Annotated in this window: 117 protein-coding genes and 1 other annotated feature (2 of these 118 only partly in view); of the genes, 96 read left to right on the top strand and 21 right to left on the bottom strand. The window is 40.9% G+C overall.

What is annotated here, in order from left to right:
* The 3 genes from pfkB to lepB all read left to right on the top strand — a co-directional run.
* Window positions 1-701, top strand: the 3' portion of a protein-coding gene (pfkB, locus tag N521_RS16380; protein WP_017367166.1) for a 1-phosphofructokinase. The gene continues 211 nt to the left of window position 1, outside the view; only the last 701 of its 912 coding nucleotides appear in the window; its start codon lies off the left edge, out of view; the stop codon is at window positions 699-701.
* Between the two features lie 13 nt (window positions 702-714).
* Window positions 715-2,607, top strand: coding sequence for a PTS fructose transporter subunit IIABC (locus tag N521_RS16375; protein ID WP_017359405.1), 1,893 nt, complete (start codon window positions 715-717; stop codon window positions 2,605-2,607).
* Window positions 2,608-2,817: 210 nt separating this feature from the next.
* Complete coding sequence (lepB, locus tag N521_RS16370) at window positions 2,818-3,390, top strand: signal peptidase I (RefSeq protein WP_035392647.1); 573 nt, start codon at window positions 2,818-2,820, stop codon at window positions 3,388-3,390.
* A gap of 63 nt (window positions 3,391-3,453) precedes the next feature.
* Here the strand turns inward: lepB and N521_RS16365 are convergent, their stop codons facing one another.
* Window positions 3,454-3,729, bottom strand: a complete 276-nt coding sequence (locus tag N521_RS16365) for a hypothetical protein (protein ID WP_008345136.1) — start codon at window positions 3,727-3,729, stop codon at window positions 3,454-3,456.
* Between the two features lie 144 nt (window positions 3,730-3,873).
* Here N521_RS16365 and N521_RS16360 point away from each other — a divergent pair, with 144 nt between their 5' ends.
* Entirely contained in the window at window positions 3,874-5,493 is a 1,620-nt protein-coding gene (locus tag N521_RS16360; protein WP_017359403.1) for an ABC-F family ATP-binding cassette domain-containing protein, read from the top strand.
* 40 nt (window positions 5,494-5,533) lie between these two features.
* Here N521_RS16360 and N521_RS16355 read toward each other — a convergent pair whose 3' ends face one another.
* The 3 genes from N521_RS16355 to mreBH all read right to left on the bottom strand — a co-directional run bounded on the left by N521_RS16355 (window position 5,534) and on the right by mreBH (window position 8,086).
* Window positions 5,534-6,766 carry an aminopeptidase gene (locus tag N521_RS16355; RefSeq protein ID WP_008345134.1) on the bottom strand — a complete coding sequence of 411 codons (1,233 nt, stop codon included), beginning with the start codon at window positions 6,764-6,766 and terminating at the stop codon, window positions 5,534-5,536.
* 106 nt (window positions 6,767-6,872) lie between these two features.
* Complete coding sequence (locus N521_RS19705) at window positions 6,873-7,004, bottom strand: protein YkpC (RefSeq protein WP_003210922.1); 132 nt, start codon at window positions 7,002-7,004, stop codon at window positions 6,873-6,875.
* Window positions 7,005-7,078: 74 nt separating this feature from the next.
* Entirely contained in the window at window positions 7,079-8,086 is a 1,008-nt protein-coding gene (gene mreBH / locus N521_RS16350; RefSeq protein ID WP_017359401.1) for a rod-share determining protein MreBH, read from the bottom strand.
* Window positions 8,087-8,362: 276 nt separating this feature from the next.
* On the opposite strand from mreBH, the gene N521_RS16345 reads away from it, so the two are divergent.
* The 5 genes from N521_RS16345 (at window position 8,363) to ade (ending at window position 13,643) form a co-directional block, all read left to right on the top strand.
* A complete protein-coding gene (locus N521_RS16345; RefSeq protein WP_008345129.1) occupies window positions 8,363-8,641 on the top strand; it encodes an AbrB/MazE/SpoVT family DNA-binding domain-containing protein in 279 nt (92 codons plus the stop codon).
* Window positions 8,642-8,785: 144 nt separating this feature from the next.
* Window positions 8,786-10,075 carry an ATP-binding protein gene (locus N521_RS16340; protein WP_008345127.1) on the top strand — a complete coding sequence of 430 codons (1,290 nt, stop codon included), beginning with the start codon at window positions 8,786-8,788 and terminating at the stop codon, window positions 10,073-10,075.
* Window positions 10,076-10,102: 27 nt separating this feature from the next.
* A complete protein-coding gene (locus N521_RS16335; protein ID WP_017367171.1) occupies window positions 10,103-10,945 on the top strand; it encodes a gamma-glutamylcyclotransferase family protein in 843 nt (280 codons plus the stop codon).
* Window positions 10,946-10,982: 37 nt separating this feature from the next.
* Window positions 10,983-11,651: a potassium channel family protein gene (locus tag N521_RS16330; protein ID WP_008345123.1), complete on the top strand. Its 669-nt coding sequence runs from the start codon at window positions 10,983-10,985 to the stop codon at window positions 11,649-11,651.
* Window positions 11,652-11,912: 261 nt separating this feature from the next.
* Window positions 11,913-13,643, top strand: a complete 1,731-nt coding sequence (gene ade, locus N521_RS16325) for an adenine deaminase (protein ID WP_017367173.1) — start codon at window positions 11,913-11,915, stop codon at window positions 13,641-13,643.
* Between the two features lie 99 nt (window positions 13,644-13,742).
* On the opposite strand, the gene rnjA is transcribed toward ade, so the two are convergent.
* Window positions 13,743-15,410 (bottom strand): ribonuclease J1, encoded by a 1,668-nt coding sequence (rnjA, locus tag N521_RS16320; protein ID WP_008345116.1) that lies wholly within the window; start codon window positions 15,408-15,410, stop codon window positions 13,743-13,745.
* Between the two features lie 5 nt (window positions 15,411-15,415).
* Window positions 15,416-15,625: a DNA-dependent RNA polymerase subunit epsilon gene (locus N521_RS16315; protein ID WP_008345114.1), complete on the bottom strand. Its 210-nt coding sequence runs from the start codon at window positions 15,623-15,625 to the stop codon at window positions 15,416-15,418.
* Window positions 15,626-16,019: 394 nt separating this feature from the next.
* Between N521_RS16315 and N521_RS16310 the strand changes: the two genes are divergently transcribed.
* A complete protein-coding gene (locus N521_RS16310) occupies window positions 16,020-16,799 on the top strand; it encodes a Cof-type HAD-IIB family hydrolase (RefSeq protein WP_008345112.1) in 780 nt (259 codons plus the stop codon).
* A 38-nt stretch (window positions 16,800-16,837) separates the two neighbouring features.
* Here N521_RS16310 and def read toward each other — a convergent pair whose 3' ends face one another.
* Together def and N521_RS16300 are read right to left on the bottom strand one after the other, a co-directional pair.
* The gene (gene def, locus N521_RS16305) at window positions 16,838-17,395 is read right to left on the bottom strand and encodes a peptide deformylase (protein WP_008345111.1); all 558 of its coding nucleotides are present in this window, start codon (window positions 17,393-17,395) and stop codon (window positions 16,838-16,840) included.
* Window positions 17,396-17,507: 112 nt separating this feature from the next.
* Complete coding sequence (locus N521_RS16300; protein ID WP_026050085.1) at window positions 17,508-17,687, bottom strand: YjcZ family sporulation protein; 180 nt, start codon at window positions 17,685-17,687, stop codon at window positions 17,508-17,510.
* Window positions 17,688-17,922: 235 nt separating this feature from the next.
* Here N521_RS16300 and N521_RS16295 point away from each other — a divergent pair, with 235 nt between their 5' ends.
* From N521_RS16295 to lpdA, 5 genes are all read left to right on the top strand, one after another.
* A complete protein-coding gene (locus N521_RS16295; RefSeq protein ID WP_008345105.1) occupies window positions 17,923-18,591 on the top strand; it encodes a YkyA family protein in 669 nt (222 codons plus the stop codon).
* 570 nt (window positions 18,592-19,161) lie between these two features.
* Window positions 19,162-20,277: a pyruvate dehydrogenase (acetyl-transferring) E1 component subunit alpha gene (gene pdhA, locus N521_RS16290; RefSeq protein ID WP_007498599.1), complete on the top strand. Its 1,116-nt coding sequence runs from the start codon at window positions 19,162-19,164 to the stop codon at window positions 20,275-20,277.
* 3 nt (window positions 20,278-20,280) lie between these two features.
* Window positions 20,281-21,258, top strand: coding sequence for a pyruvate dehydrogenase complex E1 component subunit beta (pdhB, locus tag N521_RS16285; protein WP_007498597.1), 978 nt, complete (start codon window positions 20,281-20,283; stop codon window positions 21,256-21,258).
* Window positions 21,259-21,366: 108 nt separating this feature from the next.
* A complete protein-coding gene (locus N521_RS16280; protein WP_008345100.1) occupies window positions 21,367-22,710 on the top strand; it encodes a dihydrolipoamide acetyltransferase family protein in 1,344 nt (447 codons plus the stop codon).
* A 4-nt stretch (window positions 22,711-22,714) separates the two neighbouring features.
* Window positions 22,715-24,127 carry a dihydrolipoyl dehydrogenase gene (gene lpdA, locus N521_RS16275; RefSeq protein ID WP_003211097.1) on the top strand — a complete coding sequence of 471 codons (1,413 nt, stop codon included), beginning with the start codon at window positions 22,715-22,717 and terminating at the stop codon, window positions 24,125-24,127.
* A gap of 125 nt (window positions 24,128-24,252) precedes the next feature.
* On the opposite strand, the gene N521_RS16270 is transcribed toward lpdA, so the two are convergent.
* Entirely contained in the window at window positions 24,253-24,633 is a 381-nt protein-coding gene (locus N521_RS16270; RefSeq protein WP_223255627.1) for a hypothetical protein, read from the bottom strand.
* 318 nt (window positions 24,634-24,951) lie between these two features.
* On the opposite strand from N521_RS16270, the gene N521_RS19430 reads away from it, so the two are divergent.
* Window positions 24,952-25,071, top strand: coding sequence for a GapA-binding peptide SR1P (locus N521_RS19430; RefSeq protein ID WP_003212464.1), 120 nt, complete (start codon window positions 24,952-24,954; stop codon window positions 25,069-25,071).
* Window positions 25,072-25,114: 43 nt separating this feature from the next.
* Here the strand turns inward: N521_RS19430 and N521_RS16265 are convergent, their stop codons facing one another.
* The gene (locus N521_RS16265) at window positions 25,115-26,587 is read right to left on the bottom strand and encodes an aminotransferase class I/II-fold pyridoxal phosphate-dependent enzyme (protein WP_017359394.1); all 1,473 of its coding nucleotides are present in this window, start codon (window positions 26,585-26,587) and stop codon (window positions 25,115-25,117) included.
* Window positions 26,588-26,777: 190 nt separating this feature from the next.
* On the opposite strand from N521_RS16265, the gene N521_RS16260 reads away from it, so the two are divergent.
* Entirely contained in the window at window positions 26,778-27,047 is a 270-nt protein-coding gene (locus tag N521_RS16260) for a UPF0223 family protein (RefSeq protein WP_008345089.1), read from the top strand.
* A gap of 226 nt (window positions 27,048-27,273) precedes the next feature.
* On the opposite strand, the gene N521_RS16255 is transcribed toward N521_RS16260, so the two are convergent.
* Window positions 27,274-27,909, bottom strand: coding sequence for a DUF1054 domain-containing protein (locus N521_RS16255; protein WP_035392176.1), 636 nt, complete (start codon window positions 27,907-27,909; stop codon window positions 27,274-27,276).
* A 287-nt stretch (window positions 27,910-28,196) separates the two neighbouring features.
* On the opposite strand from N521_RS16255, the gene N521_RS16250 reads away from it, so the two are divergent.
* The 6 genes from N521_RS16250 to N521_RS16225 all read left to right on the top strand — a co-directional run bounded on the left by N521_RS16250 (window position 28,197) and on the right by N521_RS16225 (window position 32,423).
* The gene (locus N521_RS16250) at window positions 28,197-28,385 is read left to right on the top strand and encodes a hypothetical protein (RefSeq protein WP_008345085.1); all 189 of its coding nucleotides are present in this window, start codon (window positions 28,197-28,199) and stop codon (window positions 28,383-28,385) included.
* A gap of 133 nt (window positions 28,386-28,518) precedes the next feature.
* Window positions 28,519-29,325, top strand: a complete 807-nt coding sequence (locus N521_RS16245; RefSeq protein ID WP_035392173.1) for an inositol monophosphatase family protein — start codon at window positions 28,519-28,521, stop codon at window positions 29,323-29,325.
* Between the two features lie 183 nt (window positions 29,326-29,508).
* A complete protein-coding gene (locus N521_RS16240) occupies window positions 29,509-31,362 on the top strand; it encodes a hypothetical protein (protein ID WP_231493318.1) in 1,854 nt (617 codons plus the stop codon).
* Window positions 31,352-31,615, top strand: coding sequence for a hypothetical protein (locus N521_RS16235; RefSeq protein WP_008345079.1), 264 nt, complete (start codon window positions 31,352-31,354; stop codon window positions 31,613-31,615). Before N521_RS16240 ends, N521_RS16235 begins: the two co-directional genes overlap by 11 nt.
* Entirely contained in the window at window positions 31,615-32,133 is a 519-nt protein-coding gene (locus N521_RS16230) for a sigma-70 family RNA polymerase sigma factor (protein ID WP_029575466.1), read from the top strand. Before N521_RS16235 ends, N521_RS16230 begins: the two co-directional genes overlap by 1 nt.
* Entirely contained in the window at window positions 32,130-32,423 is a 294-nt protein-coding gene (locus tag N521_RS16225; RefSeq protein ID WP_008345075.1) for an anti-sigma factor family protein, read from the top strand. Before N521_RS16230 ends, N521_RS16225 begins: the two co-directional genes overlap by 4 nt.
* A 44-nt stretch (window positions 32,424-32,467) precedes the next feature.
* On the opposite strand, the gene N521_RS16220 is transcribed toward N521_RS16225, so the two are convergent.
* Both N521_RS16220 and N521_RS16215 read right to left on the bottom strand, forming a co-directional pair.
* On the bottom strand, window positions 32,468-33,103 hold the full coding sequence (locus N521_RS16220) for a hypothetical protein (protein ID WP_017359387.1): 636 nt from the start codon (window positions 33,101-33,103) through the stop codon (window positions 32,468-32,470).
* A 273-nt stretch (window positions 33,104-33,376) separates the two neighbouring features.
* On the bottom strand, window positions 33,377-33,556 hold the full coding sequence (locus N521_RS16215) for a DUF5325 family protein (protein WP_008345070.1): 180 nt from the start codon (window positions 33,554-33,556) through the stop codon (window positions 33,377-33,379).
* Between the two features lie 113 nt (window positions 33,557-33,669).
* Here N521_RS16215 and typA point away from each other — a divergent pair, with 113 nt between their 5' ends.
* Both typA and N521_RS16205 read left to right on the top strand, forming a co-directional pair.
* On the top strand, window positions 33,670-35,508 hold the full coding sequence (gene typA / locus N521_RS16210) for a translational GTPase TypA (RefSeq protein WP_012009833.1): 1,839 nt from the start codon (window positions 33,670-33,672) through the stop codon (window positions 35,506-35,508).
* A gap of 96 nt (window positions 35,509-35,604) precedes the next feature.
* Window positions 35,605-35,886: a YlaH-like family protein gene (locus tag N521_RS16205; protein WP_048002867.1), complete on the top strand. Its 282-nt coding sequence runs from the start codon at window positions 35,605-35,607 to the stop codon at window positions 35,884-35,886.
* Window positions 35,887-35,915: 29 nt separating this feature from the next.
* Here N521_RS16205 and N521_RS16200 read toward each other — a convergent pair whose 3' ends face one another.
* Complete coding sequence (locus N521_RS16200) at window positions 35,916-36,146, bottom strand: YlaI family protein (RefSeq protein WP_008345063.1); 231 nt, start codon at window positions 36,144-36,146, stop codon at window positions 35,916-35,918.
* 105 nt (window positions 36,147-36,251) lie between these two features.
* Entirely contained in the window at window positions 36,252-36,869 is a 618-nt protein-coding gene (locus N521_RS16195; RefSeq protein WP_008345059.1) for a YhcN/YlaJ family sporulation lipoprotein, read from the bottom strand.
* A gap of 139 nt (window positions 36,870-37,008) precedes the next feature.
* Here N521_RS16195 and N521_RS16190 point away from each other — a divergent pair, with 139 nt between their 5' ends.
* On the top strand, window positions 37,009-38,331 hold the full coding sequence (locus N521_RS16190) for a PhoH family protein (protein ID WP_025207279.1): 1,323 nt from the start codon (window positions 37,009-37,011) through the stop codon (window positions 38,329-38,331).
* A gap of 15 nt (window positions 38,332-38,346) precedes the next feature.
* Here N521_RS16190 and N521_RS16185 read toward each other — a convergent pair whose 3' ends face one another.
* On the bottom strand, window positions 38,347-38,829 hold the full coding sequence (locus N521_RS16185) for a hypothetical protein (RefSeq protein WP_008345056.1): 483 nt from the start codon (window positions 38,827-38,829) through the stop codon (window positions 38,347-38,349).
* A gap of 120 nt (window positions 38,830-38,949) precedes the next feature.
* On the opposite strand from N521_RS16185, the gene glsA reads away from it, so the two are divergent.
* The 5 genes from glsA (at window position 38,950) to N521_RS16160 (ending at window position 46,959) form a co-directional block, all read left to right on the top strand.
* A complete protein-coding gene (glsA, locus tag N521_RS16180) occupies window positions 38,950-39,879 on the top strand; it encodes a glutaminase A (RefSeq protein WP_035392166.1) in 930 nt (309 codons plus the stop codon).
* A gap of 122 nt (window positions 39,880-40,001) precedes the next feature.
* Window positions 40,002-40,283: an Fpa/YlaN family protein gene (locus N521_RS16175; RefSeq protein ID WP_003212509.1), complete on the top strand. Its 282-nt coding sequence runs from the start codon at window positions 40,002-40,004 to the stop codon at window positions 40,281-40,283.
* Window positions 40,284-40,488: 205 nt separating this feature from the next.
* A complete protein-coding gene (gene ftsW / locus N521_RS16170; protein ID WP_008345051.1) occupies window positions 40,489-41,700 on the top strand; it encodes a putative lipid II flippase FtsW in 1,212 nt (403 codons plus the stop codon).
* A gap of 79 nt (window positions 41,701-41,779) precedes the next feature.
* A complete protein-coding gene (gene pyc / locus N521_RS16165) occupies window positions 41,780-45,226 on the top strand; it encodes a pyruvate carboxylase (protein WP_035392164.1) in 3,447 nt (1,148 codons plus the stop codon).
* A 299-nt stretch (window positions 45,227-45,525) separates the two neighbouring features.
* Window positions 45,526-46,959, top strand: coding sequence for a cryptochrome/photolyase family protein (locus tag N521_RS16160; protein WP_017367181.1), 1,434 nt, complete (start codon window positions 45,526-45,528; stop codon window positions 46,957-46,959).
* Between the two features lie 39 nt (window positions 46,960-46,998).
* On the opposite strand, the gene N521_RS16155 is transcribed toward N521_RS16160, so the two are convergent.
* The gene (locus tag N521_RS16155) at window positions 46,999-47,922 is read right to left on the bottom strand and encodes a COX15/CtaA family protein (protein WP_008345045.1); all 924 of its coding nucleotides are present in this window, start codon (window positions 47,920-47,922) and stop codon (window positions 46,999-47,001) included.
* 389 nt (window positions 47,923-48,311) lie between these two features.
* Between N521_RS16155 and cyoE the strand changes: the two genes are divergently transcribed.
* The 6 genes from cyoE (at window position 48,312) to ctaG (ending at window position 54,496) form a co-directional block, all read left to right on the top strand.
* Window positions 48,312-49,229 carry a heme o synthase gene (gene cyoE, locus N521_RS16150; RefSeq protein ID WP_024720296.1) on the top strand — a complete coding sequence of 306 codons (918 nt, stop codon included), beginning with the start codon at window positions 48,312-48,314 and terminating at the stop codon, window positions 49,227-49,229.
* Window positions 49,230-49,507: 278 nt separating this feature from the next.
* On the top strand, window positions 49,508-50,575 hold the full coding sequence (gene coxB, locus N521_RS16145) for a cytochrome c oxidase subunit II (protein ID WP_008345042.1): 1,068 nt from the start codon (window positions 49,508-49,510) through the stop codon (window positions 50,573-50,575).
* Window positions 50,576-50,763: 188 nt separating this feature from the next.
* Complete coding sequence (gene ctaD, locus N521_RS16140; protein ID WP_007499823.1) at window positions 50,764-52,635, top strand: cytochrome c oxidase subunit I; 1,872 nt, start codon at window positions 50,764-50,766, stop codon at window positions 52,633-52,635.
* Window positions 52,635-53,255 (top strand): cytochrome c oxidase subunit III, encoded by a 621-nt coding sequence (gene ctaE, locus N521_RS16135; RefSeq protein WP_007499822.1) that lies wholly within the window; start codon window positions 52,635-52,637, stop codon window positions 53,253-53,255. Before ctaD ends, ctaE begins: the two co-directional genes overlap by 1 nt.
* 2 nt (window positions 53,256-53,257) lie before the next feature.
* Window positions 53,258-53,587, top strand: a complete 330-nt coding sequence (ctaF, locus tag N521_RS16130) for a cytochrome c oxidase subunit IVB (protein WP_003211520.1) — start codon at window positions 53,258-53,260, stop codon at window positions 53,585-53,587.
* Between the two features lie 30 nt (window positions 53,588-53,617).
* Window positions 53,618-54,496, top strand: a complete 879-nt coding sequence (gene ctaG, locus N521_RS16125) for a cytochrome c oxidase assembly factor CtaG (protein ID WP_017367183.1) — start codon at window positions 53,618-53,620, stop codon at window positions 54,494-54,496.
* A gap of 31 nt (window positions 54,497-54,527) precedes the next feature.
* On the opposite strand, the gene N521_RS16120 is transcribed toward ctaG, so the two are convergent.
* Window positions 54,528-54,893 carry a YugN family protein gene (locus N521_RS16120; RefSeq protein WP_008345035.1) on the bottom strand — a complete coding sequence of 122 codons (366 nt, stop codon included), beginning with the start codon at window positions 54,891-54,893 and terminating at the stop codon, window positions 54,528-54,530.
* Between the two features lie 161 nt (window positions 54,894-55,054).
* On the opposite strand from N521_RS16120, the gene N521_RS16115 reads away from it, so the two are divergent.
* The 9 genes from N521_RS16115 (at window position 55,055) to coaD (ending at window position 60,117) form a co-directional block, all read left to right on the top strand.
* Window positions 55,055-55,477, top strand: coding sequence for a CBS domain-containing protein (locus N521_RS16115; RefSeq protein WP_035392645.1), 423 nt, complete (start codon window positions 55,055-55,057; stop codon window positions 55,475-55,477).
* Window positions 55,478-55,599: 122 nt separating this feature from the next.
* Window positions 55,600-56,643, top strand: coding sequence for a CAP domain-containing protein (locus tag N521_RS16110; protein ID WP_008345031.1), 1,044 nt, complete (start codon window positions 55,600-55,602; stop codon window positions 56,641-56,643).
* A gap of 109 nt (window positions 56,644-56,752) precedes the next feature.
* The gene (locus N521_RS16105; RefSeq protein WP_035392162.1) at window positions 56,753-57,166 is read left to right on the top strand and encodes a YlbD family protein; all 414 of its coding nucleotides are present in this window, start codon (window positions 56,753-56,755) and stop codon (window positions 57,164-57,166) included.
* A 19-nt stretch (window positions 57,167-57,185) separates the two neighbouring features.
* Complete coding sequence (locus N521_RS16100; protein ID WP_017359376.1) at window positions 57,186-57,434, top strand: YlbE-like family protein; 249 nt, start codon at window positions 57,186-57,188, stop codon at window positions 57,432-57,434.
* A gap of 73 nt (window positions 57,435-57,507) precedes the next feature.
* On the top strand, window positions 57,508-57,915 hold the full coding sequence (locus tag N521_RS16095) for a hypothetical protein (RefSeq protein WP_035392159.1): 408 nt from the start codon (window positions 57,508-57,510) through the stop codon (window positions 57,913-57,915).
* A 57-nt stretch (window positions 57,916-57,972) separates the two neighbouring features.
* Window positions 57,973-58,422, top strand: a complete 450-nt coding sequence (locus N521_RS16090) for a regulatory iron-sulfur-containing complex subunit RicF (RefSeq protein ID WP_007499807.1) — start codon at window positions 57,973-57,975, stop codon at window positions 58,420-58,422.
* Window positions 58,423-58,487: 65 nt separating this feature from the next.
* Window positions 58,488-58,760: a YlbG family protein gene (locus N521_RS16085; protein ID WP_008345023.1), complete on the top strand. Its 273-nt coding sequence runs from the start codon at window positions 58,488-58,490 to the stop codon at window positions 58,758-58,760.
* 313 nt (window positions 58,761-59,073) lie between these two features.
* Window positions 59,074-59,631 (top strand): 16S rRNA (guanine(966)-N(2))-methyltransferase RsmD, encoded by a 558-nt coding sequence (gene rsmD, locus N521_RS16080; protein WP_007499805.1) that lies wholly within the window; start codon window positions 59,074-59,076, stop codon window positions 59,629-59,631.
* A 3-nt stretch (window positions 59,632-59,634) separates the two neighbouring features.
* Window positions 59,635-60,117: a pantetheine-phosphate adenylyltransferase gene (coaD, locus tag N521_RS16075; RefSeq protein WP_007499803.1), complete on the top strand. Its 483-nt coding sequence runs from the start codon at window positions 59,635-59,637 to the stop codon at window positions 60,115-60,117.
* Between the two features lie 13 nt (window positions 60,118-60,130).
* Here coaD and ylbJ read toward each other — a convergent pair whose 3' ends face one another.
* Entirely contained in the window at window positions 60,131-61,339 is a 1,209-nt protein-coding gene (gene ylbJ, locus N521_RS16070) for a sporulation integral membrane protein YlbJ (protein ID WP_017367185.1), read from the bottom strand.
* Window positions 61,340-61,495: 156 nt separating this feature from the next.
* Here ylbJ and N521_RS16065 point away from each other — a divergent pair, with 156 nt between their 5' ends.
* Window positions 61,496-62,275, top strand: a complete 780-nt coding sequence (locus N521_RS16065; RefSeq protein ID WP_008345016.1) for a patatin-like phospholipase family protein — start codon at window positions 61,496-61,498, stop codon at window positions 62,273-62,275.
* Window positions 62,276-62,279: 4 nt separating this feature from the next.
* On the top strand, window positions 62,280-63,308 hold the full coding sequence (locus tag N521_RS16060; protein ID WP_035392157.1) for a SepM family pheromone-processing serine protease: 1,029 nt from the start codon (window positions 62,280-62,282) through the stop codon (window positions 63,306-63,308).
* 32 nt (window positions 63,309-63,340) lie between these two features.
* Here N521_RS16060 and N521_RS16055 read toward each other — a convergent pair whose 3' ends face one another.
* A complete protein-coding gene (locus tag N521_RS16055; protein WP_442852762.1) occupies window positions 63,341-64,588 on the bottom strand; it encodes a nucleotidyltransferase in 1,248 nt (415 codons plus the stop codon).
* A gap of 206 nt (window positions 64,589-64,794) precedes the next feature.
* On the opposite strand from N521_RS16055, the gene N521_RS16050 reads away from it, so the two are divergent.
* From N521_RS16050 to gerR, 3 genes are all read left to right on the top strand, one after another.
* The gene (locus tag N521_RS16050; protein ID WP_008345010.1) at window positions 64,795-65,313 is read left to right on the top strand and encodes a YceD family protein; all 519 of its coding nucleotides are present in this window, start codon (window positions 64,795-64,797) and stop codon (window positions 65,311-65,313) included.
* Between the two features lie 21 nt (window positions 65,314-65,334).
* Entirely contained in the window at window positions 65,335-65,508 is a 174-nt protein-coding gene (gene rpmF, locus N521_RS16045; protein ID WP_008354700.1) for a 50S ribosomal protein L32, read from the top strand.
* A 138-nt stretch (window positions 65,509-65,646) separates the two neighbouring features.
* A complete protein-coding gene (gene gerR, locus N521_RS16040; RefSeq protein WP_008345007.1) occupies window positions 65,647-66,186 on the top strand; it encodes a sporulation-specific transcriptional regulator GerR in 540 nt (179 codons plus the stop codon).
* Between the two features lie 53 nt (window positions 66,187-66,239).
* Here the strand turns inward: gerR and N521_RS16035 are convergent, their stop codons facing one another.
* Entirely contained in the window at window positions 66,240-66,719 is a 480-nt protein-coding gene (locus N521_RS16035) for an N-acetyltransferase (RefSeq protein WP_008345006.1), read from the bottom strand.
* Window positions 66,720-66,929: 210 nt separating this feature from the next.
* Between N521_RS16035 and N521_RS16030 the strand changes: the two genes are divergently transcribed.
* From N521_RS16030 to N521_RS15810, 45 genes are all read left to right on the top strand, one after another.
* Window positions 66,930-67,823 carry a 2-dehydropantoate 2-reductase gene (locus N521_RS16030; protein ID WP_035392152.1) on the top strand — a complete coding sequence of 298 codons (894 nt, stop codon included), beginning with the start codon at window positions 66,930-66,932 and terminating at the stop codon, window positions 67,821-67,823.
* A 65-nt stretch (window positions 67,824-67,888) separates the two neighbouring features.
* Window positions 67,889-69,508, top strand: coding sequence for a bacillithiol biosynthesis cysteine-adding enzyme BshC (gene bshC / locus N521_RS16025; RefSeq protein WP_035392150.1), 1,620 nt, complete (start codon window positions 67,889-67,891; stop codon window positions 69,506-69,508).
* 127 nt (window positions 69,509-69,635) lie between these two features.
* Window positions 69,636-70,067: a division/cell wall cluster transcriptional repressor MraZ gene (mraZ, locus tag N521_RS16020; protein ID WP_003211163.1), complete on the top strand. Its 432-nt coding sequence runs from the start codon at window positions 69,636-69,638 to the stop codon at window positions 70,065-70,067.
* Window positions 70,068-70,133: 66 nt separating this feature from the next.
* On the top strand, window positions 70,134-71,066 hold the full coding sequence (rsmH, locus tag N521_RS16015; protein ID WP_035392149.1) for a 16S rRNA (cytosine(1402)-N(4))-methyltransferase RsmH: 933 nt from the start codon (window positions 70,134-70,136) through the stop codon (window positions 71,064-71,066).
* Between the two features lie 36 nt (window positions 71,067-71,102).
* On the top strand, window positions 71,103-71,450 hold the full coding sequence (gene ftsL / locus N521_RS16010; protein ID WP_035392148.1) for a cell division protein FtsL: 348 nt from the start codon (window positions 71,103-71,105) through the stop codon (window positions 71,448-71,450).
* A gap of 7 nt (window positions 71,451-71,457) precedes the next feature.
* Window positions 71,458-73,608 carry a penicillin-binding protein gene (locus tag N521_RS16005; RefSeq protein WP_035392642.1) on the top strand — a complete coding sequence of 717 codons (2,151 nt, stop codon included), beginning with the start codon at window positions 71,458-71,460 and terminating at the stop codon, window positions 73,606-73,608.
* Between the two features lie 124 nt (window positions 73,609-73,732).
* Entirely contained in the window at window positions 73,733-75,652 is a 1,920-nt protein-coding gene (locus N521_RS16000) for a stage V sporulation protein D (RefSeq protein ID WP_017359366.1), read from the top strand.
* A gap of 211 nt (window positions 75,653-75,863) precedes the next feature.
* Window positions 75,864-77,339 carry a UDP-N-acetylmuramoyl-L-alanyl-D-glutamate--2,6-diaminopimelate ligase gene (locus N521_RS15995; protein ID WP_035392146.1) on the top strand — a complete coding sequence of 492 codons (1,476 nt, stop codon included), beginning with the start codon at window positions 75,864-75,866 and terminating at the stop codon, window positions 77,337-77,339.
* Window positions 77,340-77,475: 136 nt separating this feature from the next.
* A complete protein-coding gene (gene mraY / locus N521_RS15990; RefSeq protein WP_007499771.1) occupies window positions 77,476-78,450 on the top strand; it encodes a phospho-N-acetylmuramoyl-pentapeptide-transferase in 975 nt (324 codons plus the stop codon).
* Window positions 78,451-78,459: 9 nt separating this feature from the next.
* Window positions 78,460-79,806, top strand: coding sequence for a UDP-N-acetylmuramoyl-L-alanine--D-glutamate ligase (murD, locus tag N521_RS15985; protein WP_419465685.1), 1,347 nt, complete (start codon window positions 78,460-78,462; stop codon window positions 79,804-79,806).
* A 59-nt stretch (window positions 79,807-79,865) separates the two neighbouring features.
* Window positions 79,866-80,966 (top strand): stage V sporulation protein E, encoded by a 1,101-nt coding sequence (spoVE, locus tag N521_RS15980; RefSeq protein ID WP_007499768.1) that lies wholly within the window; start codon window positions 79,866-79,868, stop codon window positions 80,964-80,966.
* A 198-nt stretch (window positions 80,967-81,164) separates the two neighbouring features.
* A complete protein-coding gene (gene murG / locus N521_RS15975) occupies window positions 81,165-82,259 on the top strand; it encodes an undecaprenyldiphospho-muramoylpentapeptide beta-N-acetylglucosaminyltransferase (protein ID WP_035392142.1) in 1,095 nt (364 codons plus the stop codon).
* A 30-nt stretch (window positions 82,260-82,289) separates the two neighbouring features.
* On the top strand, window positions 82,290-83,201 hold the full coding sequence (gene murB / locus N521_RS15970; protein ID WP_035392140.1) for a UDP-N-acetylmuramate dehydrogenase: 912 nt from the start codon (window positions 82,290-82,292) through the stop codon (window positions 83,199-83,201).
* A 136-nt stretch (window positions 83,202-83,337) separates the two neighbouring features.
* A complete protein-coding gene (locus tag N521_RS15965; RefSeq protein WP_035392138.1) occupies window positions 83,338-84,117 on the top strand; it encodes a cell division protein FtsQ/DivIB in 780 nt (259 codons plus the stop codon).
* Entirely contained in the window at window positions 84,114-84,803 is a 690-nt protein-coding gene (locus tag N521_RS15960) for a DUF881 domain-containing protein (protein ID WP_035392136.1), read from the top strand. The genes N521_RS15965 and N521_RS15960 overlap by 4 nt, the downstream gene beginning before the upstream one ends.
* A 20-nt stretch (window positions 84,804-84,823) precedes the next feature.
* Window positions 84,824-85,549, top strand: a complete 726-nt coding sequence (locus N521_RS15955; RefSeq protein ID WP_035392134.1) for a DUF881 domain-containing protein — start codon at window positions 84,824-84,826, stop codon at window positions 85,547-85,549.
* Complete coding sequence (locus N521_RS15950; protein ID WP_003210988.1) at window positions 85,549-85,917, top strand: small basic family protein; 369 nt, start codon at window positions 85,549-85,551, stop codon at window positions 85,915-85,917. Before N521_RS15955 ends, N521_RS15950 begins: the two co-directional genes overlap by 1 nt.
* Window positions 85,918-86,076: 159 nt before the next feature.
* Window positions 86,077-87,399 (top strand): cell division protein FtsA, encoded by a 1,323-nt coding sequence (ftsA, locus tag N521_RS15945; RefSeq protein ID WP_007499754.1) that lies wholly within the window; start codon window positions 86,077-86,079, stop codon window positions 87,397-87,399.
* A 33-nt stretch (window positions 87,400-87,432) separates the two neighbouring features.
* On the top strand, window positions 87,433-88,578 hold the full coding sequence (ftsZ, locus tag N521_RS15940; RefSeq protein ID WP_007499752.1) for a cell division protein FtsZ: 1,146 nt from the start codon (window positions 87,433-87,435) through the stop codon (window positions 88,576-88,578).
* A 301-nt stretch (window positions 88,579-88,879) separates the two neighbouring features.
* Complete coding sequence (locus tag N521_RS15935; RefSeq protein ID WP_035392133.1) at window positions 88,880-93,199, top strand: S8 family serine peptidase; 4,320 nt, start codon at window positions 88,880-88,882, stop codon at window positions 93,197-93,199.
* A gap of 249 nt (window positions 93,200-93,448) precedes the next feature.
* Complete coding sequence (gene spoIIGA, locus N521_RS15930; RefSeq protein ID WP_035392132.1) at window positions 93,449-94,378, top strand: sigma-E processing peptidase SpoIIGA; 930 nt, start codon at window positions 93,449-93,451, stop codon at window positions 94,376-94,378.
* 59 nt (window positions 94,379-94,437) lie between these two features.
* Window positions 94,438-95,157: an RNA polymerase sporulation sigma factor SigE gene (gene sigE, locus N521_RS15925; protein WP_007499746.1), complete on the top strand. Its 720-nt coding sequence runs from the start codon at window positions 94,438-94,440 to the stop codon at window positions 95,155-95,157.
* A gap of 143 nt (window positions 95,158-95,300) precedes the next feature.
* Window positions 95,301-96,080 carry an RNA polymerase sporulation sigma factor SigG gene (gene sigG / locus N521_RS15920; protein ID WP_003211879.1) on the top strand — a complete coding sequence of 260 codons (780 nt, stop codon included), beginning with the start codon at window positions 95,301-95,303 and terminating at the stop codon, window positions 96,078-96,080.
* A 150-nt stretch (window positions 96,081-96,230) separates the two neighbouring features.
* Window positions 96,231-97,169 (top strand): sugar-binding transcriptional regulator, encoded by a 939-nt coding sequence (locus tag N521_RS15915; protein ID WP_017359359.1) that lies wholly within the window; start codon window positions 96,231-96,233, stop codon window positions 97,167-97,169.
* Between the two features lie 244 nt (window positions 97,170-97,413).
* Window positions 97,414-98,658 carry an NAD(P)H-dependent oxidoreductase gene (locus N521_RS15910; protein WP_008344966.1) on the top strand — a complete coding sequence of 415 codons (1,245 nt, stop codon included), beginning with the start codon at window positions 97,414-97,416 and terminating at the stop codon, window positions 98,656-98,658.
* A 12-nt stretch (window positions 98,659-98,670) separates the two neighbouring features.
* Window positions 98,671-99,102, top strand: coding sequence for a transcriptional regulator GutM (locus N521_RS15905; RefSeq protein WP_008354650.1), 432 nt, complete (start codon window positions 98,671-98,673; stop codon window positions 99,100-99,102).
* 17 nt (window positions 99,103-99,119) lie between these two features.
* Complete coding sequence (gene srlA / locus N521_RS15900) at window positions 99,120-99,650, top strand: PTS glucitol/sorbitol transporter subunit IIC (RefSeq protein ID WP_003210918.1); 531 nt, start codon at window positions 99,120-99,122, stop codon at window positions 99,648-99,650.
* Window positions 99,651-99,663: 13 nt separating this feature from the next.
* The gene (gene srlE / locus N521_RS15895; RefSeq protein ID WP_024720315.1) at window positions 99,664-100,674 is read left to right on the top strand and encodes a PTS glucitol/sorbitol transporter subunit IIB; all 1,011 of its coding nucleotides are present in this window, start codon (window positions 99,664-99,666) and stop codon (window positions 100,672-100,674) included.
* A gap of 26 nt (window positions 100,675-100,700) precedes the next feature.
* Entirely contained in the window at window positions 100,701-101,057 is a 357-nt protein-coding gene (locus tag N521_RS15890) for a PTS glucitol/sorbitol transporter subunit IIA (RefSeq protein WP_007499733.1), read from the top strand.
* A gap of 129 nt (window positions 101,058-101,186) precedes the next feature.
* The gene (locus tag N521_RS15885; RefSeq protein ID WP_017367201.1) at window positions 101,187-101,963 is read left to right on the top strand and encodes an ABC transporter ATP-binding protein; all 777 of its coding nucleotides are present in this window, start codon (window positions 101,187-101,189) and stop codon (window positions 101,961-101,963) included.
* Window positions 101,964-102,042: 79 nt separating this feature from the next.
* A complete protein-coding gene (locus N521_RS15880; protein ID WP_008344958.1) occupies window positions 102,043-102,279 on the top strand; it encodes a YlmC/YmxH family sporulation protein in 237 nt (78 codons plus the stop codon).
* Between the two features lie 212 nt (window positions 102,280-102,491).
* Window positions 102,492-103,355, top strand: a complete 864-nt coding sequence (gene pgeF, locus N521_RS15875) for a peptidoglycan editing factor PgeF (protein ID WP_035392129.1) — start codon at window positions 102,492-102,494, stop codon at window positions 103,353-103,355.
* Window positions 103,356-103,361: 6 nt separating this feature from the next.
* Window positions 103,362-104,051: a YggS family pyridoxal phosphate-dependent enzyme gene (locus N521_RS15870; RefSeq protein WP_026050091.1), complete on the top strand. Its 690-nt coding sequence runs from the start codon at window positions 103,362-103,364 to the stop codon at window positions 104,049-104,051.
* A 1-nt stretch (window position 104,052) separates the two neighbouring features.
* Window positions 104,053-104,511, top strand: a complete 459-nt coding sequence (gene sepF / locus N521_RS15865) for a cell division protein SepF (protein WP_017359354.1) — start codon at window positions 104,053-104,055, stop codon at window positions 104,509-104,511.
* Window positions 104,512-104,517: 6 nt separating this feature from the next.
* Complete coding sequence (locus N521_RS15860) at window positions 104,518-104,799, top strand: YggT family protein (protein ID WP_017367203.1); 282 nt, start codon at window positions 104,518-104,520, stop codon at window positions 104,797-104,799.
* Between the two features lie 54 nt (window positions 104,800-104,853).
* On the top strand, window positions 104,854-105,630 hold the full coding sequence (locus N521_RS15855) for a YlmH family RNA-binding protein (RefSeq protein WP_025207303.1): 777 nt from the start codon (window positions 104,854-104,856) through the stop codon (window positions 105,628-105,630).
* A gap of 26 nt (window positions 105,631-105,656) precedes the next feature.
* A complete protein-coding gene (locus tag N521_RS15850) occupies window positions 105,657-106,151 on the top strand; it encodes a DivIVA domain-containing protein (RefSeq protein WP_008344947.1) in 495 nt (164 codons plus the stop codon).
* A gap of 59 nt (window positions 106,152-106,210) precedes the next feature.
* Window positions 106,211-106,448: a binding site (T-box leader), on the top strand.
* Between the two features lie 59 nt (window positions 106,449-106,507).
* A complete protein-coding gene (gene ileS / locus N521_RS15845) occupies window positions 106,508-109,273 on the top strand; it encodes an isoleucine--tRNA ligase (protein ID WP_008344945.1) in 2,766 nt (921 codons plus the stop codon).
* Window positions 109,274-109,433: 160 nt separating this feature from the next.
* A complete protein-coding gene (locus tag N521_RS15840; protein ID WP_008344944.1) occupies window positions 109,434-109,808 on the top strand; it encodes a TraR/DksA family transcriptional regulator in 375 nt (124 codons plus the stop codon).
* Window positions 109,809-109,902: 94 nt separating this feature from the next.
* Window positions 109,903-110,370 (top strand): signal peptidase II, encoded by a 468-nt coding sequence (gene lspA / locus N521_RS15835; RefSeq protein WP_008344942.1) that lies wholly within the window; start codon window positions 109,903-109,905, stop codon window positions 110,368-110,370.
* Window positions 110,367-111,281, top strand: coding sequence for an RluA family pseudouridine synthase (locus N521_RS15830; RefSeq protein WP_007499719.1), 915 nt, complete (start codon window positions 110,367-110,369; stop codon window positions 111,279-111,281). Before lspA ends, N521_RS15830 begins: the two co-directional genes overlap by 4 nt.
* Window positions 111,282-111,451: 170 nt before the next feature.
* Window positions 111,452-111,994 (top strand): bifunctional pyr operon transcriptional regulator/uracil phosphoribosyltransferase PyrR, encoded by a 543-nt coding sequence (pyrR, locus tag N521_RS15825; protein WP_007499718.1) that lies wholly within the window; start codon window positions 111,452-111,454, stop codon window positions 111,992-111,994.
* 155 nt (window positions 111,995-112,149) lie between these two features.
* Complete coding sequence (locus N521_RS15820) at window positions 112,150-113,478, top strand: solute carrier family 23 protein (protein WP_017359351.1); 1,329 nt, start codon at window positions 112,150-112,152, stop codon at window positions 113,476-113,478.
* A gap of 130 nt (window positions 113,479-113,608) precedes the next feature.
* Window positions 113,609-114,532 (top strand): aspartate carbamoyltransferase catalytic subunit, encoded by a 924-nt coding sequence (locus tag N521_RS15815; RefSeq protein ID WP_017367206.1) that lies wholly within the window; start codon window positions 113,609-113,611, stop codon window positions 114,530-114,532.
* Window positions 114,516-115,343: the 5' portion of a dihydroorotase gene (locus N521_RS15810; protein ID WP_035392124.1), read on the top strand. The gene runs 459 nt beyond the window's last position; 828 of the gene's 1,287 nt are visible here — the first part of the coding sequence; its start codon is at window positions 114,516-114,518; its stop codon lies off the right edge, out of view. The genes N521_RS15815 and N521_RS15810 overlap by 17 nt, the downstream gene beginning before the upstream one ends.

Genomic DNA, 115,343 nt, shown 5'->3' with positions numbered 1-115,343 from the left:
TACAAAACGAACAATTACAAACAGCCTTTCATGAGGTGTCAGAAGATACACGTATCAATGTGAAACTAAAAACAGGCGAAGAAACAGAAATCAACGGGCTCGGTCCAAGTATTACTGAAGCACAGTTCGATTCGTTTTTATCCCAATTCACTTCATTAACAGAAGGCGATGTCGTTGTATTAGCAGGTAGCATTCCTTCTTCACTGCCTCATAACACATATGAGCGCATTGCTGAGGTATGTGCGAAGCAAGGGGTAAGAATAGTACTTGATATTTCTGGAGAAGCCTTAAAAAAAGCAGCAGATCTGAAACCATTCTTAATGAAACCAAACCATCATGAGTTAGGTGAAATGTTTGAAACCAGTATTTCATCTGCAGAAGAAGCCATTCCTTATGGGAAAAAGCTGTTGGAACAAGGTGCTGAACATGTCATTGTATCTATGGCTGGAGACGGCGCTCTCTTATTCAGTAAGGAAGGGATCTTTCAATCTAATGTTCCAAAAGGCAAGCTGATCAACTCAGTTGGTGCAGGGGATTCAGTCGTTGCAGGATTCTTAGCTGGCGTTTCTAAAGGCCTTTCCATAGAAGAATCATTTAAGCTTGGCGTCACATCAGGAAGTGCTACAGCATTTTCTGAGGAACTTGGAACAAAAGAGCTTGTCGATACATTATTGCCACAAGTAAAAGTCACACGCATTTAAAGGAGGAGTCATCATGAAAATTACAGAACTACTCACGAAGCATACGATTAAGCTTCAATTAGACAGCCAGCAAAAAGAAGCCGTTATTGAAGAACTGGTCACTGTATTAGATACAGCTGGTAAATTAAATGATAAAGAAGGCTACAAAGCAGCTGTTGTTAATCGTGAAAAACAAAGCTCTACGGGAATTGGAGAAGGAATTGCGATTCCTCATGCGAAAACAGCAAGTGTGAAAGAACCTGCCATTGCATTTGGCCGTTCAACAGCTGGTGTAGACTATGAATCATTAGACGGACAGCCAAGTCATCTTGTCTTTATGATTGCAGCAACTGAAGGCGCAAACAACACGCATTTAGAAGCACTTTCTCGTTTATCCACACTTCTCATGCGTGAAGAGATCCGAAAGCAGCTTCTTGAAGCGGCTACTGAAGATGAAATCATTGAAATTATCAATACACATGATAAAGACGATGAAGAAGAAGAGGAAGTCAAAGAGGAACCGGCTGCACCGGGAAAACCTGCTAAAATTTTAGCGGTGACAGCTTGTCCAACAGGCATCGCGCATACATTTATGGCCGCAGATGCTTTGAAAGAAAAAGCAAAAGAAATGGGCGTTGACATTAAAGTTGAGACAAACGGCTCTAGTGGAATTAAACATGCCCTTACAGCAAAAGAAATTGAAGAAGCGCCAGCTATTATTGTGGCAGCTGATAAACAAGTTGAAATGGAACGCTTTAAAGGCAAACATGTCATTGAAGTACCTGTGACAGCTGGAATTCGCCGTCCGCAAGAATTGATCGAAAAAGCCATCAATCAAGATGCGCCGATTTATAAAGGTTCAGGCGGCAGTTCTTCAAAAGATGAAAATGAATCGTCAGGTAAGGGAAGAAGTGGATTCTATAAGCACTTAATGAGCGGTGTAAGCAACATGCTTCCGTTTGTTGTTGGGGGCGGTATCCTCGTTGCGATTTCATTCTTCTGGGGAATTAACTCAGCTGACCCTAAAGATCCTTCTTTCAATTCATTTGCAGCTGTATTAAAAGGGATTGGCGGAGATAATGCACTTGCCTTAATCGTTGCTGTATTAGCTGGATTTATCGCAATGAGTATTGCAGACCGTCCGGGTTTTGCACCAGGTATGGTTGGCGGATTCATGGCCTCTGCAGCAGGTGCTGGATTCTTAGGCGGATTGATTGCTGGTTTCCTTGCTGGTTACATCGTGGTGCTGCTCAAAAAAGTATTCACTTTTGTACCACAGTCGCTCGATGGTATTAAACCAGTTCTGCTCTATCCATTGTTCGGTATTTTCTTTACAGGGATTATCATGCATTACATCGTCAACACACCTGTTAAAATGGTGATGGACGGATTAACACACTGGCTTGAATCACTTGGTACTGGAAACCTTGTATTAATGGGGATTATTTTAGCTGGTATGATGGCCATTGATATGGGTGGTCCGATTAACAAAGCGGCCTACACATTTGGTCTTGCGATGATTGCTGCTGGCAACTATGCACCGCATGCTGCGATTATGGCAGGCGGAATGGTGCCGCCGCTAGGAATTGCCCTAGCGACAACAATCTTTAGAAACAAATTCTCTAAACGTGACCGCGAGGCAGGTATTACATGTTACTTCATGGGAGCTGCGTTCATTACTGAAGGGGCGATCCCGTTTGCAGCGGCAGATCCTCTGCGCGTCATTCCTTCAGCTGTGATTGGTGCAGCAGTTGCAGGTGGATTAACAGAATTCTTTAGAGTGACGCTTCCTGCACCGCACGGCGGACTATTCGTTTTCTGGGTAACAAACCATCCAGTTCTTTACGTCATCAGCATCTTAATCGGTGCCATTGTTACAGCGCTACTTCTCGGAATTCTAAAAAAACCAGTCCGACAAGAAGCTTAATTTGAAAAGAAGCATCGTGAAGAGCGGTGCTTCTTTTTGTTTAATCATCAGCAAATTAGGAAAAAATATCTAATTGAATGGTTGTCTTGTGAATTTTTAAATGACATGTGATAAAGTAAAGTTATTCAATTCACGTTTCAAGTCTTTTAGCAGAAAGTCTTAGGAGGAAGCAGTATTTTGAACGAAGAAAACAAACAAAACGAAAATGACATTCAATCTGATGAGAAACAAGCCAAAAAAGAGAAGAAAAGTTCTCTGTTTGAATGGATCAAAGCCATTTTAATTGCACTTGCCCTCGTCCTCATCATCCGTACGTTTATTTTTGAGCCGTATGTGGTGGAAGGAGAGTCAATGGAACCAACCCTTCATGATGGAGAAAAGCTGTTTGTTAACAAAACCATCAACTATCTCGGTGGAGTCAAACGTGGTGACATCGTGATTATTAATGGAAAAGACGGTCAGAAAATTCATTATGTCAAACGATTGATCGGCCTTCCAGGCGACACGATTGAAATGAAGGATGATACGCTTTACATTAATGGTAAAAAAGTAGATGAGCCTTATTTAAAAGAGAACAAGGCACATGCCAAAGAGTATGAGGTACATTTAACAGGAGATTTTGGTCCAGTGAAAGTACCTAAAAACGATTACTTTGTTATGGGTGACAACAGACTGAATTCTATGGACAGTCGAAATGGACTCGGACTCATTGAAAAGGATCGGATTGTCGGCACATCAGAATTTGTTTTCTTCCCATTTGGCGATATTCGACAAACACAATAAATACACCTTTCTCAATGCGTAAGAAAGGTGCTTGAATGGACGACCCTTCATGTAGGGTCGTTTTTAATTTGGTGTGAGCATCGTGACAATGATGACAATGGCCAAAACAGAAGCGAAAACGGACCCAGTAATCGCCAAAACAGAACGGAATAATCCAATTTTCACATTGTCTTTTCCGCGCTTTTGTAAAAAGCGTTTTGAAAAGATATGGACCAGTGTGTAAATGAGGACAAGCCCAATATAAAGGCCAAAGTCTCTTGCATTAAAGCCAGTCGCCGATAAATAAATGCCCATAAAGAAAATCAATAAACAGTATTCCATGAGTGTGAGTAATCTCAAATCGCCCGAACTCCTTCAACAAAAACATTCCCACTTATTATACCATATTGGACAAAAAGCCTTTGTTCTTAGTGAGAGACGTTTCTATCAATCGTTATTCATGTTATACTTCATATTGATGAATGAGTGATGGAGGATTAATAAATGATTGCAGTGAATAATGTTAGTTTGCGATTTGCTGATCGTAAATTATTTGAAGAAGTAAATATTAAGTTCACTCCTGGCAACTGCTACGGACTAATTGGTGCCAATGGAGCTGGTAAATCAACGTTCTTAAAGATTCTTTCTGGAGAAATTGAGGCTCAAACGGGCGATGTTCATATGAGTCCTGGTGAACGTTTAGCGATTTTAAAACAGAACCACTTTGAATACGAAGAGTTTGAAGTGTTAAAAGTCGTCATCATGGGTCACAAACGTCTATATGATGTGATGCAGGAAAAAGATGCGATTTATATGAAACCTGATTTCTCAGATGAAGACGGGATTCGTGCAGCAGAGCTTGAAGGTGAGTTTGCTGAGTTAAACGGATGGGAGGCGGAAAGTGAAGCTGCGATCCTATTAAAAGGTCTTGGCATTCCAGAGAGCCTGCAATCGAAGAAAATGTCTGAGCTTGGCGGATCTGAAAAGGTAAAAGTGCTTTTAGCACAAGCTTTATTCGGTAAACCTGACGTTCTACTTCTCGATGAGCCAACGAACCACTTGGACTTACAAGCCATTCAGTGGTTAGAAGAGTTCCTCATTAACTTTGAAAATACCGTCATCGTCGTATCGCATGATCGTCATTTCTTAAACAAAGTATGTACGCATATTGCAGACCTTGACTTTGGAAAAATTCAAGTGTATGTCGGAAACTATGATTTCTGGTATGAATCAAGCCAGCTGGCATTAAAACTCAGCCAGGATGCCAACAAGAAAAAAGAAGAACAAATTAAGCAGCTTCAAGAATTCGTTGCTCGGTTCAGTGCGAACGCATCTAAATCTAAGCAAGCGACATCAAGAAAGAAATTGCTTGATAAGATTTCGCTAGATGACATTAAACCATCTTCTCGTAAATATCCTTATGTTCATTTTGCGCCAGAGCGTGAAATCGGAAATGATGTCCTTCAAGTAGAAGGTCTATCAAAAACGATTGACGGTGTAAAAGTACTGGATAACGTCAGCTTTATTATGAATCGTGAGGATAAAATTGCGTTCTTAAGCCGTAATGAGCTTGCTGTCTCTACTTTATTTAAAATCCTTGCTGGTGAAATGGAGCCAGACAGCGGGACGTTTAAATGGGGCGTGACAACATCTCAAGCCTTTTTCCCTAAAGACAATAGCGAATACTTTGAAGGAAATGATGTCGATCTAGTGGATTGGCTTCGTCAATATTCTCCGAATGATCAAAGTGAAAGCTTCCTGCGTGGTTTCTTAGGCCGTATGCTTTTCTCTGGGGAAGAAGTGAAGAAAAAAGCAAGCGTCTTATCAGGTGGAGAAAAGGTTCGTTGTATGTTATCAAAAATGATGCTGTCTGGAGCGAATATTTTGCTGTTAGACGAGCCGACGAACCATTTAGACCTAGAGTCCATCACAGCGCTGAATAACGGTCTAATGAGCTTTAAAGGGGCTATGCTCTTCTCATCTCATGACCATCAGTTTGTTGAAACAGTTGCAAACCGTATTATCGAAGTGACGCCAAATGGCATCGTTGATAAACAAACAACTTATGATGAGTTCTTATCAGATCAAGAGATTCAAAAAAGACTACAAGAGCTGTATGCATAAACATAAAGAAAAGACATCCACATGAGGATGTCTTTTTTCTTTAAAAAGCCCAATTTCCATTTCGGAAAATCGGTTCGCGTTTACCATCTTTTGTGATTCCATCAATATTCATTTCCTTTGAACCAATCATGAAATCGACGTGTGTAATACTGCTGTTCACACCCGCTGCGTCTAATTCCTCTCGTTTCATCTCTTTACCGCCTTCGATATTAAATGCATAACCGCTGCCGATGGCAAGGTGGTTGGATGCATTTTCATCGTAAAGTGTATTGTAATAGAGGATATTTGAGTTAGAAATTGGTGAATCATCTGGTACAAGGGCAACCTCACCTAGATAATGTGAGCCTTCATCTGTTTCAACGAGAGAGGTTAAAATGTCTTCGCCCTCTTTTGCTTTCACATCTACAATACGCCCATTTTCAAAGGTTAACGTAAATTCATCGATAATGTTTCCTGCATAACTAAGTGGTTTTGTGCTTGAGACAGTCCCGTTTACACCATCTTTTTTAGGTACGGTAAAGACCTCTTCTGTCGGCATATTGGCCATGAATGATACGCCGCGTTCACTCACGCTGCCAGCACCTACCCAAATATGCTGTTCTGGAAGTTCAATCGTTAAATCTGTACCTGGTGCTTCATAGTGCAGCTTGTGGTAGTGACGTTCATTTAATACTTTTACTTTTTCATTTAGTGATTCATCATGCTTTTTCCACGCTTCAACAGGATCTGGCTGATCAGCGCGGGCGACTTTAAAGATTTGGTCCCATAATAATGCAACAGCTTCTTCATCTGCATGCTCAGGGAAAATCTTTTTCGCCCAATCTTTTGATGCAGCACCGACGACTGTCCATGCAACTTTGTCAGATTGAACGTATTGACGATATGTATGAAGTGCTGAACCTGCAGCTTTTTGCTGTGAAGCAATTTTTTTCGAGTCAATGCCACTTAGAAGATCAGGGCTTTCTGACAAGATCGTAATAAAAGCACCGCCACGTTTTGCGATGGTTTCCATCATCTGTGCTTCCCATTCTGGAAATTGCTCAAACACATCTTGTGGGGCATGTTCATATTTTAAACGGGTAAGAACACCATCACTCCAGCGGATATGTACGTTTTTCGCTCCGCGCTCATATGCGTGTTTTGCCACAAGGCGGACAAGATCTACAGATTCAGTGAACGCAGATACGACCACTTCTTGACCACTTTGAACATTTACACCTACTTCAACGATGGTTTTTGCATATTGATCTAGTTGTTTTTCGAATGAACTCATAAAAATCCCTCCTTTAGTCATGTTCATCATATCAGATTTAAGACCGAAAAGGAAAATAGGGAGCCGTCCCGAAGCAAAATAAAAAAGCCGCTTTCGTGCGGCTTTTTTAGCGGTTCAGTTGTTTCACAGGCTGTGCATTAGAAGGGGGCATATGTGAAAACGACAGGCTCATTCCTCCTAAAATAATACCGGTTAAAATGACTGTGACAACGACCCGTTTACCTAAATCAAGCAACATGTTCTTCCTCCTTCACGTTTATCCATTCATCACGATATGATCGAAATGATGAAAAAAGAAGTAGAACATGAAGATTATTTTAATGTTTTTTGCAATTTGTCGATGACTTCTAATGAACGACCTGTTCCAATTGCGACAGATTCAAGAGGATTTGCTGCGATATGAACTGGGACGACAATTTCTTGAGATAGCCATTCTTGAATGCCGTTTAATAGTGCACCACCGCCAGTTAGAATGACGCCGCGATCTACGATATCACCACTCAGTTCTGGAGGGCTGTCTTCTAATGTAGCCCGAATCGCCTCTAAAATATGAAGAAGTGATTCACGCATAGCACCTTGAATTTCTGTTGATTCAAGTGTAATTGTTTTTGGAAGACCTGTGACAAGGTCGCGTCCACGTACTTCTAATGACTCAGGTTCGTGTTCAATGAGTCCATAACCAATTTCCATTTTTACCTGTTCAGCTGTCCGTTCACCGATCAGTAAATTGTATTTCTTTCTCACAAAAGTAATGATATCTTCATCCAGTTGATCTCCGCCAATTCGGATCGAGTGGCAAGAGACAACCCCGCCAAATGAAATGATCGCTACCTCTGTCGTTCCTCCGCCAATATCTACAACGACGTTGGCAACAGGCTCGTCCACCGGGAGATCAGCACCGATTGCAGCTGCGACGGGTTCTTCAATTAAATGCACATGCTTTGCCCCGCAATTTTTGACAGCATCGCTGATCGCGCGGCGTTCGACAGCTGTTGAACCTGATGGTGTACAAACAACCACAGTCGGCTTTCTAAAGGTAAACCCAATATTTTTTCCTGCTTTTTTCATAATTTGTTTGAGTAAATCGGTTGTCATATCATAATCAGCGATGACACCATCTTTCATCGGACGGATCGCTACAATTTTTCCAGGTGTTTTCCCAATCATCTCTTTTGCTTCTGACCCCACTGCAAGGACAGTTTTTGTTTCCGTATCTACTGCCACAACGGATGGTTCATTGAGAATAATTCCTTTATTTTTACTGTAAACCAATATGTTAGCTGTTCCTAAATCAATTCCAATTTCGGCATTTTGAAACATGTTTTCACCCAATCTCTATTTTTGCTGTTTTAAACAATTTTACATTTAAAAGTTCAGAGGGTTGAGGTCATTTGTGGGGGTTTGTGATCACCTTGAAATGAATCTGTAAAATTCAAGTCTCATTTTGACATTCACAATAAATTTTCCCTTTGGTTTTTCGATTTTGAAAAAAATTTTTATGCAGGAGAAACCTTTTAAGAATCTCTTACGTCTACGATATATCAATTGGTGAAAAACAGATTGATCTTGAGCTAATGAAAGAAAGAGGGAACGAAATTGAAATCTATCGGAGTTGTAAGAAAAGTAGATGAACTAGGGCGTATTGTGATGCCAATCGAATTGAGAAGAGCACTTGATATCGCTATTAAAGACAGTATGGAATTTTTTATAGATGGAGAGAAAATCGTCTTGAAAAAATATCAGCCAGAGGGCGTCTGCCTGATGACTGGTGAGATTACTTCTGAGAACCACGAGTATGGAAATGGTCAAATTACATTAAGCGCTGAAGGCGCAGAACTGCTGCTAAAAGAGCTTCAAGAAGCCCTTCAGCAGTAAATAAAAATAGCCTGTTCTCTCCCATTGTGCTGAGAGCAGGCTATTTTTTCTAAAAAAGTTCCTAAAAAATGCCGCATCTCCCTCAAAAAATAAGTGGAAAATGGTACAATTGACAAAGAATCTCAGGGCGGCAGGTGGAATTATTTGAACAAAACATATCAAGTACGGATCCTGTTATCCGTTCTTGCATTTATATTAATTTTGAGCTGGGATTTCTTTTATTATCTTAGCGGCTATCACATTAATTGGCCGCTCGATCTAGCCTTTACAGTCGTTGTTTTGGTCGGTATTTGGGTCATCTCAGGCCATGTGGACCGGCTGAATTTACTTGTCTCAGATTTAAATAAACGAGAAAAAGAAGCACACGAACTGACAGAGCGGCTGAATCGAATAACAGATAACTTGCAAGAAATCGTCTTTGAAACCAATGAAAAAGGTGAAATCATTTTTTTAAATCAAGCATGGAAACAAATGACGGGTTACGACATAGAGGAGTGTCTAGGTACGATGTACAATCAGTACTTTGATCAAGAAGAGCATGTCGTTCAGCATTTGTTGTCTGTGATCAAAGAGCATAAGGATGAGGGGCGGGTGGAGCTACAGCTTCTCCATAAAGAAGGAAAAAAGGTATGGGGAGATGTGCATTATAAGCTTTATTTCGATGAACAGCACCAGTTTACTGGAGGTATTGGAACGGTTGCAGATATCACGAAACAAAAGCAGGCAAAGCTTGAACTTGAAAGATCAAATCAGCAATTGCAAATGCAGGCACAAAAGCTGGCTGTTGCAGGACAAATAGCCGCTGGCATTGCCCATGAAGTCAGAAATCCGCTCACCTCAGTCAATGGATTTTTGCAGCTGATGAAAACGCAATATCCTGAAAGAACCGATTATTTTGATATCATCTTTTCTGAAATTAAACGCATTGATTTTGTTTTAAGTGAGCTGCTTGTCTTAGCAAAACCTCAATCGATTCAATTTCAAGAAGTACAGCTCCATGATTTGCTAGAGCAGGTGATTACCTTATTAAACACAAATGCCGTTCTTTCAAATATTGATCTCAAACAGCCATTTAAAAAGCAGGATGCTGGCACGATATTAGCAGACGCCAATCAAATGAAGCAGCTGTTCATTAACTTAATCAAAAATGCGATCGAGGCAATGCCTGAAGGCGGCAGTATATACATATCAACAGAAAAAGTGATGAATGAATGGAAAATCACGATTCAAGATGAAGGAAAAGGAATGTCCGAAGAGGACATTCTGAAAATATATGATCCTTTCTTTTCGACTAAAAAAGAAGGTACAGGACTTGGTTTAACGATCTGTGCGACGATCTTAAAAGATCACCATGGAAGAATGGATGTAAAGAGCGAGCTCAGCAAAGGGACGGCTTTTGATATTTACTTACCTGTGTATCAAAAAAGCAGATAGTAGCAAGGTGAGAGGATGTGATGTGTGATGACGAAGGAGACAAAAACGTTATTTGTGTATGGGACACTTTTAAAGCACGAAAAGTATCACGAGACATTGATGAAAGAAAGCAGTCCATTAGCAGCATCTGCTTGGATAAAAGGGAGACTGTACGATACAGATGAGGGTTACCCTGTGTGTGTTGTCTCGGAACAAAACACAGTATATGGAGAATTGTATGAGGTCAGTGATGAAACGCTGCATAAGATAGATGAGCTAGAGGAAGGGTATGACCAGCAGGAAATAGAGGTTATGACAGACCAGGGGCCAAGGGTTGCCGTTGCTTATACAATAGGTGAGCAGAAGGCATCGAGTCTGAAGGAGATTGAAAGCGGCTGCTGGAAGTCATATCAACTATGGGAGCGCAAACCGTCTTCCTTCTATTATTTTGCCTATGGGTCCTGCATGGATGATGCAAGGTTTAAGCTTGCGAAAGTAGATCATTATTTTAAACAAATCATCGGCGGCGGCACACTTGATCGTTTTACCACAAGGTTTACATTGGTGCGTCCTGATGGATCAAGAGCAGATATGGTAGAAGACGGCGGAGAAACAGAGGGTGTTCTATATGAAGTGCCTTTTGATGCCATTCGTTATTTGTACAAACGAGAAGGTGTAAATGAAGGGACTTATCGTCCAGCATTTGTCGATGTCACAGTAGGTGATCAAGTGTATGAGGACTGCTTAACGTTTCTCGTTTTAAAAAAGAGCGAAGAAATTGCGCCTCCTGGTCATTATCGCAGTGAAATCGAAAAAGGAGCAGACCTTTACTTAAGTGAAGCGTTCCGCAAAAAAATACGGTCGCATATGGATTCATTAATCAAACCGTAGTAAAATGCATGGTAAGTGATATAAAAGGAGTCTGAACATGAAAAAGGAATATGCAGTCATTGGTCTTGGACGCTTCGGCGGAAGTATCTGCAAGGCGCTAAGCGAAGAAGGACTTGAAGTCATGGCCATGGATATGAATGAAGATCGTGTGAACGAATATGCTAAAATTGCATCACATGCCGTGATTGGTGATTCGACGGACGAATCTGTTTTAAAGAACCTAGGCATTCGCAATTTTGATCATGTGATCGTGGCGATAGGTGAAAACATTCAGGCGAGTATTTTAACAACGATTATGCTGAAAGAACTTGGTGTCAAAATGGTCACAGTGAAAGCTCAAAATGACTACCATGAAAAGGTTTTGAATAAAATTGGTGCGGACCGTATTGTCCATCCTGAACGAGACATGGGCAGACGGATTGCACATAAAATTATTTCTAACAACGTGCTTGATTATTTAGAGCTGTCAGATGAGTACAGCCTTATTGAAATCGTAGCCAATAGCAGACTTGCTGGGCACTCTTTGTTAGATCTCGACATTCGTGCAAGGTACGGGATCAATATCGTGGCAATTAAGCGCGGGAAAGAAGTGATCGTTTCACCGCTCGCAGATGAAATGATTCAAAAAGAAGATATCCTCATTGTCATTGGGGCAGTGGCAGATATCGGGCGCTTTGAAAAACGGGAAATGCAGAACGACTATTAAACACTCCGAGAAGGGGTGTTTTTTGCTTTAGAAGTGTACATATGGGGCGGACATTGTGGGAGGAACAAAGTGGAAAAGAGCCGTTTACTTTCTAAAAGAACAGCAAAATAGAACATGGTTATTTTTCAGCCAATTATCACTATTCAGAAATAAAAATCAATCTTTTGATATGGTTGATTTTCTCTAAATGTCATTGACTGGACAAACAGATTCGTTTACGATAAGAAACATTATATTGTTTACTCGGAGGAGGCAGTGTCGTTGGATAAGGAGCTTTTCAGACATCAAATTGAGGTAGCTGCAAAGAGAAAAAAAGCAGCCCTAGTGATTAAACATGCGAAGGTTATGGACGTGTTTAACCAGGAATGGATAGACGCTGATGTCGCTGTTGAAAATGGAAAAATAGTAGGAATTGGGGAGTATGAGGGAGAACAGGAGCTGGATGCAACAGGTCAAATGCTTGTTCCCGGTTTCATTGACGGCCACGTTCATATCGAATCCTCGATGGTGACTCCTGCTGAATTTTCCAAAGCTGTCGTTCCTCACGGCGTGACAACTGTTGTAACAGACCCGCATGAAATTGCCAATGTATCCGGTGTTGCAGGTATCCGTTTTATGCTCGAAGAAGCGAGAAAAGCTGCTCTAAATATATATTTCATGCTGCCATCCTGTGTACCGGCAGTCAGCTTTGAACGATCAGGTGCTACACTAAAAGCAAAAGATTTAAAGCCTCTTTATCAGGAGAAAGAAGTGCTTGGTCTTGCCGAAGTGATGGATTATGTCGCGGTGGAACAAGCGGAAGAAGATATGCTTCAAAAACTGCTTGATGCTCAACATGAACATAAACTCATTGATGGCCATCTAGCAGGATTAACGGACCGATTAATTAATGTGTACCGAACAGCTAATGTCCAAACGGATCATGAGGTGACAACAGCTCAAGAGGCCCTTGAACGTGTCAAAAGAGGCATGTATGTCATGCTCAGAGAAGGCTCTGTTGCTAAAAACGTGAAAAACGTATTACCTGCTGTCAATGAGAAGAATGCGAGACGCTTTTTCTTTTGTACGGATGATAAACATTTAGATGATTTAATGGCTCAAGGAAGTATTGATGAACAAGTACGGATGTCGATACAAGAAGGATTGGACCCCTTTTTAGCATATCAAATGGGAAGTTTAAATGCAGCGGAGTGTTTCGGTCTCAAAACAAAGGGAGCGATTGCGCCAGGCTTTGACGCAGACTTTATGCTCATTTCTGACTTACATGAGGTAGGAATTACAAGCGTCTTTATCGCAGGAGAATTGGTCTCTGAACATGGAGAATATTTGCCAAGTGTCGACAAGATCACGCCAAGTTCTTCGCTCATGCAATCGGTACATGCAGTGGACGTTCAAGAGAAAGATCTAACGCTGCCTATAACAGATCACCAAAAGATGAATGTCATTCGCATTATACCGAATCAGCTTGAAACGAAATTAGAACAAATATCTCCTTCTGGTAGCGATGGACAATTTACGAGTGATATTGATCGAGATGTATTAAAAATAGTGCTTGTCGAACGCCACAAAGGTCTATCTGAAATTGGAATAGGGGTTGTCAGCGGATTCGGCTTAAAAGAGGGGGCAATTGCAACAACAGTTGCCCATGACTCGCATAACCTAATTGCCGTTGGAACAAATGATGCTGATATGATCAAAGCCATTGAAACGTTAAAAGAAGCAGGGGGCGGTTTGACCGTTGTAAAAGACGGAGAAGTTCTTCATACGCTTCCATTACCGATTTCCGGTTTATTATCAGATCAACCTGCACATGCGGTCAATGAGAGCCTTCATGCACTCCATGATGCTTTAAAGGAAACAGGCTTTGTCTTAGACTTTAATCCGTTTTTGACATTATCCTTTTTGGCACTGCCAGTCATTCCTGATGTGAAAATGACAACACAAGGATTGTTTGATGTGAGAAGTTTTCAGCATCTCCCGATTCAATCGTAAAACAATGACTGAACCCGCACGTATCGTACAGATATGCGGGTTTTTTTATTGCGCATAAAAAAGAGACACAGTCAAAAGGCTGTGTCTCCTTGTACGTCATTACACTTCCATAATAATCGGTAAGATCATTGGGCGGCGTCTTGTTTTTTCATAAAGGAAAGGAGCAAGAGTGTCAGTAATCTCGTTCTTAATTTCTGACCATTGAGTCGTCTTGCGTTCCATTACTTTTTCAAGATGCTTTGAAATGAGATCTTGCGCGTCATTAATGAGGTCTCCAGATTCTCTCATGTAGACAAAACCTCTTGAGATTAAATCAGGACCTGCAGAAATTTTGAATTCTTTCATATCCATGCTGACAACAACAATGACAAGACCTTCTTCTGAAAGAATGCGGCGGTCTCTTAACACGATGTTGCCGATATCACCAATACCGCTACCGTCGATATACACGTTGCCTGATGGAATTTTGCCAGCGACACTTGCTTCGTCACCTTTCAGTGCAAGAACTTCACCGTTATCCATGATAAAACAGTTTTCCTCAGGGATTCCGCAATCATTCGCAAGTTTAATATGCGTTTTTTGCATGCGGTACTCACCGTGAATCGGCATGAAGAATTTTGGTTTAATTAAACGGAGCATTAGCTTTTGTTCTTCCTGCCCGCCGTGTCCAGAGGTATGAATATTATTGAGTGAGCCATGAATGACTTCAGCACCAGCACGATAAAGCTGGTTAATAGTACGGCTTACGCTAATATTGTTACCTGGGATCGGTGAAGACGAGAAGACAACAGTGTCTCCAGGGTTAATTGAAATCTGGCGGTGCGTACCGTTGGCAATACGTGAAAGAGCGGCCATCGGTTCACCCTGACTACCAGTACAAAGAATGGTTACTTTGTTTGCTGGAAGGCGGTTGATTTCATTGTGTTCAATGAATGTGTTTTTTGGACATTTGATATATCCGAGCTCTTGTCCAATATCAATGGCAGACTCCATGCTGCGCCCAAACACAGCGACTTTTCGGCCGTTGGCAACAGCTGACTCGATGACTTGCTGAAGTCTGTGAATGTTAGATGCAAATGTAGCAAAGATAATACGTCCATCTACTTTTCTGAAGATGTCATCAATGCTTTCACCTACACGTCTTTCGGACATCGTAAATTCTGGAATTTCACTATTTGTACTGTCAGATAGAAGACAAAGAACGCCTTCTTTCCCGATCTCAGCCATTTTCGTTAAATTGGCAGGCTCGCCAACAGGAGTAAAGTCAAACTTGAAATCGCCTGTATGTACGATGTTACCAGGAGGTGTCTTCACGACAATTCCATAAGAATCTGGGATACTGTGCGTCGTTCTAAAGAAAGACACAGCTGTTTTTCTAAATTTGATCGTATCTTCTTCTTCAAAGATGTGAAGTTTGGTCTGTCTTAATAGACCATGCTCTTCCAATTTGTTACGAAGTAGGCCGATTGCGAGTTTGCCTCCGTAAACTGGAATATTCACTTGCTTGAGAAGGTAAGGGATACCGCCGATGTGGTCTTCATGTCCATGAGTAATAAAAAGACCTTTGATTTTATCTTCGTTTTTAACTAAATACGTATAGTCAGGGATGACGTAATCAATTCCAAGAAGTTCATCTTCAGGGAACTTAATACCAGCATCAATCAAAATGATTTCATCTTGAAATTGAACGCCATACGTGTTTTTACCGATCTCGCCTAATCCGCCGAGCGCAAAAACTGCCGCCTGATCGTTTTTTACAAATTTCATTCCTCTCATAGCTCCAATACTTTAAAATTTTCACTTTCTCGTTCATAGTCTAAAAAAGCACCGTCTACAGGCTGAATGAATTCAATATTGTAGTTATGTTTTTTCAACTTATCGCGTACGTCTCTTTCAGAAACCGCTTCAACGTATAGTGAATCTGTGTGTTCTCTCACAGGTACCTCAGTCGTACTTGCCTGAAAAAATACCTTATATATCATCCAAATCTCTCCTTAAATACCGTATGTTACACTCGCTTATTCTATTATATTAAAAAAACGCGCATAAGAAAAGTCTCAGAGAAAAAAGGACCTTCAGCAAATGTGCGGAAGATCCTTTTAAGCAATCGATTTTTTACGAAGCATGTCCTTCCATTGTCTTCGAATTTTCTTGCGCAGACGACGAAGCATCGCGGATCGCCTCCTTTCGGTATGAGTCTCATTCAGCCATTTGTTCCGTTCTCTCTATATACTTGTATTATATGATGTTTCCACTTAATGTTACATGGTTATATGTGGGAAATGGGCGTTTTAAGAGGAAGTGGTTTCGTCAGTGAAGATCTTTCTGTATGATGAAGGGGAGAGGGTATACATAACAAGAGACAGGAGACGAGATATGAATAAAAAAGTCATCTTCTTTGATATCGACGGTACTTTATATGACCATGATAAAAAAATACCTGAATCAACGAAGCGAGCTGTTCGTTTATTAAAAGAAAAAGGGCATCATCTCTTCATTGCATCTGGCCGTTCGCCTTTTCTCATCCAACCTATTTTAGAAGAAATAGGGCTTGACTCATTTATTGCTTATAACGGTCAGTATGTCATGTACGAAGGAGAAGTCATTTACGGCAATCCGCTTAAGCAAGAGCTAATGGATAAAATTTATGAAACAGCGGATCAACATGATCATCCGCTTGTTTTCATGGGAGAGAAGACGATGAAGGCGTCTGTGCCGAACCATCCATTTATCCACGAAGGGATTGGCACTTTAAAAACAGAGCATCCCGAGCATGATTTGTCATTCTTTAAAGAAAACGTCATTTATCAAATGCTGCTATTTTGTAAAGCAGAAGAGGAACACCAATATGAAGCGTTCCGTGAAGAAATTGATCTCGTCAGGTGGCATGAGCTGTCTACTGATGTCCTGCCAAAAGGTGGATCAAAGGCTGAAGGAATTAAACGAGTCATTGAAAGACTTCCGTACGATCAAAAGGACACAATTGCCTTCGGTGACGGGCTGAACGATCGAGAAATGATTTCGTTTGTTGGAACAGGCGTTGCAATGGGGAATGCAGTCAATGAATTAAAAACATTAGCTGACTTTGTCACCAAACCTGTAGATGAGGATGGCATATTCCACGCTGTGACTGAATTAGGCCTTATTGAAGAATAAAAAACAAGACCCGCTGATGGACGGGTCTTGTTTTTATTTTATGATCTGCCGATCGCAACCGCGTTGTCTGGCTCGGCGAATGGATGATCTTTTTGAATATGATCATAAAACATAATGCCATTTAAGTGGTCAATTTCATGCTGAAAAACGATGGCCGGAAACCCTTTGAGGCGAATATCAATGTCTTCACCTTCAAGCGTTGTACCTTTCACCCTGATTTTTTCATAGCGCGGGACGAATCCAGGGATGGCTTCATCAACAGATAAACAGCCTTCTCCAGTAGCTAAATAAGCTCTTTTGACTGAATGGCTAACAATGCGTGGATTGAATAATGCATAGCTGTAAAGTTCTCCGCCCTCGTCTTCACAGTGAACAGCGATCATTCGTTTACTGATATTGATTTGAGGAGCTGCTAGGCCAACACCGGGTCTAAGTTCATATTTTTCAGCAATGTCTGCATCCTGACTGTTTTTGACAAATTCAATCATGTCAGCTAATTGCTGTTTTTCTTCTTCTGTTGGCGGGAGTTCGACCGCTTCAGCTGTTTGTCTTAAGACGGGATGCCCGTCTCGTACGATATCATCCATGGTAATCACAAAACTTCACTCCTATTTCCTTTGTATGTAAAGTATATAAAATGATACACGACATATGCAATGAAATAAAGAAGACCGGTCGTATGAGACCGGTCAGAGGCTTATTCAGCCATTAGCAGCAGCCACCGCCGCCTAAGAATGCTGCGCCAACAATGATCAATAGAATGAATAGGACGACGATTAAAGCGAATGTACGTCCACCACCGTAACCGCAACCGTATCCACCACCATAACTTGGATAGCAACAACCGCCGCCGTATCCATAACCGTAACCGCCGTATCCACCATACATACTTCCATGACTATAATTAGACATACTTTTGACCTCCTTTGGAAATACACTCGGCCTCTCATAAGTGAAGGCGAAGCGTGTAATATAAACTATGTATGAATGCACTATTTGTATAGTCATGAGCCTAGAGCATGAAAAAAATCTTCTTTCCCCTCAAAAACCCAGCCTCTTTCCTTGTCACAACCGCCCTGAAAAATTATAGTGGTATGTGGAGATGTAAAGGGGGACCTTGTAATTGAAACAGATGAAAAGAAGAATAAAAGCAGGTGCAGCTTTAGCGGGGATATGTACCCTCTTGCTTGCGGGTTGCGGAGGTCAAAATCCGCTTTATGAGATGCAAGATGCCATGACGAAAATGAGCGAAAAAGAAGCATCCTTTGAAAAAGAACAAGGCGCACTGCAAAGCTATGAGAAAAAAGAGCAGCAGTTGTATAAAAAAATGATTCAAACAACAAAAGACCACACAAAAACAGTCTCAAGCTTGTCTGATCAAGCATTAGCATCGGCAGAAAAGCGTGAAGAACATTTAAAAACAGAAAAAGACAGCATGGATCAATCGAAAAAAGAATTTCAATCTGTAAAAGAATTCGCTGGACAGATAAAAGATGCGGAAGTAAAAGACAAAGCAGAACAAACAGTCAAATCAATTGAAAAAAGATATGCATCGTATGATCAGCTTTACCGTGAGTATCAAAAGGCGCTGAAACAAGACAAGCACTTGTATGAATCTTTAAAAAGAAAAGACTTAGGATACGCTGAACTGAAATCCAAACTGAAAACAGTCAATCGTTCCTATAGTAAAGTGAGAAAAGAAAGCAAGAAGTTCAATCAATATACAGATCAATTGAACGAATATAAACAAGCTTTATACAAAACAGCTCAGAAAGAATCACAAAACAGTTAAAAACAGTACTTGCATATTTGCTGCTAGTTTTGTTTATCGCTGCTACTCACAAAGTGCCTGCGTGTCGTTACTCGTTTTTCCAAGATGTCAAACTGAAAAGAAGAGAAAGGGTTAAAATGAAGTTCATTTTAGCCCTTTGTCCATCATGATCAAAAGAGCTAAAAATAGCTCTTTTTTTATTTTTCGACAAAAACAAACATGTGCTATTGTAGTACAGTGACCCACTCTATACTAGTACAGTTTATGCTGTTGATTAAACAGATTGATACAGGTCACCATAAAAAGTAAAGCGAATACATTTATTTAAATAAAGCCGTTAAATCAATTGACGGACTATTTTTCTTGTTGTAAACTATTCCTTGTTAACAGAAGTTGTATTAGTTTTTTGTGAACTATCGTTAATACAGTTAGAAAAACTCAAAAGCAAGCGATCATCCAATGTTTCGACAATGATCTTTGTGGCTATTATATACAGGAGTCATATGAGCATTTTGGGTTATCCTATATCTGTATGTATAAATGGATTCACGACAAATTGACTGTTAAAAGAAAGGAAGAGGTGACTTTAGAATGGCTGCAAAAACAAAAAAAGCAATTGTTGATAGCAAAAAGCAATTCGATGCCATCAAAAAGCAGTTTGAAACGTTCCAAATTTTAAACGAAAAAGGCGAAGTCGTAAACGAAGCGGCAATGCCAGATCTTTCAGATGACCAATTAAAAGAATTAATGCGCCGTATGGTGTTTACACGTGTATTAGATCAACGTTCAATTTCATTGAACCGTCAAGGACGTCTTGGCTTCTATGCGCCAACAGCTGGACAAGAAGCTTCTCAGCTTGCAACTCACTTTGCACTTGAGAAAGAAGATTTCATTCTTCCAGGATATCGTGATGTGCCACAATTAATCTGGCATGGTCTTCCACTAACAAAAGCATTCTTGTTCTCTCGTGGACACTTTGTTGGAAACCAAATGCCTGAAGATGTGAATGCACTTTCTCCGCAAATCATTATCGGTGCACAAATCATTCAAGCTGCTGGTGTAGCTCTTGGTTTGAAAAAGCGCGGTAAAAATGCTGTTGCAATCACTTACACTGGTGATGGTGGAGCTTCACAAGGTGATTTCTACGAAGGTATTAACTTTGCAGGGGCTTACAAAGCGCCAGCGATTTTTGTTGTCCAAAACAACAGATATGCGATCTCTACACCTGTTGAAAAGCAATCTGCTGCACAAACGATTGCACAAAAAGCAGCTGCAGCTGGTATCGTAGGCGTACAAGTTGACGGTATGGATGCATTAGCTGTATACGCAGCGACTGCTGAAGCTCGTGAGCGTGCTGTAAATGGTGAAGGTCCAACATTAATTGAAACTCTTACATTCCGTTACGGCCCACATACAATGGCTGGTGACGATCCAACAAGATATCGTACAAAAGAAGATGAAAATGAGTGGGAGCAAAAAGATCCATTGGTACGCTACCGCAAATTCTTGGAAAACAAAGGCCTTTGGTCTGAAGAAGAAGAGAATAAAGTCATCGAAGATGCAAAAGAACAAATCAAACAAGCAATCAAAGAAGCTGACGAACAGCCTAAGCAGAAAGTCACTGATTTGATTGAAAACATGTACGATGTGAAACCATTTAACTTGGTTGAACAGCTTGAAATCTACAAACAGAAGGAGTCGAAGTAAGCCATGGCGCAAATGACATTGATTCAAGCGATCACTGATGCGTTACGCACAGAACTGAAAAATGACGAAAACGTTCTTGTTTTCGGAGAAGACGTTGGTAAAAACGGCGGCGTATTCCGTGCGACTGAAGGATTGCAAAAAGAGTTTGGTGAGGATCGTGTATTCGATACTCCACTTGCTGAATCTGGTATTGGCGGTCTTGCAATTGGCCTTGGACTACAAGAATTCCGCCCAGTAATGGAAATTCAATTCTTCGGATTCGTTTACGAAGTATTAGATTCTGTTTCTGGACAAATGGCTCGTATGCGTTACCGTTCTGGTGGACGCTGGCATTCTCCAGTGACAATCCGTTCTCCATTTGGCGGAGGAGTTCACACACCTGAGCTTCACGCTGATAGCTTAGAAGGTCTTATTGCACAACAGCCTGGTATCAAGGTTGTTATTCCTTCAACACCTTACGATGCAAAAGGACTATTAATTTCTGCAATCCGTGACAACGATCCGGTTGTATTCCTTGAGCATATGAAACTTTATCGTTCTTTCCGTCAGGAAGTTCCTGAAGAAGAGTACACAATTGAAATCGGTAAAGCTGACGTGAAACGTGAAGGTTCTGACCTTTCAATCATCACTTACGGTGCAATGGTTCACGAATCACTTAAAGCTGCTGAAGAACTTGAAAAAGAAGGCGTTTCTGCTGAGGTCGTTGACCTTCGTACAGTGAGCCCGCTTGATATTGAAACAATCATCGCTTCTGTTGAAAAAACAGGTCGTGCGATCGTTGTTCAAGAAGCGCAAAAACAAGCTGGTATTGCAGCAAACGTAGTAGCTGAAATCAATGATAGAGCAATTCTTAGTCTAGAAGCACCAGTACTTCGTGTAGCTGCACCTGATACTGTATTTGCTTTCTCTCAAGCTGAGAGCGTATGGCTTCCAAACCATAAAGACGTGCTTGAAACAGCTAAGAAAGTTCTTGAATTTTAATTAAATGACAGAGGGGAAAAGAATTTATTTCTCTTCCCCTTTATCAATTACATGACCGTGTAATGTTGACAGAACAAGGGTTTAACATAATCTAGGAGGCGAAAAACAGTGGCATTTGAATTTAAACTTCCGGACATCGGAGAAGGTATCCACGAAGGTGAGATCGTTAAGTGGTTTGTAAAACCAAACGACGAAATCAATGAAGATGACGTTTTAGCAGAGGTACAAAATGATAAAGCAGTTGTAGAAATTCCTTCACCTGTTAAAGGAAAAGTATTAGAATTAAAAGTTGAAGAGGGAACAGTTGCAACTGTAGGACAAACAATCATTACGTTTGATGCACCTGGTTACGAAAATCTTCAATTTAAAGGCAGCGAAGAAGAAGGCGAAGCGAAAACTGAAGCTCAAGTACAAGGTACTGCTGAAGCTGGTAACGAGCCTGAAAAGAAAGAAGTTGCTCAAGAAGAAGCGGCAGCAGCAACTGGTGCTGGCGCACAAGAGCAAGTAGATGCTGATCCTAACAAACGCGTTATTGCTATGCCATCTGTACGTAAATATGCGCGTGAAAAAGGCGTTGAAATTTACAAAGTTGCAGGTACTGGTAAAAATGGCCGCGTGCTAAAAGAAGATATCGACAGCTTCCTTAATGGCGGTTCTGCAGCAACTCAAGAAGCAGCACCTCAAGCAGCTGAAAGTGCGAAAGAAGAAGCAGCTCCAAAAGCGGCAGCAGCTCCAGTTCTAGAAGGAGAATTCCCAGAAACTCGCGAGAAAATGAGCGGAATCCGCAAAGCGATCGCGAAAGCAATGGTGAACTCTAAGCACACAGCTCCTCACGTAACATTAATGGATGAAGTTGATGTAACAAACCTTGTTGCACATCGTAAACAATTCAAACAAGTTGCAGCTGATCAAGGAATCAAGTTAACTTACTTGCCTTACGTTGTAAAAGCTCTAACTTCTGCTTTGAAAAAGTACCCAGTACTTAACACTTCTATCGATGATAAAACAGATGAAGTTGTTCAAAAGCATTACTACAACATCGGAATTGCAGCTGATACTGAAAAAGGCTTGCTTGTTCCAGTTGTGAAAAATGCAGATCGCAAAGCGATTTTCGAAGTATCTAACGAAATCAACGAGCTTGCAACAAAAGCACGTGATGGTAAATTGGCTCCAGCTGAAATGAAGGGTGCATCTTGCACAATCACAAACATCGGTTCTGCTGGTGGACAATGGTTTACTCCAGTCATCAACCACCCAGAAGTAGCGATCCTTGGTATTGGCCGTATCGCTGAAAAAGCGGTTGTTCGTGATGGCGAAATCGTTGCAGCTCCAGTCTTAGCTCTTTCCCTAAGCTTTGACCACCGTATGATTGATGGAGCTACTGCGCAAAATGCCCTTAACCACATCAAGCGTTTATTGAATGATCCACAATTAATTTTAATGGAGGCGTAAATTCATGGTAGTAGGAGATTTCCCAATCGAAACAGATACTCTTGTCATCGGTGCAGGTCCTGGTGGATATGTAGCTGCTATTCGTGCTGCACAGCTAGGACAAAAAGTAACAATCGTTGAAAAAGGAACACTTGGCGGCGTATGTCTAAACGTCGGCTGTATCCCTTCAAAAGCATTGATCAATGCTGGACATCGTTTCGAGAATGCAAAGCATTCTGAAGACATGGGTATCAAAGCTGAAAACGTAACAGTTGATTTCACAAAAGTTCAAGAGTGGAAAGCTTCTGTTGTAAACAAATTAACAGGTGGAGTTCAAGGTCTTCTAAAAGGAAATAAAGTAGACATCGTCAAAGGTGAAGCTTATTTCGTAGACAGCAACTCTGTACGTGTCATGGATGAAAATTCAGCGCAGACTTATACATTTAAAAATGCAATTCTTGCAACTGGATCTCGTCCAATCGAATTGCCTACATTTAAATACACAGACCGCGTGATCAACTCAACTGGTGCTTTAGCGCTTAAAGAAGTACCTAAAAAGTTAGTTGTCATCGGTGGTGGATACATCGGTACTGAGCTTGGTACTGCTTATGCGAACTTTGGAACAGAAGTTGTCATCCTTGAAGGTGGAGACGAAATCCTTCCAGGTTTTGAAAAGCAAATGAGCTCATTAGTGAAACGTAACCTGAAGAAAAAAGGAAACGTTGAAATTCACACAAACGCTCTTGCAAAAGGCGTTGAAGAAAAATCTGACGGTGTCACTGTTACTTTCGAAGTAAAAGGTGAAGAAAAAACTGTCGATGCTGACTACGTACTTGTGACTGTTGGTCGTCGTCCAAACACAGATGAGCTTGGTCTTGAGCAAGTTGGTGTTGAATTGACAGACCGCGGAGTTGTCAAAACTGACAAACAATGCCGTACAAGCGTTTCAAACATCTATGCAATTGGTGACATCGTTGATGGACCACCACTTGCACACAAAGCTTCTTACGAAGGTAAAATTGCTGCTGAAGCAATCGCTGGAGAGCCAGCTGAAATTGATTACCTTGGTATTCCTGCTGTTGTATTCTCTGAGCCAGAACTTGCAACTGTTGGATACACTGAAGCAGAAGCAAAAGAAGAAGGAATCGATATCGTTGCAGCGAAATTCCCATTCGCAGCAAACGGACGTGCACTTTCTCTTGATGCAACTGATGGCTTCATGAAGATGATCACTCGTAAAGAGGATGGTCTTGTGATCGGTGCACAAATTGCAGGTGTTGGCGCTTCTGATATGATTTCAGAACTTAGCCTTGCAATTGAAGCTGGTGTGACAGCTGAAGATATCGCAATGACAATTCACGCTCACCCAACTTTAGGTGAAATCACAATGGAAACGGCTGAAGTAGCAATCGGAAGCCCAATCCATATCGTAAAATAATGAACGTTGAAACCCTCTCCACACGGAGAGGGTTTTTTTATGTATGTGAAACCTCGCTGAAAACGAAAAACCCTCATGAGCTGAGGGCTTTTTTCATATGGATATATAAGTGCAAAGTCGAACCGTTAATTTGTATTCACTCGATCTAATGCTTGGCATATGGGTGATAAGATATCCTCTTTACTTCGGACATTACCTTCCACCTTCACAATGACCTTTTCATTATTGACAAGTAAAATAGCCGGCAGTTCGTCTACTTCATTTTTCCAGCCTTTACGATCTTCTTTGACAATCATCTTGGACATTTCCTTCGGATATTCATTTTTTAAATCGAGCACTGCGTCATAATAAGGACTTTCTTTATCAAGATTTTCTGCATCAGTAAAAAAGAGAATTCTTGGCTTTTGAATATGACTGACCTGGTCTGTCTGATTCGGTATGATATACGCAAATGAGCATGAACTAAGTACAAAGAGCATAGGGAATATAATGAGAAGGGTCCTCATAAAATTCAATCTATTCACCTCAAAATCCTTTGGGGTTGTACCAACATTTTTAGGAGCCAGTTCCCTGTTAGTCACTCTAGTGTATCACGTCCTTTTTGACAATTTTCGATTGTTACTCAATTGTTACAGAATTGATATGAAGCAAAATACATTTGAAACGTTTCCTCAATATGATGAGAAAAAAACATATTTTTATAAAAAATGATTAATTGTGTCATACAATTAACCGTTGACAACTTAAATGTGACATCATATTATAGAGATATGAAATAGATTAAACGCTTTCAAACTTTGAGTAAAGAAAAGGGGAATGTACAAGTGGGTACAATTATTTGTCAAGATTGCAATGAAACCATTGATCAATTTGAAAATGAAAAAGTGACAACACTTTATGGAACATGTGGTCACTGTCATTGCTGTGATGAAGCCTCTGAATAAATAAAAAAGCATGCAGCTCCAATTGGGGCTGCATGTTTCTTTTTTATAAAATGGCTTTTTGTTCTTTAATGACACGAATCATATCTAGTGTGGAATCTTCTGGTCCTTGAACAGGAAGACCGATTTCGATATTTTTAAAGATATAGGAGATATTTTCTTCTGTGATGATTTCTCCTGGTATAAAAATAGGAATACCAGGCGGATAAACCATGACAAATTCTGCAATGATCCGGCCAGCCGCTTCTTTAAATGGAATGACTTCCGTTGTTGCGTAAAAAGCGTCACGCGGCGTCATCGCAAGCGAAGGGATTTCAGGCAGTAACACTTCTGTCACGGCTTGTTTGCCGCCTTGACGTGCAGAGGTGGCCGCAATTTCCTTCATAGCCGTTACAAGCGTATCAATCGTCTCATCACAATCGCCAGGCGTCACGATACATAAAATATTGTATAGGTCAGAGAGCTCTACTTCAATTCGGTAGCTTTCTCTCAGCCATTTCTCCACATCATGGCCATTCAGTCCAAGGTCTTTAATGGAGATGATTAATTTTGTTGGGTCATAATCGTAAGTAGAAGGTGAACCGAGAATTTCTTGACCAATACAAGTAATACCTTCAATTTCGTTTAAACGAGTTCTTGCTGATTCAGCTAATCGAATGGCTTCATCTGCAAGTGCCTTTCCTTCAGTCGCTAATCGCTTTCTAGCGACATCCAGGGAGGCTAAAAGCAAATAAGAAGTAGACGTAGTTGTCAGCATGCTTAAAATAGATTGTACTCGATCCTTTGAAACAAGCCCTTCTTTTATATTTAAAATCGAGCTTTGGGTGAGAGAGCCGCCAAGTTTATGCACACTTGTTGCTGCCATATCAGCTCCCGCCTGCATCGCAGACAATGGAAGCTCATCGTGAAAATGAATATGCACACCATGTGCCTCATCTACAAGAACAGGTACGTCATATGAATGAGCAATCTCTACAATGGTTTTTAAATCAGCTGAAATACCAAAATACGTTGGGTTAATCACAAGCAGCCCTTTCGCATCTGGATGTTTAGTCAGCGCTCTTTTAGCTGACTCTGGCGTGATGCCATGTGAGATGCCAAGCTCTTTGTCAATTTCCGGGTGAATAAAAACAGGTACTGCACCAGAAAATACAATAGCAGACATAATCGACTTATGGACATTACGTGGAACAATAATTTTGTCTCCAGGGCCACAGACGGTCATCACCATTGTCATGATCGCACCGCTTGTTCCTTGTATAGAGAAAAACGTATGGTCTGCACCAAATGCTTCTGCTGCAAGCTCCTGTGCTTCTTTGATCATTCCTCGAGGCGAATGTAAATCATCAAGAGGTTCTATATTAATAAGGTCAATGCTTAATGCATTGTCTCCAATGAATGCTCTAAATTCAGGGTCCATTCCGGCTCCTTTTTTATGGCCTGGAATGTGAAATTGGACTGGATTGGTTGAAGCGTGTTTTTTTAGTCCAGTGTATAAGGGTGTATCATGTTGTGACAATTGCTTTCCCACCTTCATCGAAATACCTGCTATTATTATCCCAATAACAGCAGATTTCATTGCATAAAACAAAAGAATTATATTATGAACTGATCGGAATGTAAAGCATAAAATCAATCGGATTCTGATCAAACAGATGCTATAATAAAAGTTCAAATAAGAAATGTGGATTAAAGTGAGGGACAAGTAAATGGAATATCAATATCCAATGGACGTCGACTGGACAACTGAAGAAAAGATGGCGGTCATTTCATTTTTTCAAGCCGTTGAAAAGGCCTATGAAACAGGAATTGCGAAACAAGCGTTACTAGAGGCTTATAAACGATTTAAAGAAGTTGTACCATCAAAAGCAGAAGAAAAGACGCATTGTGCGGCGTTTGAAAAGGGAAGTGGGTATTCCCCTTATCGCACAGTAAAAAGTGCAAGAGAGGCTGAAGAAACAGCTATGATACGGATGTAAAAAACGAGCCAATATAGGCTCGTTTCAGCGTGTAGACAAACCCTCGCATTCGTTGTCAGTCCTGCGCGCTGGTGCTCACGAATGACAAATTCGCTCCGTAAAAGTAGCTGTCCTTCCTAGACTTCAAGGGCCTTCTATCACGCTGAAAAGAAGACAAAGGGCTAAAATAAAGTTCATTTTAGCCCTTTGTCAACAATCTGAAACGAGCCAACATAGGCTCGTTTTTTTATACAGATTCTTTTTGTGTAAAGCGGTATAGATAAGTTACTGTGCGGAAGGCATCTTCAATTTTTGATAAGAATTCTTCATTATTCATTTGAACAACTTCTTCTCTAGGAAGCTGGATGCCGCAAAGGAGTTCGGCCTTTTTGACTGTTTGAACACGTTCAAATAGTGTTCTCAGCTGTTCAGCATCAAGTTCGCTGTGGCGGAGGACGTCCGGTTTCATATGATCCTTAGACCAAACAAAGTCTTGCGGTATTTTCTTTTGGATCGTGTCCAGCTCTTTTTCGAATAATTGCCCATATTCACCTTTTACTGGAGATTCATAAATGAGCGCAAACCATACAAATACATGAGTTTTCCAAAGCCCAATTTGAAAATGAGGGAGCTTTTTATACCCACGCTTACTGTTAGCGAAAGCCACCCAAGTGTCATTTGGCGGGTTGACTGATCTTCTTGCATGTTTTGCCACGTGGACAAACATTTCGTCTCCTGTAATAGAAGAAAGAAGCGGTGCAAAATGTTCACCAAGTGCTTCAAGCTTTGGACGGACTCTCTCTTTTAATACGGCCATACGTTCATCTAAACCGTCTACTGTGAATGTTTCAAAATCTTCATCTCTAAAACGCATTTCACTCATGTTATGCCTCCTGTATCTTTTCGCTGATCATATTTTATCATAGCTTGGGTCAAGCTCAAAAAAAGATGCACTTTAAAGAGAAAGATAGCAGGGATCTTGGTTCGGCGTTTAAAAACATCGATTTTGTGGTACATAACAAATAGGTAAAAACACAATTTTCAGAATGTCGTTGCGGTTATGCGATCGCTTCATACGATATAAGCAAGAACCATTTCTCTTATCGATTGTATTTTTTATCAATGAAAACTGACAAGGAATGAATCATTCTCTGGAAGGGGCGTTGACCAATGAAGCAAATCGTGAAGCATGGGTATAGACAAGAGAAGAAGAATCGCATTGCTGTGTGGAGATTAGAGGTTGATTATGAGCTTTCTACGCTTCATGAAGCCATCGAGCAAAAAGATGATATCCAGGTAGAACGCAGCAAACGAAAGCTTGAGCGCCTAAGAAAAGAATGGGAGCAGCTTCAAGGGTAAAACAAGGTGAGGTAAAAACGAACCAATTCATCGGTTCGTTTTTGTATGAAGCTACTTTTTTCTTGCTTTTACGTACATAATATCAGTATGCTAATACAAATAGGTACTACATAGAAAAGAGGTTTACAGTCCGATGACAAACTGGGTGGAAATTGACCGACTTGCAAAGCTTTGGGTAAAAGAAGCGGGTAGCCGCATTAAAGAATCCATGCAGGAAGGTCTATCAATTGAAACAAAATCAAATCCAAATGATCTTGTCACAAATATCGATAAAGAAACAGAACGTTTCTTCATTGAAAAGATACAGTCGACATTTTCAGATCATCATATTTTAGGAGAAGAGGGCCAAGGGGAAGAAGTGACCTCTCTTGACGGGATAGTATGGATCATTGATCCAATTGATGGCACCATGAACTTTGTCCATCAAAAACGAAATTTTGCCATTTCAATTGGGATATTTGAACATGGTGTGGGGAAAATCGGTCTTATTTATGACGTCATTCATGACGAGCTCTATCATGCAGTCAAAGGAGAAGGGGCATATATGAACGATATCTTACTCCCGCCTTTAAAAGATGTCGCCATTGAAAAAGCCATTGTCGGCATTAACCCAACATGGGCGATTGAAAGCCCTCATTTTGACGCTAAGCCGTTTGCCCGTCTCGTACGCGATGTGAGAGGAACAAGAACGATTGGATCAGCTGCACTTGAACTGGCTTATATTGCAAGCGGAAGAAGCGACGCATATGTCACGTTAAGGCTAGCGCCATGGGATTATGCTGCTGGATGTGTGTTGCTTGATGAGGTAGGCGCTGTTTACTCGAATGTTCACGGAGAACGCTTAACGTTTCTAGAGAAAAATAGCATTGTTGCCGGAAATCGATCCGTCTGTGAGAAAATCTTGCATGATTACATAAAGGGAAGCGGAAATAAACAATAAACAACATCACTTCATGAGAATGAAGTGATTTTTTGTATTTGATGAAACTTTTTGACAAGTCAAATGTCTATACGAACGAGGCCTTAATTTGAAGTAAAGGATTGTGTAGCGATGTTTGATTTGTTTAGTGATTTATCCCTCCATTTTGAAAGGTTTTTTATTTTAAATGAGTACAGTATCCACATGATTCAATGGTGTGTGCTTGGACTATTTGTCCTTTTCATTACACTTCCCATATGGAAAGAAAAGAAGAGTAGTTATGTATTTTATGCTGGAATCGTATTAAGAGTAGTTCTGCTAGGGAGTATGACACTTGAGATGATCCACCAAGTGCTAGCTAGACAGTATACGATCGAAACATTTGAAGTGCTGACAGATTTCATGCAATTTCTCATCTATGGATATGTCTTGCTTGCATCACTTTTCTATGTGATTTCTCTTCCTTATTTAAAAAATAAAGGCATGTTTTTTGCGTTTGATTTATCTGTGTTACTTCTGCCTTTATGTCAAACGGTGTTTATTGTGTTAGTTGAAAGCAAAAAGTTCTTTCTCAGCGGTGATACGGAGCTGGTATGGAGAGATTTGATCATCATTTTGCTTATGATTGGCTTTGCCGCTTTGGTACTTCACCTATTCTTTCGTTTGTTTTGGCATCAGAAGTGGAAAGAATTGCTGTTTTTCTATGGCCTGATTTTCGCTGCGCTGCTGTATATTTTTTATCCTTCTATCTCGAAGCATGAGCTGCAATCTTCGTTTAAGTCCATAGTGATTTTAGTGGCGGCCGCAGGAAGCTTTATGACATTACATTTGTTATGTGCGTTAATACAAAACAAGGTAAAGTTGAGACAGTGGGGTGCTGGGGGGATTGTCGTCTTTTTTATGCTGATGCTGAACCCAATCCTAAATCTCCCACATATCATGTTTCAATTTACTAAATCGGAACTGACAGATACTTTCTCAGAAGAATATCGCCCTTTATCTGAAGCAAGTGCAAAAGCATTCGCTTCAAAGTTTGTACCATCGGACACTACATTATATTCAACGACTTATAAACAGCCGATCTCTTATAACTATGTGTTTGCAGCCGATCAATATGAAGTGAATGTTTCTGCGTTTACAGGTGAATTAAACAGCTATTTTTATCATGGTCGCGCAAAGGGTCAGCATTTGACCGATAAAGAATATAGGGAAAAAACCATTGAATTTTTTGAAAGAAGCGGCCGATCCGTTGATCTAGACCGCATTCATATCGTCGTCGAAAAAGAAGACGGGGAGACAAGCGTTCTTCTTTTGCCAAAAATGTCTCAGAATAAAGATGAGAGCTTAGCGTTTGCCACCTGGAAAAAAGAGACGCTTCGACAAGCGCAATATGGGAACGCCATCTTTCAATTAAAGGATATAGACGGGATCAATTTAACAAACAAAGAAATGAAAACGAAAATTAATCGTATTTATAAAAAGTTAAGTTTACAGCCACCAGCTTACCAGATCACAGACGTTGATGCTTTTTATTTTGAATGGCAGCATGAAGTGACGGTAAAGACAGCCGATCAATCTGAATTTCTGTTTAATGGTTCAACGAAAGAATTGCTGAAAATACAGCTATCAAAAGCGATTCTTCAACAGAAAAAAGGAAATATCAGTGACGAAGATTTGTTTGAAATGATAGGGGAACAGTCAAAAGACGTGAAGACAGAAACAGGAACTCGTGAACACAAACAATATACTTTTCACGGGTCATCAAATTTACTTCATGTGACGAGAGATGCCGATGGAATTGAGTTGAATTGGCAATCAGACTCTTCTTTACCGCATACGGTATCGAATCAAGAACGTGATGAAGTCTATCAGCAAGTTCTCAAAAAGTATGAACCTTATACCATCTATAAAAAACAAATCAAGCCGGTGAGAATGATCGACAAAGAGGGAAAAATGGGCATTTCGTGGTTTGTGATCATTCAAACCTTCGGATCGAATGAGCGGAAAATATATGAAGTAAATGAACGAACAAAAGAGGTGCAACGTTTTGACAGATAAAGAAAAACAAGCCATCTTTCAAGACTTATATGAATTGTATCAGGAAGGGGAGCTTGGAGAAGAGGCTTCTAACTGGATGAAGACGCATGAAAAGCAGTTTCAGCATTCTGTTAAGGGAAATGAGTTTGCTCCTGCCCACACTGAGGATCAGAACGATTATCTCGAATTAAAACGCATGAAGTGGTTTATTTCTTCGTTATACTTCTTTTTTATCGTTTTATCAATTTGGATGACTGTGTGGTTTTATTTTTGATGTCTAGACCGACCAATCAAATTGAAAAAATATATGAAGAATATTTTCAGGAAATCACCAAATATTTATATCGCAGAACGGGAAATGTCGAAACAGCCAAGGACCTTGCGCAGGATGTATTTATCAAGGCACTGCATGGATTATCCTCTTTTAAAGGACATTCAAGCATTAAAACATGGCTTTACACCATTGCTTATCATACATTTGTCAACGACTATCGCCGAAAAATAAAACGAACTTTTACGGATGTAGAAAATGCTGATTTTTTAGAGCAACAGATATTCATGACACCTGAAGACCATTTAGAAACTCAAGCTGATATTCAAAGGCTGTGGAGCCAGATCAATCAATTGAAGGATTCTTACCGAGAAGTCCTCATTTTAAGAGATATTCAGGAATTATCGTATGAAGAAGTAGCGGAAATTTTGAATTGGACTTTACCTAAAGTAAAGACAACCCTTCATCGAGCAAGATTAGAGCTGAAACGAAAGCTACATTGTGAGGAGTTCAACAAATGAGCTGTTATTTGATTGAAGAACTATTACCACTTTATATAGAAGGGGACACGAGTGAAGAAACAAATCAATTAGTGAATGAGCACTTACGTTCATGCAAAAAATGCCTTCATCTATATGAAGAAATGAAAGAACCAGTCTCTATTGCAAAGTCAACAGATTTCATACCGTTCATAGATGAAAAAGAAGAAAAAAGAAAGTTTGAAAAGCGCTACTATGGAAAACTGTTATTAAGGGCAAGTATCGTTTTTAGTATCGTCTATCTCATCATGCTCTTGATCTATTGGATATAAGAAAGAACCCCCATCTGGATGAACCGGATGGGGGTTTTTTGAGCTTAGTTCAATTTTTCTTTAGCAATTTGAACTGCATCATAGAACGTTTTTAATTGCTCTTGAGGAATTTTCTTAAGCAATTGGTTGAAAACAAGTAATTCAGTAGAGCTGAATCCAAGACCTTTAGCGATTTTAGAATCAATTACAACGTTTCCTTTTTTGTCTAGAACAAGTGCATCACCAGCAAGATCAGCAATTCTGATCACTGATTTGAAAAGCTTTTCGAATTTAGTTGCTTCTTCTTTAGTAAGACCAAGTTCAACAGCTTTTTCTGCATCAAAAACTAATTTTCCTTTTTCGTTTTTAGTGATGCTTTCACTGAAAACGATTGTAAGAACAGCTGCGCGATCTAAGAATTTCTCAGCAGTCGCCGCTTCTTCTTCAGTCAAACCGAGCTCAACAGCTTTTTTCACATCAAATGTGTAGTTGTTGTCTTCCTCAACAAATGAATTGATGAGAATGCTGATAACACGCTCGTTTTTCTCCAATAAATCTTTAATAATTTGTTGCTGCTCAAAAGGAATCCCTTTGAAAGTTGCAGCACTTGCTTGCCCAGGAGCTACTGTTGTGAAAGTAAAAATGATAGCTAAAGCGAAAAATACAACAGAGCTGAGCGATTTGCTCAAAAACTTCTTCATGCTTCTTTTCTCTCCCTTTTCTGTTAAATTTTGTTGCAAGAACAGCATACCATGAGAAACTTTGTGGAAGAATAGGAAAAATGTAACTTTGTGTTTGATTTTGGAGAACTATAAAAGTTCTTGTCGAAAAATGGAAGAGTTCAGATTGCTTAGATTTGCCAACACTATATGAATTTTTTAGTTGAATCACTAGGATTACATAGGTGGTTGGTCTTGTTTTTACCCAAAATAAAAGCCTTCTACATGTAAAATGTAAAAGGCTTTTCATAAATTTTATGATTGTACGTTTAATTTTCGTTTTAATGTAAATCCTGTACCCATGAAAATCATGGCGAACACAATACTTAAGCATGTTCCCAGTATGCTTTTTTCTGCAACAGACACTCCAATAAACGCCATACTGACGACGGCAAGTAATGCACATAATAATAGAAGCCATTTGATTTGTTTCATTTGTCTCCATCCCTTTTTTTAGAGTTAATATAAGTTTACAGAAAAACGATCGGCATTTAAAGGGGATTGTGATATAATATGAAAGTTATCTAATTATTTTAGGAGATGAAAATGTGAAACTTCGAAAAGACCTTCGCAACATCGCAATTATTGCCCACGTTGACCATGGTAAAACGACGCTTGTTGACCAATTGCTCCATCAAGCTGGTACTTTCCGTGCGAATGAAAATATCGCTGAGAGAGCCATGGATTCAAATGATTTAGAGCGAGAGCGCGGTATTACGATCTTAGCTAAAAATACTGCGATCCATTATAAAGATACACGCATTAATATTTTAGATACACCAGGACACGCCGATTTCGGTGGTGAAGTTGAGCGTATCATGAAAATGGTAGATGGTGTACTTCTCGTTGTGGATGCATATGAAGGTTGTATGCCTCAAACACGATTCGTGCTAAAAAAAGCACTTGAGCAAAACTTAACACCAATTGTTGTTGTCAATAAAATTGACCGTGACTTTGCTCGTCCAGCTGAAGTAGTTGATGAAGTCATTGACTTGTTCATTGAATTGGATGCAACAGAAGAACAGCTTGAATTCCCAGTTGTATATGCATCAGCAATCAATGGTACAGCAAGTAACGATGCTAGTAAGCAAGATGAAAACATGGAATCGTTGTTTGAAGCGATTGTCAACCATATCCCATGCCCAGTCGACAACCATGAAGAGCCGCTTCAATTCCAAGTGGCGCTACTTGATTACAATGATTATGTTGGAAGAATTGGAATTGGCCGTGTATTTAGAGGAACGATGCAAGTAGGACAGCAAGTTGCTCTAATGAAAGTGGATGGCAGTGTAAAACAATTCCGCGTGACGAAGATTTTTGGTTTCCAAGGGTTAAAACGAGTGGAAATCAATGAAGCGAAAGCTGGAGATCTTGTCGCAGTATCTGGTATGGAAGACATCAACGTAGGTGAAACAGTCTGCCCGGTAGAACACCAAGAGGCTTTGCCGATCCTGCGTATTGATGAGCCGACACTTCAAATGACATTTGTTGTGAATAACAGCCCATTTGCAGGCCGTGAAGGAAAGTACGTGACATCACGTAAAATTGAAGAGCGTTTAGAACAGCAGCTTCAAACAGACGTAAGTCTTCGTGTAGATCCAACGGATTCACCTGATGCTTGGGTCGTATCAGGACGCGGTGAGCTTCACTTATCCATTCTGATTGAGAATATGAGACGTGAAGGATTTGAACTGCAAGTATCGAAGCCAGAAGTTATTGTAAAAGAAGTTGACGGTGTTCGATGTGAGCCTGTTGAGCGCGTTCAAATTGATGTACCAGAAGAGCACACTGGCTCTATCATGGAATCAATGGGCGCAAGAAAAGGTGAAATGATTGACATGATCAATAATGGTAATGGTCAAGTTCGCCTGATCTTTACAGTGCCATCACGTGGTTTAATCGGATATACAACTGAATTTCTTTCATTAACTCGTGGTTTTGGTATTTTGAACCATACATTTGACAGCTACCAGCCGATGCAGTCTGGTCAAGTTGGCGGACGCCGTCAAGGTGTACTTGTTTCAATGGAAACAGGTAAAGCAACTGCTTACGGAATCCAAGGCGTTGAAGAGCGCGGTGTGATTTTCGTTGAGCCGGGTGTTGAAGTATACCAAGGAATGATTGTTGGTGAGCATAACCGTGAAAACGATCTTGTTGTCAACGTGAGCCGTATGAAACAACAAACAAACGTACGTTCAGCGACAAAAGATCAAACGGTTAGTATGAAAAAACCACGTATTATGTCACTTGAGGAATCTCTTGAGTACTTAAATGAAGACGAATACTGTGAGGTTACACCGGAATCGATCCGTTTAAGAAAGAAAATTTTAGATAAAAACGAACGTGAGAAAGCTGCGAAGAAGAAAAAGCTAGCAGGATTATCTTAATTCCATGAAGAATTAAAAAGATAGAACCCTGAAAGATAAGGGGAGGGAATCTTTTTGAATGATCAGGAAGTAAGTGAGAATCTATCCTTTTTCGCGATGCTGTTTCGTGTCGATGAAAATCCGCAAACAGGGATGTGGCTCCTATATGGCACCATCCTTGTTTTAGCGATTGTTGTTTTTAAACTCGGATTTGCTAGACGTTTACCGATTTTAAAAGCACTTGTCATTTATTTGTTTTTGATTTTTGGTTGCACGTTTCTCACATTTCTAGGTATCTTCTTGCCAGTCGCAGAAGGCCTGGTTGTGGCAGCTGTCATTTTGATTATTTATAAAATACGACTGCATCGTGCGAAAAAAGAAGGAACAGTAAGTACGTAAAAAAGACCTGAACTTGTGTCAGGTCTTTTTTATGTCTTCTGTTCTTTTTTTCCTTTTTTCTTCTTTTTCTCTTTCGTCGCAGGATCTTGATAAAGAGAGAATCTGCCAGTTTTGATGCGTGCCTCTGTCTTTACTTTAATTCTTTCTTGGCAGTCATCGCACATATATGTATGAATCGGTCGATTTCTTAACCGTTTAGCAACAAGTGTATCATCATTAATGGTTTCAAGCTTTTCACATAATGAGCACTTCACTCTCATCATTTTCACCTCACTTTGGTCATGCCTTCATTATAGCATGTTTTTTGAGCTACTTAAAATCAGCATAAAAAAGGCTTATATCACAAGAGATATAAGCCGTTCTCATTATTTCTTCTGATTCATATGATGGTTTGATTGATCGTTTTGGTTTTTTTCTAATTGCTTTTGATCTTGTTGTTTGAGCTGATGATTCGGATCATTCGTTGGATCTGTTTCGTTACGGTCGATTTCATTTCGAGGCATTTCTGGCATAACACGTCCCACAATGGCTGCTAGTTCATCCATAATTCCGCTTACTGGCCTGCCTGCTTGTATTTCTTTACCCATTTCCTTTAAACGGCTCACTGTATCTGGATCAGCGACGACAACAGCATTCGCACCTTCTGGGTCATTTTTCAGAGCTTTGGCGACTGAATATTTAATGGTTTCAACTTTGCTTCTATCTAAATCATCTTTTACATCAATGCCAACGACAGCGTACTTGCCGATGACGATCGCTGTTGCGTCATTTACATCTGCTACATGCTCAGTCACATTCACTAGGTGTTTTGCCACATCTGTTGATGGGCGGGCTTTGTCAGTGTTTTTCTTGGATGAGTCTGATACTCTTACTAAATGCTTGTTTCCGTCTTGATGTTCTTGTGCCAAAGGCTTCTCTTGATGTTGGCAAGCGCCTAATAAAAGAATGGTTTGAACCATGAATAACGTCAAAAATAGTCGCATGTGTATTCCCTCCTTCACAAACTGCATGATTTATTTTATTGTTGAATTAACCTTCTAACTTTATTCATGAAAACATATATTTTAACAATCGTTTTTGGAAAGACAAGATGAATGAAACCCCGATCAGGAGGCGAAGGACCTGAGTAAAATTTATGTATTAGACACAAATGTGTTATTACAGGATCCGAATTCAATCTTTTCATTTGAAGACAACGAGGTTGTGATTCCGGCCGTAGTGTTAGAAGAAGTAGACTCGAAAAAAAGATATATGGACGAGGTTGGGCAAAACGCACGACGTGTCTCACGTTTAATCGACGGGTTGAGATCGAAAGGGAAACTGCATGAAAAAATTACGCTGGAGTCAAAAGGAACGCTGCGTATTGAGCTGAATCATCGCTCTTTCCATGAACTTCAAGAAATTTTCATCGAAAAAACAAACGATAACCGGATTTTGGCTGTTGCGAAGAATTTGAGCTTAGAGGAAGAAACAAAACCGGATGGCCGGCCTGTCATTTTGGTCAGCAAAGATGTCCTAGTGCGAGTAAAGGCGGATGCCATTGGTCTGCAAGCAGAGGATTTCTTAAGCGATCGTGTGCTGCAAAATGAAGACATTGATAACGGCTATCACGAGCTCTATATTCCGACTGAGCAGCTGAATACATTTTATAAGCAAAATCAGTTACCAATAAAAGACGTCACCCAAACGCCATTAAACCCTCATCAATTTGTTATTATGAAGGGAAATGAGGGTGGTTCTGCTTTGGGGATGCTTGATCAAAAAGCAGAGCATGTAAAACGGCTTATTTATGACCAAGAACATATTTGGGGAATTCGCCCAAAAAATGTCCAGCAAACGATGGCGCTTGAGTTACTTTTACGCCGCGATATTCCGCTTGTGACACTTATCGGAAAAGCGGGAACAGGAAAGACACTGCTTGCACTTGCTGCTGGATTAATGCAGACAGAGGACCTCGGCATGTTTAAAAAGCTCATCGTGGCCCGCTCCATTGTTCCTGTCGGTAAGGACTTAGGGTATTTGCCAGGCGAAAAAGAAGAGAAGCTCAGACCGTGGATGCAGCCGATCTATGACAACCTAGAATTTTTATTTAACACAAAAAAACCTGGTGAACTCGATGCGATACTAGCGGGCATCGGTTCAATTCAAGTGGAAGCTTTAACGTATATTCGCGGGAGAAGTATCCCTGATCAATTTATCATTATCGATGAGGCGCAAAACTTAACAAAACACGAAGTAAAAACATTATTAACGCGGGTTGGTGAGGGAAGTAAAATTGTGCTGATGGGAGACCCAGAGCAGATTGATCACCCTTATTTAGACAGCTTAAATAATGGGCTCACATATGTCATTGAGCGTTTCAAAGGGCAGCAAATATCTGGACATGTCAAGCTTGTCAAAGGAGAAAGGTCTGGACTTGCACAGCTTGCAGCTGATTTATTATAGTCCAGACCCGCTATCTTATGTAATGATTAACTCTTTGACGCCTTTAATCGGCTGAGTGATGTTGGACTGATCCTCGAAATAAACGTGGATTGGTCCTTCTTCTGTTATAGGTTTTCCATTTTGGCTGAAATGGGCAATGCTATCCATCGCCTTAGAGAGCGGAACAGCAATTGTTTCTGTTTCTGTGACAAATTCACACGTCTCCGCTTGTTCGAGCGGTTCTGCATTTTTTATCATGTCGCCAAGTTTCATCCCGAAGCTGCCTGTGACAAGTCTTTCTTTTTCGTATTTTTTCTCTGTTTTTAATGTGGGTGGAAGTGTTTGACCTTCTCTTATGACCCGCTCTTGATCAAGCTCCTGATCTAGCTGCTGCTCTTCGTTTGCTGCACTTTTCTCAAAAAATGAATCCATTAAAAATTTACGGTCATCAAAAATCCATACACTCGGATCAATGGTGATCTTGTATTGTACGTTCCCCTTAATTTGAATAATGCTCATGTTCAAGACAACCCCTTTCCAACATAAATTATAGAAGTTTTCGCCCGCTTTGTCACTTTCATAAACATGCACCTCCTTGTACAAACTACGATTAGACGAAAAATAGGGAGGATTTTGGGCATGGCATGTCGTGACAATGAAGAGCTTCAGCGATTTGTAGAAGAGGCAAAAAAGGTGGCCAAAAATGGAAAGGTAGCATCCTATATTCCGGCACTCGGTAAAGCGGATCAATCGGATTTATCTGTCGCTGTTTATCATGTGAGTAATACGTGCCACTCAGCAGGAAATGTTGATAAACGATTCACCCTTCAAAGTATTTCAAAAGTATTAGCACTGGCGCTCGTGCTCTCAGAAGAAGGACCGAAAAAAGTGTTTCAATATGTTGGACAAGAACCGACTGGCGACCCGTTTAATTCGATGATTAAACTAGAGACAGCAAGCCCAAATAAGCCGCTTAACCCAATGATTAATGCAGGAGCGCTTGCCGTTACAAGTTTAATAAGAGGGGCAACGCCGCAAGATCAGCTGAACCGGCTGCTTGGTTTTATTAGAGAGCTTGCCAATGACACCACCATTACATATTGCAAAGAAACCGCTGCATCCGAATTTGAAACATCAATGATTAACCGCGCAATGTGCTATTATATGAAGCAATATCATATCATTAAAGGGAATGTAGAAGAGGTGATGGACGTCTATACGAAGCAATGCGCCGTCATGATGAACAGCCTGGATTTGGCGAAGATCGCATGTGTTTTTTCATTAGATGGCAGGCATCCAGAGACAGGAAAGCAAATCCTTTCGAAAGATGTCGCTAGAATTTGTAAAACGTTTATGGTTACATGCGGTATGTACAATGCGAGCGGGGAATTTGCGATCAATATCGGAATCCCTGCTAAAAGTGGTGTTTCAGGCGGAATTATGGGGGCGGCGCCATACGACTTTGGGATAGGTATATTCGGGCCTGCTTTGGATGAAAAAGGGAATAGTATTGCGGGTATTAAGCTGCTTGAGCTCATGAGTGAAAAATATGAGATGAGTATCTTTTAATGACGAATGGCTTCTTTTTATTTTTACAGAGCGAACTGTACAAATCTGCTTGCAATTTTGGGCGTTTCGCTTTATGATAAATAGAAGAATTAGGTACTCGCCTGGGGAACGGAGGGATACTTTTGGCGTCAGAAATTTTAGTCGATCATCGGCAAAAAGCACTGGCTTTATTAAAATTGGATGCAGATAAAATTTTAAAATTGATCCAAGTGCAAATGGACAACTTAACGATGCCGCAATGTCCTCTTTATGAAGAGGTTTTAGATACTCAAATGTTCGGATTATCGAGAGAAATTGATTTCGCTGTCCGGCTTGGATTAGTTGATCAACATGAAGGCAAAAAACTACTCGATAAACTTGAGAGAGAATTATCCGCACTTCATGATGCGTTCACAAAAAAATAATGATTGAAAACTCAAACTTCCACAACATAAGTTTGAGTTTTTTTGTCCGCCTTTTTATTTGATGCCAAACGGACTTGATTGTCTCATGAAAGACGAACAATATAAAGAGGTAAAACGGGATCAAACGGAGAAAATGTAGTAGAATAAGAACAGCTAAGAGAAGAGAATGTCAAGCAGTAGAAATAGACGTTAGGAAGAGGATTATATGTTAAAGAGAATGCTAAAATCGTATGACTACTCATTATTGTTCGCCATTATATTAATTAGCGCATTCGGCTTGGTGATGGTGTATAGCTCAAGTATGATTACATCTGTGATCAGATATGATGCTGCGCCAGATAATTTTTTCAAGAAACAGCTTTTATTTATGATTGTCGGGGCGGTCATCTTGATTTTTACAGCCCTCATTCCGTATCAGCTGCTCTTAAATAAAAGATTCCAAATTGTGATGCTTTTGTTATCTGTGTTTTCTCTCATTTATGTGTACTTTGGCGGTCACATTGCAGGGAATGCTAGAAGCTGGATCAAATTTGGACCTTTTAGTCTTCAGCCAGCGGAATTCGTGAAGATCGTTGTCATCATTTATCTTGCTGCTGTCTATGCAAAGAAGCAGCATTATATTGACCATATTTTAAGAGGGGTGACACCTCCAATTGTGGTTGTCTCCATCCTATGCGGATTTATTATTTTACAGCCAGACTATGGGACAGCTTTTATCATTGGTATGATTGCCCTTGCGATGATTTTATGCTCAGGGTTTAGCGGCAAAACGCTGGCCAAGCTGCTCGCTTTATTTAGTGCGGTGATGGTTGTTGTGACACCGTTTATTATTCTTTTTTGGGATAAAATTTTCACGCAGAATCGTCTTGGACGTTTTGAGAGTTTCCAAGATCCATTTAAAGACGCAGGCGCTTCTGGGCATCAATTGATTAATTCATATTATGCGATTGGGTCAGGCGGCTTTTTTGGGCTTGGTCTTGGAGAGAGTGTACAAAAGTATGGATACCTTCCAGAACCGCATACAGATTTTATCATGGCAATTATCTCGGAAGAGCTTGGTTTTTTCGGTGTATTTTTTGTCCTTGCTCTCCTTGGCTTTATTGTCGTGAAAGGTTTTTACATTGCGAGAAAGTGTGAAGATCCGTTTGGAAGTTTGCTTGCAATAGGAATTTCTTCAATGATTGCCATCCAAACGTGTATTAATTTGGGTGGTGTTTCAGGTCTCATTCCGATCACTGGGGTCACACTTCCGTTTATCAGCTACGGGGGATCGTCTATCATTTTACTGAGTGGATGTATGGGAATATTGCTGAATATCAGCATGTTCACTGAATATAAAGAGCGTTATAAAAAGAAAAAATCAATCAGCAAACCATCGATTCAAAAAAATGGATTGCAGAAAACTTTGAATCTTTAGAAAACAAAAGTGTACAGTTTTCATTTCTTCCTTTATTATAGAGTACATATAAAATTTTAAGGGATATGGAGGAGTGAGAATGTCACAGAGAACAATTCAAAAGGTTCTAGTTGCAAACAGAGGGGAAATCGCTATCAGAGTCTTTAGGGCCTGTACGGAGCTCAACTTACGTACAGTGGCCATTTACTCCAAAGAAGACTCGGGCTCTTATCATCGCTATAAAGCCGATGAAGCATATCTAGTTGGAGAAGGGAAAAAGCCGATTGATGCCTACCTTGATATCGAGGGGATCATCGAAATTGCAAAACGAAATGACATGGATGCGATTCATCCAGGATACGGATTTTTATCTGAAAACATTCATTTTGCAAGACGATGCGAAGAGGAAGGCATCCAATTCATCGGCCCAACTTCTCAACATTTAGATATGTTTGGAGATAAAGTAAAAGCGAGAGATGAAGCGAAAAAAGCTGGAATTCCAGTCATTCCAGGAAGTGACGGGCCAGTTGATTCGGTCGAAGAAGTCGAAAAATTCGGTGAAGAATACGGTTACCCGTTTATTATTAAAGCTTCACTTGGAGGCGGCGGCCGAGGTATGCGGATTGTCAGATCAAAAGAGGAGCTGAACGAAGCCTATGACCGTGCAAAGTCAGAGGCGAAAGCGGCTTTTGGAAATGACGAAGTATACGTTGAAAAGCTGATTGAAAATCCGAAACATATTGAAGTGCAGGTGATTGGAGACAATCACGGCAATATCATTCATTTATATGAGCGTGACTGCTCTGTTCAAAGGCGTCATCAAAAAGTCATTGAGGTTGCACCAAGTGTGTCCCTTTCAGATCAATTGCGTGAAGACATCTGTGAAGCGGCTGTTCAGCTGGCCCAGAATGTATCGTATATCAATGCAGGGACTGTAGAATTCCTAGTGGCAAATGGTGAGTTTTATTTTATTGAAGTCAATCCTAGGGTCCAAGTGGAACACACGATCACAGAAATGATCACAGGTGTCGATATCGTCCAAACCCAAATTCTTGTCGCAAAAGGACATGACCTCCACAGCAAAGAAGTCGGGATACCAAAACAAGAAGATATCTTTACACATGGATTCGCCATTCAATCAAGGGTCACAACAGAAGATCCTTTGAATGACTTCATGCCAGATACAGGAAAAATCATGGCTTACCGTTCAGGCGGTGGTTTTGGAGTACGTCTTGATACAGGAAACAGCTTCCAAGGTGCGGTGATTACACCTTATTACGATTCACTGTTGGTCAAGCTGTCTACTTGGGCACTTACATTTGATCAAGCTGCGGCTAAAATGGTCCGAAATTTACAAGAATTCAGGATTCGTGGCATTAAAACAAATATCCCGTTTCTTGAAAACGTTGCAAAGCACGAGAAGTTTCTAAGAGGGGAATATGATACATCGTTTATTGATTCAACACCAGAGCTATTTAACTTCCCTAAGCAAAAAGACCGCGGAACGAAAATGCTTACTTATATTGGTAACGTTACCATTAATGGGTTCCCTGGTATTTCGGAAAATAAGAAGCCTCATTTTGATCAACCAAATGTGCCGAAACTTGCTGTCCATGAAACGATTCCTTCTGGAACAAAACAATTGTTAGACAAGCATGGACCTGAGGGGCTCGCCAATTGGGTGAAAGAGCAAAGCAGTGTACTTTTAACGGATACAACTTTTAGAGACGCACATCAATCCCTGCTTGCAACACGCTTTAGAACACACGACTTAAAGAAAGTTGCGCAGCCAACAGCAGGTTTATGGCCAGAGTTATTCAGTATGGAAATGTGGGGCGGCGCTACATTTGATGTGGCATATCGTTTCTTGAAAGAAGATCCTTGGGAAAGATTGAAAGAGCTTCGTCAAGAAGTGCCAAACACTTTGTTCCAAATGCTATTAAGATCATCAAACGCTGTCGGATATACAAACTATGCGGATAATGTGATTAAAGCATTTGTAAAGGAATCGGCAGAGGCAGGCATTGACGTCTTCCGTATTTTTGACAGCCTAAACTGGGTCAAAGGCATGACGCTTGCCATTGATTCTGTTCGTGAATCAGGCAAAGTGGCAGAGGCAGCGATTTGTTATACAGGTGATATTCTTGATCCATCACGTCCGAAATATGATTTGAAATACTATGTCTCTCTTGCGAAGGAGCTTGAATCCGCAGGCGCTCATATTTTAGGCATTAAAGATATGGCGGGATTATTAAAACCGCAGGCGGCTTATGAACTTGTATCTGCTCTAAAAGACGAGCTCACGATTCCAATCCATCTTCATACACACGATACGAGTGGAAATGGACTCTTCACCTATGCAAGAGCGATTGATGCAGGTGTTGATATTGTTGATGTTGCTGTCAGCTCTATGGCGGGGCTCACATCACAACCAAGTGCGAGCTCATTATATTATGCTTTAGACGGACATGAAAGAAAGCCCGAAATGAATGTTCAAGCGGTTGAACGTCTTTCTCAATATTGGAATTCCGTCAGAAAATATTACCATGAGTTTGAAAGCGGAATGAATTCACCGCATACAGAAATTTATGAGCATGAAATGCCTGGTGGCCAGTATAGTAACCTGCAACAGCAGGCGAAAGGGGTCGGCCTTGGCGACCGCTGGAATGAAGTAAAAGAAATGTACAGACGTGTAAATGACATGTTTGGTGACATTGTGAAAGTGACACCGTCTTCTAAAGTGGTCGGAGATATGGCACTTTATATGGTGCAAAACGATCTGACAGAAGAGGATGTTTATGAAAAAGGAGCAACACTGGATTTCCCAGATTCGGTTGTTGAATTGTTTAAAGGCTATTTAGGACAGCCTCATGGCGGATTCCCAGAAAAATTACAAAAGCTGATTTTAAAAGGGGAGGAGCCGCTTACTGTCAGACCAGGTGAGAAACTGAAACCAGTGGACTTTGAAGAAATCAAAAAGCAGTTCAAAGAATCGCATGACTTGACGTTAACAGAACAAGATGCCATTGCATATGCTTTATACCCGAAAGTCTTTTCTGAATTTGTTCAAACAGCAGAAAGCTATGGAGACATCTCTGTTCTTGACACACCAACCTTCTTCTACGGCATGAGACTTGGTGAAGAAATTGAGGTAGAAATTGAAAAAGGGAAAACCCTCATTGTCAAACTCGTGTCAATTGGAGAACCGAATCCGGACGCTACAAGAGTGCTTTACTTTGAGCTGAATGGACAACCGCGTGAAGTGGTCATTAAGGATGAAAGCATCAAATCCTCCGTTCAAGAAAAAATGAAGGCAGATCGCTCAAATCCAAATCACATTGCGGCATCGATGCCAGGCACTGTGATCAAAGTGCTTGTTGAAAAAGGACAGAAAATTTCTCAAGGTGAGCATTTGATGATCAATGAAGCGATGAAAATGGAAACGACGGTACAAGCACCGTTCTCAGCAGTCGTGGATGAAATTCATGTCACGAATGGAGAAGGGATTCAAACTGGAGATCTGTTGATTGTCTTAAAGCCTGAATAATGAGTGAGACACATCCACTGCGATGTGTCTCAGCGTGTAGACAAACCCTTGCATTCTTTGTCAGTCCTGCGTGCTGGTGCTCACGAATGTCAAATTCGCTCCGCTCCAGTACTCGTTCTTCCTAGACTTCAAGGGCTTTCTATCACGCTGAAAAGAAGACAAAGGGCTAAAATAAAGAGCATTTTAGCCCTTTGTCAACAATCCAAGACACATCCACTGTGATGTGTCTTTTTTTGAGCGCATTAAAATGTGCAGCCGCCTGTTAGAGTGATTACACTATAGAATGAGGTGAAGAAAGAGTGGAAATTGTCGTGATTTGGTTTCGCCGAGATATGCGATTGGATGATCATATCGCCTTATCAAAAGCGATCACATATGCAAAAAAACATCAGTACCGATTATTTGCTTTTTATCATCTAGATCCGTTTTTTACAGAAATGGAACTGGATTTGAACAACGAACATTTCTTTCAAAACTTGGCCAATTTCGTCAAGGAAGCGAGAGAATCTCACATGTATGTTCATCTCATTCATGATGATATTTTGTCCGCTTTTCAAAAGCTCATGAATGCTTATGACATCAATGCGGTCTTTTTTAATGAGGACGAAGTAGGAAATGGTCGAACACGTGATGAGCAAGTGACCCGTTTCTTAGAAGAAAAGGGCATTCATGTGTCAAAGTGGCAAGATACGCATCTGCATGGGGCGAGAGATATTTTAAAAGCGGATGGGTCTCATTATCAAGTGTTTACTCCATACTATCAAGCGTGGCGGAAGCAGGAGAAGCAGTCTGTGATAAAAGTTGACAAATCATTTCTGAGCAGTGAGCACACGATTTGTGATGAGTCACTTTCTGAAAAGGGAGATGAGAAACTAAGGGACATCATCAAGAAATGTACAAGGAAATTCGATCAGATTGGGTCAGACAAAGCGAGAAGCACGCTAGACGGCTTTATTCAAGAAAGATTGACGCGTTATCACGAGAAACGAGATATTCCGTCTGTTTTTGGGACGAGCAAGCTGTCTCGGTTCTTAAAAACTGGGACCATTTCTATTCGCACGATCTTTCATGCTGTCAATGAGGAAGAACTTTTTGAAGATGAGGGCAAGGAAACATTTATCAAAGAGCTGGCATGGCGTGATTTTTATCATATGATCTTTGCGCATTATCCAGAGATGAAAGAAAAAGAAATCAACTCCTCCTTTCAACATATAAAATGGAATGATGATGAGACACTTTTTGAAGCTTGGTGTAAAGGACAAACAGGCTTCCCGCTCGTTGACGCTGGGATGAGACAGTTAAATGAAGAAGGCTGGATGCATAACCGTTTGAGAATGGTGACGGCTTCATTCCTGACAAAAGATTATTTCATCGATTGGAGAAAGGGCGAAGCGTATTTTGCGAGAAAACTTGTCGACTATGATGAGGCTTCGAATATTGGGGGATTTCAGTGGGCGGCCTCTGTTGGAACGGATGCGGTTCCTTACTTCCGTATTTTTAACCCAACGACCCAGTCGAAACGATTTGATCCAAGCGGAGAATATATTAGAAGGTATGTACCAGAACTAAAGCATGTGAATGAAAAATGGATTCATGAACCGAGTAAAATGCCGATAGATGAGCAAATGAAATCGGGATGTGTGCTAGGGGATACATATCCTCTGCCTACAGTCGATCATCAAGAAAGACGAAAAAAAGCCATTTCGCTATTTGAAGAAGCGAAACAAACATAAAAGAAATCCCCCTTTTCGGATGAAAGGGGGATTGTATGTTTATCTGAAAGGCTCTCTATTTTCATATTTAAACCGGGCAATGAGTAAGCAGAAGTAGCATAGTACCCCAAACAAACAAGAAATAAAGAATGAATGAGCAAGCGCATAACCGAGTGCGAGCTGAGAATAAACAGACATGACACCAGAGATCGCTTGAAGTGTAATCAGAATGGCTGAAATGATCCATCCATAATACAGCTGCTTTTGTTCTTTATAATGTTTAAGGGCATGGAACATCGCAACAAATATCCAAACGAATAAAAGAAGGGCTGCTGCTCGGTGAGACATTTGAACCCATTGATTAAAATACGCTGGAAGTGCGCCATCTTTTGAACAAAATGGGAAGACAGAGCATGCAAGACTTGATTTTGTATGTCTCACATAGGCGCCCGTATACACCACAATATACGTATATGTGATCAACCCATAAATATGGAACTGCATTCTTTTGCCGATATGAAGCGGCTTCACAAGCTTTGTTTCAGATCTGGTTGCTTCAAACACAAGCAGGGCCAGCAGTAAAATGGAAGCAAAAGAAATCAGTGAAATACCGAAGTGCAGTGCCATGACAAGTGCGTTAGAACCAAACACAACTGCGAGTGCCCCTAACAGCGCTTGAAGCAGTAAGAATATAATGGACATGATGACCAAAAATTTGGTTTCACGGAATACTGGACTGATTTTTTTCCAGCATAAGACCGCCAGTGCCAGTACAAGAATGGTGGAAACTCCTGTTGACATGCGGTGGCTCCATTCGATAATGGAAGCAGGGTTCATTTCTGGAAAGAAACGACCGTGGCAAAGGGGCCACTGTCTGCCGCAGCCAAGACCGGAGCCAGTTTTCGTCACAAGCGCACCGCCAATCAGAACGATCAGCATCACAAATGTTGTGACAACGCTCAATAACCTTAAAGCAAATTTCATCAAATGATTTCACCTTCTCTAAATAACTTCTGATCTAAATGAAAACCTCACATGCTCTCAAGTTTAAGCCAAATGCGTGTTCTGTTGCAATTCATAATGACCAAAGTTCACAAAAAAATGATATGTTAGTTCACAAAGTTTACAGATTTAGAGTGCTTGATCTTTCTTTGACAGTCTGATAGAAATAGAGGAGAGAATATTTCATTTTGCACCGCCTTCTGAAACGCACATCCTAATAAATTCACGAAAAGTTCACAAATAACTTCAAGTTTGTCGTTTATTATTTAATAGGATGTTTTTTTACAGCTCTTTATCTTGTATGATAGAGTTGTAACGATTTTACGTTTTATTCGTTCGTTTGAAGGTTTGGGCAAGGGAGGTTATACACATTGGCAAATTCCAAAACAGCCGCGGAAGCAGCTATTCATGGACAAATAGAAGAAACAACCGCTTTAAAAGATTTTCTTGCTCTTATTAAAATGGGCATCGTCAATTCCAATTTCATTACAACTTTTACTGGAATGTGGCTTGCTTTTTATTTTACAGGTATGAGTTTCCTTGGGAATCTTGATATTGTGCTGTTAACAATGATTGGTTCTTCTCTTATTATTGCCGGTTCATGCGCCATTAATAATGCGTTTGACCGTGATATTGATATACTAATGGAAAGAACAAAAACAAGACCGACGGTGACAGGTAAAGTTCAGCCAGGTCAAGCGTATGCATTTGGTATTCTGCTTGTTGTACTTGGACTGATTATGCTTCTGATGACAACTGTTACATCAGCAGTGATTGGATTTATCGGTGTGTTTACTTATGCAGTTCTATACACGATGTGGTCTAAACGCCATTACACCATTAATACAGTCATTGGGAGTGTATCTGGTGCGGTTCCGCCATTAATTGGCTGGACAGCTGTTACAGGCACCATCGACACAACGGCTTGGGTCCTGTTTATGATTATGTTCATCTGGCAAATTCCACATTTCTTATCACTTGCGATTAAGAAAACGGAAGATTACCGCAAAGCAGGTATTCCAATGCTGCCAGTTGTTTACGGCTTTGAAGTCACAAAACGCCAAATCATCATTTGGACAGCATGTCTTCTTCCGCTTCCATTTTTCTTAGGTGGATTAGGATGGCCGATTGTCGCACTTGGCACATTGCTGAACATTGGATGGCTCGTCATTGGTCTTATGGGCTTTAAAATGAAAGATATCATGAAGTGGTCTACACTCATGTTCGTTTATTCATTAAACTACTTAACGATCTTTTTCGTTGCGATGATTATTATTACACTATTCTAGAGTGAAATACACTTTGATCACATCAAAACAATGGCTATATCTTATAACACAACATTTTCTTACAACTATGAAAGCCGCCTGATATTCAGTTCTATTTAGGCGGCTTTCTGTTTATACATAGATGGTATTTTGAGTAAAAACATCATTTTTTTATGAAAAGAGGAAATGTAAGTGCTTTTATAAGAGGCGGGGGTTATGGATGGGTGAAAGGTGATTTTATAAATAAGAGGTAAAACCGAAAGGCAAAGGAGATCAAGCAAAAGGGGTTGGGACAAATTATGATAAGAAAATGGCGTGTTTATTCACTGTTTCTCTTACTGACGCTCGTTTTGGCGGGCTGCGGTGAACCATACTTATCAACACTCAAGCCAGTTGGGGAAGTAGCAGATAAACAGTTTTTCCTAACGGTACTGAGTACACTTATTATGGTTCTTGTCGTTATTGTTGTATCGATCATTTTCTTTTACGTCATCATTAAATTCAAACGTTCTAAAGTGGGAGAAGATACGATTCCTAAACAGGTAGAAGGGAACCGTAACCTCGAAATTACGTGGACAGCGATTCCGATACTTCTACTCATTATTCTCGTTGTACCTGTTGTGGCATACACGCTTGAGCTAGGGGATACAAGCGCCATGGATAAGAAAAAACGAGATCCTGAAAAAACACTTGTTGTGAATGTAAGAGCCAGCTTATATTGGTGGGAATTTGAATACCCTGATTATGGGATTGTGACAAGTCAGGAATTGATTGTTCCAACTGACCAAAAGGTTTATTTTAAGCTGAAAGCATCCGATGTGAAACACTCTTTCTGGGTTCCATCGGCTGGGGGTAAAATTGATACAAATACAGACAACGAGAACAAGTTTTATTTAACATTTGACTCAAAACGAACGAAAGATGCTGGAGAATATTTCTATGGGAAATGTGCGGAGCTTTGTGGTCCATCACATGCTTTAATGGACTTTAAAGTTAAAACGCTTTCTCAAGATGAGTTTTTAGGCTGGACGAAAAAGATGGCAGATTATAAGAAGCCTGCATCTACGTCAGATCTAGCCCTTGAGGGTGAAAAACTCTTTAAAGAGAAAAACTGTTTAAGCTGTCACGCGGTAGAGCCTGGAGATGAACGGCCAGAGGCGGCAAGGACTGCACCAAACCTTGCAACCTTCGGAGAGCGGACAAAAGTAGCTGGAATTAAAGACATGAACAAAGAAAATGTCAAAGCATGGCTGAAAGATCCAGAGAGCTTTAAACCAGGTAATAAGATGACAGGGACGTACCCTAAACTAAATGATTCAGAAGCAGATGCACTCTACGAGTATTTAAAAGGTCTTAAAATACAGTAAATGCCTTGAGCAGCTTGAAGTGGTGCACATTCAAAAGGGTATACGATCTATGTGAAGTTTTTGTTAAGAGCTCCCGAATAAGTCTCTACATCCAAGAATAAGTCATCTGTCAGATATAGTCTGTTTTTAGAACGTGAAGATAGACATTGATATGAAAAGGGGCAAATGGGAGATAAGAGGGGGATTTCATGGTGAGTACAATAGCTAAAAAGCGGGGGTTTGGCGCTGTCTTATGGGATTACTTAACGACGGTTGACCACAAAAAAATTGCCATACTATATTTAGTGGCAGGGGGATTTTTCTTTTTAATTGGTGGCCTGGAAGCGATGATTATCCGTATTCAGCTAGCCATCCCTGAAAATGATTTTGTGAGTGCAGGGTTTTACAATGAAGTCATGACGATGCATGGAACAACGATGATTTTCCTTGCAGCAATGCCGCTTTTATTTGCATTAATGAACGCGGTTGTACCCATTCAAATTGGTGCACGTGACGTAGCGTTTCCATTTGTGAATTCACTTGGTTTTTGGTTGTTCTTTTTCGGAGGAATTTTCTTAAACCTTGGATGGTTTATGGGCGGAGCACCTGATGCAGGCTGGACTGCCTATGCGTCGCTCACGCTGAATTCAGAAGGGCACGGCATGGATTTCTATATTTTAGGGTTGCAGATAGCGGGTATTGGTACGCTAATTGCCGGAATCAACTTTCTTGCAACGATTATTAATATGAGAGCGCCAGGTATGACGTATATGAGAATGCCGCTCTTTACCTGGACGACGTTTGTGGCATCTGCACTAATTTTATTCGCATTCCCGCCGCTGACAGCAGGACTTGCGATGCTGATGCTTGATCGAATGTTTGATACGAGCTTTTTTAATCCAGAGCTCGGCGGAAATACAATCATCTGGGAGCATTTGTTCTGGATTTTTGGACACCCAGAAGTGTATATCTTGATTTTGCCGGCATTTGGGATTTTCTCTGAGATCATTCCGGTGTTTGCAAGAAAAAGATTGTTTGGTTATTCGTCCATGGTGTTTGCGACTGTATTAATTGGTTTCCTTGGATTCATGGTGTGGGCGCATCACATGTTCACAACAGGACTTGGTCCAATTGCCAATGCGATCTTTGCCGTAGCCACAATGGCGATTGCGGTGCCAACTGGAATTAAAGTATTTAACTGGTTGCTCACCATATGGGGCGGTAATGTGAAGTTTACAACGCCGATGCTATATTCAGTTGCGTTCATTCCGTCATTCTTACTTGGCGGTGTAACCGGCGTCATGCTTGCAGCAGCAGCAGCGGATTATCAGTTCCATGACACGTACTTTGTTGTGGCGCATTTCCACTATGTCATTATCGGTGGTGTGGTCTTCGGTATTTTAGCTGGTGTGCATTATTGGTGGCCGAAGATGTTTGGGAAAATACTGAATGAGAAGCTTGGGAAAATTGGCTTTGTGCTGTTTTTCGTCGGTTTCCATTTAACGTTCTTTATCCAGCATTTTCTCGGTCTTTGGGGCATGCCGCGCCGAGTCTTTACATTCTTGCCAGGTCAGGGTCTAGACCTGGGGAACTTGGTCAGTACGATTGGGGCACTGTTCATGTTTGTAGCAGTTGTGATCATGCTGATTAATATCATCTGGACGACAGCAAAAGGAGAGCGTGTATCGGGCGATCCTTGGGGAGATGGAAGAACGCTTGAATGGGCAGTATCTTCACCTCCGCCAGAATATAACTTTAAGCAGCTGCCTCTTGTACGGGGACTTGATCCATTATGGATTGAGAAAATGGATGGTAAAAAAGGAATGACAGCATCTGAACCGCTCGATGATATTCACATGCCGAATAATTCCATCTTGCCTATCATTATCTCATTCGGTCTATTTGTGTCAGCGTTTGGTTTTATGTATCGTCAAGAACACAGCTGGGGTCTACCGGTGATCTTCATTGGTCTTGGGATCACGTTTGCGACCATGCTCGTTCGCTCTCTTAAAGATGATCATGGATACCATATTCACAAAGAAGATTTGACGGATGACGATGACAAAGGGGTGAAAGCATAATGGAACCACAAAAAATGACAGCGGAAACCTTTCCGGCTTCTCCTGAGAAAGCCACGTTAGAAGGAAAGAATAAGTTCGTCGGGTTCTGGTTGTTTCTTGGGGGAGAAACGGTCCTGTTTGCATCTTTGTTTGCCACTTATTTGGCGCTGAAAAATTCAAATGCAGGCGGCGCAACAACAACTGAAATGTTTGACCTCACACTTGTCTTTATTGCCACAATGCTTCTGTTAACGAGCAGTTTAACGAGTGTGTATGCTATGTATCATATGAAAAACTTTGCCTTTAAAAAAATGCAGCTTTGGCTAGGTGTAACCGTTCTTTTAGGTGCTGGATTTTTAGGGGTAGAAATTTATGAGTTTTATCATTATGTGCATGCGTATGAATTTACCATTACGAGCTCTGCACTTGGCTCTTCCTTCTATACGCTTGTTGGAACACACGGGGCTCACGTCGCATTTGGACTTTGCTGGATCACCGCTCTGATGATTCGGAATATGAGACGCGGACTCGATTTATACAATGCACCAAAATATTATGTGGCGAGCCTTTATTGGCACTTCATTGATGTTGTGTGGGTCTTCATCTTTACCGTTGTATATTTAATGGGAATGGTGGGATAAGAATGGGAAATAAAAACACAAATCAGTCCAAAGTCGATCTTGTCTATCGGAAAAAGAAAAATGCCGAAGAAATGAAGCATCAGCTCATTTCTTTCGGCTTGATGATTGGTTTAACGTTTGTTGCCTTTTTAACAATCGCCTCTGAAGATGTCGGAAATTGGTTCGCTGTCCCTTTTATTTTACTGCTTGCAGTGATTCAGGTCGCTTTTCAGCTTTATTATTTTATGCACATGAACCAAAAAGGGCATGAAACACCCGCGTTGTTTCTTTACTCAGGTGTGTTTGTCGCGTTTATTACCGTTTTAGCCTTTTTGACCATTATTTGGTGGTAAGCTCGCTTTGCCCTTGAAGGAGGCGCAGCAATGGAAAACTTAGAGATATTTGGATTTCGTGCATTATGGAGTCCTTACTATTTGACATGTATTGTAGCAGCAGCCGCTTTTTATCTGCTTCTCGTGACGAAGGGAAAGCACCGTGCGACGGTGAAAGAGAAAACGCTATTTCTCACGGGGCTTGTGTTGCTTTACGCAGTGAAGGGAAGCCCGATTGATTTAATGGGGCATATTATGTTCAGTGCGCATATGGCGCAAATGGCAGTGCTCTATTTGGTCATCCCGCCGCTTCTTATTACAGGTTTACCTGCGGCGATTTGGGAGCGGATCATTCAAACACGGGGTATTCAGCCGATTTTCCGCTTGTTTTCTAAGCCGTTGATTGCCTTGCTCGGATTTAACGGGTTGTTTTCGCTGTATCATATTCCGCTTGTGTTCGATTTTGTTAAAACAGATCCGTTTTATCACGCATTGATGACGGTTGTCATTTTTATCGCTGCCTTTTTCATGTGGTGGCCGCTTGTCCATAAAGTGCAAAGTCAGCCGCAGATTACAGGCATTTTAAAGCTTGGATATATTATGGCAGATGGGATTTTAATGACACCTGCCTGCGCACTCATTATGTTTAGTGAAGCGCCTATCTATGCCACTTATTCAGATGCCGGCGCATGGATACAAGCACTGCACCTATGCGTACCGAGTGATATGCTTGCTGGTCTTGCGCTTACGGGACCTGACATGTTTCATACATTGCCGCTGCTAGAAGATCAGCAGCTAGGTGCTATTTTGATGAAAATCATTCAAGAGATTGTATACGGATCGATTCTTGCTGTTGTCTTCTTTGACTGGGCGAGAAAAGAAAGAGCGAAAGATGCCGTACCAGATGCGCTCATTCCGAAATATGAATAAATGAAAAGCACAGCCGCAGGGGCTGTGCTTTTTATGCTTCAGCAGTTATCGCTTCTAGTTTTTCTTTTAATTGGTTCAGCGTTTTTTTGCTTGATTGAATAAGAGATTTAGGGAAGTCTTCGCCTTCTCCATATTCAACACCATGTGGATAATAGTGTTTTCCAAGTAAAGGTGTCAGCAGCTGGATGTGGGCTTTTTTGGAGCCAACATCTCCTTCAGTGGCGTAGCCAGAGATCCGTAAGTAAAACGTCCCCTCTACCATGTTATACTTCCTGTCGTACGTCACACGCTCATAATCCCATTGATCGGCTCGTACAAATCCTTCACTTTCCATAATGAAATCCAATTTATTTAAGTCAGCTGATACCTTTTCAATCCCCGTACCTTCAAACTTCACCCAAAACCCCTCCTTATAAAAATTCCCTTTACTGACAATCATAGTATGAAAGCGTTAAACTTTCAACTGTGAAAGGTATGTTCTTTTATAAGCTGGTTACAGTAATAAAGAAAATAACGGATGGAGGAATCAACGTGAAAACGAAAAAAATCAAAGATATCATGACGAAAAAAGTAGTGACGTTGCGAAAGGACGACAATGCGTATGAAGCGGCAGTCAAAATGAAAGATGCTGACATTGGTGCCATTCCAGTAGTCGACGGAGATCAGCTTGTTGGTATTGTCACAGACCGCGACCTTGTACTTAGAGGTATTGCTGAGAAAAAGCCGAACTCACAAGAGGTTGGTGTCCTCATGACGAAGGAAGTTTTGACAGCTGAAGAAGATGCAACCCTAGAAGAAATTGTCCGGTTGATGTCAGAACATCAGCTCCGCCGTATCCCGGTTGTCAAAAATGGGGCACTCACAGGAATCGTAGCCCTTGGGGATTTATCAGTTGAAGATTTATCAAACGATCGTGCAGGTGATGCTCTGACGGAGATCTCTCAACAAGACCAGGATCATGGCCAAGGATTTCTTCATTAGGAGTGGCATATTTTAAATTCGTGTTAAATAGGCTGTATTGTCGTTGATAAATGGAGCAAGTTTTGTTTAAATGACAGTAGAAGGTACTTTTTGTACCTTGCCAATTTAACGGAGGTGTTTATTTGAAAACTGTGCTGAAAACACTCTTCATCCTCCTGATTATATCTGGAACGTACGTTCTGTTTATTCAATATGGATCTTCACCAGAAAAAGAAAACAGCAATGAGCCGAAGGTGTCTAATGAAGAAACATCTAGCGATAAGCCGATCAACATTCCGAAAAAAGGGCTCATGTCCTTTATGGGGAAGTCTTCAAACGAAGTGCTTAAACAGCTAGGGGAACCAGATCGCATTGATCCTTCCGCATATGATTATGACTGGTGGATATACAATCAATCGAAGAAACACTATATTCAAGTAGGGGTAAAGGACAGTAAAGTGGTGACCTTGTTTGCGACAGGGGATGGGCTGAATGTGGAGCCGTTTAAAATCGGTCAAGCCACAAGTGAAGTGTTTAAAAAAACACAAATCGCTCCTTACATTCATGTAGAGGACGAGGGAAATTCATATCGCTTTGAATTCTCAGAAGATGATATGAATACCAGGCCGACGGTGAAAGTGGGAGATGATGTGTATGTCCAGCTCTACATGGATAAGTTTGAAAGCACTCTTTCGAGCATTAGAGCCTTTAACGCAGATACATTTGTCAAACAAAAGCCGTATGAAGTCGTCTATCGAGGCCAATTAATTGAACCTGAGGCGATATCAGGTGAAAAATGGAAGGATATTGAAGCGTCGAGTCAAAAACAAATTTTTGATATGACCAATATTATCCGCCATAAGTACAAACTGCCGACCTTAAAGTGGGACGATGAAACCTCTGAAGTGGCATTCATGCATAGTGAGGACATGAAAGATCATCATTATTTCTCCCATGAATCTAAAAAATACGGCACGCTGAAAGACCGGTTAGAAAGAGGCGAGGTCGCATTTCAGCTTGCGGGGGAAAACATTGCATATAATTATGTTGATGGCCCTGCAGCTGTAGAAGGCTGGCTAAATAGCGAAGGTCACCGGAAGGCATTGTTAAATCAAGATTACACGCACCTTGGCGTTGGTGTGAAAGAAAAGTACTATACACAAAACTTCATTAAGAAAACGTCTTAATCCTCTAAACAGCTGCGTACAGATAGCGGCTGTTTTTTTATGAAAAGGGCTCACCAAAATAGACCCAGATGTATATAGTATAGTAGGCATTTGTATGGGGGGTGAGGATATGACAAATAAGCAAAAGCAAACATCCATTGATGAATTTAAACAGTTCGTCAGACGCCATCCGAAATTAATTCAAGAAGTGCAGACGCAAGAAAAAAGCTGGCAAAGTTTATACGAGAATTGGGTCATGTTTGGTGAGGAAGATGACATGTGGTCTCCTTACCGGCAAACACAAACGGAAGAAGCAAAAGAAGAAAAAGCCACTAAGCAAAGTGAACCGGGAAAAGCAGATTTTATGTCTAAAATGGTTTCTGCAGTGAAAAAAATGGACGCTGATCAAATGAATGAACAAATTAATAAAATGAGCCAGTCTATTTCCTCTTTACAAAGCTTACTCGGTCAATTTTCATCAAATAGCTCAAAGAAGGGTTCATCTGGAGGCAGCCAGCACCCATTCTCCTTCAGGAAAGATTAATTGAAAGGGGATGCTTTTGGTGCGGAGAGAAGTACAAGAGTTTGTCATGGCCGAAGAGGATCGAATCAAATTCATCAGGCAGCGCCCACTCTGGTATAGACAGTTAACGCGGCATCCTGAAAATGTCACTTCGTTTGAATTAGATAAAATGAACTTTTACGAAAAAACCATTCCTCATCGTGTAAGCCAGTTGAGCAATAGTGTCCAAATGGCTGAAATGATGATCCAGATGTTCCAAGCAATGCGCAATCAAAATGGAGCCGGGTAAGGCTTTTTTTGAGTTGATTAAGATGTCTATTTCATGAGCATCCTATGAAAGTAGACGAAAGGAGAATCAGAACATGAAATGGATGCTGTCAATATGCGCATTGCTTTTTCTTCTCACCGGATGTCAAAGTCAACATGATCAAGAGCAAGTAACTAGGCAAGAACCAGCAATACCAGTCATGCAGCAGACGCAAAGTGAAATGAAGCAGCAAGGCTTTTTAAAATACAAAGTGCAGGGATCTGTTGTGTATATAGAAAGTACACTTCAAGATTTTCACCTTGAACCTTCACCCTTGAAAAAGGATAAGAAGGCGGGGTATTTTACTGTGTATGTAGACGGGAAACGGGCAGGCAATGAGTATACTGCGGCGTTTGTGGTCAAGCACCTTTCAAAAGGAAAGCATAAAATGACCGTTGTGCTAAATTCTCGTCACCCTGAATATAAGCAGAAAAGAGAGACATGGGATGTATTTGTCACGTAAAAGCATTTTCTGATCCATAGGTTTCGTGGTAAACTATGAATTGGAGGTGCAACATTTATGTATGCGACAATCGAATCTGTGGAGCTCCAAGAGGAAGCAAATCAATTGGCTGCCATGATTCTTCAGTCGGAGGAGGCTGAACATTACCGCAACTGCTTTAAGCGTCTCCAGCAAGACGAAGAAGCCCAACAAATTATTGCCCATTTTACAAAAGTAAAAGAGCAATATGAAGATGTGCAGCGGTTCGGCAAATACCATCCGGACTATAGAACGATCTCAAAAGAAATGCGTGAGGTCAAAAGAAAGCTAGATCTTCACGATACAGTGGTTGATTTCAAAAAAGCAGAAACAGCGATTCAATCCATCTTAGATGAGATTAGTATTGAAATCGGTCAAGCTGTATCAGCATATATTAAAGTTCCAACAGGGAACCCATATTTTGATGGTCTATCATCATGCGGCGGTGGCTGTGGATCAGGAGGCAGCTGTGGCTGTAAAGTATCTTGACGAGACTTGAACGTCTCGTCTTTTACATAATGAACGGAAAGAATTGAAAAGCGGCAGGTGAAAAGATGGATACCAAACGTCAAGGGATGGTCGTTTGGCTGCATTCGTTAAAGCAGTCAAAAGCGCTAAGGAAATTTGGGAATGTTCACTATATTTCAAGGAAAATGAAATATGCAGTGATTTATTGTGATATGAATGATCTTGAGCGCCACATGGCAAAGCTCAGTTCATTGCCATTTGTGAAACGTGTTGAGCCTTCCTATAAACCTTTTATTAAATTAGAGTACGAATCGAAATTGGACAAAGCAAAAGAGTATGACTATAAGGTGGGCTTTTAAAGACACAAAAAAACCCCCGCGGCATCACCCGCGGGGTCCTTCTATTCTTAATGATTCATTAAGGAGAAGGCAAAGGGAGAGGAGAAACCGGAGGAAGAACTTATGGGGAAACGTAAGTCTTCTCCGCGGTTGGCAACAGCACCACATCAGATGCTGTTAACAGTAGTATGACCCTCTCTTTTGTGATCTATACATAGAAAATAAATGGAATTCAGTGCATTGTCCCATGTGGAGTGGATATGGTAAGATAATGTTGAATTTTTTGTCATCAAACAATATTCAATAGATGCAAGCAGAAAAAGTGGTGGAAAAAATGAGAGTGATTTCTGGAACAAAAAAAGGCCGCACGCTGAAAGCCGTACCCGGCCAATCAACAAGACCAACAACAGATAAAGTAAAAGAATCCATTTTTAATATGATTGGACCGTATTTTGATGGGGGATGGGCCCTTGATTTATTTGCTGGAAGTGGTGGTTTAGGTATTGAAGCGCTTTCTAGAGGGTTCGATCATTGTATATTTGTGGATCGAGATATGAAGGCGATTCAGACGATTAAAGGCAACTTGAATCAATTGTCGCTGATGGATCAAAGTGAAGTGTTTCGAAATGATGCAAACCGTGCACTCGCTGCTGTAGTGAAGCGAGAAGAATCATTTCAAGCCATCTTCCTTGATCCGCCGTATAAAGATCAAAAGTTGAAAGCACTTCTTGATACGATTGATGAGCATTCCTTATTAGCAGATGATGGCGTCATTGTGTGTGAGCACGATAAAGATGTGACACTGCCAGAGGAAGCAGGACAGCTACATATCTCAAGGCAGGAAATGTACGGAATGACTGGCATTACGATCTATAGAAAGCGGGGAAATTAAAGCATGGGGAATATAGCCGTTTGTCCGGGTAGCTTCGATCCAGTCACATTGGGCCATTTGGATATTATCAAAAGAGGGGCAAAGATTTTTGATGAAGTATATGTGTGCGTCCTTAATAACTCGTCAAAAAAGCCGCTTTTTACTGTTGAAGAGCGATGTGAACTCATTCGTCAAGCAACAAAGGAGCTACCAAATATCAAAGTGGAATCCTTTCATGGACTGCTCGTTGATTATGCGAAACAAAAAGAGGCGAAAGTCATTTTGCGCGGACTTAGAGCGGTGACGGACTTTGAATACGAGATGCAAGGGACATCAATGAACAAAGTGTTGAATGATGACATTGAAACGTTCTTTATGATGACGAATAATCAATACTCTTTCTTAAGTTCAAGCATTGTTAAAGAAGTAGCGAAGTATCATGGATCAGTCAAAGAGCTTGTACCGCAAGAGGTCGAAGCTGCGCTGAAAGAAAAATTTAATGGATGAGTGCACTGTGCACTCATCCATTTTTTAATTTCTGATAATAGAGCGCAATATACACGATCAGACTGAACAAGGTGATGAGAGGACCAGCAGATACAAGCTGATTCCATAACACGCTGCTAAACATCACGACTTGCTCGCTTGCTTCAAATGCCCCTGCTGGAAGCGCCATGTCTGCTTTAGAGACGTAAAGGGGTTTGAATAACAGAAAGGCAAAGACGGCTGCGTAAATACCGTGAAGCAAACGGGCGAAGAAAAACGGTTTAAAGCGTATATCGGTGGCTGCCAATATCCCAGCTACCTGAGCTTGAACGGAGAATCCGCTAAATCCTAAAATAAAGCTGACCACAATTGTTTTAGCGAGCAGGGAAACCTCTTGTGACCCTGTGAGCTGACTTCCTAATGTGATTTCAAATAGACCCGCAATCATGGCTAGATCTAATTCTGGCGGAAGATGCATCGTTATCAGTATATAACCGATCCCGATAGAGAGAAGATCTGTTACATGCACAACAGCGAGCATTTGACTAAAGACAGAAAATAAAATGATAAAGCCGCCAATCATAAAGAGCGTTTGAACAGATGACATGACAGCGTCACTTAATATTTGGCCAAGTGGTCTTTTTTCTGCGAGTCTTGCCGTATGAAGAGCGCTGAATGCTTCTCGAATTGGAGGCAATAAAAATCCTTTTCGGCTTCTGAGGTGCGCATCATGACGTGCTTTATATCCGCGCATCGTCACCCCAACCGCGAGATTTCCTAAATAATGTGCACAGGCTAACACAATGCCTAAAGCTGGGTGATGAAAAAATCCTACAGCCACTGCTCCAAAAATGAACAAAGGGTTTGAAGAATTGGTAAATGACACAAGGCGTTCTGCTTCAATTCTTGTCAGCTGTCCTTCCTGCCGAAGTCTTGTCGTCAATTTAGCGCCAGAAGGAAAACCAGAGGCCATTCCCATCGCTAATACAAAACCGCCGACACCAGGCACCCGAAAGATAGGCCGCATAAATGGCTCTAATAATACGCCGACAAATCTGACAATCCCGAAACTGATTAATAGCTCGGACAAAATAAAAAAAGGTAGCAGCGATGGAAAAACCACTTCCCACCACATTGCAAGTCCATTTTTTGATGCTTGCAAAGAGGCTTGTGGATGTGTAATCACAGTGGCTGTTAAAAAGATAAAAAAAGCAGCGATGAACAGAGTGTTCCATTTTTTCATGGAGATGTCGCCCCTTGCCGTTATAATCTATTGGCGAGCTCGTGATTAAAGAAAAAGAGATGCTAGCCGAGCCTGTCTTCTATTACTATACGATGAGAAGGGGCATGTTTAGACCTATAGATTCGTATATATGCATAGAAAGAGGAGGGTGGATTCATGAAACGACCGATTATCGGGCTTGCGCTGGGCTCCGGGGGTGCCAGAGGGATGGCGCATATCGGGGTTTTATCTAGTCTTGAGAAACAAGGAATTCAGGTGGATATGATCGCAGGAAGCAGTATTGGTGCTCTTGTGGGGAGCTTTTATGCGGCAGGACAAGACGTAGAAAAAATGAAAAAACTTGCACTTGTCTTCAGAAGAAAGTATTATGCTGACTATACACTGCCAAAAATCGGTCTGTTAAAAGGAAATCGAATTTTGCAGCTGATTCACACGTTTACATATGGGAAGAATATTGAAGAAATGCGCGTGCCGCTTGCGATTGTTGCCTGTGACCTTCAGACAGGGGAGAAGGTTGTGTTCAAAGAAGGGTCTGTCTCACAAGCAGTCAGGGCAAGCATTAGCATTCCGGGTGTGTTTGTTCCGCATGAAATAGGCGGCAGGCAATTGGTGGATGGAGCGGTAGTGGACCGCATTCCTGTCTCTGTTCTGAAAGAAATGGGGGCAGATCTCATTATCGCCTCTGATGTATCAAGGGTGAAAAAAACAGAAAAGGCAACGAGATTATCGGATGTCATTATGCAAAGTTTGGACATCCTTCAAAATGAATTGGTTCGTCACCAAACCATTCATGCAGATCTCATGATTCGGCCGAAGCTCGAGACCTTTAGCTCTAGTGCGTTTACACAGGTTCAAGAAATGATTGAAGCAGGTGAACTCGCCGCCGACCAACTAAGAGAAAAACTGAAAGATGTCATTGATAAATGGGAGTGTTAATCGAATGAAAAAATTAAATATTCGCTGGCTCAGCTTTTTTGCTGTTGTTCTAGTCTTATTTGGCTTAACTTTTGTGAAACTGCCCTATTACGTCACAAAGCCAGGTGATGCAACAGAAATTGCGCCACACATTCAAGTAGACGGAGGATATGGCGAGAAGGGCAGCTTTTCTCTTATGACCATTAAAGTAGGTCCAGCCAATCCATATACGTATTTGCTTGCAAAAATGAACAAGTATGACGAAATCGTTCCAGAAGAAAATATTAAAGCGGACGGAGAGTCTGATGAGGATTATATGAAACGGCAGCTGCAGCTCATGAAAAGTTCTCAAGAAAATGCGATGATTGCCGCTTATACAAAAGCGGGGAAAAAAGTAGATTATACGTTTAATGGGGTATATGCGAGCTATGTGATGAAAGGAATGCCTGCATATGGGAAGATTGAAGTGGGCGATAAGATCAAAAGCGTCGACGGCCATACATATGAGTCAGCAGATAAAATGGTTTCGTATATTAGCAGTAAAAAAGCAGGCACGACTGTCCGTTTTGTACTTGAACGTAATGGCAAAGAAATCACGCAGAACGTGACGTTAAAACCATTTAAAGAAGAGCCAAAACGAGTAGGAATTGGCGTATCACTATTTACAGACCGTCATGTGAAAGTGTCTCCTTCTGTGAAAGTGGATATTGAAAACATCGGCGGTCCATCGGCTGGTTTAATGATGTCACTTGAAATTTACAATCAGCTGACAAAAGAAGATGAAACACATGGCTATGCGATCGCAGGAACTGGAACGATTGATGCAGATGGTACAGTCGGACCGATTGGCGGAATTGATCAAAAGGTTGTTGCAGCAGACAAAGCAGGAAAAGACATCTTCTTTGCACCGAATGATAAAGGTGACCCAAACTCTGACTACAAAAATGCAGTCAAAACAGCAAAAGATATTAAAAGTGATATGAAAATCGTTCCTGTGGATACCATGCAGGACGCACTAAACTATTTAAACAATTTAAAAGAGAAAGCATCATAAAAAGAGCAGCCTGACTTGCAGGCTGCTTTTTTCTATCGAGATGAAAAGAGCCCGCTCTCTTCATCATATCGAATCGGTGATGTTTTAAACTCTGCTTTCGTTAATTCTGTTTGCATGGGTTCACAGATGGGAAGGCTGAACACCCTTGAAGCGCGAATATCAAGATCAAGGGCGGGATGTGAAAAGGAAGACAGTTTACTCACAAGTGGTACATCCAACTCTTTTTTTACAAGAGACAGGTACTGTTGTCCTTTCCTTGTCATTCCAAGTAAACGAATATAGGGCGCTTTTTTCTCTTCAAGCAGCTCGTGCATCGTCTTTTTCTTCACGTTCATCAATAGATGCGTATTCATCCGCTGTAACCTTGTCCACGTATATCGTTTTGTTTTGACAAGTGATAGATACTCCTCGTAGGAAGACGCATGTGTCATGGCTTTTTGCATGCGGTGTTCAATGCCTTCTTCAATTTCATAGATGCCCTCTAGTTCACTCGTATCCATTGTATGAAAGACATGTTTCAGAAAGCGAAAATAGGCTTCTTGCGTATGTAAAAGACCATATGAAGAATGATAGTCGTGTAATTGCTTTAAAGTAGCGTCCGGGAGGTAGGGCGTGACTGCTTGAAATGAGCTCTGTTCTTTTAAAGCTTTTCGGATACTTGTGGCGCTTGCGATTTTTTGGTTGTCAGGTAGTTCTTCATCATGATAATCAGATGCAATTCTTTGAGACGTAAAAGGCTGCATGTGAGGAGCTCTCTCTAAGATGGCTTTAACATAATGAAAGCCTAAAATGTTATTTGGTTTGGACAAATCCAGTAAGTTTTCAGAATGAATGGCCTCTTGAAACGCACCTGCTGCTGCTGCGGGATAACTAAGACCTTCTTTCACCTTTTCTTTTGTTAAAAGGTCAATCTCTGCCTTTTTTTCATGCCAAGCGTGTGCTGTGCGCTCAAATGCTTTGATCTCTCCATCCTCACTGCCGAAAAAAAGAGAATGGCATTTTAATGCATCGAGGATGGACACAGCGCCATTGGCGAAGGTTTCTGCCTTTTGTACGGCATATATGTATGGAAGCTCACACACAATGTCTACACCGTTTTGCAGTGCCATTTTTGTACGTGCCCATTTTGAAACGATGGCAGGCTCCCCGCGCTGGAGGAAAGAACCGCTCATGACGGCAATGGCAACATCTGAGGAGGTTTGTTTTTTCGCCTGGTTCACATGATAGGCATGCCCATAATGAAATGGATTGTACTCGACAACGACTCCCACTGCTTTCAATAGATGTTCCGCCTTTCTTGCTATGGTTAAATGGTCTGTGCTACAGTAGCATAAGGGAAAAATGAAGACCATTTTTTTCAGTGTAGGCATTCCGAGAACTGATGTCAAACAGCCCTTTGACGTCATGAAGGACTGTAAAGAAAAAATATTGACAAATAGCATGATGAAAGCTATAATCATGTTTGTTGCTCTTAGAGGTGATACAATTGAAATGGACAGTTTATCAGTTACATCAAAAAGCTAAAAACAGCTTCGATTTTCATGAGACGGTTGACTTAAATGAACTTACTAGCCTTCATTCAGATATACGTCGTATTTCACCAGTAGAGGTGAAAGGGACTGGAGTGATCGAATCAAAGCAAGTCGCATTTGATTTAACCATCACAGGTGAAATGACATTGCCTTGTTCAAGAACGCTTGTTGATGTAAATTATCCATTTGCGATTTCAACAAAAGAACTATTTGTACTTCATAAGACAGACGATATAGAAGATGAAGACGTATCTGTTGTAGAAGACGATATCATCGACTTAACGCCTATAGTCAAGGAAGAAATTCTTCTTGAAGTGCCCATGCAAATCTTTTGCGACCAAGCTGATGTAAAAGGTGCTGCACCACAGGAAGGGAATGACTGGGCGGTCATTTCGGAAGATGCACATCAAAACCGAATTGATCCTCGTCTGGAAGGCTTGAAGAAGCTCTTAGAAGAAAATAATGAATCTTAACTCTTTAAGGAGGTGGGAATAATGGCTGTACCTTTTAGAAGAACTTCTAAAATGAAAAAAAGATTGCGTCGTACGCATTTCAAACTACAAGTACCTGGTATGGTAGCTTGCCCAGAATGCGGTGAAATGAAAATTTCTCATCGTGTCTGCAAATCTTGCGGAACATACAAAGGCAAAGACGTAAAAAGCAACTAATGCTTGATAAAAAAACGTGAGGGAATCTTCCCTTGCGTTTTTTTATTGATCTATTTTTTAGGTTTCTCTCCTGCAAATAGTCTATCTACTCTAGTAAGCGCATATGATGTGGTATTCAGATTCAGGGGGGATGATGAGTTGACGATTACACGGCAGGACGCATGGACACAAGATGAAGATTTACTTTTAGCAGAAGTTGTCTTAAGGCATATCCGAGATGGCGGTACCCAGCTTTCAGCATTTGAAGAGGTTGGAAAAGCATTGTCAAGAACAGCAGCAGCATGTGGATTCAGGTGGAATTCTTACGTCAGAAAGCAGTACCAGGCAGGCATTGAGCTTGCCAAAAAACAGCGAAAAGAACTGCGTAAAAAAATTGGTATCCATTCTTCGGGTTTACCGCAGCATGCGTTCACCATAGAGGAGAAGGCATCTTCTGATCAGACTGAACTGACGCTTCGAGAAGTAATTCGGTTTCTAGAGCAGCTTGAGAAAGAACCATCTGGTCCAGCTTATTTACGGGAGGAGCTTAAAGATGCACAGCATCAATTAAAATCACTCGCCGAAGAAAATGAACAGCTGAAGCGTCAATTAAAAATGACAGAAGAAGATTACCGGGCACTTATTGGTATTGTTGAAAGAGTCAAACAGAATATCAGCTTAAAAGATTACGCAAAATAAGAAAACGCCCCTCACAGATGGAAAGAGGGGCGTTTTCTTATTGATTAAAATGATTAAGCGGACTCACCTGTGTTCTTTTGAATATGTGCAGGCTCCCAAATGAGTGGGTTTTCTCCTTTATCGCGTTCCATATCATATTTCACCGCTTCAAAGCCCATTTTATCCCAAAAACTGGCAGATTTGACGCGTGGATTCGTTCGAATTGGAAGGCCGAAAGATTTTGCGAAATCAACAAGCGCTTCGCCGTATCCTTTACGCTGATATCCTGGCAGCACTTCTAGCTTCCACAGCTCTAGATAATCATGATTATGGTCAAAATACGTCGTCGTCGAGCCATCTACTTGATAGAGGCTCATACGTGCCACAAGCTTATCTCCAAAGTAAATCCCATAAAATGGAGAGTTGCTGTCATTTTCAATCATATTACTTTCTAGGTCTTCAAGCATGGAAAGTTCTTGTATGCCATATTCCTTAAATTGTTTAAATTCCTCTAATGTTTTGTAGTTAATCAGAAGACGTTTTACTTGTGTCATGTGATCTTCCCCCTTACACACATAATGTCGACAGTGATGTCATTGAAGGCGTTTTCATCCCATCCGCCTAAAAAAGTTTTTACACTTATTATTATAGTTTTTTAATTAAAAAAATTCAATCATAGCGCGTTATCTGCTTTTTGCATCGTAGCACGAAACTGGTAAAATAGTTGATAACATGAAGTAAACAGAAAAAGGGAAGTGCGGCAATTGAAAATTGGAATCATTGGCGGTGGTGCGATTGGTCTGCTTTGTGCCAGTTATTTATCAGAGCATCATGACATCACCCTCTTTACAAGAAGAAAACAGCAGGCAGAAGAAATTCGAGCATTAGGCATTGAACGAATGGTAAGAGGGGAAACCATTCAATCAGCTGTTGGGGCCGATACGGGAGTCAAAGGAATATTTGATTTGCTGATTGTGACAGTGAAGTATCATCACCTGCAAGATGTTCTAAGTGAATTATCAGGACTGCCTCGTCAGCGGATCTTATTTTTGCAGAACGGAATGGCCCACTTATTCGATTTAAAGAACTGGAAAGCGGCACATCAGTTATATATTGGTGTAGTAGAGCATGGCGCAATGAAGGTGTCTGATCGCGCAGTAAATCATACAGGAATTGGTGTCATCAAGTGGGGAGCATTTCTGCATGAGGAAAAAGGACCTATGAGTAGTGAACTGTCAACGGGCGATTTTCAAATGGTTTATACAGATGAATGGAAGAAAGTACTGGAGGAAAAACTGCTCGTCAATGTGTGTATTAATCCTTTGACGGCTTTATTACATGTGAATAATGGGGAATTGGTATCGAACCCGTCATATGAACATATGATGACATGTGCATTTGAAGAAGCGGTTTCCATTCTAGGGTTGCTTGAGAAAGATCGTCTATGGGCTCATGTGAAATCAATTTGTCATCAAACGGCTGCCAATCAATCGTCGATGCTGCAAGATATCGTCAAAGGCCGCCAAACTGAAAGAAAAGCAATCATTGGCTACCTTTTAAAAAAAGCTCAAGGTCAAGGGATGACGCCGCCGTTCCTCACTTTCTTGAATAGAAGCTTGGAAGTATTGGAAAAAAAGCAAACAAAATCTTTTGAGTGAGCTCATTTACATGCTATACTTTTTTCGGGAAACTAACTATTTATTGAAGAAAGGAAGTTCTAAACATGCAATTGACTGAACTTTCCATCCGAAGTCAGAATTTATTCATACGTGATTATATAGAAGAAAAAAAAGAGATGACTGCTTTTTTTGATTATGATATACATTCTGAGCACACATGGAAAAAGAGATACGACGATCTCATGGAAAGGAGCTTCCCGCGCGAGGCTTTAGCGGATTATATGAGCGCATATCATGAGAAATTTGATTCGGCTGCGATGCGTGAGAATATTGAGAAGATCCGTGATGAACGGAGCGTCATGGTGGTTGGAGGACAGCAGGCAGGCTTACTGGCAGGTCCGCTTTATACCATACATAAAATCATTTCCATTATTCAGTTTGCCAAAGAAAAAGAATCAGCGCTTGGCGTTCCTGTTATTCCGGTCTTTTGGGTAGCGGGTGAAGATCACGACGTAGACGAAATTAACTTTGTGTACACGTCTGGCGAAAAAGGCCCAGTCAAACAAAAGCTTCCATTACATCATGTGAAAAAAACAGCTGCGAAAAGAACACCTCTTCACCAAGAGAAAACAGAGAGATGGCTTCGTGATGTATTTTCAACCTATGAGGAATCTGCTTACACCAATGACTTGTTTGATCAGCTTCTTCGATGTTTACGCAAATCAGAAACGTTTACTGATTTCTTTGAGTGGATTGTTTGCGATCTATTTGAAGAAGATGGACTGCTGTTATTGAATTCAGGAGACTTCGGCGTGAAGCCACTTGAACGTACGTTATTCAAGCAAATTGTGGAGTCGAGTGATGCGATCGTGGCTCGCTTAAATAACACGCAGGCTGCCATGAAACAAGCGGGGTATCAGCCGATTATTGAAGCTGGTGACCATCAAGCCAACTTGTTTTACGAATATGATGATGAACGTTTCCTCATTGAACAAGAGAATGGCCAATTTTCTATATCTGAAGTGGGGCTTACTTGGACAAAAGATGAGCTTTTGCAGGAAGTCGAGGAGCACCCAGAGCGGTTTAGCAATAATGTGGTGACACGTCCATTGATGCAGGAAGCCCTTCTTCCAACGCTTGCTTTTATGGCTGGACACGGTGAAGTGAACTATTGGGGTGAGCTGAAAGGCATCTTCGAGTACTTCGATGTCAAAATGGCACCCGTTCTTCCAAGACTGCACGTCACCATTCTTGAAAGGCATATTGATAAGAAGCTGCCAATAAGAGAATTGTCGGTTGAAGAGGTGCTGACAAAAGGCGTGAAAGAAAAGAAGGATGCGCACTTTCAGCAAAGTCTTCCAGACAGCTTCGTTCAATCGGTTCAACATGCCAAACGTGAATTAGCGAATGTTCACGAGGCCATGAGACAAGAAGCGCTAGAGATCGAACCAAGCTTTGAACAGCTATTAGATAAAAATGCCAAATTTATAGAAGACCAGCTTCAATTTGTTTATCAAAAGGTTGCAAAGCGTGTGGAAGAGAAGGAAGGATACATCCTTCGAGATTTTGAACGGATTGAAAATAGTTTAAAACCACTCGAAGCACCACAAGAAAGAATTTGGAATATCATGTACTTTTTAAACAAATATGGTCCAGAATTCTTCAAAACGTTCAAAAATCTGCCATTTTCATTTCAAAACAAGCAACAAATTGTCAAACTTTGAAATAAAGTTTTAATGAACCCTGACTAGTTCAGGGTTTTTTTTTATGTAGAAACAGTGTAAAATAAGTTTTGTGGAGAGAAGTGGTGGATAGTGGAGAGTATGGGTGAGAAAGTGGGGCTCTGATATCATGTTCATGGGTGAATACCAACATACGATTGATACAAAAGGGCGCATGATCATCCCTGCTAAATTTAGAGACGGTCTCGGAGAACAGTTTGTGCTGACGAGAGGGCTTGATCAATGTTTATTTGGCTACCCTATGAGTGAGTGGAAACTAATTGAAGAGAAACTCAAAGCGCTGCCGCTAACGAAAAAAGATGCACGTGCGTTTACCCGGTTCTTCTTCTCCGGCGCAGTTGAATGTGATCTGGACAAGCAGGGGCGCATTAACATCGCATCCAACCTACTCCAATATGCAAAACTCGAAAAAGAATGTGTGGTCATCGGCGTTTCAAATCGAATTGAGTTGTGGAGTAAGTCGATCTGGGAACAATATACAGAAGAGCAAGAAGATTCTTTTGCTGAAATTGCTGAAAACATGATTGGATTTGATATATAATAATCCCTTGTGCAGCAAGCTTTCTACACATTCATTTCTATTTGAAAAAGGTGGGACCATATCATCATGTTTCAACATGAGACAGTATTATTAAAAGAAACAGTTGACGGTTTAAACGTCAAAGAAGACGGTACATATGTGGACTGCACGCTAGGCGGCGCAGGTCATAGCTCATATTTACTATCTCAATTATCAGAAAAAGGTACATTGATTGGGTTTGACCAAGACGATGCTGCACTGGATCATGCACGAGAGAAGCTCGCACATGTTAAAGCGAACATTCTTTTCATAAAAAGCAACTTCCGATATTTAAAAGAACGTCTGAATGAACAAGGAATTACAAGCGTAGACGGTGTGATTTTTGATCTTGGGGTTTCATCACCTCAGCTTGACACACCAGAGAGAGGCTTTAGTTATCACCATGATGCACCTCTTGACATGCGAATGGATCAAACCGCTGCTTTGTCAGCAAAACAAGTGGTGAATGAATGGCCATTTGAAGATCTAGTTCGGATTTTCTACAAATATGGGGAAGAAAAATTCAGCAAGCAAATCGCACGCAAAATTGAAGAAGCCAGAAAAAAAGCGCCAATTGAAACAACAGGTGAGCTTGTCGACATTATTAAAGAAGGAATTCCCGCACCTGCAAGACGAAAAGGCGGACATCCAGCGAAAAGAGTATTTCAAGCGATCCGAATTGCCGTAAATGATGAATTGAAAGTATTTGAAGAAGCACTAGAACAAGCAATAGAGTTACTCAATCCGAAGGGGAGAATTTCTGTCATTACATTCCATTCACTTGAAGATCGGATTTGTAAAAGTACATTTAAAGAAATGTCTTCTCTTCCAGAACTTCCGCACGGACTACCAGTGATTCCAGAAGGACTTGAACCAAAACTGAAGCTGATCACGAGAAAACCAATCGTTGCATCAGAACAAGAGCTGGAACATAACAACCGTGCCCGTTCAGCGAAGCTCCGAATTGCAGAAAAAAAGTAAACGACACCATAGATGATGATAAAAAGGAGGTTTCTTATGAGTAATTTGGCTTACCAAAGAGAAGTAAAGCAACATCAAACCGAGCAACAAGGTCAATCGGTTGTGATTAGAAGAAGAGGTTCTATTACACTTGGTGAAAAAATCTTACTTGTCATGTTTGTCATGGCTCTCATGTGCAGCTCGATCTTCATCATTTCGAAAGCCTTTGCTGTTTATCACGCAAATATCGAAGTGCAGAAGCTAGAACAGCAAGTGTCATTAGAATCGAAAAAGATCACCGAACTGCAAAAGGAAAAAGACTTACTAAGCGAACCAGAGAGAATCATTGAAGCCGCTAAAAAAGCCGGCTTAAGCATATCGAAAGATGTTAAGAAGGTCGATTAACATGGCGATGCCTAAAAAGAATAAAATGATGAACAGAGGCGCGGCAATTGCGAGTATTTGCTTCGCCCTGTTTTTCTTTATCATCCTTGCGCGTTTTATTTATATTCAGATTACGGGAACCGTTGATGGACAAGTGTTAGCTGCAAAAGCCAATGAACAATATCAATCGAAAAAAACACTTGAAGCCAAAAGAGGGTCCATTTTAGACAGAAACGGAAATGTGATTGCGGAAGATACATCTGTGTATAAGCTGATTGCAATCATGAGCAAGAAAATGACGGTCGATCTAAAGCATCCGATGCATGTCGTTGACAAAGAAAAGACAGCAAAAGAGCTGTCAAAGGTCATTGATATGAGTGAGAGTGAAATTTTAAAGCGTCTGAATACAAAAGATGCATTCCAAGTCGAGTTTGGTAAAGCCGGAAAGGATATTAGTTTTTCAACAAAGGAAAAAATTGAAAAGCTAAAACTTCCTGGGATCGCCTTTGAAAAAGACACAAAGAGGTATTATCCAAATGGCATGTTTGCTTCGAACTTAATCGGTTACGCTAGATTAGATGAAGCAACGAAGGACATGTCAGGCGCAATGGGTCTAGAAAAGGCTCTGAATAAATATCTGAAAGAAAAAGATGGCTATGTAACATATAACAGCGACAGAAGCGGATGGGCACTTCCGAATAGTAAAGAAGACATCGTTGCCCCGAAAGACGGGAAAAACGTCACTCTGACCATCGACCAAAAAATTCAAGCATTTCTTGAAGAAAGTATGACGCAGGTCGCTAAAAAATATAAGCCGAAGAAAATCATTGCGACAGTCGTTGATCCGAAAACTGGAAGAGTTCTTGCAATGGGACAGCGGCCAAGCTTTAATTTAAATGAACTCGACATTACGAATTATAACAACGATGTCATTTCCTACGCATTTGAACCAGGTTCAACGATGAAAATTTTTACACTCGCTGCTGCTATCCAAGAAGGAGTGTACCAAGGCAGTGACAAGTATCAGTCTGGTACTTATAAAGTAGGCGGTGGTCTTGTAAGAGACCATAACAACGGAAATGGCTGGGGAAAAATTGATTTTCATGAAGGTGTTCTACGTTCTTCAAACGTAGCTTTTGCGAAACTGGCAAAAGAAAAGCTAGGTTTCACACGCTACGAACAATACTTGCAAAAATTCCATTTCTATGACAAAACAGGCATAGACTTGCCGAACGAAGCGTCTAGTAAAATCAATTTCAGATACGAATATGACAAAGCATCGACTGCTTATGGTCAGGCGTCAGCGATTACCCCAATTCAGCAAATTGAAGCGGCGACAGCCATTGCCAACGGTGGAACGATGATGAAGCCATATGTAATCGATCATATTACAGACCCGAACACAAACAAAACAATTTTACAGCACGAACCAACAGTGGCAGGAAAACCAATTTCTTCTGATACAGCGAAGCAAGTCCGTGACATTTTAGGTGAGGTCGTTTCCTCAAAAATTGGCACAGGACAGCCATATCAAATCAAAGGTTTTGATGTCGCTGGGAAAACGGGTACAGGACAAATTGGCGGTGCTGGCGGCTACCTTCAAGGGAGAAACGATTACGTCTTTTCATTTATGGGAATGGCACCAAAAGATGATCCGAAGCTACTCGTTTATGTGGCTGTCCAACAGCCTCAGCTATCTGAAACACAAACAGGCTCTGCCCCTGTTTCAGAAATCTTTAACCCTGTGATGAAAAATAGTTTGCTTTATTTAAATATCGCACCAACAAAAACAGACGATAAAAAATCTGGCAAACAGAAAATAAAACAAGAAACAATGCCGTCATTCCTAGATTTAGAAGTGAAACAGGCAGAAACAGAAGCAAAAAACAAAAAGTTATCACCTGTTGTCATTGGTGACGGTCTATCCATTAAACGCCAATGGCCAAATGCGGGCTCTGAATTCTCTGAAAGCCAGAAAGTCTTTTTGAAAACAGCAGGGAAAACCATTAAAATGCCTGATATGACAGGCTGGTCCAGAAGGGAAGTTCTTCAATATGCGTCTATTTCAGGTGTGCATATTGAAACAAATGGACAGGGATATGCTGTCAAACAAAGCGTGAAAAGTGGAGCGGAGATTTCAGATAAAGTCGTCACAGTGACCTTCAAAAGTCCAAATTAACTTGAAAACCTAGCAAATCATTTGCTAGGTTTTTTCTTTTGCTTGAGCGATGGACGAGATCGTTCTATAAAAAGACGAGCCTGCATATGATGAAAACAAGCCATATGTAAGGAGTGAACCGGGCGTGCGAGTGTCAAGTGTAACAGTGAGAAAACGATTGCTTTTCGTGCTGCTGTTTGGGGTGATCATTTTTTTCATCATAGATACTAGATTAGGATATGTGCAGTTTATTATGGGCGAGAAGCTGACAAGTTTAGCGAAAGATTCATGGAGCCGTAACCTTCCATTTGAACCAGAACGAGGAGATATTTTGGATCGAAATGGGGTGGAGCTGGCGACGAACAAAAGTGCTCCCTCTATTTTAGTCGTGCCACGGCAGGTGAAAGACCCAGCAGAAACAAGCAAAAAATTAGCAGCAGTGCTGAATATGTCTGAGGAGAAAGCGTACAAGCATGTCACCAAGAAAACGTCTATAGAACGAATTTCCCCAGAGGGGAGAAAAGTATCTCATGAAAAAGCAAAAGAAGTCAGAGAGCTTGATTTAGATGGAGTCTATGTAGCAGAGGACAGCATCAGACATTACCCGTTTGGAAGTTTCTTATCTCATGTATTAGGTTTTGCTGGAATTGATAATCAAGGCTTACTTGGGCTAGAAGCGTACTATGATGATGACCTAAAAGGTGAAAAAGGCTCTGTGAAATTTTATTCTGATGCAAAAGGGCAGAAAATGCCAGATGAAGCAGATGATTATACACCGCCTAAAGATGGGCTTGATATGAAATTAACCGTTGATTCAAAAGTACAAACCATCATCGAACGAGAACTAGACAATGCTCAGGCAAAATATAACCCAGATGGCATGATTGCCATTGCCATGAATCCGAAAAATGGTGAGGTTCTGGGAATGTCGAGCAGACCTGACTTTGATCCGGCTGACTATCAATCAGTTGATTCAAAAGTATTTAACCGAAACTTACCGGTGTGGAGCACATATGAGCCAGGATCGACGTTTAAAATCATTACACTGGCAGCTGCCCTGGAAGAAAATAAAGTAAATTTAAAACGTGATCATTTTTTTGACAGCGGATCTGTGACAGTGGATGGCGCAAGGCTCAGATGCTGGAAAAAGGGAGGACATGGATCACAGTCGTTTCTAGAAGTGGTACAAAACTCTTGTAACCCAGGATTTGTCGAGCTAGGCGACCGTCTTGGAAAAGATAAACTATTTTCTTATATTAAAAATTTCGGCTTTGGTCAAAAGACAGGAATCGACCTTCAAGGAGAAGGTAGAGGAATTTTGTTCCCGCTTGATCGTGTTGGTCCTGTAGAACAGGCAACAACAGCCTTTGGTCAAGGTGTATCTGTTACGCCGATTCAACAAGTAGCTGCAGTGGCAGCCGCAGTAAATGGAGGAACGCTTTACACGCCGTATATTGCAAAAGAATGGATCGATCCAATTACAAAAGAGGTAGTGAAAAAGCAATCACCAATTGCCAAGAAGAAAGTCATTTCAGCGGAGACGTCTAAAGAAATCAGGTATGCCCTTGAAAGTGTAGTCGCTCAAGGAACTGGCCGGAATGCATTCGTTGAAGGATATCGGGTGGGCGGAAAAACAGGAACAGCACAGAAAGTAAAAGACGGAAAGTACATGGAAAATAACCACATTGTGTCATTTATCGGGTTTGCACCTGCGGATGATCCAAGCATTGTTGTATATGTAGCAGTAGATAACCCAAAAGGCACGATTCAATTTGGTGGGACAGTAGCAGCACCTATTGTGGGCCATATTATGCGAGACAGTCTGCCTGAAATGGGCGTGAAAAAAAGAAAAGGACAAATTGAAAAGAAGTATCAATGGCTGGACACAAAAACCATTGAGGTACCGAATCTTGTAGGAGGATCTGTTTCTGACCTTGAATCACTCCTGATTAATCTAAAGATTGATGCTTCAGGAACTGGCAGTAAAGTGGTGAAGCAATCGCCTGCTGCCGGCACAAAGGTCAAAGAAGGTTCCACGATCCGATTATACTTAAATGATGAATAATAAAGAATGAACAGAGGGTAGCCGCACTCATTCGGCTGCCTCTTTTTGTTGAAACAGAAGGGTCGCTTTAAAAAAAGAGCATAAAGTGTGCTTTTTCCAAGAGAAACTTAAGGAATACGCTGGATGTATCCTTTTTTTTACGATAAAATATAGACTGTGTGTTTTTTTCACAAGACATGCACGTGAACGAATTTGAGAGGTTTGATATGAAATGAAATTACAAGAACTCCTTACATACTTTAAAAGTGAAAACAATGAACTGATAAACGAAAATCCGGAGATTACTTCCATTGAAATGGATTCAAGAGAAGTGAAAAAAGGGAGTCTTTTTGTCTGTATAAAAGGCTATACAGTAGATGGACATGATTACGCTGAAAAAGCAGTGAAAAGCGGGGCTGCAGCGATTGTAGCAGAACACCCACTTCACATAACAGATGTACCAGTCATTATTGTAAAACACTCTCAAAGAGCACTTGCAAGAATGGCAGATGCTTTTTACGAACAGCCAACTCATAAACTCAATCTAATTGGTATTACAGGAACGAACGGGAAAACGTCTACAACACACATGATTGAGCAAATCATGAGAAAAGCCGATAAAAAAACAGGTTTAATCGGTACGATGTATATGAAGGTAAACGATGAAATTCTCGAAGTGAAAAACACAACACCTGAGAGTGTCACCCTTCAGAAGACCTTTAAGCAGATGCTTGATCAAGACGTAGATACGGCCATTATGGAAGTATCATCACATGCTTTGCATCTTGGGCGTGTTCATGGATGTGATTATGATATTGCCGTTTTTACAAATCTTACCCAAGATCATTTGGACTACCACAACACAATGGAAGAATATAAACATGCAAAAAGCTTGCTCTTTTCCCAGCTCGGAAGTGCCTTTCAGCACGATAAGCCGAAGCATGCCATTTTAAATGCAGATGATGAAGCGTCTAGTTATTTTGAAAAAGTCACAGCTGCTGAAATTATGACGTATGGCTTAGAGCAAGAAGCAGATGTAATGGCAAAGAACATTCAAATCAAACCAAAGGGAACACAATTTGATTTGATCACCCCAATCGGCACAAAAAATGTGACGGTTGCCCTTATTGGGAAATTCAATGTGTATAACATTTTAGCAGCTGTATCAGTAGGAATTGTATCAGGCTTAACGTTTGAAACGATCGTTAGTGCCATTGAAGAACTTGAGGGAGTCAAAGGAAGATTCGAACTTGTGAATTTTGATCAAGACTTCCCAGTCATCGTTGATTATGCGCACACACCTGACAGTTTAGAAAATGTACTGACTACGTGTAGAGAATTAACAGAAGGTAGAATTTTCTGTGTAGTTGGCTGCGGGGGCGACCGTGATAAAACCAAGCGCCCTCAGATGGCCCAAATCGCTGTGAAATATGCAGATGAGCCTGTTTTCACATCAGATAATCCAAGAAGTGAAGATCCATCAGCCATTTTGAAAGACATGGAAAATGGCGTGCCAAACGCCTATTATCACAGCTTTGTGAACCGGAAACAGGCCATCTTTTTTGCCATTGCTAATGCAAAAAAGGGCGATACAGTCTTAATAGCTGGAAAAGGCCATGAGACGTACCAAATCATTGGTGATCAAGTCTATGACTTTGATGATGCCAAGGTGGCAGCGGACGCTATTTTAGATCTAAACAAATCTTAAAAATGATGAAAAGAGTGTAATGAAATGAAGCATTTTGTACAAAAACAACATACGAAAGACACGAATGAATATCATAATAATGAATGCTATTTTCTAATGGAAAACGGCTTTGGAAATTCGGAAGGAGTAAAGAACAATGCTTGAACAGGTGATATTGTTTACAATCATAATGGGATTTTTAATCAGTGTTCTTTTATCCCCGATTTTTATTCCGTTTTTAAGAAGGCTTAAATTTGGTCAAAGTATTAGAGAAGAAGGACCTCAGTCTCACCAAAAGAAATCTGGCACCCCAACAATGGGTGGAATTATGATTATCTTTTCTATTACAATTACAACGATCGTGATGATTAACAAATTCTCTGAGATTAGTCCAGAAATGTTTTTATTGTTATTTGTCACCCTTGGCTACGGATTATTAGGATTTTTAGATGATTATATTAAAGTAGCGATGAAGCGAAATCTTGGCTTAACATCGAAACAAAAACTGATCGGGCAAATTGTGATTGCTGTGATTTTCTATGCAGTCTTCCATTATTATGAGTTTGCAACGACTATTCGCATTCCAGGAACAGATGTCAGCTTTGACTTAGGATGGGCATACTTTATCCTCGTCGTTTTCATGCTTGTCGGTGGTTCTAATGCGGTAAACCTTACGGATGGACTTGATGGTTTATTATCTGGAACAGCTGCTATTGCATTCGGAGCTTTTGCCATATTGGCTTGGAATCAATCTCAGTATGATGTTGCGATCTTTTCGGTAGCAGTAGCAGGCGCTGTCCTTGGGTTCCTTGTCTTTAATGCGCATCCTGCAAAAGTATTTATGGGTGATACGGGATCGCTTGCTTTAGGCGGTGCCATAGTGGCCATTGCCATTTTAACGAAACTTGAGATTTTACTCGTCATTATTGGAGGAGTATTTGTTGTTGAAACGTTATCCGTTATCCTTCAAGTCATCTCCTTTAAAACAACTGGAAAAAGAATCTTTAAGATGAGCCCGCTTCACCACCACTATGAGTTAGTTGGCTGGTCTGAGTGGAGAGTAGTTGTCACCTTCTGGACAGCTGGTTTATTGCTTGCTGTTTTAGGAATTTACATCGAGGTGTGGTTATAATTGAATAGGATGCAAATGTTAAAAGACGAACATGTACTAGTACTAGGCCTTGCAAAAAGCGGATATGCGGCAGCCTCAATTCTTCACGAACACGGAATAAACGTGACGGTCAATGACCAAAAAGCTTTTGAAGAAAACGAGCCTGCTCAGTTACTTTCTGAAAAGGGGATTGATGTCATTTGTGGCAGTCATCCTCTTCGTATGTTCGACGATAAAAAAATTACGATTTTAATTAAGAACCCTGGAATTCCTTATGAGAATGTGATGGTTCAAGAGGCGCTTCGCCGAAAAATTCCAGTTTGGACTGAAATAGAATTGGCGTATCATTTGACCTCATCTCCTTTTATTGGGATTACCGGATCAAATGGAAAAACGACCACGACTACTTTGATTTATGAAATGTTGAAAAAAGACAGCCAAAAAACATTGGTAGCAGGTAATATCGGAACGGTCGCAAGTGAAGTTGCCGCGCGTGCAGCGGGCGATGAATGGATCGTAACTGAGCTCTCTTCATTTCAGTTAATGGGAACCGTTGAATTCAGACCTAAAATCAGCTTAATATTAAATATTTTTGACGCACATTTAGACTATCATCACACGCGTGAAGAATACGAAAAAGCAAAACAGAAAGTGTATGCACATCAACAAGAAGATGACATAGCTGTGGTTAACCTAGATGATTCATCTGTTGTCAAACTAGCAGAAGATTCGAAAGCGCAAAAAGTGTTTTTCTCAGTTAAAGAGCCGGTAGCACATGGAGCGTTTATTAAAGATGGTGCCATCTACTATATGAATGAACATGTCATTGACCTCAAGGATGTTGTTCTTCCTGGTGAGCATAACCAAGAAAATATTCTAGCAGCTATTTGTGTTGTAAAAAATGCAGGCTGCTCAAACGAAGCGATTGCGCAAGTTCTTACTACATTTAGTGGAGTGAAGCATCGTTTGCAATTTGTGGAGACGATTCAAAATAGAAAATTTTATAATGACAGTAAAGCGACCAATATACTGGCAACAAGTAAAGCTTTGTCTGCCTTCAAGCAGCCGACCATTTTACTAGCAGGTGGACTGGATCGTGGCAATGAATTTGATGAATTAAAACCTTTTATGAAGAATGTAAAAGGAATAATTACATTTGGTGAGACTGCGCCTAAGTTTGTGAAGCTTGGTGAAGAGCTGGGAATACATCACGTAAAACATGTCGATAATGTTGAACAAGCAGTACCTGCGGCGTTTAGCATATCTGAAGAAGAAGACGTGATTTTATTGTCTCCAGCTTGTGCAAGTTGGGATCAGCATAAAACATTTGAAGAACGTGGAGACATGTTTGTAAACGCCGTGCATATGCTTAAATAAGGGCTTGTCTCTCATATGACTGACAGCCCAAATGAAATTATGCTTGGGGTGTCGGTCTCTTGACGAATAAGAAAACTTCTCCGGATTTTTTGCTTGTTGTCATTACGTTACTTTTGTTGACGATTGGTTTAATTATGGTGTACAGCGCAAGTGCTGTGTGGGCATCGTATAAATTTGATGATTCGTTTTATTTTGCAAAAAGACAGCTTTTGTTTGCCGGAATCGGAGTTATCGCAATGTTTTTCATTATGCGGGTCGATTATTGGACGTGGCGGACTTGGTCAAAGATACTGATTGCAGTGTGTTTTCTCCTCCTCGTGCTTGTCTTGATTCCTGGTATCGGTATGGAGAGAAATGGTTCAAGAAGCTGGATTGGTGTCGGTGCGTTTAGTATTCAGCCCTCTGAATTTATGAAGCTTGCGATGATTGCGTTTCTTGCAAAATTCTTATCTGAAAAACAAAAGAATATCACATCCTTTCGTAAAGGTTTCGCCCCAGCACTAGGCATTGTGTTTTCTGCATTTGCCATCATTATGCTGCAGCCGGACCTAGGTACAGGAACGGTTATGGTTGGAACCTGTATTATTATGATATTTGTTTCAGGTGCGAGAATCGCTCACTTTATCTTTCTCGGTCTTTTAGGGCTTAGCGGATTTGCCGCACTTGTCTTATCAGCACCCTATCGAATAAAACGAATTACATCTTATTTAAATCCTTGGGAGGATCCACTTGGCAGCGGGTTTCAAATTATTCAATCCTTATACGCTGTCGGTCCAGGCGGTCTGTTTGGAATGGGGCTAGGTCAGAGTAGACAAAAATTCTTCTATTTGCCTGAGCCTCAAACAGACTTTATCTTTGCTATATTGTCTGAAGAACTTGGATTTATAGGTGGATCACTCATTTTGCTGCTCTTTAGTGTTCTATTGTGGAGAGGCATTAGAATAGCCCTCGGGGCACCAGATTTATATGGAAGTTTCTTGGCAGTGGGTATCATCTCAATGGTTGCCATTCAAGTAATGATTAATATCGCAGTTGTCACTGGTCTCATCCCTGTGACGGGCATCACACTCCCATTCTTAAGTTATGGCGGTTCATCACTGACATTAATGCTGATGGCAATTGGCGTACTTTTGAATGTAAGCAGATATGCTAGATATTAATGTGCTGATAGTTCATGAAACCATATAGACTTTTATTTTGCAAAAGTATGAAAAAATGATTTGAAGAGTGAAAATGGCAGTTTCTGTTTCGAAAACATGATGATTGACTCTTCTTTACAGGTTTTGACGGAGCCCTGTTGTTTAAAACAGGGTTTATACTTTGTTCAGAGCAGAAAAAAATTGAGGGGAAATGGTATAATGCGTATAGTTATTAGTGGAGGCGGAACAGGCGGGCATATTTATCCTGCTCTAGCTTTTATTAAAGAAGTGAAAAGACTGCATCCTGATGTGGAATTTTTATATATTGGCACTGAGAATGGGCTTGAAAAGAAAATTGTAGAAAGAGAAAATATCCCTTTTAAATCAATTGAAATTTCAGGTTTTAAAAGAAAGCTTTCCTTTGATAATGTAAAAACAGTGATGAGGTTTCTAAAGGGCGTCCAAAAAAGTAAATCTTATTTAAAAGAATTTAAGCCGGATGCTGTTATTGGAACAGGTGGTTATGTGTGTGGTCCAGTTGTTTATGCTGCGTCTAAGCTAAAAATCCCAACGATCATTCACGAACAAAATAGCCTGCCAGGCATCACAAATAAGTTTCTGGCACGGTATGTGAATAAAGTAGCCATCTGTTTTGAAGAAGCAAAGGAACACTTTCCTTCAGAAAAGGTTGTTTTTACGGGAAACCCAAGAGCCTCTGAAGTCGTCTCTATTAAAGAGGGAAAATCTCTTAAAGAGTTTGGGCTGGATGAGAAGAAAAAAACAGTTCTCATTTTTGGCGGGAGCAGAGGTGCATCTCCAATCAATCGAGCAGTGATTGACATGCAAGATGAATTAAAGACAAAGAACTATCAGCTTTTATATATTACAGGTGAGGTTCATTATGAAAAAGTGCTGAACGAATTAAAAGAAAAAGGTGAAGCACCGAATATGATCACAAAGCCTTTCTTGCATCAAATGCCGGAGTATTTAAAATCAATTGATGTCATTGTTGCAAGAGCGGGAGCCACAACGATTGCTGAAGTGACGGCACTTGGAATTCCGACCATCTTCATTCCAAGTCCATACGTGACCGCAAATCATCAAGAAATTAACGCTAGATCACTTGAAAAACATGATGCTGCGATCGTTTTAAGAGAATCAGAGCTTTCTGGAGATCGCTTGCTTCATGCAATTGATGAAATTGCTGGTAATGACGAGAAACTACATCAAATGAGCCGTTTAACAAAAGAACTCGGAGTACCAGATGCGGCCACACGTTTATATAATGTGTTAAAAGAAATTACGACTTCATGATGAATGATATGAGGTAAGGCGGAGGGTAATATGGAGAACTTGAAGAATGAATTATTAGAAGCGCAAGTTGGTAAAGTACTTGAAAATGAACCGCTTGCAAATCATACGACAATGAAAATAGGCGGACCGGCCGATCTATTAGTCATCCCTAAAGATGTCGATGCTGTCAAAACAATTATGGATCAGGTGAAAAAACATGATACTCAATGGACGGTCATTGGAAGAGGGTCCAATTTACTTGTTCTTGATAAAGGAATTCGCGGGGTCGTTTTAAAGCTGGGTGCTGGGCTTGATCTCTTAACTGTCAATGATGAAGAGATTACAGTTGGCGGAGGCTATTCAGTTGTAAGACTCGCGACGTCTCTTAGTAAGCAGGGGCTGTCAGGATTGGAATTCGCAGCTGGTATTCCAGGTTCTATTGGTGGCGCTGTTTATATGAACGCAGGGGCACATGGATCTGACATCAGCAAGATTCTTGTGAAAGCGAGAGTCTTATTTGAAGATGGAACGATCGAGTGGTTAACTAATGAGCAAATGAACTTTAGCTATCGAACTTCTGTGCTTCAAAAGGAACGCCCTGGAATTGTTCTCGAAGCAGTGTTCAAGCTTAAACAGGACGAACGTGAGAAAATCACAAAGAAAATGCAGCAAAATAAAGATTATCGCAAGGAAACACAACCGTATAATAAACCATGCGCCGGCAGTATTTTCCGAAATCCATTACCTGAATATGCAGGACAGCTTGTAGAAAAGGCGAATTTAAAAGGATATCAGATTGGCGGCGCTAGAATTTCTGATATGCACGGAAACTTTATTGTCAACGCTGGTGGGGCGAAGGCTCAAGATGTGCTCGACTTAATTCAGTACATTCAAAAGAAAATCAAAGATGACTACAATGTAGAGATGCATACAGAAGTAGAAATTATTGGTGAAGCAAATTAAAGGCTACTACTTATGAATGATGGTATCACAGGAAAACAAACGGCATTTTTTCATGCCGTTTGTTTTCTAATCAATATGAGATAAAGAATGATCCAAAGGTGCGGACAAGCAGCTTTGAATGAGGTGAAGAGTATATATGCGGCCTGATCATGAAAATGAAAAGATCGTCAATATAGAAGAGCGAATCCCTAAAATTAAAGAACAAAGGAAGCAGAAAGCGAATCGGAGATTAATCTCTTTTATTTTGCTGTTTTTTATCATGGTTTTAATTATTGTCTATTTGCAAACACCAATCAGTAAAATTTCTTCTTTAACCATTACCGGTAATGAACATGTACCAACAAAACAGCTCGTTAAACTTTCGCAAATTAAAGAAGGCGAGACAGAGTTTTGGAATTTAAATAAAGATATGACAGCAGACCATATAAAGCAAAATAAATTGATTAAAAGTGTCAATATCAAAAAACATTTCCCTAATAAAGTCAGTATTGCTGTCAAAGAGTATGCAAATATTGCGTATCTGCAAAAGGGACATTTTTATTATGAGCTTCTTGAAAACGGGACGGCTTTGCCAGATGAAGTAACGCCAAGTCACGCAGGACCTATTTTTGTCGATTGGGACAATAAAGAGAAATTGAAGCAAACAGTGAGAGCTCTGAATCAACTGCCGGCTTCTATTCAGGAACTAATCTCAGAAGTATATTACGTACCGACTAGCTCCAATCAGTGGCTCGTTAAATTTTATATGAATGATGGAAACACCGTTATTGCATCAATTAAAACATTCGCAGATAAAATGACGACGTACCCTGCCATTGTCAAAGAGCTTTCGTCCTCTGAGAAAGGTACGATTCATATGGAAGTAGCTACGTATTTTGAAGCTTTTAAATCTAAGAAAAAGGAAGATGAACGTTGAGAGGCAAAACCGTCATATTCTCAATTGTAATGCTTGTTCTTGGATTTCTGATTTCTTTTTCATACCAATATACGAAGCAGCATCAAGCAGATGTCAATCGAACCGAACAATGGAAAAAAGAATATTCTTTGAAAAGTCAGCTAACAAAACAAGAAAAGGCGAATCAAAAACTTGAAAAAGAACTTTATCGTCTTCAATCAAAAGTCCAAGAAACAGAGTTTGGTTTGAAAAATGAAAAAGAGCAGTATTTCAATGTTTTGGAAGATGTTGAGAAATACAGAATGTTTACAGGAGAAATAGGTGTAAAAGGGAAAGGGGTAAAAGTATCTCTTGAAGATGCATCTTATATCCCGAGTGGACAAAATGTCAATAATTACATTGTGCATGAGAGCCACATTTTCCATGTGATAAACGAACTATTTATATCAGGGGCATCTGCTGTAGCTATAAACGGACAAAGAATCACACACCAATCATACATACATTGTAACGGTCCAGTCGTCACGGTTGATGGTGTTCAACATCCAGCACCATTTGTCATTTCTGCTATTGGAGATCCAGCTGTTTTAATTCCTGCATTAAACATTGCAGGCGGGGTGGTTGATCAGCTGACAAGTGATCATATTTCCATGACGATTGAAAAGAAGGATATTCGTATGAATCCTCTTCTAAGAAACAAAGATTAAATGTGAAAAGGTGAGTGGTGTTGAGGAAAAAGAAGCCATTACTTAGTTTGACAGTCCTGATGGTCATATTTGGCATCATGGTCTCCATCCAGTTTAACTCTCTACAAAAGCCTAAAGTTCGCGATACTCGAGACGTTTGGGAATTAAGAGAGGATTTATCTGCATCTAAAAGTAAGGAACTGGATTTGTTGAAAGAAATTGATAAATATGATGAAATGCTAAAAAAGTATGGCAACCAAGAAGATCAATCCAAAGAATCACAATTAACAAAAACGTTGAAGGATTTGAAAGAAAAGGCTGGTTTTACAGAGGTAACGGGTGAAGGAGTCGAAATAGAAATTACTCAGCTTTTTTCTAAGGAACTTACCGGAGAAGAAGTCAAAAATATACCACCTGATCTTCTGAAAAAATTAATCAACGAAGCCAATATGTTTGGGGCAAAACATATTTCCATTAATGAACACCGGCTGATTAACACCAGTGTTATTCGAGATATTAATGGTACGACGAAAATGGATGGTTACAGCATAGATGGTGATACAGTCACGATTAAGATGGTCAGCGAGCAGGCCGATAAATTATACAGCCGTTTAAATGTATCAGATATTGGTGATTTGTTTGCTCAGGAAAATTTCAGTTTGAGTATTAGACCGCCGAAGAAAAAAATTCATTTAAAAGCATTTGACGGTACAATTCAATTAAATGAATTGAAGCCTCTTGACGATGTAAAGGAGGGAAAATCTTAATGTGGCTTCCTGTACTTGGTTTAATCATAGGAGTTGCGATCGGTTTCTTAACGAATTTTACGATACCGAATGAGTATTCTAACTATCTTTCCCTCGCTGTACTTGCTGCGCTTGATACATTGATTGGTGGAATCAGAGCACATCTGCAAGGGGCATACGATGAACTAGTGTTTGTATCAGGTTTCTTCTTTAATATTATACTCGCAATAAGTTTAGCTTTTCTGGGCGTCCATCTTGGTGTAGACTTGTATTTAGTCGGAATGTTTGCATTCGGTGTTAGATTGTTTCAAAATATCGCCGTTATTCGAAGAATTCTACTAACAAAATGGACAATTTCTAGAGAAAAAAAGAAAAAAAGTGAGTCATAAAAAAGGATATACATATGATGTAACGAATATTTTCAGTAATCCTAATAAAAAATGTTGATTTTTTAAGTTTTGTTACACACTTGTAAAAACACATTCATTGTATTGTTGTTCAGCAAATAATAGAATAGAAAGTATTGATATGTGAGGAGGTGCCATAGAATGAACAACAATGAAATTTACGTCAGCCTTGACATCGGTACATCCAATATAAAAGTCATCGTCGGAGAAATGGCGGATGATTCGCTTAACATTATAGGTGTTGGAAATGTCCCTTCAGAGGGGTTAAAAAAAGGATCGATTGTTGATATAGATGAAACAGTTCATTCTATTAGACAAGCATTTGAACAGGCTGAGAGAATGGTAGGTTTTCCTTTACAAAAGGCGATAGTCGGAATTAATGGAAACCACATTCATATTCAAAATACGAGCGGCGTGGTCGCAGTGTCTAGTGAAAATAAAGAAATACATGCTGAAGATGTGAGACGTGTCTTGGATGCTGCACAGGTAGTATCTATTCCGCAAGAACATCTCGTAGTAGACGTCATTCCGAGACAATTTATCGTCGACGGAAGAGATGAGATCACAGATCCGAAAAAAATGCTAGGTGTAAGGCTAGAAGTGGATGGATCGTTAATCACTGGTTCTAAAACGATTCTACATAACTGGCTCCGATGTGTAGAGCGGGCGGGTATTGAAATTATGGATATTTGCTTGCAACCACTTGCATCGGGTTCAGCAGCGTTATCGAAAGATGAAAAAAATCTAGGGGTAGCTCTTGTCGATATTGGCGGCGGCTCTACTACGATATCCGTATTTGAAAACGGGCATCTCTATTCTACTCACAGTATCCCATTGGGCGGAGAGAACATTACAAAAGATTTGTCTATAGGACTTAGAACTTCCACTGAAGAAGCTGAACGAATCAAAAAGCAATTTGGGCATGCATTCTATGATGAGGCATCGTCTGAGGAGACATTTGAAGTTTCCGTCATCGGTACGGACCAAAAACAGACGTATACACAACTTGAAGCAGCCAATATCATCGAAGCGCGATTGGAAGAGATTCTGCTTTTTGTGGCAGAGGAATTACGCAATATGGGTGTCCATGATTTGCCTGGCGGATTCGTTCTAACAGGTGGACAGGCAGCTATACCAGGTATCCTTTCTCTGGCACAAACGGTCTTACAAAACAATGTAAGAATCGCAAGTCCTAATTATATTGGGGTCAGGGAACCTCAATATATGACAGGAGTGGGCTTGATCCATTTTGCTTATCGCAATGCAAAGATTCAGGGCAGACAGGTTGGATTCCAAATGCCGGATGAAGCATTTCATGAAGTAGGCGCGTCCATGGAGCCGGTTTCTTCTACACCACAAGTAAAAGAAGCTCAGCCAAGACCGAAAGTGAAACAAAAAGCGCAACAAGAGACAAATAAAAAACCGGGCAAAATGAAAAAACTATTTAATATGTTCTGGGAATAGAACTAGATTTTCGACGGATTAGGAGGATTCAGCATGTTGGAGTTTGAAACAAATATAGACGGCCTAGCATCAATTAAAGTAATCGGTGTAGGTGGCGGCGGAAATAACGCTGTCAACCGAATGATTGAAAATGACGTACAGGGTGTCGATTTTATTGCAGTGAATACAGATGCACAGGCGTTAAACTTATCAAAAGCAGAAACAAAAATGCAAATCGGTGCTAAGCTGACAAGAGGGCTTGGAGCAGGTGCGAATCCTGAAGTCGGTAAAAAAGCTGCTGAAGAAAGCAAAGAACAAATTGAGGAAGTCCTAAAAGGCGCTGACATGGTCTTTGTGACAGCCGGTATGGGCGGTGGAACTGGTACGGGTGCTGCACCTGTCATTGCGAAAATCGCAAAAGATTCTGGAGCCTTGACAGTTGGAGTTGTGACTCGTCCTTTCACATTTGAAGGAAGAAAGCGTCAGCTTCAAGCAGTTGAAGGGATTGCTTCTATGAAAGAAGCAGTTGATACGTTAATCGTGATTCCAAACGATCGCCTGCTTGAAATTGTCGATAAAAACACGCCAATGCTTGAAGCATTCCGTGCAGCAGATAACGTGTTAAGACAAGGTGTTCAAGGGATCTCAGATCTCATTGCAACACCAGGTTTAATTAACCTTGACTTTGCTGACGTGAAAACGATCATGTCTAACAAAGGTTCAGCTCTTATGGGAATTGGTGTCGCAACAGGCGAAAACCGTGCTGCTGAAGCAGCGAAAAAAGCCATTTCTTCACCACTTCTTGAAACAGCGATTGATGGAGCACAAGGTGTTATCATGAATATTACTGGTGGTACGAACCTTAGTCTTTATGAGGTACAAGAAGCAGCGGATATTGTTGCATCAGCCTCTGATGAAGATGTCAACATGATCTTTGGATCTGTCATTAATGATAACTTGAAGGATGAAATTGTGGTCACAGTCATCGCAACCGGTTTTATTGAGCAAGAGCCGGAAGTGACAAAACCTCAAAGAAATCCATTAGGACAAGGATTAAAGCAAAATCAATCCATTCCACAAAAGCGTGAAGTAAAACGTGAAGAACATCAGCAAACATCATCACAACCAAGACAAAATACACAGTCAAGTGATGATACATTGGATATCCCAACGTTCTTACGTAACCGCAACAAACGATAAGCAAGCACGATTCATCCCCTTCCTTTGGAAGGGGTTTTTTTATGTCTGCATGGTGAGAAGATCCTGAGCCTGATTGATATAAAAGTCTTGTTTCCGACGTGTTATTTGGAACTATCGTATGTGTTTTGGTTTGAGCCTTTTAAGTCAAAAGAATCATTTTTAATTCCCTTTACAAAAAACGACAAAATGTTGAACTTTATTTGACTACATTAATGAGAACACCATGAAACTTGTCATGATCAAAAAGAAGGGGGAGGGCCAGGATACACACTGTTTGACCATTTGAGGAGGAGGGATTTTATTGAAAGTGAAGTTTCGCAAAACCGCCGTCTATCGTTTCATGAGTCTTTTGGTGATAGGTACTTTAACGATGACAAGCTTTGGGATGGTTCAAGCAAAATCGACTTCTACCTCATATCAGGAGGAAGCCGTTTCCTCTAAGACAACAAAAGCCAAGATTTCTTCGAGATTAAAGAAGCAGTTTCAAAAGGAAGATAAGGTGACCTTCTTAGTCAAAATGAAGGAACAAACGAATGTACAAAAAGTAGCAAAAGAAGCTGTATCAAAAGCAAAAAAACAAAAATTAACTGCGGCTAAAACGCAGTACACAAAAAGATCAGCCGTTGTATCTGAGCTGAGAGCAACATCTGATGAAACGCAGCAAGCGCTCCTAGCGTATTTACAAAAGGAAAAAAAGAATAAGCAAGTGAAAGATATTCATTCCTACTATATTGTGAATGGTCTAGCTGTGACGGCAACAAAAGAAGTGATGGAAAAGGTTGCTTCTTTTCCAGAAGTAGCTCAAGTGCTGCCGAATGAAACTCGTCAACTTCATCGTCCTGTTGATTTGAAGCATGCTAAGCCAAACAAACAAATCAAAGCAGTAGATGGAATCGAATGGAATATTGCTCAGGTGCATGCACCAGAAGCGTGGGATTTAGGCTATGACGGGACCGGAACCGTTGTGGCAAGTATTGATACAGGTGTCGAATGGGATCATCCTGCGCTAAAAGAAAAATACCGCGGGTTTGATCCTGCTCGTCCGAACGAACCATCTCATGAACTGAATTGGTATGATGCCACGACAGGCTCTGAAGTCCCTTATGATGACTTGGAGCACGGGACCCATGTGACAGGCACAATGGTTGGTTCTGAGCCAGATGGAAAAAATCAAATTGGGGTCGCACCGGGAGCAGAATGGATTGCAGTGAAAGCTTTTTCAGAAGATGGCGGTACAGATGCTGATCTGTTAGATGCCGGTGAGTGGATTTTAGCCCCGAAAGATCAAAACGGAAATCCTCACCCAGAAAAGGCACCCGATGTTGTGAATAATTCGTGGGGCGGTGGGCCGGGTCTTGATGATTGGTATAAAGATGTAGTGAATGCTTGGAGAGCAGCAGACATCTTTCCAGAATTTTCAGCCGGTAATACCGATTTATTCAATCCAGGTGGTGCGGGTTCGATTGCAAATCCTGCTAACTATCAAGAAGCCTTTGCTACAGGCGCAACAGATCATGACAACAAGTTAGGGTCTTTCTCCCTTCAGGGTCCTTCTCCATATGGCGTAATGAAACCAGATATTGCGGCTCCGGGAGTAAACATTCGTTCTTCGATCCCGGGAAAAGGATATGAGGATGGGTGGAATGGTACATCGATGGCAGGTCCGCATGTCTCAGCTGTTGTTCTTCTTCTTCGCCAAGTGCAATCAGACCTTTCTGTTGATGAAATTCAGCAAATTCTCATTGAGACAGCGAAACCACTGACAGATCAGCAATTTCCTGAATCCCCTAACAACGGTTATGGGGCAGGGTTAGTTGATGCAAGAGAGGCGATTACTGCTTTAACCAATGGAATCGGTACGATTGAAGGTCAGGTGACAAAAGAAGGAGAAGATACAGAACCACCTGTTTTTTCACATAAAGGTCCGAATGAAATTTTTGCTGCAACGCCAACCCCATTAACCATCACTGCAGAAGATGGGATAGCAGTGACAAATGTTTCTTTGACTTACCGAGTAGATCAAGGTGAGTGGGAGACGTTGCAAGCCAACCGCACGGATGGAAATCATTTAAAAGGAACCTATACGGTGCAGCTCCCTGAACTTGAGGGGGAAAACGTGACATACCGATGGATTGTGAAAGATTTTGGAGAAAATGAAGCGGCATCAGATTCTTATACACTTCCAATTAAAACATCCATCACCACTGGCTACTCACAAGATTTTGAAGCATGGCCAAGTGGATGGTTCAGTGGTGGAACAAAAGATCCGTGGCAGTGGGGAAAACCGTCCACAGGTCCAAAACAAGCATTTAGCGGGGAACATGTCTACGCCACCAATTTAGACAGTCCTTATGAAAATAAAACGGACGCCAATTTGTCTATGCCGCTCATTGCTGTACCAGATTCAGGTTCTTCCTACCTGCAATATCAATACTGGCATGATCTCGAAGCCAATTATGATTATGTGCATGTCTATGTACAGCCAGAGGGTGAAGACGCCGTTCAAGTGACAGCTTATACGGGGAAAACAAATGCGTGGACAGCAGGCGAAGTTGATTTATCTGCTTATAAAGGTCAAAAAGTGAGAGTCCTGTTTCAGATAAGAACAGATGGCAGTGTCACTAAAGATGGCTTTTATTTAGATGATGTGAAAATCACAGATGAGGCTTTGTCTCAACAAGCCAAGAACCAGCTAGGTGTAATCAAAAAAGAAAAATCCACAAGCCAGAATAAGAAATCAGTTGATCCAAAAAAGGCAAAGCCTGCTAAAGTAAAAAATAAACATGTACACATTCAAAAGCAAAACAGTCATGATGCTCCGTCTATTCAAGCTCTTCCAATGAGAGCGCAAATCAGTGTTCTAGAAAGCGGAAAATCAACTTCCACCGATGAAGCGACAGGGAAATATCAGCTGTCTCAAGGAGCAGGAGAATGGACAGTGAAAGCGGAAGCTTACGGCTTTGAATCACGGTCCCAAAAAGTCAAAGTGGCATCAAAAGAAACTGCAGAAGCGAATTTCTCCTTACAGCCGCTAGAGAAACGAACGATCTCCGGCACGGTCGTCAATGAAACAACTGGTGAAAAGGTGAAGAATGCAACTGTTTATCTTGTGGAGGACGCAAAAATTGAGCCGGTGAAAACAGATGAATCCGGTGAATTTTCTCTAGAGGCATTAAGTGGTGTCTATACAGTCAAAATTTTTGCAAAAGGGTTTAAAGGCCATACGTTTACAGCGGATGTGACGGAAAAGCCACTTGAAAAGTCAGTTAAACTTGAGCCTTTTATCGGTTTTCCGGGGGAGATTGGCTACGATGATGGAACGGCTGAGAATGCACGGGCTTTCTACGATCCTGGCAATGGCTGGGCTGTGAAGTTTTCATTAGAAAAAGGAAAGAAACAAGCACAAGTCACAGGTGGTCTTTTCCGGTTTTGGACATCAGAATGGCCAGCTCCTGGAGGCGATGAATTTGCTGTTGAAGTATATGATGCTTCTGGGAAGGGTGGCGCACCAGGTGAGAAAATCGCAGGACCTTTAAAAGCAAATGCGCTGCGTAATGGTGAATGGACAAAAGTAGATTTAGAAGATCAAGCCATTACAGTGGATGGAGATTTCTATCTTGTTTATATTCAAACGAAAAAGAATACCGAATCTCCGGGACTTGCCACAGATGAAGATGGCCCTAATGCTGAAAGAAGCTGGCAGCTGACGAGCGGTGCTTTCTCTCCTTCTCCGAAAGAAGAGGGGAATTATATGATTCGTGCGCTCGTAAACTATGAAGCAGATGTACCAGAAATCACTTCTCCAAAGAAAGGAACCATAACAAATCAAGGTGAATTGACGATTGAAGGCACAGCTTCTCCGGGTCTCGATGTTGCCATTTATCAGAATGATGAAGAGGTGGCCAACGTCAAATCAGATGAGTCGGGTACTTTCAAAGAAAATGTATCTGTTCCAAGTGGAGAGCATGTCTTCACGGCGGCGACTGTAACGGATAAAGGCTCAACAAAACATTCCAATCCAGTCAAGGTGATCATCGATCAAACAGCACCGACATTGACCATTGATACACCGAAAAATGGCGACAAGTCTAATAGAGAATCACTCACGGTGGAAGGGAAAGTAGCGGATGATTATCTAGATCAAGTCACAGTCAATGGAAAAAAAGCGACCGTAAAGGATGGGGCATATTCTGCAAGGGTGCTGCTTGAGAACGGGAAAAATACAATCAAAGTGACAGCAAAAGATGCGGCTGGAAACAAAACGACTAAAAAGGTCGACATCGATGTACAATATGATGCACCTGTCATTTCTGAATTAACGCCAAAAGACAATATGAATCTATCATCAGGTGAATCGGTTAAGATTTCATTTAAAAGCAGGGAAAAGCTAGATGCCACCTTTGTTCTTCATATGCCGCTGACAAATGCTAGATCAAAACTTCAAAACACAACCGAACTGCCGATTCGTGAAGTAGCACCGGGAACGTATGAAGGGTACTGGACGGCGACATCTATTGCGAAAGCAAAAGGTGCAGTGATTGAAGTCATTGTCAAAGATGATTATGGAAATGTCACAAGACAGAAGGCAGAAGGAACACTCACCATCAATGAGAAAGAATGACAGCGAAAAAGACACGACTCTTCGGAGCGTGTCTTTTTTTGTGCAATTGATAGAGGAGACACTTGTCCAACAAATCATTCCGATGTTCTTTCTGTTTCATACGTCGACAAAAACGATAACAATCCACCAAAAGTTCTCTATCATCCCCTACAAGAATTGACAGACTTCCATCCGATGACTGTTTTATACTGGTACAAACAAGTGCAAGTACTGCTTTTGATTCTTTGTTTCAGATGAAAGGAGCAGAAGGTGGTCATTTATTTAGATGTCATTTGGCTGTTAAACTTTTGTTTTGATCTATTGCTGCTCTTACTCACAGCATTTATTCTCAAACGACAAGTGAAAAAAAGGCGATATATGTTAGGAGCTCTCATTGGATCGAGCATTGTTCTCTTGCTCTTTACGCCATTTGCAATGATTGTGTCGCACCCTTTAGGCAAACTGCTTTTTTCTGTCTTGATCGTGCTTGGAACCTTTGGCTTTCAAAGATTTCGTTCCTTTTTTCAAAATCTGTTTGCTTTTTACTTTGTCACATTTTTGATGGGAGGGGGCATGATCGGGGTTCATTCGTTTTTGCAGACAAATACAGTTATTCAAGATGGACTGCTTATTTCACAAAATGATGGATTTGGTGATCCCATTAGCTGGCTTTTTGTTCTCACTGGCTTTCCGGCCATTTGGCTGTTTTCAAAGAAACGATTAGGAGAGGTTGGTGCGAAAAAAAGACAATATGACGAACAAGTACTTGTGGAGATCCACATTCAAGGAGAAACGATCCGCTTAAATGGTCTGGTCGATTCTGGAAATCAGCTGTATGATCCATTGACGAAAACACCTGTCATGATCGCCCAGCTCGATCAGCTCACATCTATTTTCGGAGAGCCATTTATAGAAAAAATGAAACAGTTTCATCCTGTTGAAGTGATGCAAAAGCTCGATGACCATTTTCCGCTGCTTAATCGTTTAAGACTTGTTCCGTATCGCGCAGTCGGTCATGATCACGGGTTTCTACTATGCTTTAAACCAGATACGGTCGTCCTTTATACAAAAACGCATATGATCCAGCCAGCGAAGTGTTTTGTTGGGATGAGTCTAAGTGGATTATCAGCAGATCAGGAATTTCAATCCATCATTCATCCAGAGATGTTAGACGGAAAAATGATACAAGGGGTGTCGTAGTTTTTTTGTGATGTCTTTTATCTTACGAAGTCAACTGGACATTTAGAAGGGAGAAGAAGATGAAAAAATTAAAATTTAAACTCACTTACTACTGGTATAAACTCCTCATGAAGCTAGGGCTAAAGAGTGATGAGATTTATTATATTGGTGGAAGTGAGGCACTGCCTCCGCCATTATCAAAGGATGAAGAACAAGAATTGCTCGTTAAATTACCTAAAGGTGATCAAACAGCAAGAGCCATTTTGATCGAAAGAAATTTGCGATTGGTCGTTTATATCGCAAGAAAATTTGAAAACACAGGCATTAACATTGAGGATTTGATTAGTATCGGAACGATAGGCCTCATCAAGGCAGTAAATACGTTCAATCCAGAAAAAAAGATCAAACTGGCCACATATGCGTCTAGATGTATTGAAAATGAAATTTTGATGTATTTGCGCCGAAATAATAAAATCCGTTCAGAAGTATCCTTTGATGAACCGCTTAACATCGACTGGGACGGTAATGAACTGCTTTTATCAGATGTACTTGGGACAGATGATGATATTATCACCCGCGATATTGAAGCAAATGTCGATAAAAAATTACTGAAAAAAGCGTTAGAACAATTAAACGATCGTGAAAAACAGATCATGGAACTGAGGTTCGGTTTAGTTGGCGGTGAAGAAAAAACACAAAAAGATGTTGCCGACATGCTTGGTATTTCTCAGTCCTATATTTCAAGGCTCGAAAAAAGAATTATTAAACGATTGCAAAAAGAATTTAATAAGATGGTCTAAAAAAATTTTTTTGAAAGCTTTATCCCTGCACTGTCAAAGGGATCACCATTTTTTCACATCTTTCTCGTCGTAGACCGTGCATATTTTTCCATCCCACGGAGATACTGAACTTTGTACAACAGCTCCTGTAGGGAGGGAAAAAAGTGTCCAGAAATAAAGTGGAAATCTGCGGAGTCGACACCTCCAAACTGCCTGTTCTGAAAAACGACGAGATGAGAAAATTATTCAGACAGCTGCAAGATGAAGGTGACGATACAGCAAGAGAAAAGCTAGTTAATGGCAATTTGCGGTTGGTTTTAAGTGTGATCCAGCGTTTTAACAACAGAGGCGAGTATGTTGATGATCTCTTCCAAGTAGGCTGTATCGGATTAATGAAATCAATTGATAATTTTGATTTAAGCCACAATGTCAGATTTTCAACTTATGCGGTCCCTATGATCATAGGAGAAATCCGTCGATACTTGCGCGATAACAACCCCATCCGGGTGTCTCGTTCACTAAGAGATATTGCCTATAAGGCGCTTCAAGTCCGTGAGAGATTGATTAGTGAGACAAGCAAGGAACCAACGGCAGAAGACATTGCCAAAGTGTTAGAAGTCCCTCATGAGGAAATTGTTTTTGCCCTAGATGCCATTCAAGATCCTGTTTCTTTGTTTGAACCGATTTATAATGACGGAGGAGATCCGATTTATGTGATGGATCAAATTAGTGATGAACGGAACAAAGATACACAATGGGTAGAAGAATTGGCCTTAAAAGAGGGAATGCGCAGATTGAATGATCGAGAAAAAATGATTCTTCGTAAACGCTTTTTCCAAGGCAAAACACAAATGGAAGTGGCAGAAGAAATCGGTATTTCTCAAGCACAAGTATCAAGGCTTGAAAAAGCAGCAATCAAACAAATGAATAAAAATATTTTTTAAAGCCGCCGCTAATGTGCGGCTTTTTTCATTCTTTTTAGAGAACCCATCTCTAGTATTGACTCTGTTATTTTTTTCATTTAATCTGTTTTTAACAAATGTTATTTAAAATATCATTTGTGAGGGAATAGAGAAGCGGAAAGAAGGGTTATTATGACATTCCATGATGAAAGAAGGCTGCTCATTAAGGTTGCGCATATGTACTATGAAGAAGGCGCCACTCAATCTAAAATTGCAGAAGCTGTTGGGGTTAGCCGTTCGCTCATATCGAAATATTTGGCAAAAGCACGTGAAGCAGGAATCGTGGAAATCATTATTCATGATGAAGTAAATCAACAATATGGTTCGTTAGAAAGAAAAATAGAGCGAAAATACGGGCTGCGAGAAGTCGTGTGTGTGGAATCTCTCAGTCAAGAAACAACAAAAAGTCGAATAGGAGCTGCGGCTGCGGGCTTTTTATTAAAAGTCATGAAGGATGGACAAGTCATCGGTTTTTCATCAGGGACAACCTTGCATGAAATGGCGAAAGCGCTTACGTCTGTTCAGCATTTTCCGTCTGTGACATTTGTTCCGCTTGTCGGAGGCGTCGGAAATGAAGATGTTGATATTCATGCCAACTATATTATTGGAAGATGCTCAGAAGCACTCAAATCCAAATGTGAGTTTTTACATGTACCTGTCATGCTTGATACGAAAGAAGCGAAAGATGTACTCATTAGACAGCCGTCGATCAAAAAAGTCATTGAATTAGGAGAATCATCAAATATCGCGGTCGTAGGAATAGGCGGTGTTCCGCAACATTCAACGATGGTGAAATCCTATATGACAAGTGGTGAGGAAGATATCCTGCAAGCGAAAGATGTCGCGGGTGACATTTGTTATAACTTTATTGATCATACAGGTGAAGTGTATCCGCATCCGTGGAACGACCGGGTGATGGGGATCAGTCCTCAAAAACTGAAAGAGATCCCGCTTGTGATTGGTGTCGCTGGAGGAGAAGAAAAAATTGAAGCGATCAGGGCAGCGTTAGAAGGTGGATTAATTCATGTGTTAATTACAGATGAACAAACCGGAGATGCCCTATTAAAGTAACTACCTAAGCCGATTAGGTAGTTTTTTTTGAGTCTTTAGACTCAAAAAGATTGAAAATTTTATCGATTTTATCTTGACACAAAGTTGACACATCATATAAACTAAGTTCATAACAAATGATAAATAAAATAACAAATGTTACAAGAAACAGATTTTTGTTAATTTTTATAACATTTGTTAAAAGTTTCAGATTATTTTTCTAGCAATCTATTGTGAAGCAAGAAAACCTGAAAGGATGATTTAGATGTCAATTTATCAACAATTGTTAGCACGAGAACGCAGCGGAGATCCAATCAAAGTTGGGATTATCGGGGCAGGCCAAATGGGCTTTGGACTCATTTCACAAATTTCTAAAATTCCAGGTATGATTGTCGCAGGTGTTTGTGATATTCATCTTAGTGCAGCTGAGAAAGCAGCGAATTTTTACAAGCAACATGCGAAACCACATCAAATGGTCGTCACAAATGATTACAGAGAAGTGATTCAATCAGATTCTGTGGAAGTCGTTGTGGATGCAACAGGTGTTCCAGAGGTCGGAGCAAACATTTCTTTGGAAGCGCTTAATTCAAAAAAACATCTCGTTCTTTTAAATGTAGAAGTCGATATTACGATCGGTTTGGTCATGCATAAATTATTCACGAATGCAGGACTTGTTTACTCTGGATCAGCTGGAGATGAACCAGCAGCAACGCTAGAACTATATGAATTTGCAAAAACAATGGGGCTTGAAGTATTGGTTGCTGGAAAAGGTAAGAACAACCCATTCTTCCCAGAAGCAAACCCAGATACGTGTAAAGCTGAAGCAGATAGTAAACATATGAGTGCCCACATGCTGGCAGCATTCCAAGACGGAACAAAAACGATGGCAGAAATGAACCTATTAAGTAATGCAACAGGACTTTTGCCTGATAAAGTCGGCATGCATGGAGTAGAAGCGAATTTAGAAAATGTAGCAGATAAATTAAATCAAAAACAGCAAGGCGGCGTACTGGATAACTTCGGAGTCGTTGAATATGTAAACGGACTGGCACCAGGTGTCTTTGTCATCGTCAAGAGTGATCTTGAGCCAGTAGATGAAGAGCTTCGTTACTTAAAAGTTGGAAAAGGTCCTCACTACACACTGTATCGTCCTTTCCACTTAGCAAGCCTTGAAACACCAGTGACGATCGCAAAAGCAGTCTTACAACACGATTCTTCAATCCATCCAATTGGTGTACCAGTATCAGAAACTGTCGCTGTGGCGAAAAGAGATATTAAAGCAGGAGAAACACTTGATGGTATTGGCGGATACTCCGTAAGAGGTGTACTTGAAACACATCAAGACATGAAAGCGAACGGCCACATCCCAATTGGCTTAATCAGCGGAAAAGTGGTAGCGAAAAAAGATATCAAATTGGGGCAATTCCTATCTCATGATGATGTAGAACTTGATTCAAACACAACGGTCTGGAAGCTGCGTTCATTACAAGATCACTTATTTCAATCATAAGGACGTGAGGCTATGGAAAAATTAGCAATCGTACTTTGCATTATTCTGATTGTGCAGTATGGTTTATCGTTTATTCAAATCAAGTACTACCGCAAAAGCATGGATTCACTGATTGACGACTATAAAGGGAAACAAGGCTATCACTTGTTTTCAGGAATGGAGCGGCGCAAATTTGGTCCTGGAGCCATTGCGCTCATCATTGTCGATGAATCATACATCATTCAAAAGTGTCATGTGCTGGGTGGCGTCTCGATTTTGTCTAAATTTAAGGAACTGCCTTCCTATGAAGGAAAACATGTGGGGGCTGTGCTTGATGAGCATCACATGATGAAACAAACATTGAAAAAGCGCAAAAGGGGACCAGCTGTCATGCAAGCACTCTCCATGGCAGCGGAGCAGGCGCTTGTCTCGATTTCTAAAAAAAATATAACAAATGTGAACTAAGAAAGGGGAGATGAAACATGGAATGGATTCAATGGTTTGGAGAGCACTTTATCGGGATGTTTGAAGCCGGCGGAAAGCAATTCATGGGTCTTGTTACAGGTATCGTTCCAACGCTTGTTGTGTTACTTACTTTCACTTATGCTGTCATGAAGTTTATTGGAGAAGAGCGAGTGAATAGAGCGATTCAGTTTGCAGCGAAATATACCATTTTGCGCTATACGTTAATGCCGATCTTATCCGTTCTTATTTTGACAAACCCAATGGCTTATACGTTTGGCCGCTTCTTACCTGAAAAACAAAAACCAGCATTCTATGATTCAGCTGTTTCATTTGTTCATCCGGTGACATCGCTGTTCCCGTATGCCAACGCAGGAGAACTGTTTGTCTACTTAGGAATTGCGAACGGGATTAAAGAAGCTGGATACTCTATGTCAGAGCTGGCTGTTCGTTACTTCTTAGTCGGGATCGTTGTCATTTTACTTCGCGGAATCATTACGGAATGGATCACAAAGTACTTAGCAGGAAAAATGAAAGCGAATTCACAATAGGGGAGGGTTAGACATGACAAACCACAAAGTATTTGTTGCAAAAGGTGCTGGCGGATGGGGAAAAGGATTAGAGCTTGAACCAACCGGTAAAAGAAGAAAGGTCGTTTCCATTACAGGAGGAGGCATTCACCCAGTTGCACGTAAAATTGCAGAAATGACAGGGACAGAAGCATGTGATGGTTTTAAAAATTCTATACCAGAAGATGAAATGATGTGTGTTGTCATTGACTGCGGAGGAACAGCGCGAATCGGACTTTATCCAATGAAACGTATTCCAACTGTCGATGTGCTGGCATCCTCTCCTTCTGGACCGCTTGCAAAACACATTACAGAGGATATCTTCGTATCAGGTGTCACAGAAAAAGATATTTCCTTTGCGGAAGCATCTGATAGTGAAGGGAATGTAGAAGGTCAAGAAAGCAGCGGCCCAATTGACAAAGAGAATTTCAAAGAAACCTATTCAAAACTGAAAGAGGAAAATATCGAACGTCAAGAAAAAGGGAATTTCCTCATGAGATTCTCAAGAGGAATCGGGAAAGTAACCGGCACATTCTATCAAGCTGGTCGTGATTCTGTTGATATGCTCCTTAAAAACATTATTCCATTCATGGCCTTTGTCAGTATGTTAATTGGAATTATCAATTATACAAAAATCGGTGATCTGATTGCCCATTTCCTTTCACCTTTGGCAGGATCTTTATGGGGGCTCTTACTGCTCGTTGTTGTCTGTACCTTACCGTTCCTATCGCCTGTCTTAGGACCTGGGGCAGTCATTGCACAAGTCATCGGTGTTCTCATTGGTAGTCAAATTGCACTAGGGAATATTCCGCCTCAATTTGCTCTTCCAGCACTGTTTGCGATCAACGGTCAAGTAGGGTGTGACTTTATCCCGGTGGGGCTATCACTTGGTGAAGCGAAGCCGGAAACGGTACAATATGGGGTACCAGCAGTTTTGTATAGCCGTCTCATTACAGGCGTTCTATCTGTTGTGATCGCATACGTTGCCAGCTTCGGTATGTATTAAACGTATTAAAGGAGGAATCGAGATACATGGTAACACAATCTGTCGTAAAAGAAATTGGGATCTTAGTCCCGCAGTTTAAAGAAGATAAGCTGATTGTTTTATTTGGACCAGCAGCGCCGCAGGAATTAAGAGATATGTCTGTCATTCATGAGTTTGAACACTTAGAAGAAGAGCCGCTGAAATTAGGCGGAACGATTCAAGTGGGCGACCAAACTTATACCATTACTGCTTTAGGCAATAAAGCAAATGACAACTTTAAGGAACTCGGCCATATTTCGATCTACTTCCAAGAGCCGTTTGATGATGTATTACCGGGAGCTGTCTTTGCATCCCCGCATACGTTTCCTGACATTAAAGAGGGCGTACGAATTGAAATTTCGTAACCATGCAAAAAAGCTGTTCCTTAATAGGGAGCAGCTTTTTTGCGTTAGGTTTACTGATTGAAACATTTGCGATATGCTGTAGACGTTATTATTTGTATATTCAGAATTTTTATTCAGGGGGAAAAGATCGTGTCGCTTGACTTGAAGGATGTTTCTTTAAAACGAAATGGAAAATGGCTGCTTCGTTCTATTGACTGGCAGGTGAAAGACCAGGAACACTGGGTGCTTTATGGTTTAAATGGTGCTGGGAAAACGGCTTTATTAAATATGCTTTGCTCATATTATTTTCCAACGTCAGGTGAGATGACGGTGTTAGGCCATGTGTTTGGCAAGGAAGCGCTTGGTGAAAAACTAAGGAAGAAAATTGGTCTCATCTCTGCTGGTCTTGAAAAGAAGCTGCACAGAGATGACAATGCATTTGAAATTGTTTTGAGCGGGGCATTTGCTTCCATCGGACTTTATGAAACACCTACAGATGAGATAAGAGAGAAGGCGATTGATTTATTAAAAACATTTGGATCGTTTCAATATGCCAATCGCACGTATGAAACCCTGTCGCAAGGAGAGAAACAAAAAGTGCTCATCGCAAGAGCTTTAATGAATGATCCGAAGCTTCTGATCTTAGATGAACCTGTGACGGGTCTTGATTTTTTAGCAAGAGAACAAGTGCTGGAGACGATCTCATTGATTGCATCAAAACCAGATGCGCCCACATTGCTCTATACGACCCACCACGCAGAAGAGATTCTCCCGATTTTTCAGCACACCTTATTATTAAAAGAAGGTACTGTTTTTCATAAAGGGGAGACAAAGCAGATGATGACAAGTGACTTGCTTTCTTCCTTTTTTGAATGTCCAGTCGAAGTCATGTGGCAAAACGGCCGTCCTCACTTAAGTAAATTGTAGATAAGAGAAACTATTGGTCTGCTTCCCTGCTTTTCCATCATACATATTATAGTAGAAAACGAAAGGCGGGGAAGGACAGATGATCAGTATTTCTGAATTCCAAATCAAAGATGTCGTCGATGTGTCCAGCGGAAAAAAATTAGGTACTATTGGAGACATCGATATCAATGTCACGAGCGGTAAAATACAAGCGATTATCATAGGCGGTACAGGTAAAATGATGGGATTTTTCGGAAAAGAAGAGGAAATGATTGTCCCGTGGCGAAATATAGTAAAAATTGGCGAAGATGTGATACTTGTCCGATTGTCTTCTTAATTCGTGTAAACTCCTCAATCAATAGATCAAATTTTCCTTGAAACAAGCTCTCCATTCTCAGCAATCAATGTCTTTTTCGGGTAAAAAGATTACGTTTTCATATCAATTTGAAAAAAAACCTGTAGAAAGGGCACATTTGAGTGTAATATTTAATGAATCCCACTAACTGTCTTTGCACGTCTTGTGGTAAAATAGGAGCGATATAAAGAGAGATGAATGAAAGGTGGGAGGCAGCTTTGATAGACAAATATGACCCCTTTCAGCAGAAATCACCTTATGCAATGATGATTCATGATTGGACGAACATGACATGTTCTGGAAAAGAGATATTGGCCGGTTTTACGACAAAAAATGGCGGCTTTAGTCTTTCTCCATATCAATCAATGAACACTGGACTCCATGTAGGAGATGATGCTTCTAGTGTCCAAATGAATCGTCAAGTCATTGCAGATGCTACTGCTGTGCCGCTCTCTAATTGGGTGTTTGCTGACCAAACACACGAGGATCGCATCATGAAAGTCACAAAGGAACAAAAGGGAAGAGGAAGTCTTCAGTATGATGAAGCACTCTCTAGAACAGATGGTTTGTACACCTCTGAACCAAACATCATGCTCGCTCTTTGTTTCGCTGACTGTGTTCCGCTTTATTTTCTAGCGCCGCAATCTGGGCTGATTGGAACGGCTCATGCCGGCTGGAAAGGAACCGTTAAGCAAATTGGCGCCAACATGGTTGATGCATGGGTTCGCCAAGAAGGCGCTGATGCCGATCATATACAAGTCGTCATTGGACCATCCATTGGCAGCTGCTGCTACATAGTAGATGATGTTGTCATAGATCAAGTGAAACAGCTTCCTTTTACAACAGAGGATGTGTATTCCGAGATGTCACAAGGACAATACAAAATTGACTTAAAAAAACTAAACAAAAACGTATTACTTCATGCAGGATTAAAAGAAGAAAACATACATGTCAGTTCGATGTGCACAAGTTGCAATGAGCAGCATTTCTTCTCACACCGGCGTGATCAAGGGAAAACAGGACGTATGATGTCTTTTGTCGGGTTTAAGGAGGCATAAGTGCAATTGAATGTACGAGAGAATCTCAGACAAATAAATGAACAAATCAACGAAGCATGTAAAAGAGCAGGTAGACATCCAGACGATGTATCGGTTGTCGCTGTCACAAAATATGTCTCGATTGAACGAGCATTAGAAGCAAAGGATGCCGGAATTTTGCACTTTGGTGAAAATCGTGACCAAGGGTTACTTGAAAAACAGGCAGCCATAACCGATGAAAACATTAGCTGGCACTTCATCGGCAGTTTACAGACGCGAAAAGTGAAATCTGTCATTCAGACCATTGACTACTTACATTCGCTAGACAGAATGTCCCTTGCGAATGAAATTGAAAAAAGAGCGGATCACACGGTTCGCTGTTTTGTACAGGTGAACACATCACTTGAGGAGTCAAAACACGGTTTACAAAGCGAAGACGTGATTCCATTTGTCAAACAGCTGGCTGATTTCAAACATATTGAAATTGCTGGACTCATGACGATGGCTCCATTTACAGATGATCATACTGTGATACGAAACTGTTTTAAAACATTAAAAAGCCTTCAACAAGAGGTAAAACAACTGAACCAAGTAAATGCACCTTGTCAGCATTTATCGATGGGCATGTCAAACGATTTTGAAATCGCAATTGAAGAAGGTGCGACATTTGTTCGGATTGGCTCTTCACTTGTTGGAAATGAAACAGGAGGTGCGTGACATGAGCATAAAAAATAAGTTTAAAAGCTTCTTCACACTCGATGATGAAGAGTATGAGTACGAATATATTGATGAAGAAAGAGAACCAGCACAAGAAGAAAAAAACACAAAAGATAAAGCGGCATTTCAAGAGCGTCCTCAGGCAGGAAAACAAAATGTCGTCAGCTTGCAAAGCGTGCAAAAATCCTCTAAAGTGGTGTTAAGTGAGCCGCGTGTTTATGCAGAGGCTCAAGAGATTGCAGATCATATTAAAAATCGGCGTGCAGTCGTCGTCAATTTGCAGCGCATTCAGCACGATCAAGCAAAGCGAATCATCGATTTCTTAAGCGGAACGGTTTATGCAATCGGTGGAGACATTCAGCGTATTGGCTCGAATATATTCCTCTGCACTCCTGATAATGTGGATGTATCTGGCACAATATCAGAGCTATTGACAGAGGAAGAACCTCAGAGGTGGTAAACCAAAGTGATTCTATATTACATTTTTCAGTTTCTACAGACTGTATTAACGATTTACTCATTCGCGATCATTATTTACATCTTTATGTCATGGGTACCATCTGCAAGAGAAACAGCGATTGGCCGCTTCTTGACAAACATTTGCGAACCGTATTTAGAACCATTCCGTAAAATTATTCCGCCAATTGGCATGATTGACATCTCGCCAATTGTGGCATTGCTTGTGATTCGTTTCGCATCATTGTATGGACTAACTGGTCTTTATAATATGATTGTACGATTCATGTAAACAGGCTGCCGGGCTTGGCATCTGCCAGGCTCTTTTACATAAAAGGGGAACAAAATGAGCGATATTTATCAACATTTTAGAAAAGACGAACAGCCATTTGTCGACCAAGTATTAGGCTGGAAAAACATCGCACTCGATCAATATCGAATGAAATTAACAGACTTTCTTGATCCGCGTGAGCAGTTCATTACCCAGTCCGTGATTCAGCATTCTGATGAACTGGGTCTCATGTTTTTTGGCGGGTATGAGGAAGCAGAGCGAAAAAGGGCTTTGATCTATCCTGATTATTTAGCACCGTCTATACAGGATTTCGAGCTGACTTATTTTCAGGTGAACTATGCGAAAAAGTTTATTTCGATAGAACACCCCAACCTTCTCGGTTCGCTCATTGGGACAGGCCTGAAGCGTCAAAAATTCGGTGATTTGTTGTTTTCAGAGGACAATGTGCAATTTATTTGTACAAGCGATGTTGCCGATTTTGTTCGGGCTCAGCTGACGCATGTCGGCAGAGCATCTGTTTCATTAGAGGAAATTAGCAAGGCAGATCTTCAGCCAGTCATCAGCAAAACCGATATCAAAGAAGATACGATTTCTTCACTGCGGCTTGACGCTGTATGTGCTGCTGTCAGCCGTCAGTCTCGGCAAAAAGCACAACTTTTGGTCAAAAATGGTCTTGTCAAAGTAAACTGGAAAGTCACTGAAGACCCTTCCTTTACAATTGGTGAAGGTGATCAGCTCTCTGTCAGGGGATTTGGCCGCTTTAGCTTAAAAACAATTGATGGGAAGACAAAAAAAGATAAATTCAAAGTAACATTTGAGCTTCTGACATAACGAATTTGAATCTGGAGGTGGCAAGATTGCCATTAACACCTAATGATATTCATAATAAAACGTTCACAAAAAGTTTTCGCGGCTATGACGAAGATGAAGTAAATGAGTTTTTAAGCCAAGTACGTAAAGATTACGAGATCGTACTTCGCAAAAAGAACGAGCTTGAAGACAAAGTCAACGAGCTTGATGAAAGACTAGGCCATTTTGCAACAATTGAAGAAACATTAAACAAATCCATTCTTGTGGCGCAAGAAGCAGCAGAAGACGTGAAGCGTCATTCTGATAAAGAAGCGAAATTGATCATTCGTGAAGCTGAGAAAAATGCAGACCGTATTATCAACGAAGCGTTATCAAAATCAAGAAAGATTGCAATGGAAATCGAAGAGCTCAAGAAACAGTCGAAAGTCTTTAGAACTCGTTTCCAAATGCTCATCGAAGCTCAGCTTGATCTTCTGAAAAATGATGATTGGGATCATTTGCTGGAATATGAAGTTGACGCTGTCTTTGACGAAAAAGAATAAGCGCATCACCTTGACATGACGTGCTCATGTTGCATATAATACCATCATAAATTAACAAGAGATAAACGTTTGAAAGGGACACTCGCAGTTGTCACATGCGTAATTAAGCGAATCAGGGACGGTGGAAGCCTGACATTACGGGACGCTGCAATGAGATCACCCCTTTAGTTCCTTTTCTGAAATGAATGAGTAAGAAAAGGCGTCTGATCACGTTACGATTTTAGAGTGGATAAGCGGCAATTTCAAAGCGCTTGTCTAAAAGGGTGGTACCGCGAGACAAGCCTTCTCGTCCCTTATGGGATGAGAGGGCTTTTTTTATTGTTTTTTAATACGAATTTGCATGTGGAGGAATAGGTATGAACTACAAAGACACCTTATTAATGCCAAAAACAGAATTCCCGATGAGAGGGAACCTGCCGAACAAAGAGCCTGAAATCCAAGAGGAGTGGGCAGAAAAAGACATCTATCAAATGGTTTTAGAGCGGACAAAAGGACGCCCAACCTTTATTTTGCATGATGGACCTCCATATGCGAATGGTGACATTCATATGGGGCACGCACTCAATAAAATCCTCAAAGATTTTATTGTCCGTTTTAAATCAATGAATGGATTCCATGCACCGTACGTACCGGGCTGGGATACACATGGCTTACCGATTGAAACAGCCCTTACGAAAAATAAAAAAGTCAAACGCAAAGAAATGTCGACAGCAGAATTCCGTAAACTATGTGAGGAGTATGCTTGGAAGCAAATCGAAGGTCAGCGCAATCAGTTTAAACGTTTGGGCGTAAGAGCAGACTGGGACAATCCATATGTGACATTAAAGCCTGAATACGAAGCGCAGCAAATTCTTGTCTTTGGTGAAATGGCGAAAAGAGGCTATATTTACAAAGGTCTTAAGCCTGTTAACTGGTCTCCATCAAGTGAATCAGCACTTGCTGAAGCAGAAATTGAATACAAGGACAAACGTTCACCATCGATTTACGTATCATTTAAAGTGAAAGATGGCAAAGGCGTACTTGAAAACGGCGAGCAGTTCATCATCTGGACAACAACACCGTGGACACTTCCTGCAAACCTTGGCATTTGTGTACATCCAAACCTAGAGTACAGTGTGCTTCAAGTGGGTGCTGAGCGATATGTCATCGCATCTGAGCTAGTTGAACAAGTGGCAAAAACACTTGGCTTTGAAGAGTACGAAGTTGTGAAAACGTTAAAAGGTAAAGAATTAGATAAGGTCGTTGCAGCACATCCAATTTACGATAGAGATTCTCTTGTGATGCTTGGCGATCACGTCACAACAGATGCAGGAACAGGCTGTGTTCACACAGCGCCAGGTCACGGGGAAGATGACTTTATCGTAAGTATGAAGTACGGTCTTGATGTGCTATGTCCAGTAGATGAAAAAGGTGTGATGACAGAAGAAGCACCTGGTTTTGAAGGACTATTCTACGAGGATGCCAATAAAGCCATCACAGAACAGCTTGAAGCAAAAGGCGCATTGAAAAAGCTCGACTTTATCACGCACTCCTATCCGCATGACTGGAGAACGAAAAAACCAACAATTTATCGTGCAACTGCTCAGTGGTTTGCTTCCATTAAAGATTTCAGAGAAGCGCTATTAGATAATATTAAAGAAACGAAATGGGTTCCAGCTTGGGGCGAAACGCGCCTGTTCAATATGGTGCGTGACAGAGGTGACTGGTGCATTTCAAGACAGCGTGTATGGGGCGTTCCAATCCCAGTCTTCTATGCTGAAAATGGTGAGCCAATCATCACAGATGAAACGATTCAGCACGTCTCTCAATTATTTAGAGAACATGGCTCAAATATTTGGTTTGAAAAAGAAGCAAAAGAATTATTGCCTGAAGGCTTTACACATCCAGGCAGCCCGAACGGTGAATTTACAAAAGAGCAAGATATCATGGATGTATGGTTTGATTCTGGTTCTTCTCACCAAGCGGTATTAGAAGAACGAGATGACCTTGTTCGTCCGGCAGACCTTTACCTTGAAGGTTCTGATCAATATCGCGGCTGGTTTAACTCATCTTTATCTACAGCAGTTGCTGTCACAGGAAAGGCGCCATATAAAGGTGTTCTCAGCCATGGCTTTACGCTTGATAAAGAAGGACGCAAAATGAGTAAATCATTAGGCAATACGATCGATCCGACGAAAGTGGCGAAGCAGCTTGGTGCGGAGATTCTTAGACTTTGGGTATCTTCTGTCAACTATCAAGCCGATCATCCAGTGTCTGACGACATTTTAAAACAAGTCGCAGAAGTTTATCGTAAAATCCGTAACACGTTCCGCTTCTTGCATGGTAACCTGTTTGACTTTGATCCAGCAGTCAATGCAGTACCAGTCGAAGAGCTTCGCGAAGTGGATCAATATATCTTAATCAAATTAAACAAATTAATTGATAAAGTGAAAAAAGCTTATGATGATTACGAATTTGCGGTTGTCTATCATGCCATCCACAACTTCTGTACGATTGAGCTTAGCTCTTTCTATCTCGATTTTGCAAAAGATGTGGTATACATTGAGCATGCGGATCATCCAGACCGCCGCAGCATGCAAACGGTCTTCTATGAAACATTAATGGCGTTAGTGAAGCTGACAGCACCAATTCTTCCGCATACAGCAGATGAACTATGGAGCCACTTAAGCTTTGTTGAAGAGCCAAGTGTTCAGTTAACAGATATGCCAGAAGGTGTAGCTGTTCCTCAAGCAGAAGCGACAGAAGTGAAGTTTGACCGCTTTATGGAAGTACGTGACGATGTGCTAAAAGCGCTGGAAATTGCGCGTAATGAGAAAGTCATCGGACGTTCACTTGAAGCAAGTGTGACCCTTTATGCAACAGAGGAAGTGAAAAATCTTCTTGCATCCATTAAAGAAGATGTGAAGCAGCTCTTCATCATTTCTGAATTAACAGTAGAAGATGAGAAACATGCAGACGCATCAGCGCCTGAATACACATCAGGACGTATTGTTGTTCAAAAAGCAGAAGGCGAACTGTGCGAACGCTCCCGCATTATTTCAAAAGATGTTGGCGCAAATCCAAAATACCCAACATTGTCGCTCAAAAATGCTGAAATCGTGGAGAAATATTACCAGAATTAACAGCGTGATATCACCAACTAGCGCCCCGCATATAGCGGGGCGTTTTTGATATAGAGAAAATGACAGCGTTTAGAACGAAAGGAAAAATCTTATGGCTTTAAAGTGAACAGGCGGGGCAACAATATGATTATCACGACAGGGCAGGAGTTGAATCAGCGACATGAATGGCGATCTAGAGACGATTTACATGGAACTCCTTCAAATGAGAGAAGAACTGCAATCGAAACTGTTTGAATATGCATCATTGCGTTCACCCGCTGAACATGTCACTTTCGATCAAGCAAAAACGACCACGCTTCTTTATCACATCAAAGAAGAACTGCAAGATGTTTCGCTCGCGATTGCAAAAATTGAACAAGGAACTTATGGCATATGTGAGGCGACTGGGCATACAATGCCCATTGAACAAATGAGTATTCTTCCGACTGCTCGTACGACTGACGACTTTTTATATCATAAGCAATACGAGAAAAAAGCATTCACCCCTTATCCTTATGAATCAAACGATTCTCATTTTGAAGCCTTCCACATGTAGGGAGGTTTTTGTCTGTCAACTAAAGTTTCTTTACTCCATCCTGTTTTCTTGATAAAATGCTTAAAGACCAAAGTATGAAGATGGAGGAACGTGTGTGTTCTATTACATAATCGCATTCGTGATAATTTGTTTAGATCAATTAACAAAATGGCTCATTGTCAAACATATGATGCTCGGTGATTCTATTCCTGTGATTGATGGCTTCTTTTACATCACATCTCACCGAAATTCAGGAGCCGCATGGGGGATTCTCCAAGGACAAATGTGGTTTTTCTATGTGATCACACTCGTTGTTATTGCAGGAATTGTTTATTATTTGCAAAAACATGGACAAAAGGACAAGCTACTTGGCGTAGCGCTTGCCTTAATGCTTGGCGGAGCGATTGGGAACTTTATTGACCGTATTTTCCGTCAAGAAGTGGTTGATTTTGCTCATTTCGTATTTGGGGATTATCATTATCCAATCTTTAATATCGCAGATTCCTCTCTATGTGTGGGGGTCATTCTGCTCTTTATTCAAATGCTTTTAGATGGAAAGAAAAATAAGGAGTCAACTACATGAATCAAGTAAACATTGCCGTTTCAGAAGAACAAACGAGTGAACGGCTTGATAAATTTTTAAGCACAACTGAACCAGAATGGTCAAGAACCCAAGTCCAGCAGTGGGTGAAAGATGGGCTCATCGAAGTAAATGGAAAACAAGTGAAGGCCAATTATAAAGTACAAGCTGGAGATCAAATCAAAGTAGAGATTCCAGATCCAGAAGCACTAGATGTAGAAGCGGAATCAATGGATCTTGATATTTATTATGAGGATGAAGATGTACTAGTGGTCAATAAACCAAGAGGAATGGTCGTTCATCCAGCACCAGGACATGTGACAGGTACTCTTGTCAATGGCCTCATGGCTCATTGCAATGATTTGTCAGGCATTAATGGTGTGATGAGACCAGGAATTGTCCACCGGATTGATAAAGATACGTCAGGGCTTTTAATGGTCGCAAAAAATGATATGGCGCATGAATCACTCGTCAATCAGCTGGTGGCGAAAACGGTCACTAGAAAATACACAGCCGTTGTTCATGGCATCATTCAGCATGATACTGGAACGATTGATGCACCAATTGGTCGAGACAAAAAAGATCGCCAAAGCATGACGGTCACAAAAGAAAATGCAAAGCAGGCAGTCACTCATTTTGATGTGATGGAGCGCTTTAAAGACTTTACCGTTGTAGAATGCCGCCTTGAAACAGGAAGAACCCACCAAATTCGTGTTCATATGAAATACATTGGCTATCCGCTTGCAGGAGATCCAAAATATGGCCCGAGAAAAACGGTTGATTTCAATGGACAACTGCTGCATGCAGGCGTGTTAGGATTTGATCACCCTAGAACAGGAGAATATATGGAGTTTACAGCTCCAATTCCAGCTGATATGCGGGGCTTTATCGATTCATTAAGAAATAACGATTGACAGGCCGTTCTTTTTTTGAAATAATAAACGAAGAAATTGAGATTCTTTAAGACAGTCCAGAGAGGCTGAGAAGGATAACGGATCAATTTGTGCACGAGTATGCACAAATGAGCGCCCCTCTCTGCCCTTTGCAGAAGGGGCTTTTTATTTGTCAAAAAGAGGTGTAAAAGATGGAACAAAAAGCAGTCATTCTTGATGAACAAGCGATAAGACGAGCGCTTACCCGTATTGCACATGAAATGATTGAGCGCAACAAAGGGATGAAGGATGTCATCCTAGCCGGGATCAAGACAAGAGGTATTCATCTTGCAAAGCGCCTTGCAGAGCGCATCGAGCAAATTGAAGGAAACCCCGTGACTGTGGGTGAACTGGATATTACGCTATACCGTGATGACCTGACAAAAAAGACAGAGAATCAAGACCCGCTTGTCAAGGGTGCAGACATTCCAGCTGACATTAATGACAAAACACTCATTGTCGTGGATGATGTTCTGTTCACAGGCAGAACGGTGAGAGCAGCTATGGATGCGCTTGTGGATGTAGGAAGACCATCTTCCATTCAGCTAGCTGTTCTAGTCGACCGGGGACACCGGGAGCTGCCGATTCGGGCAGATTATATCGGAAAAAACATCCCGACATCAAAAGCAGAGACAGTCATGGTTCAGCTCAATGAAGTAGATCAAAACGACCTTGTCGCTATATATGAAAAATAACCTTTTTAAATGCATTCCAGAGAGTTTGCAAAGAGGGCAATAACAGAGACACCGAGCACACGACTAAAGTGACGTGTACGGTTTTTCTAGGCCTCTTTGCGCATACTCGCAAAGAGGCTTTTTTAATGAAAAAGGACACATCTAGGAGGAAAATCATGAGTCAGCAAAAAGCCAATTTAGGCATTCGAGATATCCCAAAACCGTTCACATGGCTGTCACTCAGCCTGCAGCACTTGTTTGCCATGTTTGGTGCAACCATTCTTGTACCAAAGATCATTGATATGAGCCCAGCCGTTGCGCTCATCTCAAGCGGGGTTGGAACCATTGTGTACTTAATCATCACAAGAGGGCAGATTCCGGCGTATCTTGGATCGTCCTTTGCCTTTATCGCCCCTATCTTGAATGTAAAAGCCACCGGCGGCCCTGGAGCCGCAATGGTAGGTGCCTTTATGGCTGGTGTGGCATATGCACTCATCGCATTATTTATCAAATGGCTTGGCACAGGCTGGCTAATGAAGCTTCTGCCGCCTGTCGTTGTAGGACCCGTCATTATGGTCATCGGACTCGGACTCGCTGGAACAGCTGTTAACATGGCGATGTACGTGGATCCGAATGCAAAGGAGCTTGTTTACAGCCTGAAGCACTTAATGGTTGCAGGCTTCACACTCGCTGTCACCATTATTAGTATGATCTTCCTAAGAGGATTCCTTAGCTTGATTCCAGTCTTAATCGGCATTATCAGCGGCTACCTCTTTGCCTTAACACAAGGCATTGTGAACTTCCAGCCGGTCATTGCTGCAAAATGGTTTGCTGTACCAGACTTTGTTGTACCATTTGTCGACTATACTCCTGCTGTGACCTTAAGCATTCTCACAGTGATGGTGCCAGTTGCCTTTGTGACCATGTCTGAGCACATCGGCCATCAAGTCGTGTTAAGCAAAGTTGTTGGACAAGATTTTATTAAAAAACCAGGTCTTCATCGCTCCATTTTAGGAGACAGTGCGGCGACAATCTTCGCTTCACTCATCGGCGGACCTCCAACAACGACTTATGGAGAGAACATTGGCGTCCTTGCCATCACAAGAGTGTTCAGTATCTTCGTCATCGGCGGAGCAGCGGTGTTTGCGATCTGCTTCGGCTTTGTTGGGAAAATTTCAGCATTAATCAGTACAGTACCATCCGCGGTTATGGGGGGCGTTTCGTTCCTGCTCTTTGGAATCATAGCTTCAAGCGGACTGCGAATCCTGATTGATCATAAAGTGAATTTTGAAGAAAAGCGCAATCTCATTATCGCATCAGTCATCTTAGTCATTGGTATTGGCGGGGCATTCATTGAGGTGAAACAAATCAATCTGACGCTGTCAGGAATGGCACTCGCTGCTATTACTGGCGTCCTGCTAAACCTGATTCTGCCGCATCAAAAGGCAGAAGATGATGAGTCAAATGAATCGAATACCGAAAACCTTTTAAAAGAAGTCCAGTGAGGCTGACAAGGGTTCTAAACGGAGCAGAACGTGCGAAAGCACCCCTGCTTCTTTTGGAGAACCCTAAGCTGCCGAGGCTTAGGGTTTTTTTGAACCTGAAAGTGATGAAAAACTAGAGGGGGAAGAAAAAATGAATGATTTATCGACAATGAGCAGCTTGTCAAAGGAAGAAATTTTACAGCTGATTGAAGAAGCATGTGCATTGAAAAAAGGGAAACAGGAACATGGTTTAGCAGGTGAATTTGTAGCGAACCTCTTCTTTGAACCAAGTACAAGAACGCGTTTTAGCTTTGAGGTGGCAGAGAAGAAACTTGGAATGAATGTGCTGAACCTAGACGCAGCAAGTACCTCTGTTCAAAAGGGAGAGACCCTTTACGATACAGTGAAAACACTTGAATCCATCGGAGTCAAGGCATGTGTCATCAGAGACAGTACCGACGAATATTACAAAGAGCTGATTGGGAAGGTCGGGATTCCAATCATTAATGCGGGAGATGGCTGCGGACAGCACCCTACACAATCATTGCTGGATTTGATGACGATCTTTGAAGAGTTTGGCGGTTTTGAAGGCTTAACGATCTCGATTCATGGTGATATCAAACATAGCAGGGTGGCAAGGTCCAATGCTGAAGTCCTCGCAAGACTAGGAGCGACAGTGCTCTTTTCAGGACCAGCTTCCTTCCAAGATGAACAAAATCCTCATGGAACGTATGTCGAGGTGGACGAAGCCATGAAGCGGTCTGACGTGGTGATGCTGCTGAGAATTCAGCATGAAAGACACTCAGAAAAGATGGGCAACGAGGGTTACTTATCGACTTATGGATTAACAGTAGACAGGGCAAGCAAAATGAAAGAAAGAGCGATTATTATGCATCCAGCACCAGTAAATAGAGGTGTTGAAATAGATGATTCATTAGTAGAGTCAAAGCAGTCAAGGATTTTTAAACAAATGGAAAATGGTGTGTATATCCGAATGGCTGTGTTAAAAAGAGCTTTTCAAAATAGCAGACTACATCAAAAAGGGAGAGATTCTGTCTATGTCATATCTCATTAAAAACGGTTTTATCTTAACAAGCACAGGGGAAAGAGTGCAGCAGGATATTAGGGTAGAAGGAAAAGTGATTCAAGCAATGGGTCATTTAGAAAGAGAAGACGGAGAAGAAGTCATTGATGCAGCAGGGCTATTTGTATCACCAGGTTTGATTGATCTGCATGTGCATTTAAGAGAGCCAGGCGGCGAGAAAAAAGAAACCATTGAAACAGGTTCTAAGGCAGCAGCAAGAGGCGGGTATACGACCATTGCAGCGATGCCAAATACACGGCCAGTTCCAGATACAAAAGAACAAATGGAATGGCTGATGAATCGAATCAAAGAGACCTCATCTGTAAGAGTACTGCCATACGCTTCGATCACGACGAGACAAATTGGCGAAGAGATGACAGACTTTGCAGCGTTAAAAGAAGCGGGCGCATTTGCCTTTACGGATGACGGTGTTGGTATTCAAACCGCAGGCATGATGTACGAAGCAATGAAAAAGGCAGCAAGCCTTGATCAAGCCATAGTGGCGCACTGTGAAGATAACTCACTCATTTATGGAGGATGCGTTCATGAAGGAGACTTTTCAAAAGCAAATGGGTTAAACGGGATACCGTCAATTTGTGAATCGGTGCATATTGCAAGAGATGTCCTCTTAGCAGAAGCAGCGAATTGTCATTATCATGTATGTCATATCAGTACAAAGGAATCCGTCCGAGTGGTACGCGATGCAAAAAAAGCAGGCATTCGTGTGACAGCTGAGGTCTCGCCACATCACCTTCTCTTGTGTGATGCAGACATTCCAGGTCTTGACACAAACTATAAAATG

The organism is Bacillus sp. UNC125MFCrub1.1, from assembly GCF_000701305.1.
In the GTDB taxonomy this organism is placed as follows: Bacteria; Bacillota; Bacilli; order Bacillales; family Bacillaceae; genus Bacillus; species Bacillus altitudinis.
The sequence above is the reverse complement of the archived record's forward strand: the minus strand, read 5'-3'. Positions and strand labels throughout refer to the sequence as shown.

Excerpts from the sequence above, each read along its gene's own strand:
- N521_RS16155 (WP_008345045.1), bottom strand. The coding sequence starts at position 47,922 with ATGAAATTTGCTTTAAGGTTATTGAGCGTTGTCACAACATTTGTGATG.
- murB (WP_035392140.1), top strand. The coding sequence starts at position 82,290 with ATGGAGAACTTGAAGAATGAATTATTAGAAGCGCAAGTTGGTAAAGTA.
- ctaE (WP_007499822.1), top strand. The coding sequence starts at position 52,635 with ATGGAACCACAAAAAATGACAGCGGAAACCTTTCCGGCTTCTCCTGAG.
- N521_RS15995 (WP_035392146.1), top strand. The coding sequence starts at position 75,864 with ATGAAATTACAAGAACTCCTTACATACTTTAAAAGTGAAAACAATGAA.
- ctaD (WP_007499823.1), top strand. The coding sequence starts at position 50,764 with ATGGTGAGTACAATAGCTAAAAAGCGGGGGTTTGGCGCTGTCTTATGG.
- N521_RS16375 (WP_017359405.1), top strand. The coding sequence starts at position 715 with ATGAAAATTACAGAACTACTCACGAAGCATACGATTAAGCTTCAATTA.
- N521_RS16115 (WP_035392645.1), top strand. The coding sequence starts at position 55,055 with ATGACGAAAAAAGTAGTGACGTTGCGAAAGGACGACAATGCGTATGAA.
- N521_RS15820 (WP_017359351.1), top strand. The coding sequence starts at position 112,150 with ATGAGTCAGCAAAAAGCCAATTTAGGCATTCGAGATATCCCAAAACCG.
- N521_RS16300 (WP_026050085.1), bottom strand. The coding sequence starts at position 17,687 with ATGTATGGTGGATACGGCGGTTACGGTTATGGATACGGCGGCGGTTGT.
- ctaG (WP_017367183.1), top strand. The coding sequence starts at position 53,618 with ATGGAAAACTTAGAGATATTTGGATTTCGTGCATTATGGAGTCCTTAC.
- sepF (WP_017359354.1), top strand. The coding sequence starts at position 104,053 with ATGAGCATAAAAAATAAGTTTAAAAGCTTCTTCACACTCGATGATGAA.
- N521_RS16245 (WP_035392173.1), top strand. The coding sequence starts at position 28,519 with ATGACAAACTGGGTGGAAATTGACCGACTTGCAAAGCTTTGGGTAAAA.
- pgeF (WP_035392129.1), top strand. The coding sequence starts at position 102,492 with ATGAATGAAAGGTGGGAGGCAGCTTTGATAGACAAATATGACCCCTTT.
- N521_RS16225 (WP_008345075.1), top strand. The coding sequence starts at position 32,130 with ATGAGCTGTTATTTGATTGAAGAACTATTACCACTTTATATAGAAGGG.
- N521_RS15950 (WP_003210988.1), top strand. The coding sequence starts at position 85,549 with ATGTGGCTTCCTGTACTTGGTTTAATCATAGGAGTTGCGATCGGTTTC.
- N521_RS15815 (WP_017367206.1), top strand. The coding sequence starts at position 113,609 with ATGAATGATTTATCGACAATGAGCAGCTTGTCAAAGGAAGAAATTTTA.
- N521_RS16270 (WP_223255627.1), bottom strand. The coding sequence starts at position 24,633 with ATGAGGACCCTTCTCATTATATTCCCTATGCTCTTTGTACTTAGTTCA.
- N521_RS16240 (WP_231493318.1), top strand. The coding sequence starts at position 29,509 with ATGATTCAATGGTGTGTGCTTGGACTATTTGTCCTTTTCATTACACTT.
- ftsA (WP_007499754.1), top strand. The coding sequence starts at position 86,077 with ATGAACAACAATGAAATTTACGTCAGCCTTGACATCGGTACATCCAAT.
- N521_RS16220 (WP_017359387.1), bottom strand. The coding sequence starts at position 33,103 with ATGAAGAAGTTTTTGAGCAAATCGCTCAGCTCTGTTGTATTTTTCGCT.
- murG (WP_035392142.1), top strand. The coding sequence starts at position 81,165 with ATGCGTATAGTTATTAGTGGAGGCGGAACAGGCGGGCATATTTATCCT.
- rnjA (WP_008345116.1), bottom strand. The coding sequence starts at position 15,410 with ATGAAATTTGTAAAAAACGATCAGGCGGCAGTTTTTGCGCTCGGCGGA.
- bshC (WP_035392150.1), top strand. The coding sequence starts at position 67,889 with ATGCAATTGACTGAACTTTCCATCCGAAGTCAGAATTTATTCATACGT.
- mreBH (WP_017359401.1), bottom strand. The coding sequence starts at position 8,086 with ATGTTTCAAAATGCCGAAATTGGAATTGATTTAGGAACAGCTAACATA.
- N521_RS16105 (WP_035392162.1), top strand. The coding sequence starts at position 56,753 with ATGACAAATAAGCAAAAGCAAACATCCATTGATGAATTTAAACAGTTC.
- ylbJ (WP_017367185.1), bottom strand. The coding sequence starts at position 61,339 with ATGAAAAAATGGAACACTCTGTTCATCGCTGCTTTTTTTATCTTTTTA.
- rsmD (WP_007499805.1), top strand. The coding sequence starts at position 59,074 with ATGAGAGTGATTTCTGGAACAAAAAAAGGCCGCACGCTGAAAGCCGTA.
- N521_RS16310 (WP_008345112.1), top strand. The coding sequence starts at position 16,020 with ATGAATAAAAAAGTCATCTTCTTTGATATCGACGGTACTTTATATGAC.
- N521_RS15905 (WP_008354650.1), top strand. The coding sequence starts at position 98,671 with ATGGAAAAATTAGCAATCGTACTTTGCATTATTCTGATTGTGCAGTAT.
- N521_RS15965 (WP_035392138.1), top strand. The coding sequence starts at position 83,338 with ATGCGGCCTGATCATGAAAATGAAAAGATCGTCAATATAGAAGAGCGA.
- N521_RS16360 (WP_017359403.1), top strand. The coding sequence starts at position 3,874 with ATGATTGCAGTGAATAATGTTAGTTTGCGATTTGCTGATCGTAAATTA.
- N521_RS16200 (WP_008345063.1), bottom strand. The coding sequence starts at position 36,146 with ATGAGAGTGAAGTGCTCATTATGTGAAAAGCTTGAAACCATTAATGAT.
- ftsL (WP_035392148.1), top strand. The coding sequence starts at position 71,103 with ATGAGTAATTTGGCTTACCAAAGAGAAGTAAAGCAACATCAAACCGAG.
- mraZ (WP_003211163.1), top strand. The coding sequence starts at position 69,636 with ATGTTCATGGGTGAATACCAACATACGATTGATACAAAAGGGCGCATG.
- N521_RS16205 (WP_048002867.1), top strand. The coding sequence starts at position 35,605 with ATGCTGTTTCGTGTCGATGAAAATCCGCAAACAGGGATGTGGCTCCTA.
- N521_RS15855 (WP_025207303.1), top strand. The coding sequence starts at position 104,854 with ATGAGCGATATTTATCAACATTTTAGAAAAGACGAACAGCCATTTGTC.
- N521_RS16035 (WP_008345006.1), bottom strand. The coding sequence starts at position 66,719 with ATGACACAAGTAAAACGTCTTCTGATTAACTACAAAACATTAGAGGAA.
- N521_RS16065 (WP_008345016.1), top strand. The coding sequence starts at position 61,496 with ATGAAACGACCGATTATCGGGCTTGCGCTGGGCTCCGGGGGTGCCAGA.
- murD (WP_419465685.1), top strand. The coding sequence starts at position 78,460 with ATGCAAATGTTAAAAGACGAACATGTACTAGTACTAGGCCTTGCAAAA.
- N521_RS16060 (WP_035392157.1), top strand. The coding sequence starts at position 62,280 with ATGAAAAAATTAAATATTCGCTGGCTCAGCTTTTTTGCTGTTGTTCTA.
- N521_RS16255 (WP_035392176.1), bottom strand. The coding sequence starts at position 27,909 with ATGAGTGAAATGCGTTTTAGAGATGAAGATTTTGAAACATTCACAGTA.
- N521_RS16335 (WP_017367171.1), top strand. The coding sequence starts at position 10,103 with ATGACGAAGGAGACAAAAACGTTATTTGTGTATGGGACACTTTTAAAG.
- N521_RS16330 (WP_008345123.1), top strand. The coding sequence starts at position 10,983 with ATGAAAAAGGAATATGCAGTCATTGGTCTTGGACGCTTCGGCGGAAGT.
- N521_RS16250 (WP_008345085.1), top strand. The coding sequence starts at position 28,197 with ATGAAGCAAATCGTGAAGCATGGGTATAGACAAGAGAAGAAGAATCGC.
- N521_RS16085 (WP_008345023.1), top strand. The coding sequence starts at position 58,488 with ATGGATACCAAACGTCAAGGGATGGTCGTTTGGCTGCATTCGTTAAAG.
- pdhB (WP_007498597.1), top strand. The coding sequence starts at position 20,281 with ATGGCGCAAATGACATTGATTCAAGCGATCACTGATGCGTTACGCACA.
- N521_RS16195 (WP_008345059.1), bottom strand. The coding sequence starts at position 36,869 with ATGCGACTATTTTTGACGTTATTCATGGTTCAAACCATTCTTTTATTA.
- N521_RS16215 (WP_008345070.1), bottom strand. The coding sequence starts at position 33,556 with ATGAAACAAATCAAATGGCTTCTATTATTATGTGCATTACTTGCCGTC.
- srlA (WP_003210918.1), top strand. The coding sequence starts at position 99,120 with ATGGAATGGATTCAATGGTTTGGAGAGCACTTTATCGGGATGTTTGAA.
- mraY (WP_007499771.1), top strand. The coding sequence starts at position 77,476 with ATGCTTGAACAGGTGATATTGTTTACAATCATAATGGGATTTTTAATC.
- rsmH (WP_035392149.1), top strand. The coding sequence starts at position 70,134 with ATGTTTCAACATGAGACAGTATTATTAAAAGAAACAGTTGACGGTTTA.
- ftsW (WP_008345051.1), top strand. The coding sequence starts at position 40,489 with ATGTTAAAGAGAATGCTAAAATCGTATGACTACTCATTATTGTTCGCC.
- N521_RS16355 (WP_008345134.1), bottom strand. The coding sequence starts at position 6,766 with ATGAGTTCATTCGAAAAACAACTAGATCAATATGCAAAAACCATCGTT.
- glsA (WP_035392166.1), top strand. The coding sequence starts at position 38,950 with ATGGCATGTCGTGACAATGAAGAGCTTCAGCGATTTGTAGAAGAGGCA.
- pyc (WP_035392164.1), top strand. The coding sequence starts at position 41,780 with ATGTCACAGAGAACAATTCAAAAGGTTCTAGTTGCAAACAGAGGGGAA.
- pyrR (WP_007499718.1), top strand. The coding sequence starts at position 111,452 with ATGGAACAAAAAGCAGTCATTCTTGATGAACAAGCGATAAGACGAGCG.
- pdhA (WP_007498599.1), top strand. The coding sequence starts at position 19,162 with ATGGCTGCAAAAACAAAAAAAGCAATTGTTGATAGCAAAAAGCAATTC.
- coaD (WP_007499803.1), top strand. The coding sequence starts at position 59,635 with ATGGGGAATATAGCCGTTTGTCCGGGTAGCTTCGATCCAGTCACATTG.
- ctaF (WP_003211520.1), top strand. The coding sequence starts at position 53,258 with ATGGGAAATAAAAACACAAATCAGTCCAAAGTCGATCTTGTCTATCGG.
- lpdA (WP_003211097.1), top strand. The coding sequence starts at position 22,715 with ATGGTAGTAGGAGATTTCCCAATCGAAACAGATACTCTTGTCATCGGT.
- N521_RS19705 (WP_003210922.1), bottom strand. The coding sequence starts at position 7,004 with ATGTTGCTTGATTTAGGTAAACGGGTCGTTGTCACAGTCATTTTAACC.
- N521_RS16185 (WP_008345056.1), bottom strand. The coding sequence starts at position 38,829 with ATGAGCATTATTCAAATTAAGGGGAACGTACAATACAAGATCACCATT.
- ileS (WP_008344945.1), top strand. The coding sequence starts at position 106,508 with ATGAACTACAAAGACACCTTATTAATGCCAAAAACAGAATTCCCGATG.
- N521_RS16260 (WP_008345089.1), top strand. The coding sequence starts at position 26,778 with ATGGAATATCAATATCCAATGGACGTCGACTGGACAACTGAAGAAAAG.
- N521_RS16230 (WP_029575466.1), top strand. The coding sequence starts at position 31,615 with ATGTCTAGACCGACCAATCAAATTGAAAAAATATATGAAGAATATTTT.
- N521_RS15890 (WP_007499733.1), top strand. The coding sequence starts at position 100,701 with ATGGTAACACAATCTGTCGTAAAAGAAATTGGGATCTTAGTCCCGCAG.
- N521_RS15830 (WP_007499719.1), top strand. The coding sequence starts at position 110,367 with ATGAATCAAGTAAACATTGCCGTTTCAGAAGAACAAACGAGTGAACGG.
- N521_RS15840 (WP_008344944.1), top strand. The coding sequence starts at position 109,434 with ATGAATGGCGATCTAGAGACGATTTACATGGAACTCCTTCAAATGAGA.
- N521_RS15880 (WP_008344958.1), top strand. The coding sequence starts at position 102,043 with ATGATCAGTATTTCTGAATTCCAAATCAAAGATGTCGTCGATGTGTCC.
- N521_RS16095 (WP_035392159.1), top strand. The coding sequence starts at position 57,508 with ATGAAATGGATGCTGTCAATATGCGCATTGCTTTTTCTTCTCACCGGA.
- rpmF (WP_008354700.1), top strand. The coding sequence starts at position 65,335 with ATGGCTGTACCTTTTAGAAGAACTTCTAAAATGAAAAAAAGATTGCGT.
- N521_RS16090 (WP_007499807.1), top strand. The coding sequence starts at position 57,973 with ATGTATGCGACAATCGAATCTGTGGAGCTCCAAGAGGAAGCAAATCAA.
- N521_RS15915 (WP_017359359.1), top strand. The coding sequence starts at position 96,231 with ATGACATTCCATGATGAAAGAAGGCTGCTCATTAAGGTTGCGCATATG.
- sigE (WP_007499746.1), top strand. The coding sequence starts at position 94,438 with ATGAAAAAATTAAAATTTAAACTCACTTACTACTGGTATAAACTCCTC.
- coxB (WP_008345042.1), top strand. The coding sequence starts at position 49,508 with ATGATAAGAAAATGGCGTGTTTATTCACTGTTTCTCTTACTGACGCTC.
- N521_RS16315 (WP_008345114.1), bottom strand. The coding sequence starts at position 15,625 with ATGATATATAAGGTATTTTTTCAGGCAAGTACGACTGAGGTACCTGTG.
- ftsZ (WP_007499752.1), top strand. The coding sequence starts at position 87,433 with ATGTTGGAGTTTGAAACAAATATAGACGGCCTAGCATCAATTAAAGTA.
- srlE (WP_024720315.1), top strand. The coding sequence starts at position 99,664 with ATGACAAACCACAAAGTATTTGTTGCAAAAGGTGCTGGCGGATGGGGA.
- N521_RS15910 (WP_008344966.1), top strand. The coding sequence starts at position 97,414 with ATGTCAATTTATCAACAATTGTTAGCACGAGAACGCAGCGGAGATCCA.
- N521_RS16005 (WP_035392642.1), top strand. The coding sequence starts at position 71,458 with ATGCCTAAAAAGAATAAAATGATGAACAGAGGCGCGGCAATTGCGAGT.